Genomic DNA, 106033 nt, shown 5'->3' on the forward strand with positions numbered 1-106033 from the left:
GGCCATACGCGACGGGGCGTTCGCGTCGGTCGGTCGGCTCGCCGTTCTGACCGACGACCCGCAGGTGTTCCTCACCGACACCCGGAACGAGACGTTCAGCGTCGCCGCCACCCAGTCCTCGGGCCTGCTGCACGCCTATGGCGCGATGCAGCTCAACGCCAAGGCGGTGACCTTCGGCTTCGGTCCCTTCGGCCTGACGGCGCAGGGGCAGAAGGAAAAGGGCGTGGCCGCCTTCGCGGACGCCCGCCGGGTGGGCGCCTGCCTGGGGCGGCTGGACCGCGCGGGGGCGCTCGTCACCCGGCTGGTGCCCGTCGCCGACGTTCTGGTGCGCCGCGCGGCGGAACTGGGCGACCTGCCCTACGGCGGCATCTACGTCGGCGGCCATTGCACGCATGTGGTGCTCGCCAACCCGCGCTACGGCACCGTCACGGCCCGCGTGCTGCCCTTCGGCGTCATGAGCGTCGTCGAGGCGCTGGCCAACCACGGCAACATGTCCCCGGAGGACGCGGAACGGTCGCTGAGGGCGCGCGACATGCTGGCCGACATGCTGGCCGACGTGCCGGCGACATCCCCGCTGCCGGACGAGGGCACGGCGGCGCTCACGCGCACGATCCTGGACCGGGCGGTCGGCGACGAACTGCGCGGCTATCTGGAGAAGCTGGAGGCGACGCTGGACTTCTTCGAAGGCCAGCGGGCGTCCGGCCGCCCGGACCGGCTGGAGCTGTTCGGCGCGCACGACCGCGTCGCCGGATTCGCCGGTTTCCTGGCCCGGCGCCTGCCCGTCGCGCCCGCGGCGGTGGGGATTTTCGACCTGTTCTGCGCGTCGGCGGGGCAGCCCGGCGTCAACCTGCTGGAGGACACCGGCCCCGGCCTGGAGATCGGCCGGGTCAAATACAGACTGTACGAACAGCGGCTGGTGCCGACGGCCGACCTGCGCGCCGCGAAGGGGCCGGAGGCGCCCGCCGCGCGGCCGTCCATCGGCCAGTCCAAACGGCGCATGCGCGGGCGCGGGCGGGCGGATCGGGCGGGTTCGGCGGCGCGGAACGGCGGCATGACGCTGGAATCTCTGATGAACCGGCTGATGAACCGCCCCGCCGCCGATCCGGCGTCAGACGCCGCGGGGGAGGAAGCCGCCGACGCGGCGAACAGGGACCGCCCCTATTTCGCGCTGTTCGGCCTGCTCGCCGTCCTGGTGCTGATGCTGGCCGTGCAGAAGAACGACGAGATGGAGACGCAGCGCGCCATGGCCGCGACCCAGGCGGCCCGGGCGTTCGACGACTCGACCCGCCTGCGCCAGCATCTGGCCAGGCCGCTGCGCTCCGCCGACCAAGCCAGCGCCGACAAGGTGCTGTGGACGGAAAAGTTCCTGATCATCGGCCGCAACATCGACCAGCGCATGTGGCTGACCGACGTGTATCTGGCCACCGAGGCAGGGGTCGCCGGATCCAGCGACGTGGTCCGCAAGAAGCTGGTGATCGAAGGGGCGGTGCTGCCGTCCACCGAGGGGCACGTGCTGGAAGTCTCGCGCTTCATCGCGAACCTGGAGAACTCGGCCAATCACGACTTCATGAACGACTTCCGCGAAATCCGCTTCCAGGGCATCACGCTGGACCAGGCGGAAACCGACCCGGTCATCCGGTTCGGCATCGAGGCCGTCTACGACGAGAACAAGCGCGTGCAGGCGCGCCAGCAGGGCGCCGCCGCGTCGGCCGGCTCGCTGGGCGACATGCAGGACAGGGTTCGCGGCCGCAACGACGAGGTCGAGCGCTACGCGCCGCGCTGATCCGGACCGGACAATCGGGGAAAACGCCATGGACGCCTTCATCAGAACGCACCGGTCCTTCCTGCTGTCGCTGCTGTGCGCGGTCACGGGGATCCTGCTGCTCGGCTACGCCACCGTCTACCGGCCGAAGGAGGTGGCGATGGCCGACGCCGCCCGGCTGGCCGCGATCCTGGCGGAGGAGAACAGGACGCTCGCCGCCGAGCTTGAGCAGCGCCGGAAGAACGCCGCGCAGACCGAAGCCGGCATCCAGTCCCTTCCCCGCTTCCTGGACCACATCAACGGCATCGCCCAGAACACCAAGGTCATCGTCCGCGAACTGATGCCGAGCCGCGACGGCAACCTGAAATTCGTGCTGAAGATCACCGCCGACTATCTGACCTTCCTGCGCTTCGCCGCGAACCTGGAGGCGCTGAACGTCTCCATCAACGACCTTCAGGTGCGGCCCTTCGACTATTCGCAGAACCCGCCGACGCACGCCATCGAGTTCTCCATCACGCCGCGGGCCGACGCCGCCCCGCTGACCGACCAGCGCCTTCAGGCCCTGCGCGACCAGGTGGCCGAGCAGAACAAGCGCAATCCCTTCCAGCGCTTCGCCTTCAACCGCGCCACACGGCAGGTCACGCACGAAATCGACCTGACCTGGATGCACCGCCTGTCGGGCATCGGCCGCGTCGGCGACCAGGACGTCGCCACCATCAACACCCGCGACTACCGCGTGGGCGCGGAACTGGAGCCCGGCCTGAAGGTCACCAGGATCGATTCCGACTCCGTGTACCTGCAACGCCAGACAAACGACGGCGTGACCAGCTACGTCATCCGCTTCCGCCGCTCCAAGCTCGACAGCAAGGCGCCGTGACATGGCCCTTCGGACGATGGCAGCAGGACAGCTTTTTGCGCGTGGAAGGCGCCGTCATCCCGGTGCCCCGGCGGGATTGATGGCGGGAATGGCGGCGGGCGCGAAGGCGCCGCGCAGGGCCGGCGACGGGTCGGCCAGCGCCGGGTCGAAAGGGTGGCGCTCGGCGCCGTAGAGACGCCCGACGCGGCGCACATACTCGCGCGTCTCCGCGTAGGGCGGGATTCCGCCATGGCGGTCGACCGTCCCCTCGCCCGCGTTGTAGGCGGCCAGCGCAAGCCGCACGTCGCCCCGGAAGTAGGACAGCAGCCAGCGGAGATACCGCATGCCCCCGATCATGTTCTCCACGGGGTCGAACGGGTCGCGCACGGCGAAGCGGCGGGTGGTGTCGGGCATCAGCTGCATCAGCCCCTGCGCCCGCTTCGGCGACACCGCGCCCGGTTCGAAATTCGATTCCACCGCGATCACGGCCAGGACGAGGCCGCTGTCCAGCCCGAAGCGGGAGGCCAGAATCCCGGCCGCCTGCCCGATCGGGCTGCCGGCCGCCATGTCGCGGAAGGCGGCGGCGTCCATCCGGGGCCGGTCGGCCGGCGCGGGCCGCCGGACGGTCCCCGGACGGCAATCGGGGCGTCGGCGCACGTCCAGCGGCGGCAGCTTCCGCATGACGCGGCCCGCCTCGGCATGGCCCGCGTCCGCCGCCACGGCGAGCCAGGCGATCGCCCGCGCCGGATCGCGATCCGTGCCCATGCCCGCCCAATAAAAGCGCCCGAGCCGGTAGGACGCCTCGACATGCCCCGCCTGGGCGGCGCGGCAGAACAGCGCGAAGGCGCGTCCCAGATCCATGCCCACGCCGTCGCCGCGGTCGTAGCGGTTCGCGAGGTCGTACTGCGCCGCGGAGTCGCCGTCCCGCGCACGCTTCTGCAGCGCGGCGACGGCGGCGTCCTCCATCGCGGGCCGCGCCGCCGCATCCCGCGCTTCCGCGGGGCCGTCCGCCAGGACCAGAAGGACGGCCAGCCCAACACACTCGGCATACAGACGTGACTTCAATGTTTTCCGTGATCCCAGGCCTTGCCCAATGACCATCAAAATATCCGTCACGGATCGAACCCGAAACACCTGTGATAGCCGCAATCACGTCTGTGAATATTTATGTGTGCAGTTTGCGCCTTGAAAATATCTGCGGCCGGGACTGCGGTTGCGGTCCGCAGTGGATCACACCCCGCCCTTGTCGCCTTGCGCGCCGCGTTCGACGGTCTCAAGGAAGAAGCGCAGCATCTCCCGCGTGGCGTCCGGGCCGCGCGGATCGGTGTAGGAGCCGGCCGGGCTGCCGCCCGCCCAGGCGTGCCCGGCGCCATGGATCGTCCACTGTTCGCACAGCACCCGTCCGGAGGGGTCGGCGTGGAGCGTGCGGCTCCAGCCTTGCCCGCCGGGCGCCTGGCCGCGCTCCTCCCGGCGCGTCAGGCCGGCGGCCGCGGCCATGGACTGCCGCGCGACGGCCTCGCCGTTGGCCGGGTGAACCGTGCTGTCGCGGTCGCCGTGGAAGACGATGGTCGGGACCGGAGCGCCGCCCCGCGGCGTGCCCGCCGCCGCTCCCTGGCGCATGGCGGCCAGCGCCGAGGGCAGGTTGTGCGCCGCCCCGACCGGCAGGCCCGAATGCACCCCCACGGCGGCGTAGAGGTCGGGATAGGAGGCGCCCAGGATGGCCGCCGCCGCACCGCCGGCGGAGAGCCCGGCGATGAAGACGCGGCGTTCGTCCACGGGATGGTCCTTCATGATCCGCCGGGTCATCCCCGCGATCAGCGACGGTTCCCCCTGGTCGCGCCGCTGGTGGTCGTGGCTGAACCAGTTCCAGCATTTCTGGGCGTTGGCGGAGGAATCCTGCGCCGGGTAGGCGACGAGGAAGCCATGCTCCTCGGCAAGCGCGTTCATCCGGGTGCCGGCCGCGAAGTCGTCCGGCGACTGGGTGCAGCCGTGCAGCATCACCACCAGGGGAAGGGGCTGCCCGTCGCGCCGGTTCGCCGGAACGTAGAGCTTGTAGGAGCGCGTCCCGGCCGCGTTGCTGAAGGACGCCGTCGTGAAGCTGGCGCCGTCCGGCAAGGGCTCGGACGGTGGACGCGCGGCCTTTCCCAAACCGAGGTCGAGGCCGTGCGGCATCGCCCGGGCGGCAAGGCCGCGCAGCGTGTCGCCCAGCCCGGACCGGGGCTCCGTGCGGGCGCGTCCGGCGGAGTGCGGCGGCGCGTCCGCCGTCTTCACCGAGACGGGCTCGACATCGATGATGGTCGCGGAACCGGCGTCCGCCGGCTTGGCGGAGGACCCACCGTGATCGCCGCCCAGCAGGCGCTGGATCAGGGCGGTCGCCTCGGCCAGCTTGCCGGCTTGCGTGAGGCTCTTGGCCTTGGCCATGCCGGAGAAGAAGGGGTTGCTCATTGCAGAAGCTTTCTGTCAATCCGGATGCGAGCCCGCGGGGAGCCCGTCCGGCGTCATTCAATAAGGCGTGAGTGGGGTGCCGTCAGCGCATGCGGTGTCAACGCATCCGGTCTGCCAGCGCGGCCTTGACGGCGGCGCTGGCGTGCAGCGCACCTAGCACGGTGATGGAGACGATGGTCGCGCGGGCAAGGTCCGGCGTGACGTCCTGGGCGATGCTGGCCAGCCCGAGGACACGGATGTCGAGCCTTTCGCCGGCCGCCTGCACCGCTTCGAGATCCGCGCGGCTGTAGTGGCGCAAACCCAGGTCGACGCTCTTGCGCGTCACGGCTTGCCGCACCGCGTCGCCGTGGCGGTCGATCTGGTTGCGGATCGCGGTGCGGATGAAGTCGGTCCGGTTGGAGTAGAACCCTTCCTGCACCAGCAGGTCGATGTGGCCGAGGTCGACGTAGCCGAGATTGATCGTGATCTTCTCGCTGTCCGCAACCTTCACCCTTTGGTCCTGCATGTCCCCGGCCATCCCATTTCCATCCGTTTACCATCCATCTGGATGGTATATGGGCGGACAGGGCCGTCGATCAAGGGTCCTGCGGCGGGATTCAGGGCAATCGCATCTCATGCCCTCTCCCGCCCCGGGAGAGGGATCGAGGCGTGCGGGCGACGTTCGGATGGCCCGCTCAGGCTCCGGTCGTCAGCACCATCCGGAAGCGGGCCTTGCCGCTCATCATGCGGGCGTAGGCCTCGGCGGCGCGGTCGAGCGGCGCGGTCTCGATCATCGTGCGGACGCCGGTCAGCGCGCTGAAGGCCATGGTGTCCTGCGAGTCCATCGCCGTCCCGGACGGCCAGCCCTGGATGGAGCGCCGCGCGGAGATGAGCTGCAAGGGCGTGACCTCGATCGGGTCGGCGGTGACGCCGACGATCAGCAGCTTGCCGTCCACGCCCAGCCCGTCGACCACGGCGGTCATCGCCTTGGAGCTGGTGGCGGTCGCCAGGATCACGCGGGCGCCGCCCAGCTTGGTCAGCTCCTCCGCAACGTTCTGCGCCTGGCTGTCGATGTAGCGGTGGGCGCCGAGCTGCCGGGCGAGCGGCTCCTTGTCCGTGCCGCGCGCGATGGCGACCGTGTGGAACCCCATCTTCACGGCGAACTGCACGCCCAGATGCCCCAGCCCGCCGATGCCCAGGACGCCGACGAGGTCACCAGGGCGGGCGCCGCTGTGCCGCAGCGCGTTGAAGGTGGTGATGCCGGCGCAGAGCAGGGGTGCCGCCTCCTCCGACGACAGCTCGTCGGGCACCAGGGCCAGGGCCTCCGACGGCGCCACCATGTAGTCGGCGTAGCCGCCGTCGTAGTGGAGGCCGGGGGTCTGGGCGAAGCGGCAGTTGATGAAGTCGCCGCGCCGGCAGCGGTCGCACCGGCCGCAATGGCCGCCGTGCCAGCCGACGCCGACCCGCTGCCCCGCCGCCCAGGTCTGGACCCCCGCCCCCACCGCGTCAATGATCCCGACGATCTCGTGCCCGGGCACCCGCGGGTACTGGATGTTGGGGAAGGCCCCTTCCACGGTGAAGGCGTCGCTGTGGCAGATGCCGCAGGCCTGGACCTTGATGCGGACTTGGCCGGAAGCGGCTTCGGGAATGTCGCGCTCGATCAGTTCGAGCGGTCCGTTGGGTTGGGCAACCTGCACCGCGCGCATCTTCGCCATGTCCGATCCCCCTTGCGTGTCCGGATGTCGTCTCCCTTATGGTGGCCCCCCTTGGGGCGGCGTGGCGCGACGCCCGTAGAGGCCCCGAACCAACAACCGTTTTCCCCCGCCGATGTTGCGCGGTCGTTTATCCCAAGCCGCCGTCAGACCCAGCCGAAGGCCCACGCCGCGCCGCCCGCGGCGACCGCCACCGCGACGAGGAACAACCCGACCGCGGAACGGCGCTGCTTCGCCTCGCGCTGCTCGACGTCGCGCCGTTTGCGGAGGAGATACTGCTGCTCGGGGCTGAGGAATTTCCCGGCGTCGGCGTCGAGCTTTGCGGAATAGCGCGGTTTGCGCCGTTTCAGCACGGACGACGACGACTTGGCTGAGAACGGGGACGCGAACGGAGTCCCCGCCCGGCCGGGCGATGGCCCGGATGCGCCCACCATCTCCGGAACCGAACCGGGCCCCAGACCCTTCTTGGCTTTCCGCGGCGCCTTGCGCCTTCTGCTCGCCATGGCATGACCTCACTTTCGATGGCGCGCAGTGTCGCCCACCGCCGGGTGCGTCATCCAGGGACAAAATGACTCCCGCTGTGTCTCACCGCCCGCCCGTCACCGTCCCGCGCCGGCGTCGGCGGTGCTGCGGAAGCGCTTCCGGTAGTCGAGCGGCGTGATCCCCAGGTTGCGCAGGAAGGCGCGCCGCATGGTGCTGAGGTCGCCGAATCCGCAGCTGTGGGAAATGCGCTGGAGCGGTGCCGGCGTGTCCACCAGCATCCGGCGGGCGGCGTCCAGGCGGGCGGCGGCGACGAACTCCGCGGGCGTCCGGTTGGTGTCGCGGCGGAAGATGCGGGCGAAATTGCGCGGGCTCATCCCGGCCTGGAGCGCCAGCGATTCGACCGACAGGTCGGACGACAGGTTCTCCAGCACATACTGCTGCGACCGCTGGATGGTCGTGCGGCTGGCGGTCTGGGCGGCCAGATGGGCGCTGAACTGCGACTGGCCGCCGGGCCGCTTCAGGAACATCACCATGTAGCGCGCGACCAGGAGTGCCAGATCCCGCCCGTGGTCCTCCTCCAGCAGGGACAGGGCGAGGTCGATGCCGGAGGTGACGCCGGCCGCCGTGCACAGCGCCCCGTCGCGGATGAAGATCTGGTCGTCGTCGACGGTCAGGTTGGGGTATTCGGCGCGCAGCTTGTCCGCGCATTCCCAATGGGTCGTCACCCGCCGCCCGTCCAGCAGCCCGGTGGCGGCCAGCAGGAAGACGCCGGTGCAGATGGAGCCGTAGCGGCGCACGGTCGGCACGCGGCGGCGCAGCCAGGCGATCACCGCCGGGTCGATGGCGTCGAAGGACGGGTCGCCGCCGATCAGCAGCGTGTCGATCGGCTGGTCGGGGTCGTGGATGGTCCGGTCGGCCAGGAAGCGGAGGCTGCCGGTGCCGACGACGGGCCCCTCCGCCGTGCCCATCACCTGGACCTCGTAGGCGGCCGGGTCGCCGAGGCGGCGCGCCGCCTCCCAGAACACCTCCGCCGGCCCGACCACATCGAGCGACTGCACCCCCGGCGGAGCAAGGATCACGATCCGCATCGTTCCGGCCCAATCATGACAGAGGGTGGCCGAGCGAACGGCCACCCCGTTTCCATCGTGCGTTCTCCGGTCCGATTACACAGCAACCGGGCCAGCAAGGGTCGTGTAGCGCAGGATCGGGTTGTCTGTCTTCAGGCGGCCGAGCGCGCGCAGCAGGCCGCAGCTCAGCGCCGGCTCGCACAGCACCACCGGCAGGTAGGAGGCCGCGAAGACGGCCCAGTCGGCGAGCGGGGTAGCCTCTTCGCCGAGCATCAGCCAGAAGCCGACCATCGCGACCACGCCGCTGTAGTACACGGCGTCGAAGCGCAGCACCGACGACCAGCGCAGCTGGTCCAGCTTGCCGGCCTCCAGCAGGCCGCGCCCCACGGTCAGGTGTGCGCCGACCAGCGGGACGATCAGCGACAGCGCGTTCACGCTGAGATGCACGAGGTCCTGCGGTTCGAACAGCAGGCCCTGGAACAGCAGCCCGATGGCGAAGCCGAACATTGTCGGGCGGAAGCCGAAGATGAAGTAGACCGCCGACGCGCCGATGAAGTGCAGCTCCGACGGGCCGACCGGCTGATGCCAGACCTCCATCAGGACCGAGAAGAAGGCCGCGGCCAGCAGCGACTTCACCCATTCCGTCGGCCGCCGCAGGAAGGACGGCGCGTGGGACGACAGGACGCCGAACACGGCGGCGTTGGCGCCCATGATCTTCGCGGCGGACAGCATGCCCGGTTCGATGTGCATCAAAGTCTCCTAGGCTGGGAAAGGCGTGCGGATAGAAAAGCCGGTCAGGCAGCTGCGCCGGTGCGGGCGGCCAGCTCCTCCGGCGTGGTCAGCCCGTGCTGGAGCATCGTCGCCTCCAGCGCGGCCAGCCATTGCTCGTAGTAGTTCCAGTCCGGGGTGTGGGGGGTCTGAGCACGCTCCCAATCGCCGATGGCGGCGATCAGGTTGCGGCGGAAATCCTCCCACTCGAAATGGCCGTCGCGGGCAAGCGCCAGGGCGACCCCGAAGGCCGAGCGCTCCCACTCCGACGCGAAGCAGAGCGTGCCGTTGGCCCGCGGCGGCGTGTCCCCGGCCCCCATCATGCTGGTGACCGCATACTGTTCGAACTGGGTCAGCATCGCGTGTCCTCCCGTCAGGCGGCGTTGGCGACGGCCACGCCCATCATCGATTCCGGCGTGACCAGGGCGGCCAGCTCGGCCTCGCTCATGCCCTCGGTGCCGGCGGGGCGTTCGGGGATGACGAACCAGCGGATCTGCGCGCTGCTGTCCCAGACCTTCACCTCGGTGGCGGTCGGCACGTCCAGGCCGAACTCCTTCAGCACGGCACGCGGTTCGCGAGCGGCGCGGCTGCGGAAGGTCGGGTCCTTGTACCAGTAGGGCGGCAGGCCCAGCACCGGCCAGGGATAGCAGCTGCACAGCGTGCAGATGATCAGGTTGTGCACGCCCTCCCCGTTGGCGACGGCGCGCATGTGCTCCCCCTCCGCCCCGGCCATGCCCTCGGGGAGGTCCGTCAGCTCGGCGATGGCGGCCGGCGTGTCCGCGACCAGGCGCTGCTTGAAGGCTGGATCGACCCAGGCGCGGGCGACGATCTTCGCGCCGTTGAAGGGGCCCATCCTGGTTTCGAAGACCTTCAGCACCGTGTCCACGGTTGTGGCGTTGATGATGCCCTTCTCGATCAGCAGGGCTTCGAGCGCCTTGGCGCGGGCGGCGCTGCGGGCTTCGCGGTCGTTGGGGTATTGGAAGCGGTCGGACATCGTCGTCTCCGGGATCAGGCGGCGGTGGCCACGTAGGTGGCGTAGAGGTCGGCGTAGAGCGTGACGTTCGGTTCGGTGTTGCCGGGCCACAGCTCCTCCACCGCGAAGCGGACGCAGTAGACGGGCATGGGCGCGCCGATGCCGTCGGTGCCGGTGTCGGTCAGGTAGCCGTAGGCGCCGGGATAGACCGTCTCCACCACGCCGCTGCGGTTGCGCAGGAAGCCCGGCAGGCGGGTGTGCACGATCGAGGGCACGTTGCGGATGTGCACGGCGTCGCCCTCCTTGAAGGCCGGCGCGATGTCCAGGTCGCTCTTGGGCGAGTCGCCCTCCATCAGGTACCGCTCGACGCGCTGGTCGATGGTCGTGCCGGCGGCGGGAGCGGCGGAGTCCTGCGGCAGCGGCTTGTCCGGGTCGGCGTAATATTCGGCGGTGCGCGCCTCCAGCTCCTCCTCCGTGATGTAGCCGTTGGCGACGAAATAGCCGCAGATGCCGCCCAGCCACTTCTCGTAATAGCGGTACTTGAAGTAATCGAAGGGGTTCATGGCCTCCGCCCCCTTGCGCAGGTCGGCCCAGGTCCAGACGGTGCGGAAGGCGCTGGGCGTGGCGGGCAGCGGCAATTGGCTGCTGAGCGCCATCATGGCCGTGTGGATGCCGAAGATGCGCTTTTCCCACTCCTCCACGAACACGCGGGTCTCCGTCGACACGGGGCCGAGACTTTCCAGGCCGCCGAGGTAATGTTGCAGCTTCATCGACCGAACTCCTGATGATTTGACCGGTGATCTTTGGAAGAAGCGTCAGGCGGCGACGGCCGGTGCTGGGGCCGGGGCGGCGACGCAGCCCTCCAGGCCGGCGCGCAGCTCCTCGGCGTCGAGGTTGCGGCCGATGAAGACGATCTGGCTGCGCCGCTCGTCGCCGGGGGTCCAGGGGCGGCCCGGCCGGCCGTCCAGCGTCATGTGGACGCCGTGGAAGACGAAGCGCCGGTTCTCCCCGGCGAGGCTCAGCACGCCCTTCATGCGCAGGAGGTCGCGCCCCTTCGCCTGGACGAGGCGGTTCAGCCAGCCGTCGACCGCCGCCCCGTCCAGGGCGCCGGGCTGCGTGAAGGCGACGCAGGCGATGTCCGCCGCGTGCTCATGCTCGTGCTCGCCGAGGATGTCCGGGTCGAGGCGCAGGATGTTCTGCAGGTCGAAGGCGCCGATGTCGAGGATGCCGGACAGGGCGATCGCGCACTGTTCCGTCCGGTGGATCGTCGCCAGCGGATTCAAGGTGCGGATGTCGCGGGCGACCGCGTCGACCATGGCCGGGGATTCCAGGTCGGTCTTGTTCAGCAGGATCACGTCGGCGAAGGCGATCTGCTCCCGCGCCTCGTCGTGGGTGAGCTGAAGCGGCAGGTGCCGCGCGTCGGCCACGGTGACGATCGCGTCCAGCCGGTAGTGCAGGCGCAGCCGCTCGTCCAGGACGAAGGACTGGATGACGGGTGCCGGGTCGGCCAGACCGCTCGTTTCGATCACCACGCGGTCGAAGGGGCGGTCGCCGCCAAGATCGCCGTCGATCAGCCGGGTCAGCGCCGCGATCAGGTCGCCGCGCACGATGCAGCACACGCACCCGTTGTTCAGCTCGATGACCGTTTCGTCGGTCGCGGTCACCAGCTGCCCGTCGATGCCGAGTTCACCGAACTCGTTCACGATGACCGCGGTGCGCGCCCCGCCGCTTTCGGCCAGGATGCGGTTCAGCAGCGTCGTCTTGCCGGCGCCGAGGAATCCGGTCAGCACCGTGACGGGGATCAATCGCATGGCGATGCTCCGTACGTTTTGAATGTCTGTATTCAGCGATGATCAGCGTGGGCGGGGCGCCTGTCCCTTGACGCCAGGATCTTTACTGTCCATTTCGACTGTGATCCGACATAGGACTGCCGTTCTTTTTAAGCCCACCCGATCTGCGCTGCGGGTATATTGCAGCGCATCCACGCTGTTCGTTCAACACACGATTGGAGGCAGACTCGGACAAACCGGCTTACATTTCCTGCCAGCGATTTATGAGCGCCGATTGGCTCGACTCGGCTGCGGAGGGGTTAAGCATGCCCGCCTGTCACCATCGCCGGACGCATCGCCGTGGCAACCGCGCGGCTCATTAGAAACCTGCTGCGGCTGGTCTTCCGCCGCAGCGCGACGCTGGCGGGCGACGCCTGGACCGGCCGTTCCTGGCGGCGGGAAGGCTCCTATGGGTCGGCCGACGCCGCCGCCATGGCCGCCCGCTGCCGCCGGGAGTTGGCCGCGGCGCGGGCCGAGCGGCAGAGCCGCGTCGCGGATCTGCTCCGCTACGGCGAGGCGCGCGAGGTGCTGGTCGCGCGGGAGGCGGCGGCTCCGCCGGGCGCGGAAAAGGAGGCGCTGCGCCGGTCGCTGTCACGGCTCGACGACACGCTGACCGCCTGGTTCGAGGAGCTTGACCGGCTGGAGGCGCGCATCGCCGCGCTGGACTCCGACCTCGCCTTCTACGCCGCCCTGGCCGGGGAGGAGATGGGCGCCAGCCCTGGCGGGGCTTCCGGCAACGCTGGCGGAGCGTCGGGCGGCACCGGCCGCGAGCAGGCGCGTCCGGCTTCCGATCCGGATCTCGCCCGCCACCTCGCCGCGCTGGGCCTGTCCGCCATGCCCGCGAACCTGCCGGAGTTGAAGGCCGCCTACCGGGCGCGCCTGAAGGCGGTGCACCCCGACCTTGGTCCGCAGACCGACCCGCGCGCCGCGACGGAGGCCACCGCGGCGGCCACGGTCGCCTTCGCCGAACTGCGCAAGCACTTCGTCCGTGCATGAACGGCCGCGCCTGAACTTCTGGCGGTATTCGCCGTTACAGGAGTTCGGCACGGGAGGAACCGCTCATCATGCAGCAGCGCTGGCCGCAGAGGCTCTGGATCGTCCGTCATGGGGAAAGTGCGGGCAACGTCGCGCGCGACGCCGCGCACGCGGCCGGGCTCGGCCGCATCGACATCGCGCAGCGCGACGTGGACGTGCCGCTGAGCACGCGCGGGGAGGAGCAGTCGGCGGCGCTCGCCCGCTGGTTCGCGGAACTGCCGGAGGGGGAGCGGCCGGACGTCGTGCTCACCTCCCCCTACCAGCGCGCCCGGCACACGGCGGAGATCATCCACGCCGGCGGCGGCTTGCCGGTCGAGCCGACCGACTTCGTGGTCGACGAACGGCTGCGCGAGAAGGAGTTCGGCATCCTCGACCGCCTGACCACGCTCGGCATCCAGCAGCAGCACCCGGACCAGGCGGAGTTCCGCCGCATCCTCGGCAAGTTCTACTTCCGCCCGCCGGCGGGGGAGAGCTGGTGCGACGTGATCCTGCGCCTGCGCAGCGCGCTGGACACCATCAGCCTGCACCACGGCGGCCAGCGCGTGCTGATCGTCAGCCATCAGGTGGTCGTGCTGTGCCTGCGCTACCTGCTGGAAGGCCTGACGGAGGAGCAGATCCTGGCCATCGACCGGGAGGGCGACGTGGCGAACTGCGCGGTGACCGAATACGGCTTCGACCCCGACCGGGGCGACAGCGGGCGGATGCGGCTGCACCGCTACAACTTCGTGGCGCCGCTGACCCAGGCCGGCGCGCCGGTGACCTCCGAACCCGACGCCAACGTGGCCGCCCGATGAACGCCCCTTCGAACGACGCCCCTTCAAAAAACGGCCCGATCCGCATCACGCGCGACCGTCTGCGCGGCATGGCCCTGCCCCACCCCGGCGAGCAGGCCGACAAGGACGGGCGCGGCCGCGTCCTGGTGGTCGGCGGCAGCCTGGAGGTGCCGGGCGCGCTGCTGCTGGCCGGGACGGCGGCGCTGCGCGCCGGGGCCGGCAAGCTCCAGATGGCGACCTGCCGCAGCATCGCCCCTCACCTGGGTTTGGCCGTGCCGGAGGCGCTGGTGGCCGGCCTGCCGGAGACGCCGGGCGGCGGCATCGCGGCGGAGGCCGCTGATGATCTCTGCAGACGGGCCGAGCGCTGCAACGCCGTGCTGATCGGCCCCGGCATGATGGACGCGGAGGCCGTCGCCGCCCTGACGGCCAAGGTTGTCGCCGGGCTGGAAGGCGGGGAGCCCGGCCCCACGCTGGTGGTCGACGCGGAAGCCCTGATCGGCCTGGACAGCCTGCGCGAGGCCCTGTGCCGCCGCCAGGGGCGCACCATCATCACGCCGCACGCCGGGGAGATGGCCGGGTTGCTGAACGTCAGCCGCGAATCCATCGAGAGCGACCCGGCCGCCGCCGCGCGCCGCGTGGCGGACGAATACCAGCTCGTCGTGGCCCTGAAGGGCGCCTGCACCTGCATCGCCGAACCCGGCGGCCCGCTCTGGCGCTATGAGGACGGCAACGTCGGGCTGGCCACCTCCGGCTCTGGCGACACGCTGGCGGGGGTGATCGCGGGGCTGGCGGCGCGCGGGGCGGAGCCGGCGCAGGCCGCGGCCTGGGGCGTCTTCCTGCACGGGGAGGCCGGAAACCGCCTCGCCGCCGGCCGCGGCACCCTGGGCTTCCTCGCCCGCGAACTGCTGGCGGAAATCCCGCCGATCATGGAGGAGATGGCGGGATAGGGAAGGATCGGACAGGAGGGTTTACCACAGAGACACAGAGACACAGAGAAACCACGCCCTCTGTGTCTCTGTGCCTCTGTGGTGAATTCGAGCGTCAGTAGCCGACCGCCTCGCCGGGCTGGCGGCGGTTGTCGTTGGCGCCGAAGTAGCGGAACTTGCCCATGGTCTGGCCGAGCGCCGGGCCGCCGACCAGCACGGCGTCCACGTCGCCCCAGGGCTTCTGCTCCGTGATCTTGTAGCCCATGCCCTCCAGGATTTTCTTGGTGTCGGCGGAGAGCGCGAAGGGCTCCGCATAGACCACGTCCGGCTGCCACTGGTGGTGGATGCGCGGTGCGTCGGTCGCCTGCTGGATGTCCATGCCGTGCTCCAGCACGTTCAGGATCGTCTGCAGGGTGATGGTGATGATGCGCGACCCGCCGGGGCTGCCGACCACCATAATCAGCTTGCCGTCCTTGGACACGATGGTCGGGCTCATGGACGACAGCGGACGCTTGCCCGGCGCGATGGCGTTCGCCTTGCCCTGGACGAGGCCGTAGAGGTTGGGCACGCCCGGCTTGATGGTGAAGTCGTCCATCTCGTCGTTCAGCAGCACGCCGGTGCTGCCGGCGGTGACGCGCGCGCCGAACCAGTCGTTCAGCGTGTAGGTCACCGCGACGGCGTTGCCGTCCTTATCGGTGATGGAATAGTGGGTGGTGTTGGTGCCCTCGTGCGGGGCGGTGCCCGGCGCCACGTCCTTGGAGTTGCCGGCCTTGCCCGCCGGGATCACGGCGCGGATCGACTCCGCGTATTTCTTGTCGAGCAGCCGGTCGATCGGGTTCTTCACGAAGTCCGGGTCGCCCAGCGCGCTGTTGCGGTCCACATAGGCGTGGCGCATCGCCTCGACCATGGTGTGGACGCTCTGGGCGGAGTTGAAGCCCCACTCCTTGAGCGGGTAGCCCTCCAGGATGTTCAGGATCTGGCAGATGACCACGCCGCCGGAGCTGGGGGGCGGGGCGGACGTGATGGTGTAGCCCTTGTAGTTGCACTCGATGGGCTTCAGCTCACGCACGTTGTACTGCTCGAAGTCCGCCTTGCTGAAGATGCCCTTGCCGGCCTGGGAGGCGCGCACGATCTCGTCGGCGATCGGCCCCTTGTAGAAGGCGTCCGCGCCCGTCGAAGCGATCTGTTTCAGAGTGTTGGCGAGGTCCTTCTGAACCAGCTTGTCGCCAACCTGAAAGGGCTGGCCGTTCTTCAGGAAGATGGCGGCGGAGGCCGGGTCCTTCCGGAAGTCTTCCGTCGCGTCGCCCAGCAGGTTGACGTCGCCCTGCAACAGCGTGAAGCCGTTTTCCGCGTAGTTGATGGCCGGGGCCATGACCACGTCGCGCTTCATCGTGCCGTATTTGGCGAGCGCCGTTTCAAAACCGGCGACGGAGCCCGGAACGCCGGCCGCGAGATAGCCGCGCGTGCTGGCCTTGGGGATCGGGTTGCCGGAGGCGTCCAGGTACATGGTCTCCGTCGATGCCAGCGGCGCCTTCTCGCGGAAGTCCAGGAAGGTGGTGCGCCCGTCGGCGAAGCGGATGGTCATGAAGCCGCCGCCGCCCAGGTTGCCCGCCGCCGGATAGACCACCGCCAGCGCGTAGCCGACCGCGACCGCGGCGTCCACGGCGTTGCCGCCCTGGCGCAGGATGTCGGCGCCGACCTTGGAGGCCAGGTGCTGCGCGGTGGCGACCATGCCGTTCTCGCCCGGTACCGGCGGCGGAGAGGCGGCCCCGGCCTCCACGGCCGCCACCATCAGCGCGACGCCGGTCATCGCAACGGTTGCGGCAACGGACAGGTGTTTCAGTCCCATGTCCCGTAGTCCCTCTTTGTCGTTCGTTTCCGGGATTGGCGTCACAGCGAGACGGCTGTGGACACGGAAGGATTGTGCCAAAGCGATAGCACCCCGGCAATCCTCCGTCCGGTCTGGTCATGCGCCGTCACGATCCGGTTGGCGCCCCGCGGCCGTAGACCAGCAGCATAGCGATAATCACGCCGCCGTAGATGACCTGCCGCCCGGCCTCCGGCATCTGCATGATCGACAGGACCGAGTTCAGCAGCACGATCAGGATCACCCCGACCACGGTGCCCAGGTACCGCCCGCGCCCGCCCAGGATGTGGGTGCCGCCGATCACCACCGCGGCGATGGCCGGCAGGACGTAGGCGTCGCCCATCCCCTGGTAGGCCTTGGTCGAATATCCCGCCAGCATCACCCCGGCGAGGCTGGCGAGGACGGAGCAGAGCACGAAAGCCAGGACGGTCACCCGCCGCGTCCGGATGCCGGAGAGATAGGCCGCGGCCTCCGAATTGCCCATCCCGTAGAGCGCCTTGCCGAAGGCGGTGCGGGACAGCAGCCCGGCGGTCAGCAGCGACACCGCCGCCCAGACCAGCACCGCCACCGGCATTCCCGCGATCCGCTCGGCTCCTAAGAAGCGCATGGCGTCGGTGGCCGCGGTCTGCGGGGCGAAGCCGCCGGTCTGGGCGACCATCAGACCGCGCAAGACCGCGTTGACGCCCAGCGTGAAGATCATGGAGGGCACGCGCAGGTAGGCGACCCCGATCCCGTTCAGCAGCCCGACCGCCACCCCGACGGCCAGCCCCGCCGGCAATGCCAGCGGCCCGCCCACCGCCGTGGCGGTCATGGCGGCGGCGGCGAGCGTCCAGGCCACCGACAGGTCGATGTGCCCGATCAGGATGACCAGCATCATCCCCGCCGCCACCAGCCCCAGGAAGGCCCCGGTCTGCAACTGCTGGATCAGGTAGGCGGGGGACAGCAGCGTCGCCGCCCCCTGCGTCGCCAGCGTGTAGGCGGTGCCCACCGCCAGGATCACCAGCACGAAGCCGGCGGCGATCAGGATCGGCTTGGTGTCGGCCCGCAGGGCCAGGGGGGCGCCGGCGATCATCGGAACAGCTCCAGCCGGTTTCTGGTGCGCAGCGCCCGCAGCGCCCCCAGGCTGACCGCCGCCAGCAGCACCAGCCCCTCGACCAGCGGCTGCATCAGCGGCGGGATGTCGAAGATGCGGAAGTTGAAGGAGATGGCCCGCAGCACCAGCGCCCCCACGACCGAGGCGACGGCCCCGCCCGTGCCCCCCAGCAGCGACGTCCCGCCGATCACCACCGCGGCGATGGAGTTCAGCGTGTAGGCGCCGGCCTGCGGGATGTCGGCGTTGCCGGTGGAGGTCTGAATCGCCAGGAACAGCCCGCCGACCCCGGCGAAGAATCCCGCCAGCGTGAAGGCCGCCAGCTTCGCCCGCGCGATCGGCAGCCCGGACATGAAGGCCGCCCCCTCCGCCGAGCCCACGGCGTAGACCGTGCGCCCCGTCAGCGTCCGGCGGAACGGCATCCAGACGCAGACCGCGACCAGGACCAGCAGCACCAGCGGCACCGGGATTCCGGCGATGGGCTGGAACCAGGGCGCCTGCCCGCCGTCGAAGAGGCCATAGGTCTCGGCGAAGTCGCCCAGCGAGTTGGTCATCGCCCAGGACAGGTCGGCGTCCAGCTTGCCGCCCGGCTTCGGCCGCAGGAACAGGGCGAGGCCGATGGCGATGGCCCCGGTCGCCAGCGTCGCGATGATCGGCTGGATGCGCCCGAACACGACCACGCAGCCGTTGAGGAAGCCGAAGGCGGTCCCCGCCGCGAGGCAGGCCAGGATGCCCAGCGCGATCTCTCCCGCGCTTCCCGTCACGAGGTGGCTCGCCAGGCAATTCACCAGCGTCATGACCGCGCCGACTGACAGGTCGAGCCCGCCCAGGATCACCGGCACCGTCTGCGCCATGGCGACCAGCGCGATGGTGAAGACCTCGTTGGCGTTCTGGATCAGCACCTGCTGGCTGAAGCCGCGGGGGTGGTACAGGTTGTAGACGCCGTAGAAGAGGACGAAGAGCCCGATCGCCCCCAGCAGCCCCGCGTTCTGCCGCAGCCGCAGGGCGAGGCTGCCGCCGCGGGCCGCGCGCGGTGCGGTGGAGAGCGCGGCGTCAGCCATGATGCGTCATCTCAGTGTTCATGTTCAGGGCGCTCGCGACGATGGCCTGCTCGGTGATGGCGTCGCCCTCCAGCTCGCGCACGATGCGCCCGTCGTACATCACGCTGACCCGGTCGCAGCAGCCGATCAGCTCGTCATAGTCGGTGGAGTAGAAGAGGATCGCGGCACCGCCGTCGGCCAGATCGCGCAGCAGCCGGTAGATCTCCTGCTTCGTGCCCACGTCGATGCCGCGCGTCGGGTCGTTCAGCAGGATCAGCCCCGGTCCCGTCATCAACCACTTGGCGATGACGACCTTCTGCTGGTTGCCGCCGGACAGGGTGGAGACGGCGTCCTCCGCGCTGCCGATCTTGATCCGGAGCCGCCGCACCGCGTCGGCCACCGCCGCGCGCTCCTTCGCCCGGTCGATGACGAGGCCCTTGGACAGGGGCTTCAGCGAGGCCGCGACGAGATTGTCGGCGATGGACATGGGCAGCATCAGCCCTTCCGTCTTGCGGTCCTCCGGGATCAGGGCGAGCCCGCCGTCCTTGGCCTCCGCCGGCGATCCGGGCCGGTGCGGGCGCCCGTCCACGGTCACCGTGCCGCCCACCCCCTTCAGCACGCCGAAGAGCGCCAGCAGCACCTCCTTCTGCCCCTGCCCGTCCAGCCCGCCGAGCCCGACGATCTCGCCGGCACCGACCGAGAAGGACAGCCCCTTCAGCCGCTCGCCCCAGGACAGGTCGCGCACGTCCAGCCGCGGCGGGCCGACCGATTCCTTCGGAAGGGGCTTCGGCGGGTACTGGGCGGTGATCTCGCGCCCGATCATCAGCTCCACGATGCGGTCCGGGGAGCGGGCGCCCTTTGCGAAGGTCTCGATGTGCCGGCCGTTGCGGAAGACCGACAGCGTGTCGGCCAGCGCGTCGATCTCATGCATCCGGTGGGAGATGTAGAGGATCGCCACCCCGTCGGCCTTCAGCCGCCGCAGCATGGCGTAGACCCGCTCCACGTCCGCCGCGGTCAGGGCCGAGGTCGCCTCGTCCAGGATCAGCAGCCGCGGCTTTTTCGCCAGCGCCTTGGCGATCTCCACCATCTGCCGGCGCGACAGCGGCAGGTCGCGCACGCGCAGCCGCGGGTCCACGTCCGCGCAGCCGATGGAGGCCAGCAGTTCCTCCGCCCGGCGGCGCTGCGCCCGCCCGTCGATCAGGCCGAAGCGGCGGGGCGGGTCGGCGGCCAGGATGTTGTCGGCGACCGTCAGGTCGGGCATCAGCGACAGTTCCTGGAACACGCAAACCACGCCCGCGCGGTTGGCCGCCGCCGGGTTGGGAAAGGCGACCTCCCGCCCGTCGAGCCGCATCAAACCCTCGTCCGGCTGCACGACGCCGGAGACGATCTTGATCAGCGTGGACTTCCCGGCCCCGTTCTCCCCCAGCACCGCGTGGATCGACCCGCGCCCGCAGGCGAACGTCACCCCATCCAGCGCCCGCACGCCGCCATAGCGCTTGGAAATGCCGGTGAGCGTCAGGAAGGGGGCGAACTCGTTCTGCATTACGTCGAGCACCTCTCACGTTCCCTCTCCCCTCTGGGGAGAGGGTTAGGGTGAGGGGGTTGCGCGTGGCGGAACGTCCGGCAAAAGCGCAACCCCCTCACCGGCCCTTCGGGCCACCCTCTCCCCAGAGGGGAGAGGGTTAGGAAGCACCCGCTCACTGAACGTTCTTCGCGTCCTTCGCCATGATCTCCGGCGCGGAGATGTTCACGCCGCAGGCCGGGAAGGCGTTGGCGGCGAAGAAGTTGTCGGTCAGGTCGGGCCAGTAGTTCACGCCCGCCTTCAGGGTCGTGTAGTCCTCCACCGGAATCGGGACGGAGATCAGCTGGGGCATCGGGTTGCCTTCCAGCGCCGAGAGCGCCGCCTTCATGGAGATGGCGACGAGGCCCGCCGACTGGCCGTAGGACAGGCCCTTCAGCCCGTCCTTGGCGTGCTCCGCGATCAGCTTGCGGTAGCCGTTCTCCGCCTCTCCGGCCATGGGCACGAAGGGGTGCTTGGCGTCCATCATGGCGCGCACGGTGCCGGTGGAGCCGCCCTGGGTGAAGACCGCGTCGAACCGCCCGTGCACGGCCAGCGCGTCGGCCGTCGCCTTCTGCGAGGTGCCGTCGTCCCAGTTGCCGACGATCTCGATGATCTGGAACTTGGGCGCTTCCTTCTCCATCACCTCGCGGAAGCCGAGATGCCGGTCGCGGTCGACGGAGTTGCCGGGCAGGCCGCGCACCTCCAGGATCTTGCCCTCGCGCTTGGACCCCAGTTCCTTCAGGATGTGGCGGGCGGAGATGCGGCCGATCTCCAGCTGGTCCTCGTTGACCTGCATCACCTTGTCGGTGTCCAGCACGTTGTCGAAGGGCACAACGACCACGTTGTTGCGGTCGGCCAGCCGGATCACCCGGTCGAAGCCGTCGGGGGCGACCGCGATGGTGACGATGGCGTCGTAGCCCTGGTTGATGAAGTCCTCCATGGCGCCCAGCTGTGCGGCCACGTCGGTGCCGGTGGAGACGACCTTCAGCTCCTTGATGCGGTCCTTCATCCCGGGCTGCTCGGCGTAGGCCTTGGCGGTCTGGATCATCTGGATGCGCCAGGTGTTGCCGACGAAGCCGTTGACGATCGCGACCCGGTACGGGCCGTCCTTCTTCGGCCACTGCATGTACTTCGTGTCCGCCTTCCAGGGCTTGAAGCATTGTGGATCGGGCCCCGGCCCGGAGACCGTCTTGGGCGCCGCGACCGCGGCGGCGGTGGACAGCAACAGGCCGGCAACCACGGCCGCCGGCAGACGCAGGCTGCGCATCATGGTGATTCCTCCCTGATTTGATGGCCCTTTCCGGGCCTTTGCGTCCGCGCGGGCGACGGCCGGTCCAGTCCGGCGGTGCGCGGCGGATATCGGCGCAGTCTTCCAAATGTTAGACGGTCTATCAATCAGCCAATCGGATAGTTACGTTGTAGACCAACGCCGTTGTAAGCTCCGCGCACCGTCATCGCCGGAGGATGCCATGAGCCAGTTGACCGAGATTCTGGATCCGCGTTTCCGCCGGCTGGTCAACTCCAACGCGCGGCTCGACCTGCTCCACACCGGTTGCCGCTGGGCGGAGGGGCCGGCCTATTTCCCGGCCGGGCGCTATCTGGTCTGGAGCGACATCCCCAACGACCGCATGCTGCGCTTTGATGAGACGACGGAGACGGTGGGCGTCTTCCGCTCCCCCGCCGGCTATTCCAACGGCAACACGGTGGACCGCCAGGGCCGGCTGGTGACCTGCGAGCACGGCAACCGCCGCGTCACCCGGACGGAGCATGACGGGACCATCACCGTGCTGGCCGACCGGTACGAGGGCAAGCGGCTGAACAGCCCCAACGACGTCGTCGTCCGCTCCGACGGGACGATCTACTTCACCGACCCGGCCTACGGCATCGACAGCGACTATGAAGGGCACAAGGCGGACAGCGAGATCGGCGCCTGCCACGTCTACCGGATCGACCCGCGCAGCGGCGCGGTGACCATCGCCGCGAACGACTTCGTGCGGCCGAACGGGCTGGCCTTCTCCGCGGACGAACGGACGCTCTACATTGCCGACACCGGGGCGACCCACGTCGCGGACGGGCCGCGGCACATCCGAACCTTCGCGGTGTCGGAGGAGGGCGGCCTGTCCGGCGGGGAGGTCTTCGCCACCTGCACCGCCGGCCTGTTCGACGGCTTCCGCCTGGACGAGGACGGGCGCCTCTGGACCAGCGCCGGCGACGGCGTCCACTGCTACCACCCCGACGGCACGCTGATCGGCAAGGTGCGCGTGCCGGAGGTCGTGGCCAACGTCGTCTTCGGCGGCCCAAAGCGGAACCGCCTGTACATCTGCGCCACGACCTCCCTCTACGCCGTGCTGACCTGCGTCAACGGCGTGAAGACGTTCTGAGGGGGCGCTGAAACGCCCTCTCCCAGCCCCGCTGGGAGAGGGAGGGACCCGCCGCAGGCGGGAGGGTGAGGGCAAGGTCGTCCCGAGAAACCGAGCCCTCACCCTCCCATGCTTCGCATGGGTCCCTCCCTCTCCCGCCGGAGGCGGGCGAGGGGATTAAGCGTCCGGGAAATCCGCCCCGAGCGAGGTGTCCTTCCAGGCCTCCACCTCCTCCAGCGTGGTCCTCAGCTTGCCGGTCACGCCCTCAAAGGCCATGCGGCCGAGCACGAGGCGCAGCGGCGGGTTGTCCGACTGCACGGCCTTGATGATCGCGTCGGCCGCGCGCACCGGGTCGCCGGGCTGCTTGCCGCTGTAGCCGGAGATCTGCTTGCGCCGCGAGCCCGCCGTCGCCTCGTAATCGTCGATGAAGGTGGCGGACTGCTTCAGGGAGCGGCCGGCCCAGTCGGTGCGGAAGGGGCCCGGCTCGACGATCAGCACGCGCAGGCCGATCGGCCCGACCTCCTTCGACAGCGATTCCGACAGGCCCTCCACCGCGAACTTGGTCGCGGCGTAGTAGCCGGAGCCGGGGAAGCCGATCATCCCGCCCTGGGAGGAGATGTTGACGATACACCCCGACCGCCGCGCGCGCATGCCCGGCAGCACGGCGCGGGTGACGGCAGCCAATCCGAAGACGTTGGTGTCGAACATGGCGCGGATCTCCGCGTCCTCGCCCTCCTCCACCGCCGACAGGTAGCCGTAGCCGGCGTTGTTCACCAGCACGTCGATGCGGCCGAAGGCCTGCTCCGCCGCGCGCACCGCGCCGTCGACCTGGGCCTGGTCGGTGACGTCCAGCGCCACGGCGAGGCCGCGGCCGTCGTGCCCGGCCACGAGGTCCTTCAGGGTGTCCGGCTTGCGCGCGGTCGCCACGACCCGCCAGCCGCGCTCCAGCACGAGGCGGGCGAGTTCCCGGCCGAAGCCGGTGGAACAGCCGGTGATGAACCAGACGGGGGTGTCCGACTCGGTCGACGCCATGGGCCTTCTCCTGACTCCGGAGGTTGGGACGGGTGGATTGTCGGCTCAACGCCAATCCGGGCCAACCGTTGCAAAACCGAACCGAACGCATTCCACCGCTGCGGCCCTTGCAAGCCTCGTATGAACGGGCGGAGAATCGGAAGCGTTGCTTTATTCCGCGGCGCGCCCATGATGCGCGGCCGTTTCGATACCCCATCGAGTGACCCATGGCCGAAAGCCCCTCCCCCGCCACCCACGGCACGGCGAAGCTCCGCGCGCTCACCCTCGGCGCGCTGGGGGTCGTGTACGGGGACATCGGCACCAGCCCGCTCTACACCCTTCGGGAATGCTTCACCCAGGGCGGCTTCGCGACCGATCCCGAAACCACGCTGGGCATCCTGTCGCTGATCTTCTGGGCGCTGGTCGTCGTGGTGACGGTCAAGTACGTCGTCTTCATCATGCGCGCCGACAACCAGGGCGAGGGCGGCATCCTGGCCCTGACCGCGCTGGCCTTGCGCGGGATGCGCCCAGGGCACCGCAAGACGAAGGCGGTGATGGCCGCCGGCATCATCGGGGCGGCGCTGTTCTACGGCGACGCCGTCATCACCCCGGCCATCTCGGTGCTGAGCGCGGTGGAGGGGCTGAGCGTCGCGGCCCCGGTGTTCGACCGCTTCGTCCTGCCGATCACGCTGACCATCCTGGTGCTGCTGTTCGTCGTGCAGCGCTATGGCACCGCGCGGGTTGGGTCGCTGTTCGGGCCGGTGATGGTCGTCTGGTTCCTCGTTCTTGCGGCGCTCGGCCTCGCCCAGATCGTTCAGGAGCCGCAGGTGCTGGAGGCGCTGCTGCCCACCCACGCCGTCCGCATGCTGGCCGACCACGGCTGGCACGGCTTCCTCCTGCTGGGCGCGGTCGTGCTGGCGGTCACGGGGGGCGAGGCGCTCTACGCCGACATGGGCCATTTCGGTCGCTTCCCGATCCGGATCGCCTGGTTCGGGCTGGTTCTGCCGTCGCTGCTGCTCTGCTACTTCGGCCAGGGCGCCCTGATCCTGCGCGAGCCGATCGCCATCGAGAACCCCTTCTTCCACCTCGCCCCGGACTGGGCGCAGCTGCCGCTCGTCGCGCTGGCGACCGCGGCCACGGTGATCGCGAGCCAGGCGGTGATCTCCGGCGCCTTCTCCATGACGCGGCAGGCCATGCACCTGCGCTACCTGCCGCGCATGGAGGTGCGGCACACGTCCGCCCACGAGATCGGGCAGATCTACCTGCCGGCGATCAACTGGTTCCTTCTGGCCGGCGTGGTGCTGCTGGTGATCGTCTTCCAGTCCTCCACCAACCTCGCCGCCGCCTACGGCATCGCGGTGACCGGGACGATGGTCGCGACCACGGCGCTGGCCTACAAGGTGGCGCGGCGGCTCGGCCGCTGGCCGCTGGTCCCGGCGATCCTGGCGCTGGCGGGATTCCTCAGCGTCGACCTCGCCTTCTTCGGAGCGAACCTGCTGAAGGTGGCGGACGGCGGCTGGTTCCCGCTGCTCGTCGCGGCGGCGGTGTTCTGGCTGATGATGACGTGGCGGCGCGGACGCGTGGTGCTGCGCGAGCGCCTGGCCGAGAGCGGCATGCCCATGGACCTGTTCCTCGACCGGGTCAAGGGCGGCTCCGTCCCCCGCGTTCCCGGCACGGCGGTGTTCCTGACCAGCAGCGCGCGCGGCCTGCCGCCCTCGCTGCTGCACAACCTGAAGCACAACAAGGTGCTGCACGAGCGGGTGGTGCTGCTGACCGTGGAGACGGAGGACGTGCCCTACGTCCCCGCGGCCGACCGGTTCCAGGTCACGCCCTACACCGCGGGCTTCTTCCGGGTGATCGCCCATTACGGCTTCATGGACGAGCCGGACATCCCCAACGCCCTGCTGGAACGCCGCATCCCCGGCCTGCCCTTCGACCCCATGGACACGACCTACTTCGTCAGCCGCGAGACGCTGATCCCCTCCAGCCGGCCGGACCTGCCGCGCTGGCAGGAGCTGGTCTTCATCGCCCTGTCCAAGCTGTCGGGCAGCGCGTCGGAGTATTTCCGCATCCCGCCCGGCCGCGTGGTCGAGCTGGGCATGCAGATCGAGATCTGACGGGTATCGGGAGCGGTCGGCGGTTCTTCCTAGGCCGCCGCCCTCCCCCGCCGGCTATCACCTTTTGCGAGTTGGTGCGCCGCCCCGCGATCGGCTACATGGACAGGAATTGCCGCTTCGCGAATGGGGTTAGCCGACGATGTCCAAGCCTTTCCATGTGATCGTCGCCGAGGACGACCCGCTGATCGCGGTGACCATCGCGGAGACGCTGGAAGCCCGCGGCCACCGCGTCACCATCGGGCGCAACGGTTTCGACGCCTACAAGATCGACGAGAAGGACCCGGCCGACATCCTGGTCACCGACATCCGGATGCCGCATTTCGACGGGACCAGCCTGATCAACCGCATGCGGGAGCATCGGCCCGAGCTGCCGATCCTGGTGACCACCGGCGTCACCGAGAACCTCCCGGATGAAGAGCCGGGGCTGATCGCCGTCGTTCAGAAGCCCTTCACCGAGGACGCGCTGCTGCGCGCCTTCCAATCCCTGCTGGGCACCGCGTAATAGCGGAATTCCGCGCGAAGACGTGACGGCCGTCACAGCCAGGGCGGGTGCGGCGTGGTAGGTGGGGGAGGATACGTCCACCCCTGCCCCCGAACCCTCGCCATGACGACGCCCGCCACCACCGCGCTGACCGACACCGCGCTGACCGACATGGACCGCGTCCTCCTCCGCACCGCCCTGAAGGCCGCGCAGCGCCATGGCGTGCGCTGCGTCGGCCTGCGCATCGACACGCTGGAACGGCTGCTCGACCATCTCGGGGCGCTGGAGGAAAGCCGGCGGCCAAGCCCCGCGGCCGCGCCGCCTCGTTCCCGGTAGCGGCTGCGCCGGCCATCACCGACGGCCGGCGAACTCTCCCGTCCGTTCGACCAAGTCGTCGAGGTTGCGGCGGAACTGTTCCAGGGCGAATCCGGTGCCGAACAGGCGCCAGAGCGTTTCGGTCGGCAGATGGCGGGTCTGCTGCGCCCGCCGCATCGCGTCGATCGCCCCCCGGTACTCGCCGATCGCGCCGACCATGTCCGCCGACGGGCCGGGCGCGCTGCCCGTCGACAGCGACCCGGCCAAGTGCCGCAGCACGGCGGCGCCGGTCCGCGCCGCGGACATCCAGCTATCCGCCGCCCCGGCGGGCAGGGCCTGGTCGCCCGGTTCCCCCACCGCACGGCGCAGCATGACGACGTCGTGGCGCAGGCGCATCAGCGTGCGCAGCAGGGGTTCCGGATCGGGCATGTCGGTCAGGCGGGAGCGCCGCTCGCGCGCCGCCTCCCCCACCAGCACCTCCAGCCGGTTCAGGCTCTGGCGCGTCCGGACCACCAGCGCGGTCATGCCGGCCGGGTCGCCGGGTGTCGCCAGCGCGTCCAGCTGGTCGGCCAGCAGCCCCGCGACCTCCCCCGCCGTGTCGAGGACCGACCGCGACGCGCGGGCCGGCACGACCAGCACCGACACGAGGATGCCGACCGCGCAGCCCAGCCCGACCTCCAGGACACGGTCGGTCGCGAATCCCAGCGGCCCCAGGGTCGAACCGCTGGCGGACAGAAGCACGATGATGGCGGTGATCGGCGCGATCCGGAACCCGGCGGAGAAGGCGGCCATGAAGGACAGCGGCGCCACGGACAGGATCAGAGCCGCGGCCTGGGCCGGGGTGTCGTTGTGCGGGACCAGGAAGGCCACCGCGCTGCCGTAGACGGCGCCGAGCAGGGATCCCGCGAACCGGTCGATCGCCGCCTTCAGCGACCCGCCGACGTTGCTTTGCGTGACGATCAGCGCCGTGATCACGGCCCAGAACCCCTGCGGCAGGCCGAACGCCTCGGCCAGCGCGAAGGCAACCAGGCTCGACGCCGTCATCCGCAGGGCATGCACCAGCTTCGAACGGTTGCGGGACAGCCAGCGCGCCACCGGACCTCCGTCTTCCTGCAGTCCGCCCGCAGAGTGCCCGTGCGCTCCGTCCGGCGACAAGGACTCTTGCGGAGGACTACTCCGCGTCGGCCATTAGGCGCCGGCCGGACGCGACGAAGGTCCTTCCAGATGCGTCACAGCGCCGAATATTGTTCGTCGGTGACCTGTTCCAGCCAGTCCACGGCCTTGCCGTCGAGCCGTTCCTGGATGGCGATGTGCGTCATGGCGGTGGTCGGCGCCGCGCCGTGCCAGTGCTTCTCGCCCGGCGGGAACCAGACGACGTCGCCCGGCCGGATTTCCTCGATGGGGCCGCCCCAGCGCTGCGCCCAGCCGCAGCCGGCGGTGACGATCAGGGTCTGGCCCAGCGGATGGGTGTGCCAGGCGGTCCGGGCGCCCGGCTCGAAGGTCACGCTGGCGCCGGCCACGCGGGCCGGGTCGTCCGCCTGGAACAGCGGGTCGATGCGGACAGTGCCGGTGAAATACTCGGCCGGACCTTTTGCGGACGGCTGCGAGCCACTTCTCTTGATGTCCATGATTGAAATTCCTTCTACCGGTTTGCGCCGCCCAAGCCCCCTCAGCCGGGATGCCACCCGCCGGACTGCGGCCGCTTGAGTTCCCGCACCACCGAGCCGAAGCAGGAGCGCACCTGGTCGCGGTCGTACCTGAGTTCGATCGGGCGCAGGGTGAACAGGACGCTCGCCATGGCCTGGTAGAAGCGCATGTAGGACCAGTTCAGGCCGGCGCCCAGGACCGCCCCGGTGACCGGCACCGCCTGCACCGCGACCTTCGGCAGGATGGCGCCGGCGTAGCGCACGGCGACCCGCGCGACGATTTCCGCCAGTTCCGGCGCGCCGACCCGCGCCGCGAAGAAGGCGAGGTCGGCGTCGTCGTCGTGTTCCAGGGGGCCGCCGTAGGCGAAGGTCTCGATGCAGGTCGCCTGAACGCCGGGATCGCTGAGGTCGGCGCCCTTGGAGCGGGCGACGTCGGCGATCGACCGCAGGATGGTGACGGTCGTCACCGGCAGCTCCACGAGGATCGCGGGAAGGCCGAGAAAGCCGCTGATGCCGCCGGACGCCGCGGCGGCGAGGCTGTAGAGGCCTTGCGACGCGTTGCGCCCGGCGTCATTCTCCATGCCGCTGAGCGACACCCGCTGGGCGTAGTCGAGCGTGTCGCGGACCTTGCCCACGATGCCGTCCTTGACGCCCACCGGAAGGCGGTTCAGCCCCTTCTCGATCGTGCCACCCAGCGTGGTCATCACCCCCATCAGCGCGCCCTGGGCCGCCAGATACTCGGCCGCCGCCCGCTCAAGCGTTTCGTAGTCCGCCGGATCCAGCATGGCGCAGGCGTTGGTCTGGCGCGAAACGACGGCGCGTCCCTGCATGTGGTGTCTCCCCGATTCGTGACGCTGAACATGTCCTGTGCTTAACAGCGCCGCCCGCCGGGCGGATCGCACGCGATCCTATGTGGGCGCATCGTTGGCCCTGCGCACTGTTCGTGCGGCCGTAATTTTCCCGCCTTCCTGCCCTGCGATGATTGCGTATCTTGTATATGGTATACCAGACTATATTGAGGCCATCAGATCAACGGAGACACACCATGACGACCACCACCTTCTCCCACGGCACCGCCCCGGCCTCCTCGAACGCCGGTCACTCCATCCGCGAGTTCCTGACCGACTGGTTCAAGGCCACCCCGGTCTACATCGTCTACAGCCTCTTCGCCCGCTAAGCCGCCGCTGTTCCGGCGCCGCGCAGGCGGCACAGGTTGATACCGAAAAACGGGCTGCGCCTCCGGCGCGGCCTGTTTTCGTTTTTGGTCAGCGACAATTCGCCGATCATCCCGCCCTTGCCGCCGGCTCCGCGCGCCGTTAACATTTCGACTGTTCTGGAAACGTCGGCGCGAGCACCCCGTCATGGAACAGAAGGCCGTCCTGTCGGCGCCATCCGTCACTCCCCCGACCGCGGAGGACATGCCGCTGCTGGCCGAGCTGCTCGCCGCTGATGGTCTTCCCACCGGGGACCTCACCGCGCCGGGGCGGCACTTCTGGCGGGTGGAGGACGGGGACGGGCTGCTCGGCTACGGCGGCCTGGAGGCCTATGGCGCGGATGGCCTGCTGCGCTCCGTCGTCGTTCCGGTCGAGCGGCGCGGCGGCGGGGCCGGCCGGGCCGTCGTCGCCGCGGTGAGCGAGGAGGCCCGGCGCCTGGGCGTGGAGCGGCTCTGGCTGCTGACCATCGGTGTCGCGGGCTTTTTCGAACGGCTGGGTTTCCAGCGCGCCGACCGCAAGTCCGCCCCCGCGGACATCGCCGCGAGCGCGCAGTTCGCCGGCCTGTGTCCGGGCAGCGCCGTCTGCCTGCGCCGCGACCTGATTCCACCCGCTACGGCGACGTCCGGCCATCCAGCCGGTCGAGAATGACCTGAGCCTCCTTCAGGAGGGCGTCGCGCACCAGGGTGAGTTTCCGCACCGCCGATTGCGCGTTCCGGCCCCGGTCCTCCTCCAGCGCGATCCGCTCGTCGATCCGCGTGATGTCCTGTTCGATGAACCTCAGGGATTCCCGGGCCTTTTCCTCGTCCTGGGTGTTCATGACGTCCCCTCCGGCGATCCTCCACGTTCTTATGCGGACAGTGTCCGCCACTTTGGACGCCCGGGCCAGTTCCTGTGAGGGCTATCGCCTGTCCCCAATGGGCGAATCGCGCCACCGACGCGCGGCTGACGCCCGGCGACTCCCGGCCTGTCCGTCACGCACGGCCGTATGTTGACAGGCCGCCGGAATCGGTTTCTGATCGTTGAAAACACGCCACGCGTCCAGCGCATGGCGATAAGTCACCATCGAATCCACGGGCGCCCACACAACGTGCGAACAAGACCCGGGAACGATGGCGGGGGTTTTCGTCACATGCCACACAGTCACCGCATGGGGGACATGGGACATTATGGTCTTTCGGCTCCTTGGACTTGCGACGGCCGCGGCGATTCTCGCCGGCGCCGGGTCGGCACCGGCCGCCACACTCACCATCGGAACCTCGGCTGAGCCCAGCTCGCTCGACCCGCATTACCACAACCTCGGCCCCAACACGCGCGCCCGCAAGCATGTGTTCAAGTCGCTGGTCGGCTTCGACGCCAAGATGCGGCTCCAGCCCGAACTGGCCGAGAGCTGGCGGGCGGTGGACGACACCACCTGGGAATTCAAGCTGCGCCGGGACGTGAAGTTCCACGACGGCAGCCCCTTCACCGCGCAGGACGTCGTCTACACGGTCTGCCGCATCCCGAACGTCGCCAACAGCCCGTCGTCCTTCACCGTCTACACCAAGGGCATCGCCGCCATCGAGATGCCGGACCCGCACACGCTGGTCATCAAGACCGCCAAGCCCTACCCGCTGCTGCCGGCGGAGCTGGCGACCTTCGGCATCATCTCCGCCAAGGCGGCGGGCGGCGAGCAGGTCACCTTCGACAAGGCCGGGTGCAAGGCCGACAGCTGGCCGACCTCCCAGGCCTTCAACGACGGCACGCTGATGGTCGGCACCGGGCCGTTCAAGCACAAGGAATACGTCAAGGGCGGCCGGCAGGTGCTGGAGCGCAACCCCGACTATTGGGGCCCGAAGCCCGCCTGGGACACGGTCGTCTTCCGCCCGATCACCAGCGACGGGCCGCGCGTCGCGGCGCTGCTGGCCGGCGACGTGGACATGATCGAGACGCCGCCGGTGCAGGACATGGAGCGGCTGAAGGGCACCCCCTCCGTCACGCTCGCCCAGGCGCAGTCGGCCCGCGTCATCTATCTGGCGCTGGGCGTGCAGGACACGCCGCCGACCATCACCGGCACCGACGGCAAGAACCCGCTGAAGGACCCCCGCGTGCGCGAGGCGCTGTCGCTGGCGGTGGACCGCGACGCCATCGTGAAGCGCGTCATGCAGGGCGTGGCGGAGCCGGCCAACCAGTTCCTGCCCGCCGGCTTCTTCGGCAACAACCCCGACGTCAAGGTCCACACCGACGCCGCGAAGGCCAAGAAGCTGCTGGAGGAGGCCGGCTACCCGAAGGGCTTCCAGCTGACGCTCGGCACGCCGAACGACCGCTACATCAACGACGACAAGGTCGCCCAGGCGGTCGCGCAGATGTTCACCCGCATCGGCGTGCAGACGAAGGTCGACGCGACCACCGCGAACGTCTTCTTCTCCAAGCGCAACAAGCAGGAATACAGCGTCTTCCTGGCCGGCTGGCAGGCGGATTCGGGCGAGATGTCCTCCCCGCTGAAGGCGCTGGTCGCCACGCCGATCAAGGACAAGGGCTACGGCACCACCAACTACACCAGCTGGTCCGATCCGGAGTTCGACGGGATGCTGGAAACGGCACTCGCCACGGTGGACGACGCCCAGCGCGAGAAGCTGCTGCAGGCGGCGGTGAAGCGCGCGATGGACGCCACCATCATCGTCCCGCTGCATTACGAGGTGACCGTCTGGGCCATGAAGAAGGGCCTGAGCTACGAGCCCCGCGCCGACCAGTACACGCTGGCCGCCAAGGTCGTCCCGGCGCAGCCGTAAGGCTGCCCAGGTCGTCCGCAGGGGATCGTCGTCCATGATCGTGTTCATCCTCCGGCGGCTGACGCAGAGCGCGGTCGTCATCGCGGCCATGGCGGTGCTCGTCTTCACGGGCATCTTCGCCATCGGCAACCCCATCGACGTGCTGATCAGCCCCGAGGCGGACGAGGTGGAGCGCGCCGCCGCCATCGCGCGCCTCGGCCTCGACCAGCCCATGCACGTCCAGTTCGCCCGCTTCGTGGAGAGTGCGGTGGGCGGCGACCTGGGCACGTCCTTCGTGCACGGCGTGCCGGCGCTCGGCCTCGTCCTGCAACGCTTCCCGGCGACGCTGGAGCTGGCGCTGGCCGCCATGCTGCTGGCGGTGCTGCTGGGCATCCCGCTCGGCCTGTGGGCCGGGCTGAAGCCGGACAGCGTGGCGGGCCGGGTCATCATGACCGGATCGATCCTCGGTTTCTCGCTGCCCACCTTCTGGGTCGGCATGATGCTGATCATGGCCTTCGCGGTGCAGCTGGGCTGGCTGCCGGCGGGCGGGCGCGGCCAGACCGCCAGCCTGTTCGGCGTGCAGTGGAGCTTCCTGACCCGCGACGGGCTAGCCCACCTGATCCTGCCGGCGATCAACCTCGCCACCTTCAAGCTGTCGCTGGTCATCCGGCTGGCCCGCGCCGGCACGCGGGAGGTCGCCTTGCAGGATTACGTGAAGTTCGCCCGCGCCAAGGGGCTGTCGCCCGCGCGCGTGGTCGGCGTGCACATCCTGAAGAACATCATGATTCCGGTCGTCACCGTGCTCGGCCTCGAACTCGGCAGCGTCATCGCCTTCTCGGTGGTGACCGAGTCGGTCTTCGCCTGGCCCGGCATGGGCAAGCTGCTGATCGAGAGCATCCTCCAGCTCGACCGGCCGGTGGTGGTCGCCTACCTGCTGCTGACGGTGCTGCTGTTCGTGGTGATCAACCTCGTGGTCGACCTGATCTATTCGATGCTCGACCCGCGCATCCGGCTGGGCGGGGGGCGGGCATGAGCGCCGCGCGGGAGGAAACACCCCTCCGGCGGCTGGCGCGCGACTTCGCGCGCTCGCGCGTCGCGGTTATCGGGCTCGCCGTGCTTGTGCTGGTGATGCTCGCCGCCGTCTTCGCCCAGGTGGTGGCGCCGCAGGATCCCTACGACCTCGCCCAGCTCGACATCATGGACAGCCTGCAGCCGCCGGGCACGGCGGGCGGGGCTGGCTGGACCTATTGGCTGGGCACCGACGACCAGGGGCGCGACCTGTGGTCGGCCATCTTCTTCGGCCTGCGCACCAGCCTGGAGGTCGGCATCCTGGCGACACTGATCGCGCTGGCGGTCGGGGTGGCGGTCGGGATGCTCGCGGCCTACGCCGGGGGTGCGGTGGACGGCGCCATCATGCGGCTGGTGGACATCCAGCTGTCCTTCCCGGCGATCCTGATCGCGCTGATCCTGCTGGCCCTGCTGGGCAAAGGGGTGGACAAGGTCATCGTCGCACTGGCCGCCGTGCAGTGGGCCTATTACGCGCGCACGGTGCGCGGCTCCGCCCTGGTGGAGCGGCGCAAGGAGTATGTGGAGGCGGCGCGCTGCCTGGCATTGCCCCACCACCGCATCATGCTGCGCCACCTGCTGCCCAACTGCCTGCCGCCGCTGATCGTGGTGGCGACCGTGCAGGTGGCCCACGCCATCGCGCTGGAGGCGACGCTGAGCTTCCTCGGCGTCGGCGTGCCGGTGACGGAGCCGTCGCTGGGCATGCTGATCGCGTCGGGCTACGGCTTCATGCTGTCGGGCAACTACTGGGTCGCCCTGTTCCCCGGCGTCGCCCTGCTGGTGGTCATCGTCGCGATCAACCTGGTCGGGGACCGGCTGCGCGACGTCCTCAACCCGCGCCTGAGCCATTGAGGGGAGGGATGGACCCCATGACCCAGCCCTTGCTGCGCGTCGAGAACCTGCAAACCCACTTCGCCACCCGCGCCGGCACCGTGAAGGCGGTGGACGGCGTCAGCTTTGATCTCAGGCGCGGCGAGATCCTCGGCCTCGTCGGCGAGTCCGGGTCCGGCAAGTCGGTCACCGGCCAGTCGATCCTCGGCCTCGTCGATCCGCCCGGCCGCATCGCCGGGGGGCGCGTGCTGTTCGATGGGGAGGACTTGGTCACCGCCGGGGAGAAGCGGCTGCGCGCCATCCGCGGCCGGCGCATCGCCATGATCTTCCAGGACCCGATGATGACGCTGAACCCCGTGCTCAGCGTCGAGACCCAGATGGTGGAGGCGGTGCTGGCCCACGACAAGGTCGGCCGGGCCGAAGCGCGGCGGCGGTCGCGCGACGCGCTGGGCCGCGTCGGCATCGCCTCCCCCGAGGAGCGGCTGGCCGCCTACCCGCACCAGTTCTCCGGCGGCATGCGCCAGCGCGTGGCCATCGCCATCGCCCTGCTGCACTCGCCGGACCTGATCCTGGCCGACGAGCCGACCACCGCGCTGGACGTCACCATCCAGGCGCAGATCCTGTTCGAGGTGCAGACCCTGTGCCGGGACACCGGCACGGCGCTGCTCTGGGTCACCCACGACCTCGCCGTGGTGTCGGCGCTGGCCGACCGGGTGGCGGTGATGTACGCCGGCCGCATCGTGGAGACCGGGCCGATCGCCGACGTGATCCAGGCGCCGCGCCACCCCTACACCCGCGGCCTGCTGGATTCGGTGCCCAGCCGCAACCGGCGCGGCGTGCCGCTGCGCTCCATCCCCGGCATGACGCCGTCGGTGCTGGACCTGCCCAAGGGCTGCGCCTTCCAGCCGCGCTGCGGGCGCGCCGACGCCGCCTGCGCCGTGATGCCGGAGCTTCCGGAGAACGGCCACGCCTGGCGCTGCTGGCACCCCCACGACGCGGACGCGCGGGGAGCGGCGGCATGACCCGGCCCATCCTCGCGGTCTCCGGCCTGTCCAAGCGGTTCGAGCGGAAGCTGGACGTGGTCGAACGGTTCGCGCGCCGTCTCGGCGCCTCGGTGGACGACAGCGTTCTGCACGCGGTCAGCGGGGTCGACCTCGCCGTCGCGGAGGGCGAGGTGGTCGGGCTGGTCGGCGAGTCCGGCTGCGGCAAGAGCACGCTCGGCCGCATGGTCGCCGGGCTGCTGACGCCGAGCGACGGGTCCATCCAATGGCGGGGCACCGACCTGCGCGACTTGCCCCCCGCCGGGCGGCACGAGGCGAACCTGAAGATCCAGATGGTCTTCCAGGACCCCATGGCCTCCCTCAACCCGCGCCTGCGCGTCGCCGACATCATCGGGGAGGCGCCGGTGGTGCACGGGCTGGTGCCGCGCCGGGAGGCTGCGGAGGCGGTCGCCGAGATGATGCGCACGGTCGGGCTCGACCCCGGCTACATGCGCCGCTACCCGCACCAGTTCTCCGGCGGCCAGCGCCAGCGCATCGGCATCGCCCGCGCGCTGGCGGTGAAGCCGGACTTCCTGGTGTGCGACGAGTCCGTCGCGGCGCTCGACGTATCGATCCAGGCGCAGATCATCAACCTGTTCATGCGCCTGCGCGAGGAGCTGCGGCTCACCTACCTGTTCATCAGCCACGATTTGGGCGTCGTCCAGCACATCTCCGACCGCACGGCAATCATGTATCTCGGCCGCATCGTCGAACTGGCCCCGACGCCGGAGCTGTTCGCCGCACCCAACCACCCCTACGCGCGGGCGCTGCTGGACGAGGCGCCGCGCGTGACGCTGGAGAAGCGCCGCTTCGCCCCGATCCGCGGCGAAATCCCGTCGCCCCTGAATCCGCCCGCCGGTTGTCCCTTCCACCCGCGCTGCCCCCATGCCATGCCCCGCTGCTCCCAGGAGCGGCCGGACTTGCGCGAGGTGGCGCCCGCGCGCTGGTCAGCCTGCCACCTGAACGACACACTTTGACAAGAAGCCTCAGACCATCATGAGCGACTGTTCCCCACGCACGCTGGCTCTGCTCCGCGACCTCATCGCGTTCGACACGACCAGCCGCAACTCCAACCTCGACCTCATCCACTACATCCGCGACCACCTCGCGGCCCTGGGGGTGGAGAGCACGCTGGTCTTCGACGACACGCGGACCAAGGCCAACCTCTACGCCACCATCGGCCCGACCGACCGCGGCGGCATCTGCCTGTCCGGCCACACCGACGTGGTGCCGGTGGACGACCAGGACTGGTCGAGCGATCCCTTCACCCTGACGGAGCGCGACGGCAAGCTGTACGGGCGCGGCACCGCGGACATGAAGGGCTTCGTCGCCACCGCACTCGCCATGGCCCCGGACTTTCTGGCGGCCGACCTCAAGACCCCGATCCACTACGCCTTCTCCTACGACGAGGAGCTGGGCTGCATCGGCGTGCGCGGGCTGCTGGAACGGCTGGCCGGCATGGCGGTCAAGCCGCGCTTCTGCATCGTGGGCGAGCCGACCAGCATGCAGGTGGTGGTCGGGCACAAGGGCAAGCTGTCGATGCGCTGCCACGTCCACGGGCACGCCTGCCATTCCTCCCTGGCGCCGCGCGGCGTGAACGCGGTGGAGTATGCGGCGGAGGTCGTCGCCTACCTGCGCCGCATGGGCCGCCGCTTCGCGCTGGAGGGGCCGTTCGATCCCGACTACGACGTGCCGCACACCACGGTGCACACCGGCGTGATCCAGGGCGGCACGGCGCGCAACATCGTCCCCACCGACTGCGCCTTCGAGTTCGAATTCCGCCACATCGCCACCCACCCGGTCGCGCCCATGCTGGCCGAGGTGCAGGACTTCGCCCATAAGACGCTGGAGCCGGAGATGCGCGCGGTCCAACCCGGCACCGGCTTCTCCTGGACACCGCTGTCGGAAGCCCCGGCGCTCGACACGCCGCCGGATTTGGACGACGTCGCGCTGGTGAAGCACCTCGTGGAGCGGAACGACCATGGCAAGGTCGCCTTCGGGACCGAGGGCGCGCTCTACACCAGCATGGCCGGCATCCCGGCGGTGGTCTGCGGCCCCGGCGACATCGACCAGGCCCACAAGCCCGACGAGTTCGTGTCGCTCGACCAGCTGGCAAGGGCGGAGCGGTTCCTGACGCGGCTGAAGGCGGCGGTGGTTTGAGTTCTTGTGGTTGGGGGAGGTCCTGGCGCTGGGCCCCCACCCTAACCCTCCCCCATCTTCGACGGGGGAGGGAACTCCGCCGCTTCGAGAGTGACTCCTTCCCCCGCCGAAGGTGGGGGGAGGTTGGGAGGGGGGCCCAACGCCAGGACCTACCCCCTCCCCCTCACCCCAAATGCGCCAACGCGCAGCGCCCCGCAGCCAAATCCCACGCCGCACAGCCCACGCTCTTGAACAAACGCGGGGCGTCGGCGTCCACGCGCCCCTCCAGCGCATCGACCAGGGACCGCCCCTTGGCCCAGTCGAAGCCGGCCTGGATCAGGTCGCCGGCCTCGTGCCGGCCGCCGGCCGGGTCGTCCAGGAACACCGCGCTGCCGTGGACGGCGGTCGGGCCGTACTCCGCCATCTCCGGCTTGAAGGCGCCGACGCCGACCAGCAGGCGGTCCGGGCGCGGGGTCTCGTCATAGACCGGCGTCAGGCTGTTGGTCAGCGTGATGACGACCTCCGCCGCCGCATCGACCGGTCCGAAGGCCGGGCGCAGGTCCAACGCCAGTCCGGCATGATCGCGCACGAAGGCTTCCGCCCGGTCGAAGGCGCGGGTGTGCACGTCCACGCGGATGCCGGGATAAAGCGCCGCCAACGCCTTGGCGTGGTCGGAGGCCTGCTTGCCGGCGCCGATCAGCGCGACGTGGCGCGGCGCGCTGCGGGCGAGCGTGCGGATCGCCAGCATCGACACCGCCGCGGTGCGCCGCCCCGTGACCGTCGGGCCGTCGAGGATCGCGCGCGGCGCGCCCGTCGCCGCGTCGTAGACGGCGACCACGCCGTGGATGGTCGGCAGCCCCAGCGCCCCGTTGCCCGGGCAGACGTTGACCAGCTTGTGGATGCCGATGTCCGACGCGGTGGCCGGCATGGACAGCAGGACGCCGTTGTTCGGCAGCGGCAGCACCTGCCGCTCCGGGCTGGTGATCCGCCCGGCGGCGTAGTCGCGGGCGGCCTGGGCCACGGCCTCGCACAGCGGGCCGAAGGGAAGGCAGTCGGCGGTTTGCTCGGCGCTCAGCATGGACAGGGCGGCCGTGGCCATCGCGGTGAGTCTCCTGGAACGGACGATGCGGGAGGGGCGATTTAACGGGAAGGAAGACGGGATGTCCAATCCCCTCTCCCGCCCCGGGAGAGGGAGGGACCCGCCGAAGGCGGGAGGGTGAGGGTCGCGCAAGAATAACGGCGCTGATTCTTGTTTGACCCTCACCCGGCCGCTTCGCGGCCACCCTCTCCCGGGGCGGGAGAGGGAAATCCCCCCTCAGCTCATCGCGACGAGGCTGGCGTTGCCGCCGGCGGCGGCGGTGTTGACACTGACCGAGCGCTCGTTCAGCAGCCAGTCGAGGACGTAGTCCTCCGCGCCGCTGCGCAGGCCTTCGACAGAGGCCGACTGGGCCAGCACGATCGGGCCGGGCAGCTCCGCCAGCCGGCGGTTGGCCGCGATGACGCGGTCCCCGTCGCCTTCCACCAGCGCGGCGGCGAGCGGTCCGGCGGCGGTCCAGTCGCCGGACACGGTCACGCGGCGGGCCAGGGCGGCGGGAAGGCCGCGCAGCACGCCGGCCACGTCGGCGGAGGCGTCCACCACCGCGTCGTTGCCAGTGGCAAAGACGGCGCCCAACTGGAGCAGCAGGCCCGTCTCCGTCTGCGGCAGCAGCAGGATACGGCCGCGGCGGTGAAGCTCATAGACGTTCCGCTCGCCGACCGGGCCGACCAATTCCACGCTGGCGCCGAGCGCGCTGCGGGCACTCTGGTCGGCGCAGCGCTTGGCCTCCGCCGTCCGGCCCTGGTTGCGCAGCCAATCGCCGTAGGCCCGGGCGGGGGCAAGGTCGGCGTCGGACCCGCGCGCCTCCAGCACCGCTTTCGGCCGCTGGCTGAGCAGGCGGGTCAGGTAGAGCGGGCCGCCGGCCTTGGGGCCGGTTCCCGACAGGCCGTGGCCGCCGAAGGGCTGCACGCCGACCACCGCGCCGATGGTGTTGCGGTTGACGTAGACGTTGCCGACCGCGATGCGCTCCGTCACCCGCTCGATGGTGGCGTCGATGCGGGTGTGCAGGCCGAAGGTTAGGCCATAGCCGGTGGCGTTGATGGCGTCCACCAGCCGGTCCAGGTCGTCGCGGCGGAAGCGGACCACGTGCAGCACGGGGCCGAAGACCTCGCGCTCCAACTCCGCGATGCCGCCGATCTCGATCAGGGTCGGCGGGACGAAGGTGCCGTGCGCGGCCTCGGCCGGCAGGGGCAGCGCCTCCACCCGGCGACCCTTGGCGCGCATGGCCGCGATGTGGCGCTCGATGTTCGCCTTCGCCTCCTCGGTGATCACCGGGCCGACGTCGGTCGCCAGGCGGTCGGGATTGCCGACGCGCAGCTCCGCCATGGCGCCCTTCAGCATGGCGAGCATGCGGTCGGCGACATCCTCCTGGAGGCAAAGCACGCGCAGGGCGGAGCAGCGCTGGCCGGCGCTGTCGAAGGCCGACGCGAGCACATCGCCGACCACCTGCTCGGCCAGCGCGGAGCTGTCCACGATCATGGCGTTCTGCCCGCCCGTCTCGGCGATCAGCGGGATCGGCGCACCGTTCGGCGACAGGCGGCCGGCCAACTGCTTCCGGATCAGCCGCGCCACCTCGGTGGAGCCGGTGAACATCACCGCCCGCGTCCCGGCGTTCCCGACCAGGGCGGCGCCCACCTCGCCCGCGCCGGGCAGCAGCTGCACGACGCCGTCCGGGATGCCGGCCTCGCGCAGGATGCGCACCGCCTCCGCCGCGATCAGCGGGGTTTCCTCGGCCGGCTTGGCGAGCACCGGGTTGCCGGCGGCCAGCGCCGCGGCGACTTGGCCCGCGAAGATGGCCAGCGGGAAATTCCACGGGCTGATGCAGACCACCGGCCCGACCGGGCGGTGGCTGTCGTTGTCGAAGCGGTCGCGCACCTGCGCGCCGTAGTAGCGCAGGAAGTCGACGGCCTCCCGCACCTCCGCGATGGCGTTGGGCAGGGACTTTCCGGCCTCCCGCACGATCAGGCCGAGCAGCGTCGGCATGCGCGCCTGGAGCGCGTCGGCGGCGCGGAACAGGCAGGCGGCGCGCTCCGCCGGGGGCGTGGCGGCCCAGGCCGGGGCGGCGGCTTCGGCGTGGCGGAAGGCGGCCTCCACCACCTCCGGCGTCGCCTCGATGACGGAGCCGACCACGTCGCGGCGGTCGGCCGGGTTCAGCACCGGGCGGGCCTCCCCGCTGCGCTCGCCATCGGCGAGAAGCGGGGCGGCGGTCCAGGCCACATCGGCGCTGGCGGTCAGGGCCGCGCCCAGCCGGGTCAGCTCCTGCTCGTTGGACAGGTCGAGGCCGGCGGAGTTCGCGCGTTCCGGCGCGTAGAGGTCGCGCGGGTTGGCGATCAGCGCGTGCGGCGCGCCGAGCGGCTGGATGGCGCGCGCCACCTCCACCGGGTCGGCGACCAGCTCCTCCACCGGCACCGCCTTGTCGGCGATGCGGTTGACGAAGGAGCTGTTGGCCCCGTTCTCCAGCAGGCGGCGGACCAGATAGGCCAGCAGCGTCTCGTGCGTGCCGACCGGCGCGTAGATGCGGCAGGGCCGCTTCAGCGGGCCGACCACCTCCGAGTAGAGCGGCTCGCCCATGCCGTGCAGGCACTGGAACTCGTATTTCCCGACCTGGAAGTCCGGGCCGGCCAGTTCATAGATGGTGGCGAGCGTCTGGGCGTTGTGGGTGGCGAACTGCGGGAACACCGCGTCGGGGGCGCCCAGCAGCTTGCGCGCGCAGGCGACGTAGGACACGTCGGTGTAGACCTTGCGGGTGTAGACCGGGAAGTCGTCCAGCCCGTCCAGCTGGGCGCGCTTGATCTCGGCGTCCCAATAGGCGCCCTTGACCAGCCGGACCATCAGCCGGTGGCCGCTGCGCCGGGCCAGATCGATGAGGAAATCGATGACGTACGGGCAGCGCTTGCCGTAGGCCTGCACGACGAAGCCGATGCCGTTCCACCCCGCCAGATCGGGGTCGAAGCACAGCGATTCCATCAGGTCGAGCGAGAGTTCGAGCCGGTCGGCCTCCTCCGCGTCGATGTTCAGGCCGATGTCGTAGCCCTTCGCCAGCAGGGCGAGTTCCTTCACCCGCGGCAGCAGCTCCCCCATCACGCGGTCGGCTTGCGCGCGCGAATAGCGGGGGTGGATCGCCGACAGCTTGATGGAGATGCCCGGCCCCTGGTAGACGCCACGGCCCGCCGAGGCTTTGCCGATGGCGTGGATGGCGCGCTCGTAGTCGGCGTAGTAGCGGTCGGCGTCCGCGGCGGTCATCGCCGCCTCGCCCAGCATGTCGTAGGAGTAGCGGAAGCCCTCCGCCTCCATCTTGCGGCTGTTGGCCAGCGCCTCCTGGATGGTCTGGCCGGTGACGAACTGTTCGCCCATCATGCGCATGGCGAAATCGACGCCGCGGCGGATCAGCGGCTCCCCACCCTTGGCGAGCATGCGGGTCAGCGCGGAGGACAGCGCCGGCTCGTCAACCGACGCGGTCAGCCGGCCGGTGATCAGCAGGCCCCAGGTGGCGGCGTTGACGAACAGCGACGGGCTGTTGCCCAGATGCGCCTGCCAGTCGCCGCCCGACAGCTTGTCGCGGATCAGGGCGTCGCGCGTGCCGGCGTCGGGGATGCGCAGCAGCGCCTCCGCCAGGCACATCAGCGCCAGCCCTTCCTGGCTCGACAGGCTGTATTCGTGGATCAGCCCCTCCACCCCGCGGCCGGGCGGCTTGGCGCGCAGCGCGGTGATCAGCGTGCGCGCGGTCTCCCGCGCCGCCTTGGCGACCGCGGGGGGAAGCGTCGCCTGCTCAAGCAGGAACGGCAGGCATTCGCCCTCTGGCCGGCGGTAGGCCGCGGTGATCGCGGCGCGCAGCTCGCTGGCCGGGCGGATCGGCGGCGCGAACAGCGAGAAGGGCGGCGAACCGGCGATGGGGGTGCCGGCCTCCGCGCCCGAAGTCGAGGTCGTGGTCTGGGAGGGGGTCGTCATGCTGGTCATGGAGGTCGTTCGCCCTGTTCGGCAAGCCCGCATCAAGCCGGGGGCACGGCCGCCGGACGAGGCGCCGGTGACCCCCAACGTCACAACAGAAGGCTAACGGCAAAGTTTCCGTGCTTCCATAACGACTTTCGCCAATTTTCCGTTATCATCGCGGCCGACGATGTATTGGAGCGTGGAAATGACGGAGCTTGATAAATTCGACCGGCGGATCCTCGCGATCTTGCAGGTCGACGGCCGCGTATCGACGGTCGAGCTGGCGGAACGCGTCGGCCTGTCGCCGACCACGACGGGCGAACGCCTGCGGCGTCTGCAAAAAGACGGCTACATCACGGGCTTCGGGGCGCGGCTGGACCCGCACCGCCTGGGCTTTGGGCTGCTGGTCTTCGTCGAGGTGCTGCTCGACAAGACGACGCCCGACGTCTTCGACAAGTTCGCCCAGGCGGTGCGCGACATGCCGGAGGTGCTGGAATGCCACATGGTCGCCGGCGGCTTCGACTATCTGGTCAAGACCCGCGTGGCCGACATGGCCTCCTACCGGCGCTTCCTGGGCGACATCCTGCTGTCCCTGCCCGGCGTGCGGGAGACGCGCACCTACGCCGTGATGGAGGAGGTCAAGAACGACAGTCCGCTGCCGCTGTGACGCCCAAGGTCCGGCGCCCAGGGCATACCAAAGTGCTCTGGCCAAAGCACTCCGACGAGTCCCTTGCTGTGTGCAACGAAGGGCTGGCACAGTGTCGGCCCCCATCGCGCAGAGGGTTTGGTGATGCATCTGTCAGACGCCCTGAACCGGCTTCCCCGGGTTTCCCTGCTGGACGGGCCGACGCCGATCCAGCGCCTGCACCGGCTTGAGAAGGCGCTGGGCCCGGCCCTCGGGGGCGTCCGGCTGTCCGTCAAGCGCGACGACCTGACGGCGCTCGGCGGCGGCGGCAACAAGCTTCGGAAGCTGGAGTTCCTGGTCGGCGACGCCCGCGCCCAGGGGGCGGACACGATCATCGCCGTGGGCGGCGTGCAGTCCAACTTCGCGCGCCTCGCGGCGGCGACGGCGGCCACGCAGGGCATGGACTGCGAACTCGTCCTCGCGCCGCTGGTCCCGCGGGCCGGCGACGAGTACGAGCGGAACGGCAACGTCCTGCTCGACAGCCTGTTCGGGGCGCGCCTGCACGTCCTCGCGCCGGGGATCGACGCCACCGGTTTCGCGCAGGACCGGGCGGAGGCGCTGCGCCGGGCCGGCCGGGTGCCCTATGTGGCGACCCTGGGGGGTTCCACGCCGGTCGGCTGCCTCGGCTACGCGGCCTGCGCGCTGGAGGTGCAGGAGCAGTCCCGCGCGCTCGGCGAGACGTTCGCCGGCATCGTCCTTCCCAACGGCAGTTCGGGAACCCACGCCGGGCTGGCGGCCGGCCTGAAGGCGCTCGGCGACAATCCCGCCCTGGTCCGTGGGCACAGCGTGCTCGCGCCGGCGGAGGCCGCGCGGCAGGCCACGATCGACAAGGGCAACGCCACGCTGGACCTCCTGGGCGTCGGCGCGCGCCTGGACGCGTCGGACATCGACGTGTCCGGCGACCAGCGCGGGGAGGGCTATGGGATCGTGACGGACGCGATGGTGGAGGCCGTCCGCCTCGTGGCGAGGCAGGAAGGATTGCTGCTCGACCCCGTGTACAGCGGCAAGGCGTTCGCCGGATTGCTGGCCGACGTCCGGTCGGGCCGCTACCGGCCGGGCGACCACGTGCTGTTCCTGGCGACGGGCGGCGTGCCCGGTCTCTACGCCTACGCGAGCGCGTTCCTGAATGGCTGAGCCCGCGGGGGACGGATTCCAAGGGGAATGGACCTGCCGGTGCCTGGTCGGGGGCCACGCCCTGGGCCCGGTGATCCATTCCGACACCCCGCTCAGCTTCTGGGGCGGGGTCGATTCCTTCACCGGCACGGTGATCGACCGCCATCATCCGCTGAGCGGCCGATCCCTCGCCGGCGCGGTGCTGGCCATTCCCAGCGGGCGGGGGTCCTGCTCCGGTAGCGGCGTGATGCTGGAGTTGATCCTGAACGGGCACGGCCCGGCCGCCCTGGTGCTGGAACGGCCGGACGACATCCTGACGCTCGGCGTGTTCGTTGCGGAGGAGATGTTCGGGCGCTCCATTCCCGTCGTCGTGGCCGGACCCGACCGCTTCCCGCTGCTGGCCCAGACGGCCTGGGTGGAGGTGGCGGGCGACACCCTTCGCCCGCTGTCCGGTCCGGACGACGCCGTCGGGGCGCCGGCGGGTACGGCCGTTCCGCCGGGCGCTCCGCCCGACATCGCGCTGACGGAGGCCGACCGCGCGCTGCTGGACGGGGCGGGTGGCCGGGCGGCGCAGGTCGCCATGCGGATCATCCTGCGCATGGCCACCTTCCACCGCGCCCCGGCGTTGATCGACGTGCGCCAGGCCCACATCGACGGCTGCCTGTACACCGGGCCGGGCGGGCTGCGCTTCGCCCAACAGCTGCGCGATTGGGGCGGCCAAGTGCGCATCCCCACCAGCCTGAACGCCATCTCGGTCGATCGCCGCAACTGGCGCGACCAGGGCGTCGACGCCACGGTCGGCGAGCCGGCGAGCGCGCTGGCCGACGCCTACGTCGCCATGGGCGCGCAACCGACCTTCACCTGCGCGCCCTATCAGCTGGAGAGCGCCCCCGGTCGCGGCGACCAGATCGTCTGGGCGGAGTCGAACGCGGTGGTCTACGCCAACAGCGTGTTGGGCGCCCGCACCATGAAATACCCGGACTATCTCGACCTCTGCGTCGCCCTGACCGGCCGGGCGCCGCTGTCCGGATGCCATGTGGAGGGCAACCGCCGGGCGACGGTGCGGATCGACGTGCCGTTCCGCGCGGACTTTGATGAGTCCGTCTACCCGTTGCTGGGCTATCACGCCGGAATGGTCGCGGGCGACCGTATCCCGGTGATCGTCGGGCTGGAAAAGGCCGGGCCGACCACCGATGACCTGAAGGCCTTCGGGGCGGCCTTCGCCACCACGTCGAGCGCGCCGATGTTCCACATCCTCGGCGTGACGCCCGAAGCGACGGCGCTGGACGCGGTGCTGGAGGATGCGGCCCCGACCCACACCGTCAGCCTCGCCGATCTGGGGGAGCGCTGGGCGGACCTGGGAATCGATTTGGTATCCCTCGGCAACCCGCATTTCTCCGAAACGGAATTCGAGCGGCTCGCCGCGCTCTGCCGTGGTCGGACCAAGCATCCCGACGTGCAGCTCGTCATCACCTGCGGCCGCGCCACGCAGGAGAAGGTCGCCGCCCGCGGCATCATTGCGGAACTGGAGCGTTTCGGCGCCCGCACCGTCACGGACGTCTGCTGGTGCACCATCAGCGAGCCGCTGTTCCCCGCCGCCACGCGCGTGGTGATGACGAACTCGGCGAAATACGCCCATTACGGACCGGGCCTGTGCGGGCGCCCGGTCCGTTTCGGCAGCCTGAAAGAGTGCGTGGAGGCGGCCTGCACGGGCCAAGCCGGCGGACGGCCGCCGGCTTGGGTTCCAGGGTAGACGAGACCCGCTCAGCCTTCCGGCGTTTCGGCGGGCGTCGTCGGCTGCCAGGGGAAGGAGCCCATCGGGCCGATGCCGAGACGGTCGCGGGGGACGGCGACGTCGCTCTGCATGTAGAGCGCGATCAGCTCGGCCAGCGAGCGCAGGGCGTCCTTGTGGATCCGCTCGTACCCATGGGAGCTGTCGATGCCGAAGCAGACGAGCGCTGTGCGGATGTCGTTGCCCGCCTCGATGGCCGCGGCGCTGTCGCACCGGTAATAGCGGAAGATGTCGCGCTGGTGGTCGATGCCGTGGTCGCGGCACAGCGTCAGCAGCTTGTGCGTCAGGTGGTAGTCGAACGGGCCGGAGCTGTCGGCCATGGCGACGGTCACGCCGAACTCGCGGCTGTTCTGCCCCGGCGCCGTGGTGCCGTTGTCGATGGTCACCATCTCCGCCACGTCCTGGTGCAGCACGGACGACGCGCCCGACCCGACCTCCTCGGAGATGGTCAGCAGCAGGTGGCAGTCCACCGGCAGCAGCGCCTGGCTGTCCAGAATGGCCTTGGCGGCGCCGAACATCACCGCCACCCCGGCCTTGTCGTCCAGATGGCGGGAGTTGATGAAGCCGTTCGGGTTGAATTCCGGCTGCGGGTCGATGGCGACGAAGTCGCCGACGTTGAAGCCGTGGACGAGAAGGTCCTCCTCCGTCGCGCAGCAGGCGTCGACGCGGATTTCCAGATTGGTCCAATCGACCGGCTGGGTGTCGATTTCCGTGTTGAAGGTATGGCCCGACGCCTTCAGCGGCAGGATGGTGCCGCGGTAGCTGCCCCGGTCGGTGAAGATGGTGCAGCGCGCCCCTTCGGCGAAGCGCGCCGACCAGGTGCCGATGGGCACCAGCTCCAGCCGGCCGTTGGCCTTCAGCATCTTGACCATGGCGCCCAGCGTGTCGACGTGGGCGACGATGGCGCGGTCCGGGCTTCGGCGGGCTCCGATCAGATCGGCGCGGATGGCCCCCCGGCGGGTCAGTTCGAAGGGGATGCCCAGGCGGCGGAACTCGTCGCCGCAGAAATGCACGATCTGGTCGGTGTAGCCGGTCGGGCTGGGGATCTCGAGCAGGCGCCGCAGGATGTCGGTGACGTAGTCCATGTCGATGACCGGGCGCGCGCCCGGATCGGTTCCAGCCAAGGCCGTGGTCCGCGTCAAGCTTGCCTGCTCCATGCCTGCTCCTTGAGAGTTATCCCGCCGAATAGGGCGCCGAATAGGGGAAGAGAAGGTCGAGGAAGCGTTCGGCGGTGGGCTGGGGTTCGTGGTTGGCCAGGCCCGGCCGTTCGTTCGCCTCGATGATCACATAGTCCGGACCCATCAGGTCCGGTACCAGCAGATCCAGCCCGACCACCGGGATGTCCAGTGCTCGGGCGGCTTCGATCGAGGCTTCTACCACGCGGTGGTGCAGGCGGTCGGTGATATCGTGGAGCGTACCTCCTGTGTGCAGGTTTGCCGTCTTGCGCACGGCCAAAACCTGTCCTTCCGGTAGAATGTCGTCCATGGAAAAGCCGGCGTCGCGCACGCAGCGCTCCGTCTCCTTGTCCATGGGGATGCGGCTTTCCCCGCCCGTGGCGGCGGCGCGGCGGCGGCTCTGCGCCTCGATCAGCTGGGCGATGGTGCGGTCCCCGGTGCCCACCACCTCCGCCGGGCGGCGGACCGCGGCGGCGACCACACGGTAGTCGATGACGAGGACGCGCACGTCGTGCCCGCGCACGAACTGCTCCATCAGCACCGTGTCACAGATCGCCTTGGCCTTGTCGATGGCCCAGGACAGCGTGGTCGCGTCGCGCACGTCCACGGTGATGCCCTGCCCCTGCTCGCCCCGGGCCGGCTTGACGACGACGCTGCCGTGGCGTTCCAGGAAGGCCACGTTGTCGTCCATGCCGTTGGCGACCATCTGGTCCGGCACCGACAGGCCGGCCTTGACCATGGCGCGGCGGGTCACCGACTTGTCGTCGCAGCGGTAGAGCGCCACCGCCGAGGTCAGCTCGCTCAGGCTCTCCCGGCAGAGGACGCTGCGCCCGCCGAAGCTGAGGCGGAACAGGTTCGCCTCGGCGTCCACCACCTCCACCCCGATGCCGCGGCGGCGCGCCTCGTTGATGATGATCATGGCGTAGGGGTTGAAGCCGGCGTCCACCGCCGGGCCGGCGTACAGCTTCTCGTTGATCGGGTTCTTGGTCTTCAGCGCGAACACCGGAACCCGCTTGAAGCCCAGCTTTTCATACAGCGCGATGGCGTTCTGGTTGTCGTGCAGGACGGACAGGTCCATGAAGCTGCGTCCGCGCGCCCGGAAATGCTCGGCCAGCGCGCGCACCAGCGCCTCGCCGATGCCGGGATAGGCCGCCTGGGGATCGACCGCGAGGCACCAGAGGGAGGAGCCGTTCTGCGGATCCTTGAAGGCCCGCACATGGTCCACGCCGGTGACCGATCCGATGACCGCGCCGCTGACCGGGTCGGTGGCGATCAGGTGGGTCAGGACGCGGCTGTCGCGCTCCGCCCAATAATGCTCCGGGTCCAGGGTGACCATGCCGCGCGCCGCGTAGATGCGGTTGACGGCGTCGGCGTCCTGGCGCCCGCGCGGCGCCTCGATGGTGAAACCGCGGAGATCCGGGCTCGGCCGGAAGCCCGCCAGGCGCAGGCGGTAGGTGTGGGAGGGGTCGAGGAACAGCTCGTTCGGCGCCTGGGACAGCGCGACGTGCGGGTCCTCCAGGTAGAGCGCGATGTCGCGCCGCCCCGGCCGCTCCTGCCGCATGGCCTCGATCAGCGCCTGCACGTCGCCGAAAGTATGCGCGAACAGAAGCCGGCCCCAGCCGCACTCCACCGTCGCGCAAGGCGTCGGCCCGGTGACCCGGTGGCCGCGCGCCCCGGTCATGTCCGTGCCCTGCAACGCGGCCACCAGGACGCGTTCGATGCGGTAATTCTGGCGAGTGTGATTTTGCATCATCGTATGGCTTCAGATCCCATGGGTTTGCAGCCAGAACTCCAGCAGGGCGACCTGCCAGAGCTTCGACCCGCGAAGCGGCGTGATGTGGGCTTCCGGATCGGCCAGAAGGCGGTCCAGGTAAGCCGGATTGAACAGCGCCCGTTCGCGCGCGGCCGGCTGGTTCAGCACGTCGCGCACCAGCTCCAGATACGGGCCGCGCAGGTATTTCAGCGCGGGGACGGGGAAATAGCCCTTGGGCCGGTCGATCACCTCCGACGGGACGACCTTCCGCGCGGCTTCCTTCAGCACGTATTTGCCGCCGTCGCGCACCTTCAGCTCCGCCGGCACGCGCGCGGCCAGCTCCACCAGGTCATGGTCCAGGAAGGGCACGCGCCCTTCCAGCCCCCAGGCCATGGTCATGTTGTCCACCCGCTTCACCGGGTCGTCGACCAGCATGACCGTGGTGTCCAGCCGCAGCGCCTTGTCCACCGCGCGGTCCGCGCCCGGCCGGTTGAAATGGGCGGCGACGAAGGCGCGGCTGGCGTCCTCCCCGGCGAGGAAGCGCGGGTTCAGCGCGTCGGCCATCTCCGCGTGGTCGCGGTCGAAGAAGACCTTGGCATAGGTGGAGACCGGGTCGGCGGCGTCCATCATCGGCGGGTACCAGTGGTAGCCGGCGAAGATCTCGTCGGCGCCCTGCCCGCTCTGCACCACCTTCACATGCTTCGACACCTCCTGCGACAGCAGGTAGAAGCCGATGGCATCGTGGCTGACCATCGGTTCGGCCATGGCGCGGACGCAGTCGGCCAGCGCGGGCAGCGCGCGGCTGCTGTCGATGAACAGCTTGTGGTGGTCGGTGCGGAAGCGTTCGGCGATCAGGTCGGAGTACTGGAACTCATCGCCCTTCTCCTGCCCCACGGTCTCGAAGCCGATGGAGAAGGTCTGCAGGCCGCTCTGCCCCGCTTCCGCCAGCAGGGCCACGATGACGGAGCTGTCCAGGCCGCCCGACAGCAGCACGCCGACGGGCACGTCGGCCACCAGCCGCCGCTCCACCGCCTTGCGCAGGGTGGCGAGCACGGCGTCCTGCCAGTCCTGTTCCGACAGGCGCTCGTCGCCGGGCTGCGGGGCGAAGACCGGCGCCCAGTAGGTCTCCTCCGTCCGGCGGCCGTCCGGCTCCAGCGTCAGCAGCGTGGCCGGCGGCAGCTTGCGCACGCCCTTCAGGATCGTCAGCGGCGCCGGCACGACGGCGTGGAAGCTCATGTAATGGTGCAGCGCCACCGGGTCGATGTCGGTGTCCACGTCGCCAGCCGCGAGCAGAGCCGGCAGGGAGGAGGCGAAGCGCAGCCGTCCGGGCGTCTCGCTGAGGTACAGCGGCTTGATGCCCAGCCGGTCGCGGCCCAGCACGACCTTCCCGCTGTCGCGTTCCCAGATCGCGAAGGCGAACATGCCGTACAGCCGCTCCACGAAGCGCGGCCCCCAGGCGTGGTATGCCTTCAGCAACACCTCCGTGTCGCCGTGCGAGAAGAACCGGTAGCCCCGGCCTTCCAGCTCCGCCCGCAGTTCGGGGTAGTTGTAGATGCAGCCGTTGAACACGATGCCGAGGCCGAGCGCGGGGTCGAGCATCGGCTGCTGCGATGCCTCCGACAGGTCGATGATGCTGAGGCGCCGGTGGCCGAAGGCGACGCGCCCGTGCGCGAAGACGCCTTGTCCATCGGGACCGCGCAGGGCCAGGGCTTCGGTCATGGAGCCGACCGCGGACGCCGAGGCCGGCCGTGAATCAAAGCGGACTTCCCCGCTGATGCCGCACATGGTGGAACCTGTCTCCGTCTTGGGGGCTGGCGCAGGAGTGAAAAGGGCTGACGCGTAAGGGCGAACGGGCGGTGCCCTTCCAACAAGCGTCAGCGACAATGGTTGCGGTCGCAGCAAGACGCGGGCATGCCCGGAAAACAAAGAAGGGCCGCCGTTTCCGGCAGCCCTTCCATTGTCGATCCGCAATCCATCGGACTACGGCGCGTCCTTTCAGACGAGAGAACCCTTCGCGAGGAAGGAGAACCCGGTCACGGCGCCCGACGGCAGCAGAGAAAGACAATGAGACACGAGATCACCTCCTTTCAGTTGTTGACGACTGAACAGGCATATAGCCATCGCTACGGAGGGCTACAAGCGTTGTTCGGAAAAAATACTGCCGTGATATTTATGAGACCCGCATCAGTTTGAAACCAGATCAGGCGAAGGCCCGTTCTTCCCGCAGGTGGCGCAGGCGGGCGAGCACCGCTGGCTCGATCGCCACCTGGAGGTGGGTGTGCCCCTCGTCGTCGCGGCGGTCCAGCACCTCGCCATGGGCGTAGAGCCAGGCGAGCGTCGCGCCGTCGGCGTGCGCCACGTCCATCTCCACCACCGCCCGGCCGGCGGTCATGCGGCGGTCGAGGATGCCGAACAGGTCGTCGAGCCGGTCCCCGGTGGCCGCGGACACCGCGCAGGCGCTGTCGGACCGGTCGGTCCGGGCGAGGACGGAGGCACGCTCCTCCCCATCCAGGCGGTCGATCTTGTTGGCGACCTCGATCACCCGCGGGTCACGCTCCGGATCGATGCCGAGGTCGCGGAGGATGGCCTCCACGTCGGCCTTCTGCGCCTCGCTGTCGGGATGCGCGATGTCGCGGACGTGCAGGATGATGTCCGCCGCCTGCACCTCCTCCAGCGTGGCGCGGAAGGCGGCGACCAGGTGGGTCGGCAGATCGGAGACGAAGCCCACCGTGTCCGACAGGATCACCTTGCGCCCCGACGGCAGAACCACCTGCCGCATGGTCGGGTCGAGCGTGGCGAACAGCAGATCCTTGGCGAACACGTCCGCACCGGCCATCCGGTTGAACAGCGTGGACTTGCCGGCGTTGGTGTAGCCGACCAGCGCCACCACCGGATACGGCACCTTGGCGCGCGCCTTGCGGTGCAGGCCGCGGGTGCGGCGGACGTCCTCCAGCTCCTTCTTGATCTTGACGATCCGGTCGCCGATCAGCCGGCGGTCGATTTCCAGCTGGGATTCGCCGGGACCGCCCAGGAAGCCGAAGCCGCCGCGCTGCCGTTCCAAGTGGGTCCAGGACCGCACCAGCCGCGACTTCTGGTAGCTCAGCGCCGCCAGTTCGACCTGAAGCTGGCCTTCGTGGGTGCGGGCGCGGTCGCCGAAGATCTCCAGGATCAGGCCGGTGCGGTCGATGACCTTCGCCTCGAAGGCCTTTTCCAGGTTGCGCTGCTGGACCGGGGTCAGCGCGTGGTCGACGATGACCAGGTCGATGGCCTCGCCGTCGGCGCGCGCCCGCTCCAGCGCCTGCGCGTACTGCTCGATCGCGCCGCCGCCCAGGAGGGTGGCCGGGCGCGGCTGGTTGACCTTGACGACCGCGGCCTGCGCCACGTCCAGGTCGATGGCCGACGCCAGGCCCACCGCTTCCTCCAGCGAGGATTCGGGGCTGCGGTCGGACTCGGTCCCGCGAAGGACCGGGTGAAGAACAAGGGCGCGGCCCGCAGAGGATTGGCGGGTGGACCGCTGGTTTTCGGTATTCAGTTGCGTACCCATAAGGTTCCTTCGTCGTGCCCGCGCGTCAGGCGCGGGCCAGTTCGCGGCCCTTATCGGCCGCAGCAATCTTTTGCTCCTTGGCGCTCGCCACGACGGCCCTCTGGACCTTTTCGAAGGCGCGCACCTCCAGCTGGCGGACGCGCTCGCGCGAGACGTGGAAGCGCTGGCTCAGCTCCTCCAGGGTCAGCGGTTCCTCGCGCAGGCGGCGGGCGACCAGGATTTGCCGCTCGCGGTCGTCGAGCACGCCCAGGCCCAGCTTCAGGAACTGCTGGCGGCGCTGCCGCTCTTCCGCTTCGGCCAGGCTGGCTTCCTGGTCCGGGCGGTCGTCGGCGAGCAGGTCCTGCCACTCGCTGTCGCCCTCCTCCGCCAGGGTGGCGTTCAGCGAGCGGTCCATGCCCAGGCGGCGGTTCATCTCCACCACCTCGGCCTGCGGGACGTTCAGCTCCGTGGCGATGCTCTCCACCGCCTCCGGCGTCAAATCCCCGTTCTCAAGATCCTGCATGCGGGCCTTCAGGCGGCGCAGGCTGAAGAACAGCTTCTTCTGCGCACCGGTGGTGCCGATCTTCACCAGCGACCAGTTGTGCAGCACGTATTCCTGGATGGACGCACGGATCCACCAGCTGGCGTAGGTGGCGAAGCGGAAACCCTTGTCGGGGTCGAACTTCTGCGCCGCCTGCATGACGCCGACGTTGCCCTCGGCGATCAGGTCCGACAGGGGCAGACCATAGCCCGAGTAGCCCCGCGCCATCTTGAAGACCAGGCGCAGGTGGCTGCCGACCAGCCTGTCGAGCGCCGCCCGGTCCTGCCGATCCCGCCAGCGGATGGCGAGGTCGCGTTCCTGGTCGGGCGTCAGATAGTCGTACTTCCGGGCTTCCTGCAGGTACTGCTGCATCGGCTCGGCGGAAGCGATGTGGGATGCCATCGTTCTGTCTCTCCAAGCCGACCGGAAGGACGCCGTCGGGCATTCCCTGCGGCGTCCTTCCGTATCGGTCTTCGTTGTGGTTGAAACTACGGGGTTGGTGCTACGGAGTTTGTGCTCAGGGCCGGCATTCGACGCTGCCGGCGGGCGTGCATCGCGCGTGGATGCGAAGAACTGGGGTGCGTTGAGAAGGACCTCCCCGGCCCCGCGGGCAGCGCCATGATCCGGGGAGATCACGGCAGCCGGCACGCCGCAGGACTGGGGAGGAGGGGTGGGGCGCGCTGTCTTCAGCGCCGCCGAACCAAAAATCGATGTACCTGGGTTGAAGCGTCGAAGCGAAGCGCCGTTATCAGCTCGCCGCAACAGTTCCTATATAGATCGTGCGCCGCATCTTTCAAGATCAATGGAAGCTCAAGGCCTCGACGTTGCTTGTGTTTTTGGCATCGCGCACTTGACCTATGTAGGCGTTTGAACGCCCTTCTTCAAGGTCACGACGCCCGATTTCAAGCCTTTTCGCCCTTGATGGCTCGACTTCAGTCTGTGGGCTTTTCGGTGGGAACGCGGAGATGGTGACAGGGCCGGGCGATCGCAAGAGGGCGCCCATCAAAAATCGCCGGGTCAAAAATCGCCGGGCTATGGATCTCGCCGGTCATCCGTCAGGGGAAGTGGGCGGCCTGCCCCAATGTCGGAGCTTGGTTCGCTCGGGCCGGCCGCAAGCCCGCTTCAATGAGCCCCGACGATGCCATCACCCGCCGGTTTCCCGCAATCGCACATGCGGCTGGCGCCCCAACGGGTGGTGCCGGCGCCAAGTGGACTCCACGCTTCGGGCGATGGCCGCCCCGACAGGCGATCCCCCTCCACCGAAAGTGGGGGATCAAACCACCAGCGTCGCGGCGATCGTGCACATGACGATGCCGATGCCGACGTCCAGCACCCGCCACGCACCGGGCCGCGCGAAGACGGGCCGCAGCAGCCGCGCGCCGTACCCCAGCGAAAAGAAGAACAGGAAGGACGCCGTCATCGCGCCCAGCGCGAAGGCGTGCTTGCCCGCCGCGAACTGCGTGGACACGGAGCCGACCAGCACCACCGTGTCGAGGTAGACGTGCGGGTTCAGCCAGGTCAGCGCCAGGCAGGTCAGCAGCGTCGCGCCGAGCTCGGCCGGAACGGCGGCGGCCGGCGTCAGCGCGCTTCCTGAGCGCATGGCCGCCCGGAAGCTGCGCAGGCCGTAGACGAGGAGGAAGGCCGCGCCGGCGTAGCGGGTCGCCGCTTCCAGCCACGGCACCCAGGCGCTGGCTTGGGCGAAGCCGCCGACGCCGGCCAGGATCAGCACGGCATCGGACACCGCGCAGGTCAGGCAAACCGCCAGGACATGCTCGCCGCGCAATCCCTGGCGGAGCACGAAGGCGTTCTGCGCCCCGATGGCGACGATCAGGCTGAGGCCCAGCAGCAGGCCGGGAACGAAGGCGGACAGCATGGCGGCCCTTTCCGGTTGCGGAGGCCATTCCGCTACCACGGCCCGCTGGATTAGAGTGATTAAAGTCTTTTCAGTGACTTAAGGAACGCTAATCCATGCTGGACTATGCCCTGCTCGCCGCCCTGGCGGCGGTTATCCGCACCGGCAGCTTCGAACGGGCGGCGCAGCAGCTCCACGTCACCCCCTCGGCCGTGTCGCAGCGCGTGAAGCTTCTGGAAGAGCGGTTGGGGACGGTCCTGGTGGTGCGGGGGTCCCCCTGCACCGGCACGCCGGCCGGCCAACGCCTGTGCCAGCATGTCGAGCAGGTGTCGCTGCTGGAAAGCGAACTGCGGCACGAGCTTCCCGGCATCCAGCACAGCGGTCCGCCGGTGACGGTGCGCCTCGCGGTGAACGCGGACAGCCTCGCGACCTGGTTCGTCGACGCCATGGCCGAAGCGCCGGACTGCCTGTTCGACCTCGTCCTCGACGACCAGGAGCACAGCGCCGACTGGCTGCGCCGGGGCGAGGTCCTGGCGGCGGTGACCGCCAGCGCCAAGCCGGTGCAGGGCTGCGACAGCACGCCGTTGGGCGCCCTGCGCTACGTCGCGACCGCCAGCCCGGCCTTCGTCCGGCGTTACTTCCCCGAGGGAGTGGACACCACCTCCCTCGCCCGCGCGCCGCGCCTGACCTTCAACAGCAAGGACCGGCTGCAGGCGCTGTGGACGGAACGGGCGTTCGGAGCGGAGATCGCATCGCCGACCCACTGGCTGCCCTCGTCCCAGGCCTTCATCGACGCGGCGCTGGCCGGGCTCGGCTGGGGCATGAATCCGGAGATGCTCGTCGCCGGACATCTGCGCGACGGGCGGCTGGTCGCCCTGGTCCCGGACCAGCCGCTGGACGTGCCGTTGTTCTGGCAACGGAGCCGCATCGCCAGCCGGACGCTGGCGGGCATCACCCGAGCGGTCCTCCGCAAGGCCGGCGCCACGCTGCACCAGATGCCATGAGATCAAGACGGGAGCGGCTTGGCCGATCCGGCGCGATTTCAGGAAACACTTCCAATCTGAGAATCATGCCCGAATTTAGTGATATTACCCCATAAGACGCCCAAATGTCGTTCAGCAACCCCAGCCGAACTAGCCTGTGATGGCAAGTGATGCCAGTGGACGTTCGCACTATATGGAACGCTCAGCAATCATCCGCTTGAACATTCGCTTTGTGCGGATGAAAGCAGGCCACTCATATACACGTCAAGGGAAGGGACATGGCCACCACAATCACCGGAAATACTGAAAAATACCAAAATGGCTCGTGGGTGGCCACCAACAACGTCTGGGACCCGGGAAACCTGGTCAACGGAAAGGACTTCAACCAAAGCATCACATTCAACAACCCTGAGACGCCAAACGGCACGGTGATGTCCTGGAGTTGGCCGTACGACCCGAGCAAGCCGCTCACCTACAACAACTATCCCGTAAAATCCTACCCAACCCTGATCGTCGGCCAGAGCCCCTGGGAAGACACGCCGTCGACATCGCAGAACTTCCCGGTTCAGGTCGGCGGCATCAACGACTTCAAGGTCTCCTACAGCTTCGGCCTTTCCGGAGACCAGAACCTCTACAATGTCGCGTTCAGCTTCTGGGTCGGACCGGACCCCTCGTCCGGGACACAGGGTGTGGCCGACGAGATCATGGTCTGGGTGCACACCGGATTCTTCACGCCGGACGGATCCCAGATCGGAAGCTTCAAGGATTCCAACGGCAGCGGCCAGATATCCAATGTTCCCGTCGGAAAAAGGGATTGGGAATACACCGCCTACGAATACGGCAAGGACACGCTGAGCGGCACGATCGACGTCGGGGCCATCCTGAAGGACCTGACGGCCCGCGGCATCCTGGACAAGAACCAATACCTTCTGGACATGGAGGTCGGCTCGGAAGTCGCGGCCGGCCGTGGCGGGCTGACGGTGAATTCGCTCAGCTACACCCTGAACGGCCATTCGGACACGTCCGGCTCTGGTACCGGAAGCGGCGGGACCGGAAGCGGGGGAACCACGCCGAACACCGGGACGGGCGGGACGACGCCGAACACCGGGACCGGCGGGACGACGCCCAACACCGGAACCGGCGGCACAACGCCGGACACCGGAACCGGCGGGACCAAGCCGGACACCGGGACCGGTGGCACGACCACGCCGACCACCGGGACGGGCGGCACCCCGCCGGACACGGGAACCGGCGGCACGCCCCCCAACACCGGGACGGGCGGAACCGTGCCGAGTACCACGCCGGACACCGGCGTCGGGACTGGAACGCCAACCGACACGGTGCCCGGGGACAGCCAGCCGAGCACTGCGGTTGGCGATACGGGCGGAACCCCGACATCCCCCGTGTTCTCGGTCAGCGACCAGACGACCGGAACGCACAGGACGGCCCAGGCCGAAGCCTACAAGGGCCCCGTCGCGTCCCTCAAGAACCAGTTCATTGGCTCCGACGACAACGAAGCCGTGGTCGGCACCGCCGACAACGACTTCATCAACGCCAGGAGCGGCATGGACGCCATCGACGGCAAGGAAGGCGACGACGTGCTCGACGGGGGCACCGGGTCGAACTTCCTGACCGGCGGTTCCGGCACGGACACCTTCTTCGTCGATGGCCGCGGCGGCGACGTCACCTGGTCCACCATCACGGACCTGCAGCAGGGCGAGTGGGTCATCGCCTGGGGCTGGAAACCGGACGTGTCGAAACTGTCCTGGGCGGAGATGGAGGGGACGGGCACGTCCAAGGGCGCCACGGCCCACATCGACCTCGACGGCAACGGCCGCATCGACATGAGCATCACCTTCACCGGCATGACCCCGGGCGCCCTGATCAACCTCCCCGGCCAGACGGGCGATTCCAGCTATCTCGCCTTCAAGCCGTCCTGATCCGGCTGGCCTGATGGCGGCGGCCTGAATGTTCCGGTGGTCCGGCGCCGGCGTTCCGACGCCGGACCACCCCTGCGCCCGCGAGTCGCGCCGAAATTCCCGGCAGAACGACGCGTGCATTATTGACGGCGGTCAAGGACGGCCAAATTCCCCGCATCCAGCATTCCCCGCACAGTCTTGAGGCGAAATGGCCCAAGGCGAATTGGCGCGAGGAAATCCCATGCAGGCAGACTCCATCCCGGCCGCCGGCATCGGCCACAATTCCCAGACAGCCCCGATCGGCGTCGAGGTGCGGTTGTTCAACAGTTTGGTGAAGGCTTGCCCGACCGTCCCCGCCCGTTCGGCCGTTACGCTGCCACCCGGCACGACCATCGGCGACGTGGTCCGCCAGCTCGGCCTTCCGGAGCGCGAGATCTTCCTGGTCCTGGTGAACGGACGCGACGTGACGCCGAGGCTGGGCGTGCCCGTCGAGACCGGCCGGGTGTTGGAGGACGGGGACGTCGTCGCCTTCTCGGGCCCGGTTCCCTACAGCTGGGGCTACGGCGCCTGCGTGGTGTGAACCGCCAGTATCGTCCCTCGAGGCCGCTCGCGGGCATTCCGGTCGTCCACGTCCGCGCAACGGCTTCGGCTTCGTTCTGTTGCCCTCATGCCGGGCGCACCGAACAGCCGAGGGGACAATGGGCGACGAGATGACTCCCGAGGATTTTCTGCCCGCGGATGCCAGGGCACGCTTCGATCGCATCCGCGCGGCGGCCCGAGAGGTTTTCGGCGACGACTACAAGGCTCGTGATTTCCTGGTGCGACCGCACCCGCGGCTCGGGAGCCGCCGGCCGATGGAACTCCTGCTCACCGAGGGCGACGACGGCGTCAGGCGTGTCCAGGACATCCTGCGGGTTCATCGCACGGCCACCAAGCAGTAAGGTGCCCGGCCGCCCACCGGCACCATCAAGGACGGGGCCGAGCCGCGGAGCCGCGGCCCGTACCGCTCCTGTGGCCTTGGGCCGTCAGGTCGGGTTTTGGGATCGGCCCAGACGAACAGCCGGGACATGACGGTTTCCATGGGCACGCCCGCCACGTCCGCGATCTCGCGGTAGGACGGATCGTTCACAAATCCTTGGAGCGGGAACCACCAAACACTCCCGCAGATCAGCGGGGACTCGTATGCAACCCCGCCAAGCATCTTGTGGCGACAGACCATACGCCTTGGGCAGGAACCGACACAGCTTCACACGGATTTACCGCGCCTGCCTTTCCGGTCCGGAAGGTATTTGTGAGGCGCAGGCAGGAGATAGCACCTGTTTGGCTCACCCTTTTGTTGCCTGCGCGCTGTACCCTTCATCGGATTAGCGGGTCACAGAGACAAGAGCCCTCCAATCAAGCTTGGCCTGAGCAATAAGCCGGCTTTCTCGTCAATACGACGACTTTCTATCCAATGCCCAAGCATTTCCAACCGACCGCGAGAGCCACTTTATGTCACGGCTATTTACATCGCTAACTTTATGTTAACCAAACTTCTTATGACCTGATTAAGCATGTCGGCCCAACCTCCGGATGAACAGAGCCGAAGGTGGTATGAGGTCTGACATGGCAACCGACACAACTGACCTGATGGATGTGACCTTCGCGGTGAACGCCTGGGGCGCTCCGGCGGGTGGCAAGTGGCCGCATTTCGTGCTGCGCCTCGATGGTGTGCAGATCGGGGAAGCAACGGTCGCATCGGCCAGCCAAACCCGATACACCTTCACCGCGCGCGTCCCGGCCGATCAGGCCCACAAGCTGCAATTGCAGTACGACAACGACGGCTGGGTGAACGCAGAGGACCGCAACCTCTTCATCAAGTCGTTCGAGGTGAACGGCACCCCGATCCTCAGCATCGACCCAATCGTCACCTACGACACCGGCGACATCGACGGAAAGAACGTCATCGCCGGGCAGACGGAGATGTTCTGGCGCGGCGCGCTGAACGTGGACATGCCCAAGACGCTGTTCGCCTCCGCCCCGCCCACCACGACGACGCCCCCGGCCACCATGACCAGCACGATCGTGGTCAACGCGTCGGGCGTGTCGGCGAACGGCACCCCGCCGCACTTCAAGCTGCTGGTGGACGACAAGGTGGTCGGCGACGCCTGGGTGAACGCCACGTCGTCCACCCCCTACAGCTTCAAGGTCGACGTGGACCCGAACGAGGCCCACAAGATCCAGGTCTGGTACGACAACGACTCCACGGTCAACGGCCAGGACCGCAACCTGTTCGTCCAGGGCATCAAGATCGACGGGCAGGAGATCAAGTCGACCGACTCCATGGCCTCCTACGACAAGGGGCCGGTGGACGGCAAGTTCGTGGTCGGCGGGCAGGAAGGCCTGTTCTGGGGCGGCGCCCTGACCTTCGGCGTGCCGGAGGATTACTTCGGCGGCACCTACGTGCCCCCGCCCCCGCCGCCCCCGCCGCCCGTCCTCTCCCCGGTGGACATCACCGTCACCGCCTGGGGCCAGTCGGCCGGCGGCGTGCCGCCGCACTTCAAGGTGGTGGTCGACGGCAAGGTCATCGGCGACGGCCGCGCCACCTCCGGCACCCCGACCGCCTTCACCTTCAAGACCGACCTGGACGCCACGCAGGCGCACAAGGTCCAGGTCGTGTACGACAACGACAGCACGGTGAACGGCCAGGACCGCAACCTGTACGTCAAGTCGGTGTCGATCAACGGCCACACCGTCAACGCGACCGACAGCATCGTCACCTACGACAAGGGTGCCGTCGACGGCAAGGACGTGGTCAAGGGGCAGGAGGCGCTGTACTGGGGCGGCGCGCTGAACGTCAACGCGCCGGCCGACCTGTTCCAGCCGGCCCCGCCCCCGCCGCCCGAGCCGCCGACCGCCCCGGCCTTCTACGTGGCGGCCAACGGCAAGGACAGCTGGTCGGGCAAGCTGGCGGAGCCGAACGCCGACGGCACCGACGGCCCCTTCGCCACGCTCGAAGCCGCCCGCAACGCCATGCGGTCGAGCAACATCGACACGACCTACGTGCGCGAGGGCACCTACCACCTGACCAAGACGCTGGAGCTGACGTCGCTCGACAACGGGCACAGCTTCCGCAACTACCCGGGTGAAAAGCCGATCCTCAGCGGCGGGGAGGTCGTGAAGACCTTCACCAACGAGGGCAACGGCATCTATTCCGCCAAGCTGTCCACGGCGACCGACCTGGACCTGACCATCGGCGGCGTGCGCCAGCATCTGGCGGAAAAGGGCGCGTTCGACAGCGCCGACCCGACCTCCGGCTGGTATTTCGCCGACGTCGGCAGCGGCGGCCCCAGCGGCTGGGCCATCCGCTACCACAGCGGCGACATCTCGTCCGCCGACCTGGCGCCCGGCACCAAGATCCAGGTGATGGACGCGGAGCGGCTGTCCGACACGCTGACCGACGTGGTCAGCATCAACAACGCCAGCCGCCAGATCATCCTGAAGAACGGCGCCTCCCTGCCCTTCACCGAGGGCACGACCTACAAGCTGCTGAACAACGCGGCCTTCGTGGACCAGGCGGGCGAGTTCGCCTGGCGGGCGTCGGACGGCAAGCTGGTCTTCAAGCCGGCCGACCCCGCGCATTTCGCGCAGGACGGCGTGGAGGTCGCGCGGCTCGGCACGCTGATCCGCCTGAAGGGGGCGAGCGGCGTGACGGTGGAGGGGCTGGAGTTCACCAACACCACGACCGGCGGCAACGCGCTGGAGCTGTCCGGCGCCTCCAACAACCACATCGGCAACAACAGCTTCCTCAACGTCGGCACGGCGATCAAGCTGACGGCCGGGTCGTCGCACAACCTGATCGGCGGCAACGTCCTGGACCATCTGGCGGTCAACGGCATCGACCTGGACGGGCGCAGCAACGCCAACACCATCTACGCCAACGACATCTCCCACGTGGGCGAAGTGCGCAAGGCGGTGGCCGGCATCATCGGCACCGGCGTGGACAACAACCTGATCTCCAACAACGACGTGGACTCCAGCGCGCGCTACGGCATCTCGCTGAAGAACTGGGACTCCACGAACATCAACCACAACAACATCATCCAGTACAACCACGTCACCAACACCGGGCTGGAGACGGCGGACGGCGGCGGCATCGAGGTGCTGGGCCGGTTGGGCGTGGACTCCGGCACCATCATCCGGGGGAACTGGGTGGAGAACACCGGCGGCCTCGCCACCAGCAACACCGACCAGTGGCTGTACGGCCAGAAGGGCTTCGGCATCTATCTGGACGACATGGCCGGCGGCATCACCGTCACCGACAACTTCCTGAAGAACACCGGCTGGGCGGCGGTCCAAATCCACGGCGGCGACAACAACACGGTGTCGAACAATTTCTCCATCATCGACGCGAACAACCACGACTTCATCCGCGTGGAATGGGCGCCGGTGCACGGCGACGCCGGCCTGCCGCGCAACAACACCATCACCGACAACATCGTCAGCGGCACGCTGCCGCTCGACGACTACATGGAGCTGCTGACCGCCGGCACCCCGGTGATCGACAACAACCTGGTCTACAACGTGCCGAAATACGGCGACCACGACGTGATCGGCAAGCCGCTGTTCAACAACCCCTACTACGGCGACTATTCGCTGCAGGCGGGCTCCCCGGCGTTCGGCATGGGCATCCATGACCTGGCCTGGAGCAAGATGGGGCTGGACGGCTACGCCACGACCGACGCCATGCCGCACTTCTGGGACGCGTAAGCCCGAAGAGATACGGATCAAAGCACGGGCGGACTCTGTTCTTATGGGGTATTCCCCAGGGAAGGAGGTTCCGCCCGTGTTCCGTCACCGCTCCCTGATCCGTCTTTCCTTGACCCTGCCGGCCCTGTTGGCCCTGACCACCGCCTGTGCCGATCCCGGCGCCGATGCGGCACTGGCCGCGCAGAGCGCGCTGGTCGGCATGCCCAAGGGGACGCTGATGTCCTGCGCCGGCGTGCCGCAGCGCGAGACCGCCAGCGGCGGGCTGGAGTTCCTGACCTACCAGGCGGGATCCGTCAGCTACTACGCCCCGCCGCCGCCCATCGGCTACCCATGGGGCGCGCCCGGCTGGCGGCGCCGCGCGCTGGACTACGACCCGTGGGACTATTACCCGCCGGTTCCCGGCGACGTGGTGGACCGCCGCTGCGAGGCGACCTTCACGCTGGACGGCGGCGTGGTGCAGCGGCTGGTCTACCGCGCATCGTCACAAGGCGCCTGCGCCGCCATCGTGCAGAATTGCTTGGCCCTCGTGCCGCAGCGCACCATATCGAGGGGCGCCCCGCAAGGGTAAGGCACCGGAGCGAGCCCGCACAGAACCCGACCGCATGAACCCGACCGCATGAACCGTCTAAGACCCCTGATGCGAAGCGCGCTGGTCGCGCTGTGCGCCGCCCTTGCCGTTCCGGCCGTCCTGCCCCCGCCAGCCGCGCGGGCGCAGGAGGCGAGCATTTCGGACAACAAGCCGAAATTCGGGCCGGACGCCGTGCCGATCACCCAGGACCGCGACTACCTGCGCCGGGCGGAGGCGCCGGACTTCTGGGCGCTGATGCCCTACTACGTGCCGCAGCAGTCGGGAAGCGCCTGCTCCGTCGCCAGCGTGGCGATGATGATCAACGCGCTGCGCGGGCTGCCGAACCCATCCACCGAACGGCTGGTCACGCAGAACCGCGTGCTGAACGAGGTGGACGACGACGTCTGGAAGGCCGCCACGGCGGAGAACGGCGACGGCGTGTCCTTCGCTGATTTCGAAACCTACGTCCGCCGCTCCGTCGCCGCCTTCGGCCTGGACGCGGAGGTGGAGGTCTTCCGGCCCAAGGACAGCTCCCCGGAAACGCTGGCGGAGCTGCGCCGGATCCTGACCGACAACGAGCGCAGCGGCCGCGACATCATCCTGCTGGCCTACGACCAGGGAACCCTGACCGGCGACGCCACCGTCGGGCACATCGCCCCGCTCGGCGCCTACGACCCGCAGCGCCGCCGCGTGCTGGTCATGGACGTGGACCGGCTGTGGTACGTGCCCTACTGGTCCAGCGACGAGAAGCTGCTGGAGGCCATGGTCAAGCCGGACCGGTCGGACCCCACGGGCAGCGGCATGGTCCGCGTGCGCCTGCGCGGCGGGATCGCCGAGCGCAGCCCGCTTTGAACGGGGCGCGACCAGTTGTCGCAATGAATTCAAGCGCTTGCCCCTGTGCAAACCGAAATCCGGCTAATCCTTAACCGGATTTCGGTTAAAGATCGACGTTGCGCGCACGGATCATCCGCGTAACGCACGGAACGGCTTATATAATTTTGCTTTTTGCTGATATGCGTCGGGGTTATTGCTGCATTGCGCAATACCAAGGCACTGCAAGAAGCGAAACGACCATGCCCGATGAACTCTACGAACGGGTGCTCACCCACCCCAAGTTCGCCGAGATGACGAAAAGCCGCGCGCGCTTCAGCTGGAGGCTCGCCCTGATCGTCCTGGCCGTCTATTACACCTTCGTCCTGGCGTCCGCCCTGGCCCCCGACCTGCTGGGGCGCCCGATCGCGGAAGGGATGACCTTTTCGGTCGGCCTGACCGCGGGCATCGTCATCACGATCTTCTGCTCCCTGATGACCGGCGTGTACGTGGTGCGCGCCAACGGGCGCTACGACGCCATGAACCGCGACCTGATCGAGGAGGTCAGCCGATGATCTCCCGCTCCATCGCGCGCAGCCTCCCCGCCCTGCTGGCGGGCGGCGCCGCGGCCTTCGCCGCCCCGGCGGCCTTCGCGGCCGGCGCCATCGACGGCGCCGTGCAGCGCCAGCCGGTGAACGTGACCGCCATCATCATGTTCCTGCTGTTCGTCGCCGGCACGCTGGGCATCACCTACTGGGCGTCCAAGCGGACCCGGTCGGCGTCGGACTTCTACACCGCCGGCGGCGGCATCAGCGGCTTCCAGAACGGGCTGGCCATCGCCGGCGACTACATGTCGGCGGCGGCCTTCCTCGGCCTGTCGGGCATGGTCTTCGCCAAGGGCTTCGACGGCGTGATCTACACGGTCGGCTTCCTGGTCGGCTGGCCGCTGATGCTGTTCCTGATCGCGGAGCGGCTGCGCAACCTCGGCCGCTTCACCTTCGCCGACGTCGCCTCCTACCGGCTGGGCCAGACGCCCATCCGCTCGCTGGCCGCCGTCGGGTCGCTGACCGTCGTCTGCTTCTACCTGATCGCGCAGATGGTCGGCGCCGGCAAGCTGATCCAGCTGCTGTTCGGGCTGGACTACGCCTACGCGGTGGTTCTGGTCGGCGTGCTGATGATCATGTACGTCACCTTCGGCGGCATGCTGGCGACGACCTGGGTGCAGATCATCAAGGCGGTGATGCTGCTGGGCGGCTGCACGGTGCTGGTCGGGCTGGCGCTGGCCCAGTTCGGCTTCAACCCGGAACTGCTGCTGCAGAAGGCCGTCGCCGCGCACAAGTCCGGCGTGGCCATCCTGCGCCCCAGCGCCGCCATGGCCGACCCCGTCGCCGCGGTGTCGCTCAGCCTCGCGCTGATGTGCGGGCCGGCCGGGCTGCCGCACATCCTCATGCGCTTCTTCACCGTTCCCGACGCCAAGGAGGCGCGCAAGTCGGTCGTCTACGCCACCGGCTTCATCGGCTATTTCTTCATCCTGACGGTGACCATCGGCCTGCTCGCCATCGTGATCGTCGGCACGAACCCGGAATACCTGGACAAGGCCGGCAAGATCCTGGGCGGCGGCAACATGGCGGCCATCCACCTGTCCAAGGCGATCGGCGGCAACGTCTTCCTGGGCTTCATCTCGGCGGTCGCCTTCGCCACCATCCTGGCGGTGGTCGCGGGCCTGACGCTGGCCGGCGCGTCGGCGGTCAGTCACGACCTCTACGCCCGCGTCCTGAAGAAGGGCAACGCGACCGAGGCGTCGGAGATGCGGGTGTCGCGCTTCGCCACGCTGGCGCTGGGCGTGATCGCCATCACGCTGGGCCTGGCGTTCGAGAACCAGAACATCGCCTTCATGGTCGGCCTGGCCTTCGGCCTGGCGTCGTCGGTGAACTTCCCGGTGCTGATCCTGTCCATCTTCTGGAAGGGCCTGACGACGCGCGGCGCCTTCATCGGCGGCTTCGCCGGGCTGGTCAGCTGCGTGTCCTTCGTGGTGCTGGGCCCGACCGTGTGGGTCAGCGTCTTCGGCTTCCCCCAGCCGATCTTCCCGTACGAGCACCCGGCCCTGTTCTCGATGGTGATCGCCTTCACGATGACTTGGCTGTTCTCCGTCACCGACCGCAGCCCGCGCGCCGCGGCGGAGGCGAAGGCCTACGATTACCAGCACATCCGCTCCGAAACCGGCCTGGGTGCTGCCCAGGCGGCCTCGCACTGAGCCGAATCCGTCGAAACCCGCTGCGGCTCCCCGGGGTCGCGGCGGGTTTTCCTTTGGTCGCTTCCCTTTCGACTATTTCTCTTTCGGCCAGTTCTCTTTTGACCGTTTCTCTTTTGTTTGGCATCGATGAACCCTACCGGACACCGCGCTGTTCATGAGGGCACGGCTGTTCGGGAACCCCATTGATGCATCGACTTCGCCACGGCGGCGCCGCCGCTTGCCTTCTTGCTGTCCTCCTTCCGGCCGCTCTTCTTCCGGACAGTGCCGGAGCCCAACAGCCACCCAACGCGCCGCCGCCGACGGTGATGACCGAGGTGGTGCGCGAGCGGGAGGTCACCCCGACCAGCGAGTTCATCGGGCGCGTCCAGGCCATCCAGGACTTCGACGCCCGCGCCCGCGTGGAGGGCTTCATCGAGCAGGTGGCTTTCCAGGAAGGGCAGAACGTCACCAAGGACACGCTGCTCTACGTCATCGAGCAGGCGCCCTACCAAGCGGCGGTGGACAGCGCCAGGGCCGACCTCGCCCGCGCCCAGGCCTCCCAGCGCGAGGCGCAGCGCGCCTTCCAGCGCGCGGAGGAGCTGCGGACCCGCGGCAACATCTCCCAGGCGGACGTCGACCAGGCCAGGGCCGCGCAGGAAACGGCGGAGGCCGACATCATGCAGGCCCAGGCGAAGCTGCGGCAGGCGGAGCTGAACCTCGGCTACACCCGCATCGCCTCGCCCATCGACGGGCGCATCGGCGCCACCGCGGTGACCGCGGGCGACCTCGTCAACCCGTCCAGCGCGCCGCTCGCCACCGTCGTGCAGCTCGACCCCATCCGGGTGGTCTTCTCGGTCAGCGACCGCGACCTGCTGAAGACGCAGCGCGCCTTCCCCGACCAGTCGCCCGAGCAGGCGGTGGACCGCTTCGTGCCGGCGCTACGGCTGGCTGACGGGTCGGAGTATGAGCAGAAGGGCAAGGTCAGCTTCGCCAGCAACCGCATCGACCCGCAGACCGGCACCATCCCGGTCTACGCCGACTTCGCGAACCCGAAGTCGCTTCTGCTGCCGGGCCAGTATGTGACCGTCCTGATCCGCCCGTCCGAGACGGAGCGGCAGCCCGTGGTGCCCGTCGCCGCCATCCAGCAGGACCAGCAGGGCAGCTACGTCCTGGTGCTCGACCAGCAGAACCGGGTGCAGCGCCGACCCATCGAGCCCGGGCCGCAGCTCGACCAGCAGATCGCCGTGCCCAAGGGCATCCAGGCCGGGGAGACCATCGTGGTGGGCGGCGTGCAGAAGGTCCGCCCGGGCATGACCGTGCAGCCGGAGCCCGCGACGCAGACCGCCGAACAGCCGAAGGGATAAGCGTCCATGTTCTCCGGCCTGTTCATCCGGCGCCCGAACCTTGCCATCGTCATCGCGCTGGTGGTGACGATCGCGGGCGCGCTGGCGATCCTGTTCATCCCCGTGGCGCAGTTCCCGCCGATCACGCCGCCGTCGGTCCAGGTCTCCGCCACCTACCCCGGCGCCAACGCGCAGGTCGTCGCCGACAGCGTCGCCGCCCCGATCGAGGCGCAGGTGAACGGCGTGGAAGGCATGCTCTACATGTCCTCCACCAGCACCGACACCGGCGCCTACACCCTGTCGGTCACCTTCGCGCCGGGCACCGACCCGGATCTGGCCCAGATCAACGTGCAGAACCGCATGTCGCTGGCCACGCCGACCCTGCCGGCGGAGGTGTCGCGCCAGGGCGTCACGGTGCGCAAGCAGTCGTCGAACATGCTGATGGCGGTGAACGTCTACTCGCCCGGCGGCCAGTTCGACCCGATCTTCATCTCCAACTACGCCAGCATCAACCTGCGCGATGCCATCGCCCGCGTGCCCGGCGTCGGCGATGCCCAGGTGATGGGGGCGCTGACCTACGCCATGCGCGTGTGGATGGACCCGAACCGCATGGCGGCGCTGGGCATCGCGGCCACCGACGTGATCGCGGCGATTCAGACCCAGAACCTCCAGGCGTCGGCCGGGCAGATCGGCGCGCCGCCGGTGCCGAACGGGCAACAGCAGCAGCTGACCATCCTGGCCCGCGGCCGGCTGGACGACCCCAAGCAGTTCGCGGATATCATCGTCCGCACCAACCCGAACGGCGGCATCGTGCGGCTGGGCGACATCGGGCGGGTGGAGCTTGGGGCGCAGAGCTACAGCTCCACCGCCAAGCTGGACGGCAACCCGGCGGCGACGCTGGTCGTCTACCAGTCGCCGGACGCCAACGCGCTGGACGTCGCCAAGGCCGTGCGGGCGGAGCTGGAGCGGCTGTCCGGCCGCTTCCCGCAGGGGCTGGACTACGCGGTCGTCTTCGACACCACCAGCTTCGTCAGCGCGACGATCGAGGAGATCGTGCTGACCCTGGGCATCACCTTCCTTCTGGTGGTGGTGGTCATCTACGTCTTCCTGCAGGACTGGCGGGCGACGATGATCCCGACGCTGGCGATTCCCGTGTCGATCATCGGCGTCTTCGCCGTGCTGCTGGCGCTCGGCTACAGCGCCAACACCATCACGCTGTTCGCGCTGGTGCTCGCCATCGGCCTGGTGGTGGACGACGCCATCGTGGTGGTGGAGAACGTCCGCCGCGTGATGGAGGAGCATCCGGACCAGCCCGCCCCCAGCGCCAGCCGCATCGCCATGGAGCAGGTGACCGGCGCCATCGTCGCCTCCACCCTGGTGCTGGCGGCGGTGTTCGTGCCGGTGGCCTTCCTGCCGGGCATCACCGGGCAGCTGTACCGGCAGTTCGCGGTCACCATCACCGCGTCCTTCCTGATCTCCGGCATGGTGTCGCTGACGCTGACGCCGGCGCTGTGCGGCCTGCTGCTGCGCCCGCCGGGGCGGCCCTGGCGCCCGCTGGCCGCCTTCAACACGGGGCTGGACCGGGTGCGCGACCGCTACGGCGACCTGGTCGGCTGGCTGTCGCGCAAGCTGGTGGTCGGGCTCGCCGTCTTCGCCCTGCTGACCGCCGGCGCCGTCCTGCTGCTGCGCAACCTGCCCTCCGCCTTCCTGCCGTCGGAGGACCAGGGCTACTTCTTCGTCAACGTCCAGCTGCCGAGCGCCGCCTCGCTCAGCCGGACGGAGGCGGTGATGGGCGACGTCTCCGACCGGCTGCGCGCGACGCCGGGGGTCGCCCACGTCATCACCATCGCCGGCTACAGCATCATCAGCGGGGCGGGATCCAACGTCGGCTTGCAGATCGTCGTGCTGAAGCCCTGGGGCGAGCGGCCCGCCGAACAGTCGGTGGACGCGATCCTCGGCCGGTTGCGGCCGCAGCTGGCGGCGGTGCCGCAGGCGACCATCGCCGCCTTCAACCCGCCCTCCATCCCCGGCCTCGGCAGCACCGGCGGCTTCGACCTGCGGGTGCAGGCGCTGGGTGGGCAGACGCCGCAGCAGCTGGGCGCGGTGCTGCGCGGCCTGCTGGTCGCCGCCAACCAGGACGCGCGGCTGTCGGCGGTCTTCAGCACCTTCAGCCCCGACGTGCCGCACCTGTTCGTGGACCTGGACCGCACCAAGGCGGCGCTGCTCGGCGTCTCGCCGGGCGACGTCTTCACCACGCTGCAGTCCCACCTGGGGTCCCGCTACGTCAACGACTTCAACCTGTACGGCCGGGTGTTCCAGGTGCAGGTGCAGGACGCCGCGGAGTACCGGGACGAGGTGGCGGCCATCGACCAGCTCTACGTCCGCAGCGCGTCGGGGGAGATGGTGCCGCTGCGCAGCATCGTCAGCGTCCGCACGACGCTCGCTCCGGACAGCCTGATCCGCTACAACCAGTTCCTCTCCGCCTCGGTCAACGGGAACGCGGCGCCCGGTGGCAGCTCCGGCCAGGCGCTGGCGGCGATGCAGGAGGTGGCGGAGCGCACCCTGCCCGCCGGCTACGCCACGGAATGGACCGGCCTGTCCTACCAGGAAAGCCGCATCGGCAATCAGACCATCATCATCTTCGGGCTGGCGGTGATGTTCGGCTACCTGTTCCTGGTGGCGCAGTACGAGAACTGGCTGATCCCGCTGTCCGTGCTGCTGTCGGTCGCCATCGCGATCCTGGGCGCCGGCATCGGCCTGACCGTCGCCCGCATCGCCAACGACATCTACGCGCAGATCGGACTCGTCCTTCTGGTCGGCCTCGCCGCCAAGAACGCCATCCTGATCGTGGAGTTCGCGCGGGAGCAGCGCGCCGCCGGCCACCCGGTCATCGAGTCCGCGGTGATGGGCGCCCGCCAGCGCTTCCGCGCCGTGCTGATGACGGCGCTGGCCTTCATCCTGGGCGCGGTGCCGCTGCTCGTTGCCTCCGGCGCCGGCGGGGCGAGCCGCCGGTCCATCGGCACCACGGTGTTCAGCGGCATGACCGCGGCGACCGTGGTCGGCATCATCTTCGTGCCGGTCCTGTTCGTCGCCTTCCAACGCCTGACCGAACGCATTCGGCCGCGCCGGCACCGGGCGGAAGGCCGCGTGGAGCCGACGCCTGCGGAGTGAGGCTCCATTCCCTCTACCCTCCGGGGAGAGGGTCAGGGTGAGGGGGCGGCCGTAGGCCGACAGCGCAGCCTCATTGCAGCGCGTATCCGCCCTTCGGGCGCCCCCTCATCCTAACCTTCTCCCCAGAGGGGAGAAGGGACTTGGGAGCGGTCGGCCCCTACTTCACTTCCTGGCTGCTTAGGTCCGACGGGTTCTGCGAGCGGGACGGCTCGTTCGGCTGGTCGGGTTCGCTGGCGAGCCAGTTCGGGCGGGGCATCTTGTTGCCCTGGAGGTCGGGCGGGGCGGCGCGCACGGCGGCCAGCGCCTGCTGAAGTTCCGAAGACTGAGTCTCGCCGCTGGTGGTGGCCTTCGGCGTGCGGACACCCTGGGCGTTGGGCTGCGGCTCCTGGCTCTGCTGGACGGCGGGATCGTTGGCAAGCGACTCCTTGGTCCCGTCCTGCGCAAAAGCATTGGACGGGGTGGCGGACAAGGTGGCGGCGACCATCAGGACGGTCGCAATGGAAGGAATGGCACGCACCGGGGATCTCCTTAAGGCGACGGCGACGCTCTCCCTTCCCACAACACCGCAGGGCACCAAGTCTCTCAGCGAAGCGTTTCCATTGTCATGCACATGTTCGACACACCGACCCTGCCGCCCGTCTTCCACCCGCAGCCCGTCGCCGATCGCGATCCGTTCGACGCGGCCGTCGCGGAGGCCGCTGCCGGCGGCGAACCGGGCACGCTGTTCTGGACACCGCGCCGCGACCGGCTGGAGGCGGCGGTGGTGCTGGCCCCGGACCGGCCGCTGGCCGACACGCGTCACGCCGTCGCCGTGACCCAGGTCGCGCTGGCCGACGCGCTGGAGGCGCTGGGGCCGCCCAACCTTGCCATCGCCTTCGACCTGAACAGCCGGATCCTGCTGAACGGCGCCGCCGTGGGGGAGGTGGCCTTCGCCGCTCCCCCCGGCGCCGCGGAGGACGCCGTGCCCGACTGGGCGGTGGTCGGCGTCCGGGTCGACGTGCTGGGCGATCCCGACGACCCCGACCCCGGCCTGCACCCCGACCGCACCGCGTTGCGCGAGGAGGGCTTCGGAGACATGGAGGCGCCCCGGCTGCTGGAGAGCTTCGCCCGCCACGTCCTGTTCTGGATGAACGTGTGGGAGAACGACGGCTTCGAGCCCGTGCGGCGCGCTTGGCAGGCCCGCGCCCTGGACCGGAGGGCGTCGTAATGGCCGACCGTTCCGAGAAGCGCGCCGTCGGCGTCGTCGTGGAACGCCAGCGCATCGACAACCCCTGGGTGGACGCGCGCTGGCGCGTGGTCGGCCTGCTTCCCGTCCTGCCCGACCGCGCGCCGTGGAGCGTGCTGCTGCAAGGGCCGGAGCGGACCGAGTTCTACGCCGGCGCGGCGGAGATCGCCCTGCACCCGACGGAGGCCGAAAACTATCGCGACAACCTCGCCGGGTCGCGTCCGTCGCTCTACGTCATTCTGCGGCGCTGTTCGGAGGAACCGGGGCTGCGGCTGCTGGCCGCCACGGTCGATCCCGGCGAGGTGGACGCCCATTCCGACGCGGGCGACGACCTGATCGAGGCGGTGCCCCTGCCCCCGGACCTCGCGGCCTGGATGCAGGACTTCGTTGCCCGGCATCTCGTCGAGCGCCCCTTCTACAAGCGGCAGCGGGACCGCCCCGACCCCGAGGCGATGGCCCGCCGCGTCCCCCATTCCCGCCAAAAGGACGGCCATGACCATGGATGAGTCCGAAGGCTTCCTGTCCCGCTGGTCGCGCCTGAAGCGCGTAGCGCGCGAGGAGTCCCCGCCGCCCCTTCCCGCCGAGGAGCCGGAAGACAACCCGGTGCCGGCCGTAAGCGAAGCGCCCGCGGACACCGCCGAACCCGTCTTCGACCCCGCCAGCCTTCCGCCGGTGGAAAGCCTGGGCGCCGACAGCGACTACACCGCCTTCCTCGCCCCGGAGGTGCCGCAGGCGCTCCGGCTCCAGGCCCTGCGCAAGGCCTGGGTCAGCGACCCGGTCATCGCGAATTTCCGCGGCTTCGCCGAGTACGACTGGGACTGCAACGCCCCCGGCTACGGCGCGCTGCTGCCCACCGACCGCATCCTCGACATGGTCGACAACGTCCTCGGCAAGGACGAGCCCAAGGAGGAGGCGCCGCCGGACGGCGTTCCCTCTCCCCCCTGGGGAGAGGGTAAGGGTGAGGGGGTTGCGCTTGTGCCGGACGTACCGGAGTCGCGGGACCCCCTCACCCCGGCCCTCTCCCCAGAGGGGAGAGGGGGAGAACCCCTTTCCGACGTACCACCAACGCCCAGCGCAAGCCGGGCTGCGCAACTTTCATCCCAGCCTTCTGTTGACAAGACATGAGCCGGGGACAACCGGCCGCTAAAGGCGGTGCGATGCGGGGGGACGGCATGGCGGAACACGCCGAACACGGTTTCATGGACGACGTGGACGACGCGGATCGGCTGCGCGCGCAGGCCTATGCCCTGCTGGCGCAGCTTTTGGCGCGCCCGCCGTCGCAGGCGCTTCTCGACGCCGTCGCCGGCCTGTCCGGGGACGGCACCCCCTTCGGCCGCGCCATCGGCGACCTCGCCGCGCGCGCCGCGTCCATCGACGAACAGCGGGCCGGCCGCGAGTATTTCGACCTGCTCGTCGGCGTGACCCGGGGGGAACTGGTCCCCTTCGCCTCCTACTACCGCACCGGCTTCCTGAACGACCGGCCGCTGGCCCGCCTGCGCGAGGACATGCAGGCGCTGGGCATCGAGCGCGCCGCCGACGTGGTGGAGCCGGAGGACCACATCGCGTCCATCGCGGAGATGATGGCGGCGCTGATCACCGGGTCCCTCGGGCCCCCGGACCTGCAACCGGACCTGCACCAGCAGAAACGCTTCTTCGACCGCCACTTCGCACCCTGGGCCGGCCGCTTCTTCGCCGACCTGGAGACCGCGGCGGCGGCAAACCTCTACCGGCCGGTCGGGACGATCGGCCGTCTGTTCCTGGACATCGAAGCCGACGCCTTCGCGATGCTTGCGCACGCGGCCGGCGCACTTGACGAGCGGGAGGGCACCAGCCATGCGTCGTGACGACACCCAAAATCCCAACACGGGGAAACCCGAAAAAACCGGAATCGAGCGCCGCAACCTGCTGAAGGGGCTCGGCATCGGCGCGGCGGGAGTGGCCGCGGCCACCATCGCGAACACCACCGCCCCCGCGGAGGCGGCGACGGAGTCCCGGCAGGACCAGCTGAAGGCCCGCTACCAGGACAACGCCCATGTCGAGCGCTTCTACGCCCTGAATCGCCTGTAGCCAATCGCCTGTAGTCCCCGCCTGTAGTCAAAGAGGCCCGTGCCATGCTCGTAAAGCGCTCCACCGGAAAGCCCGCCCGCGGCTCGCTCGCCCGCAGCCTCGCGTCCGGTCTGGCGGCCGGCCTCGGCGCCACCGTGGACCGCCGCGGCTTCCTGAAGACCTCCGGTCTTGCGGCGGGCGGCATGGCGGCGCTGAGCGCGCTGCCCGCCACCATGATCCGCAAGGCGGAAGCCGGGCCGATGGTCCCCAACGTGGAGGTCGTCACCCGCAAGAACGTCTGCACCCACTGCTCCGTCGGCTGCACGGTGATCGCGGAGGTGCAGAACGGCGTCTGGACCGGGCAGGAGCCGGGCTGGGAAAGCCCGATCAGCCAGGGCGCCCACTGCGCCAAGGGGGCGTCGGTGCGCGAGCTGACCAAGGGCGAGCGCCGGCTGAAATACCCGCTGAAGCTGGTGGACGGGCAGTGGCAACGCATTTCCTGGGACCAGGCGGTCGAGGAGATCGGCAACCAGCTGCTGGAGATCCGCCAGCAGTCGGGGCCGGACGCCGTCTTCTGGCTGGGCTCCGCCAAGTTCACCAACGAGGCCTCCTACCTGTTCCGCAAGCTGGCGGCCTTCTGGGGAACCAACAACGTCGATCACCAGGCGCGCATCTGCCACAGCACCACGGTCGCCGGCGTGGCGAACACCTGGGGCTACGGCGCCATGACCAACAGCTACAACGACATCCAGAACGCCAAGGCGCTGCTGTTCATCGGCGGCAACCCGGCGGAGGCGCACCCCGTCTCCATGCCGCACGCGCTGCGCGGGAAGGAGCGCAACCGCGCCCCCTACATCGTCATCGACCCGCGCTTCACCCGCACCGCCGCCCACGCGACCGAATACGTCCGCATCCGCCCGGGCACCGACATCCCCATGACCTGGGGCATCCTGTGGCACATCTTCGAGAACGGGTGGGAGGACAAGGAATACATCCGCCAGCGCGTCTACGGCATGGACGAGGTCCGCGCCGAGGTGAAGAAGTGGGACCCCGCGACGGTTGAGCGCGTCACCGGCGTGCCCGGGGAGCAGGTCAAGCGCGTGGCCGAGCTGATCTCCAAGAACCGGCCGTCCACGGTGATCTGGTGCATGGGCATCACGCAGAAGACGACGGGCACCGCAAACGTCCGGGCGCTGTCGATCCTGCAGCTGGCGCTCGGCAACATCGGCGTGGCCGGCGGCGGGGCCAACATCTACCGCGGCCACTGCAACGTGCAGGGCGCCACGGACATGGGGCTGGACGTCTCCACCCTGCCCTCCTACTACGGATTGGCGGAGGGGGCGTGGAAGCATTTCAGCCGCGTCTGGGACGTGGACTACGACTGGATGAAGGCCCGTTTCGCCTCCAAGGACCTGATGGAGGCCAAGGGCATCCCGACCACGCGCTGGTTCGACGCCGTCATCTACAAGCCGGAGGACATCGAGCAGCCGTCCCCGCTGAAGGCGATGTTCGTCATGGGCCACGGCGGCAACACCGTCACCCGCATGCCGGAGATGCTGAAGGGGCTGGAGAAGCTGTCGCTTCTGGTCGTCGCCGACCCGCACCCGACGACCTTCGCGTCCTTCCAGCAGCGGCGCAACGGCACCTACCTGCTGCCGGCCTGCACGTCGTTCGAGACGGACGGGTCGCGCACCTGCTCCAACCGCTCCCTCCAGTGGGGCGAGAAGGTGGTCGAGCCGATCTTCGAATCGAAGGACGACTACACCATCATGTACCTGATGGCGCGGAAGTTCGGCTTCGCCGACGAGATGTTCAAGCACATCACGGTGGAGAACACCCGCCCCGTGCCGGAGGACATCCTGCGGGAGATCAACCGCAGCTGCCTGTCCACCGGCTACACCGGCCAGTCGCCGGAGCGGCTGAAGATGCACATGAAGCACCAGGCCGACTTCGACAAGATCACCATGCGGGCGTCGGACGGCCCCTGCAAGGGCGACTATTACGGCCTGCCCTGGCCCAGCTGGGGCCATCCGGAGCTGCGGCATCCGGGCTGCGGCGTGCTGTACGACACGTCCAAGCACGTGATGGACGGCGGCGGCGTGTTCCGCGCCCGCTTCGGGGTGGAGCGCAACGGCGTCAGCCTGCTGGCCGACGATTCCTACTCCCAGGGGTCGGAGATCCAGGACGGCTATCCGGAATTCACCATGGCCATGCTGAAGAAGCTGGGCTGGGACAAGGACCTGACGCCGGAGGAGCTGAACGTCATCCAGGCCATCGGCGGCGACAAGCCGGACGAGGTCAGCTGGCAGACGGATCTCTCCATGGGCATCATCCGCGTGGCGCTGAAGCACGGCTGCGTGCCGCACGGCAACGCCAAGGCGCGCGCGGTGGCCTGGAACCTGCCGGACCCGGTGCCGGTGCACCGCGAGCCGATCTATTCCCCGCGGCCCGATCTGGTGAAGGAGTACCCGGCCATTCCGGACCGGCGCGACTTCCGCCTGCCGCAGCTCGCCCGCTCGCTCCAATCCAAGATCGCCGAAAGCGACCTGCGCCAGCGCTTCCCCTTCATCCTCACCTCCGGCCGCCTGGTGGAGTATGAGGGCGGCGGCGAGGAAACGCGGTCCAACCCGTGGCTGGCCGAGTTGCAGCAGTCCATGTTCGCGGAAATCAACCCGAAGGACGCCGAACGGCTCGGCATCCGCAACGGCGCAATGATCTGGGTCTACGGGCCGGAGAACGACGCGAAGGCGAAGGTCATGGCCCAGGTCACCGAACGCATCGGCGTCGGCACCGTCTTCATGCCCTTCCACTTCTCCGGCTACTGGCAGGGCGAAAGCCTGCGCGGGAACTACCCGCCGGGCACGGACCCCATCGTCCTGGGCGAGGCCGCCAACAGCGTGACGACCTACGGCTACGACCCTGTGACCTTCATGCAGGAAACCAAAGTGACGCTCTGCCGCGTCGAACCGGCGTAAGCGCACACAGGAGGAAAGACAGACCATGGCCCGCATGAAGTTCCTGTGCGACGCGGAACGCTGCATCGAGTGCAACGCCTGCGTCACCGCCTGCAAGAACGAGCACGAGATCCCCTGGGGCATGAACCGGCGCCGCCTGATCACGCTGAACGACGGCGTGCCCGGCGAGCGGTCCATCTCCATGGCCTGCATGCACTGCAACGACCCGCCCTGCGCCGGCGTCTGCCCGGTCGACTGCTTCTACCAGACGGCGGACGGCGTGGTGCTGCACAACAAGGACCTGTGCATCGGCTGCGGCTACTGCTTCTACGCCTGCCCGTTCGGCGCGCCGCAGTACCCGCAGACCACCAACTTCGGCAGCCGCGGCAAGATGGACAAATGCACCTTCTGCGCCGGCGGGCCGGAGGTCGACAACACGCCGGAGGAATACCAGAAATACGGGTCCAACCGGCTGGCCGAGGGCAAGCTGCCGCTGTGCGCCGAGATGTGCTCCACCCGCGCGCTTATGGGCGGCGACGGCGACGTCCTGGCCGACATCTACCAGGAACGCTCGCTGCGCCGCGGCTACGGCTCCGGCGCCTACGGCTGGACGACGGCCTACGGCAACGCCGACAAGGGCCGCGCCTTCGGCCCCGGCGCATCGGGCAGCAAGGGCAGCTGACCCCAATCGCCTTCATTGGAAAGGGGAACCTTCTCCGTCATCCCCGCGAAGGCGGGAATGACGAAGGAAACAAACAACGGCCCTTCAACACGGGAAGGACGCGACATGACGAGGCACCACCGCCACTTTCTGATCCACCTGCTCGTCCTGGCGGTGCTGGTGCTGGCCGCGCCCGCGGTTCGGGCGCAGCTGTACCAGAACCCGGTCAACCCGCCGACCACCAAGGAGCAGGTCCCGCTCTACCAGCCGCAGGAGAAGCTGGTCGGCACGGTCAGCATCCCCGACGAGAAGCTGTCCGTGCTCGTCCAGCCGGAGGGGCGGGAGTGGCGCGAGTTCCGGTCCTACTGGCTGCGCGTCGTCGCCGGCACGCTGGCGCTGGGCATGCTGGCGCTGCTGACGCTGTTCTACCTGTTCCGCGGCACCATCCCCATCTCCAAGGGACGGTCCGGCCGCTGGGTGCCGCGCTTCGGCGGCTTCGACCGGTTCGCCCACTGGACGACGGCGGTCAGCTTCCTGATCCTGGCGATCACCGGGCTGATCATCACCTTCGGGCGGCCGCTGCTGATCCCGCTGATCGGGCATGAGGCCTTCACCAGCACGGCCTACGCCAGCACCTTCCTGCACAACTTCTTCGCCATCCCCTTCACGCTGGGGCTGATCCTGATCTTCGTCGCCTGGGTTCGCGACAACCTGCCGGAAAAAGCCGACCTGGTCTGGCTGCGGACCCTGGGCGGCGTCCTGAACAAGGCCGGCGAGCATCCGGAGGCCGGGCGCTTCAACGCCGGGCAGAAGCTGATCTTCTGGGCGGTCGTGTTCGGCGGCTTCGCGCTGGCGGTCAGCGGGGTCCTGCTGATGCTGCCCTTCTCGGTCACCGGCATCGGCGGGATGCAGATCCTGCACGTGCTGCACGGCCTGATCGCGTCGCTGATGATCGCGGTGATCATCGCCCACATCTACATCGGCACCATCGGAATGGAGGGCGCCTTCGACGCCATGGGCCGCGGCGTGGTCGACGAGAACTGGGCCAAGGAGCACCACAGCCGCTGGTACGAGGAGCAGGTGCTGGCCATGCGCGCCAACGACGGCCGCCCCATGCACCACCGCGCGGCGGAGTAGGGGCGGTCGCACAAAGATTTCCCTCTCCCGGCTCGGGAGAGGGAAGGGGCCCACGAAGTGGGAAGGGTGAGGGTCGTACGAGAATCAGCCACTGATCCTTGGTTTTACCCTCACCCGGCCGCTGCCGCGGCCACCCTCTCCCGGGGCGGGAGAGGGGCTGTTCCTATCAACCCTTCTTGTTCTTCTCCGCCAGCCGCTCCGTTTCCGGCGGCCCCATGAAGTCGCGGTACTCGACGGTGTTTTCCTTGCTGAGCCGCACGCTGGGGGTGGCGAAGGCGTTCTCCGCCATGCGGCTGAAGCCTCCTTGCAGCACGAAGCTGGCGCCCACGGCCAGCACGACGGCGAAAATGACGGCGATTCCGAACGCTTTCATCGCTTCTCCTCCTGCCCCCGCGGTTTAACCCTCTCCCCTCTGGGGAGAGGGCAGGGTGAGGGGGTCCCGCCACCTTGGGACGTCCGGCAAAAGCGCAACCCCCTCACCCTAACCCTCTCCCCAGAGGGGAGAGGGAACGGCTTTTCTCGTCAACACCCAGGACCGGGAACAGGTTTCAAAGCGACGGTCACGCCTCCGGAGCGGCCGCCGTCCGCGACGGCGCGGTGGCCCCGGCCCCGGAGATGCCGCGGGCCGCTTCGGCGGTGGCACCCTCGCCCTTAGCAATGCGGGTGTAGAGCGCCAGCGCCTGCCCCACGACCTGGTCCATGTTGTAGTAACGATAGGTCGCCAGCCGCCCGACGAATTGAACGTTCGGCGTGGCGTCGGCGAGCGCCTGGTATTTCCGGTAGAGTTCCGCGTTCTCCGGCTTCGGCACCGGATAATACGGATCGCCTTCGGCGGAGGGGAACTCGTAGGTCAGGCTGGTCTTGGCGTGGGTCTGGCCGGTCAGGTGCTTGTATTCGGTGATGCGGGTGTAGGGCACGTCCTCGCCGGGGTAGTTCACCACGCCCACGGGCTGGAACCACTCCTGCGCCACGGTCTCGTGCTGGAACTTCAGGGAGCGGTAAGGCAGCTTGCCGAAGCGGTAGTCGAAATACTCGTCCACCGGGCCGCTGAAGATCAGGTTGCGGTACTGCACCTCGCGCGCGACGTCGCGGTAGTCGGCGTTCAGCATGATGGTGATGTTGGGGTGGTCCAGCATGTTCTCGAACATGCGCGTGTAGCCGTGCAGCGGCATGTTCTGGAAGCTGTCGCCGAAATAGCGGTCGTCGTCGTTGGTGCGCGTCGGCACGCGCGAGGTCACCGACTTGTCGAGGTCGGACGGGTCGAGGCCCCATTGCTTGCGCGTGTAGCCGCGGAAGAACTTCTCGTACAGCTCCCGCCCGACGGCGCCGACGACCACGTCTTCCGAGGTGCGGATCTCCGGCACCGGCTCGGCGCGATCCTTCAGGAAGGCCGCCACGCCGGCCTCGTCCAGATCCAGGCCGTAGAGGCGGTTGACGGTGGTGCGGTTGATCGGGATGGGAACCAGCTGTTCGTCCACCCGCGCCAGAACCCGATGCTCGTAGGGGCGCCACTTGGTGAAGCGCGACAGGTAGTCGGCCACCTGCTGCGAGTTCGTATGGAAGATGTGCGGGCCGTAGCGGTGGATCAGCAGGCCGTCGTCGTTGTGGTGGTCGTAGGCGTTGCCGCCGATGTGCGGGCGCCGGTCGATCAGCAGCACCCGCTTGCCCAACCCCGCCGCCAGCCGTTCGGCCAGCACGCTGCCGGCGAAGCCCGCCCCGACGATCAGGTAATCGAACCCCGCCGGCCCTTCCGGACGGCGCACATAAGCCGGGGCAGGCGTCCCGGCCCCGGTGTCGAAATCGCGCATTCGGTCTGCCCTCTTCTGCGAGCCAAGCTCGGCATCGGGGCAAACCGTGCGGCGCCCCGTTCATTCGCATACGCAGCGAACGACGGAACGCTGCGGAGTGTTCCTGTCGGAAGGCGCATCGTCGGGGGTACTCCCCCACAGACACACCTCTTAAGGGGCGTCCTTACGGGCTTGTCTGGACCGGGGCGTCGGCCGGGCGCGTGCTGTCGCGGACCACCAGCTCGCAGTCCAGCCGGTGGTGCGGCTGCGCAGGCTCGCCGCCGTCGAGGCGGCGGAGGATCTGCGCGGCGGCCAGCTGCCCGATCTCCCGCTGCGGCGGGCGGACGGTGGACAGCGGCGGGATGCAGGCGGCGCTGAAGGTCAGGTCGCCGAAGCCGATCACCGCCAGGTCGTCCGGCACGCTGAGCCCGCGGCGGTTCGCCTCGAACAACACGCCGAGCGCCATGGCGTCGTTGGAGCAGACGACCCCGTCGATGTCCGGGTGAAGGGCGAACACCTCGTCGATCAGCCAGATGCCCACGGGGGTGGAGGCCGTGTCGGGGGCGGTGAAGGAGATGGGCTCGTGCAGGCCACGGCGGCGCACCTCGTCCTCATAGCCGTCGGTGCGGCTGCGCACGCGCATGTCCTGGTGCACGGCGGCGCCGATGTAGGCGACCTTGCGGCTGCCCTGGTCGTAGAGGTGGCCGGCCTGCCGCCGCCCGACCTCGAAGTGGGAAAAGCCGACGGTCATGTCCACCGCCGGGAACTGGGCCGAGGGGATGTCCCACATCTCCACCACCGGAATGCCGCTGGAGCGCAGCATGGCCCGCGTGCGGTCGGTGTGGTGCAGGCCGGTGGCGACCACCGCGGCCGGCGACCAGGCGAGGAAGGCGCGGATCAGCTCCTCCTCCCGCTCCGGGTCGAACTCGCTGACGCCCAGCAGGGTCTGGTAGTGCGCCGTCTGCAAGGCGCTCTGCAGCGTGTTGTAGGTCTCCGCGAAGAAGGAGTTGGTGATGGAGGGCAGGATGACGCCGACCGTCCGGCTCTTGGCGGCGGCGAGGCTGCCGGCGACGAGGTTCGGCACGTAGCCCAGCTCGTCGATCACCGCGCGGACGCGGGTCGCCAGCTCCTCCGACACGGCCTCCGGCTTGCGCAGGTAGAGCGACACGGTGCTGGGCGACACGCCGGCGGCGTTCGCCACGTCGGTCATGGTCAGGCGCTGGGTCGCGCGGCGGGTCTTCTTGCGCTGGGGCCGCATCGGCGGATGCGGCGGAGTCTTGGGCGGAGGTGGAGCCATTCTCGTCATTCCCTGCGGCGGGCCCCTGCGGCGGGGCCCTGCGGCGATTGATGCCGCTTGGCGAAACAGTATGATAGCACAGCCTTGGCGCCAAAGGGGAATTCGCCCCGGTTGAAGTCCCGCCCCTCACAAAACCGATTCCGGACTCCGCCGGATCAGATCGTTGCGCACGTTGTCCGCAAAGAAGTCGATGAAGGCGCGGATCTTCGCCGGCAGCAGGTTGCGGTGCGGGTAGAGCACGGCGAGCGCCACCGGTTCCGGCGGCAGGTGGGGCAGCACGACGCGCAACTCGCCGCTGCGCAGATGGTCCGCCACCTCCCACACCGGCTTCAGCGCGATCCCCTCCCCCGCCAGCGCCCAGGCGGTCAGCACGTCGCCGTCGTCGGCGTCGAACTGGCCGGACACCGGCAGGGTCATCGGCCCGTGCGGGGTCTGCAAGGTCCACTGGAACTGCTGGGATCCGGGGAAGCGCAGCAGCAGGCAATGGTGGGACAGCAGATCCTCCGGCCGCTCCGGCACGCCGCGCCGCTCCAGGTAGGACGGGGCGGCGCAGAGCACGCGGGGCAGGTCGCAGACCTTGCGCGCCATGAAGCTGCTGTCCTTCAGCACCGCCATGCGGATGGCGACGTCTGTCGCCTCGCGCAGCAGGTCCAGCAGATGGTCGGACAGGCGCAGCCGCACCTCCACCTGCGGGTGGAGCGTGCGGAACCGCGGCACCATCGGCGCCAGGATGTGCCGCCCGAAGCCCAGCGGCGCCGTCACCCGCAGGCTGCCCACCGGCGCCCCGCCGATGGCGGCGACGCTGCTCTCCGCCCGCTCCGCGGCGTCCAGCACCTCCAGGCAATGCTCGAAGAAGACCTTCCCGGCCTCGGTGAACTGCACTTGGCGTGTGGTGCGGTTCAGCAGCCGGGCGTTCAGATGCTCCTCCAGGCTTTGCAGCCGGTGGCTGACCACCGCCGGCGACAGGCGCAGGCTGCGCCCGGCCGCCGACAGGCTGCCCAGCTCCACCACCCGCACGAACACCCGCATGTTCTCCAGCAGAGCCAAGCGCGACCACTCCACGACCCTTTTTCCCCCTCTCCCAGCCCCGCTGGGAGAGGGAGGGACCCGCCGAAGGCGGGAGGGTGAGGGCAAGGTCGTCCCGAGAATCCGGTGTGCGCCTAACCTGGATGCTCGGAATCACCTTGCCCTCACCCTCCCACGCCAAGGGCGTGGGCCCCTCCCTCTCCCGCCGGAGGCGGGCGAGGGGGGTTCATGGGACCATCCCACCTTTTCGTTTTTTTTGAAAGTGCTGGTGCGCGCATCCGCTTCCCTGCCGCACCTGCACAACCGTACAGTTTGCGATGGACACCAACGCACATGAGGGGGCCGGGACGCGATGGAGCTGATCGTCTGGGAATGGGTCAACTTTCTGGTGCGCTGGCTACACGTGGTCACGGCCATCGCGTGGATCGGCTCAAGCTTCTACTTCATCCACCTGGACGCGTCCTTACGCAAGCGCGAGGGCCTGCCGCCCGGCGTGGCGGGGGAGGCGTGGCAGGTCCACGGCGGCGGCTTCTACCACATGGCCAAATACATGGTCGCCCCGGCCGAACTGCCGGAGAAGCTGACCTGGTTCAAGTGGGAAAGCTACGCCACCTGGCTCAGCGGCTTTTGCCTGCTGGCGGTGCTGTACTACCACGGGGCCAACCTGTTCCTGGTCGACCCGGCGGTGCTGGACATCCCCTGGTGGGGGGCGATCCTGATCAGCCTGGGCGCGCTCGGGCTTGGCTGGCACGTCTATGACCGGATGTGCAAGTCGCCGCTGGGCAAGGACGATGTGAAGCTGGCGGCGGCGGGCTTCGTCTTCCTGGTGCTGGTCGCCTGGGGCCTCAGCCACGTCTTCAGCGGGCGGGCGGCGATGCTGCATGTCGGCGCGCTGATCGGCACCATCATGTCGGCCAACGTCTTCCGCCTCATCATCCCGAACCAGCGCAAGGCCGTGGCCGCCATGCTGAGGGGGGAGACGCCCGACCCGGCACTCGGCAAACAGGCCAAGCAGCGGTCGCTGCACAACAATTACCTGACGCTGCCGGTGGTCTTCCTGATGATCAGCAACCACTACCCGCTGGCCTTCGGCACGCGCTACAGCTGGCTGATCGTCGCCATCGTGCTGGTGGTGGGAGCGGTCATCCGCCACTTCTTCAATTCCCGCCACGCCGGCAAGCCGACGCCCTGGTGGACCTGGGGCGTGGCCGCCGTCGGCATGGTTGCCATGGTGGCGCTGAGCACGCTGGGCCCCAAGGACGGCAGCGACACCGCCGCCACCCCGCCCAACCCCAATTTTGCTCGGGCCGACTTCGCGCAGGTGGAGGAGGTCGTCACCAGCCGCTGCAGCATGTGCCACGCCGCGACCCCGGTGTGGGAGGGCATCGGCGAGGCGCCGCGCGGCGTCCGGCTGGACAGCCCGGAGGACATCCGCCGCCACGCCGGCCAGATCCGCGCCTGGGCCGTGCTGTCCAACGCCATGCCGCCCGGCAACGTCACCCAGATCACGCCGGAGGAGCGCCGGCTCCTCGCCGCCTGGACTGATCAGCTGCCGCGATAAGTCGAGTAGCTGTAGGGGGAGATCAGCAGCGGCACGTGGTAGTGCTGGTCCGTCTTCGACACACCGAAGCGGATCGGCACCACGTCGAGGAAGGCGGGCTCGCCCAGATCGACGCCCAGCCCGCGGAAATAGGCGCCGGCCTCGAACTCCAATTCGTAGACGCCCGCGGTCAGGTCGGCCCCAGCGAGCAACGGTGCGTCGCAGCGGCCGTCGGCGTTGGTGCGGACCTGAAGCAGGCGGTCGCGCCGGTCGCCCTCCAGCCGGTACAGCGTCACGGTCATCCCGGCCCCCGGCCGCCCGTGCGTGGTGTCGAGAACATGCGTCGTCAGACGCCCGCCATCCGCCATGATGCCCCTCCTGGTTTACTTCACCACAGAGACACGGAGACACAGACGGATGATTCTCTGTGTCTCCGTGTCTCTGTGGTGAATCCTTTCCACCAGATCCCCTTATACCCCCCGCCCCGCCCGTCCCGAACCGCTCCCGCCCAAAAAGACTTTCAAACGGATCGAAAAAGCGGAACGCCGCGATTGCGGGTATGCTGCGCAGGATGGGCGTAACAGGGAACCGATGATGCGACCAAGCGAGATGGACCGGGCAGCCTTCGTCGCCCGCTTCGGCGGCGTGTTCGAGCACGCGCCCTGGATCGCCGAACAGGCGTGGGGCGAGCGGGCGGACACCGCCGAGGGCATGCACGCCGCCATGCTGCGGGTGCTGCGCGCCGCCGACCACGCCACGCAGCTGGCCCTACTGAACGGCCACCCCGACCTCGCCGGGAAGCTGGCGGTGAGCGGCGGCATGACCGCCGACAGCACGGCGGAGCAGGCCAGCGCCGGGCTCGACCGCTGCACGCCCGACGAGTTCCAGCGCTTCACCGCCCTGAACGACGCCTACAAGGCGCGCTTCGGCTTCCCCTTCATCATGGCGGTCAAGGGCCGCAGCCGCGCCGAGATCCTGGAGGCCTTCGAACGCCGCATCCACAACAGCCCGGAGGAGGAGTTCGAAACCGCGCTGGCCCAGGTCGAGCGCATCACCCTCCTCCGCCTCAAGGACCTGCTGCCATGACCGATCTTGGAACGCCCCTGATGGCGCGGCTGGAGGAACTTGCCGCCTTCAGCCAGGATGAGGGCGCGCTGACCCGCCTGTTTCTGACGCCACAGCACAAGGCTGCCGCGGATCAGGTCACGGCCTGGATGAAGGACGCCGGCATGGCCGTCCACCTCGATCCCATCGGCACGGTGGTCGGCCGCTACGAGGGCGCCGCGCCCGGTGCGCCGGCGCTGCTGCTGGGATCGCACATCGACACGGTGCGCAACGCGGGCAAGTATGACGGGAACCTGGGCGTGCTCGCCGCCATCGCCGCAGTGGCGGAGCTGAACCGGCTGGGCGAGCGCCTGCCCTTCGCCATCGAGGTGCTGGCCTTCGGCGACGAGGAGGGCGTGCGCTTCCCCCACACCCTGACCGGCAGCCGCGCCATCGTCGGCCGCTTCGACCCGGACGCGCTGGACGGCCGCGACCGCGACGGCGTGCGCATGGCCGACGCGCTGCGCGCCTTCGGCGGCGACCCGGACGCCATCGCCTCCGTCGCGCGCAAGCCGGGCGAGGCGTTGGCCTTCGTCGAGCTGCACATCGAGCAGGGTCCGGTGCTGGAGGCGGAAGGCCTGCCCGTCGGCATCGTCACGGCGATCAACGGCGCGTCGCGCTTTTCCGTCCGGCTGCGCGGCATGGCCGGCCACGCCGGCACGGTGCCCATGGGTCACCGCCGCGACGCGCTGGTCGCCGCGGCGGAGATGGTGCTGGCGGTGGAGCGCATCGCGTCGTCCATCGCCAACCTCGTCGCCACGGTCGGCCGCATCGAGGCGAAGCCGGGTGCGGTCAACGTCATCCCCGGCGAGGTCGTCTTCACCATGGACGTCCGCGCGCCGGAGGACTTCGTCCGCGACGCCGCCTGCACCGCCATCCGCACCGAGCTGGAGGGCATCGCCGCCCGCCGCGGCGTGGCCATGACCATCGAGGGCACCCACAACGACGCGGCCGCCGTCTGCTCCCCCGCCATCATGGAGCGGATCGAGGCGGCCGTCCGCCGCGCCGGCATCCGCCCGCACCATCTGCCGAGCGGCGCCGGGCACGACGCCATGTCCTTTGCTGGGTCCTTCGCGGGCGCGCTGCCGATGGGCATGCTGTTCGTCCGCTGCAAGGGCGGCATCAGCCACAACCCCGCCGAATCCATCACCGTGGAGGACGCCGACCTGTCGGTGCGCATCCTCCTCGACCTCCTCCGCCACTTCGATCACGAGACCCTTTCAGCATGACCGAGTCCGCCCATCAGGCCGTCCGCGACTTCCTGGCCCACACCCGCGAGGACCAGGTCCGCTTCCTGGCCGAGCTGGTCAAGGTGCCCTCCGACAACCCGGCCGGCGACTGCGCCCCCCACGCGGAGCGCGCCGCGGAACTTCTGGAGGCCATGGGCCTGACCGTGGAGCGGCACCCGGTCCCGGCCGACCTCGTGCGCGCCAACGGCATGGTCAGCGCGACCAACCTGATCGTCCGCCGCCGCTTCGGCGACGGCCCCACCGTGGCGCTGAACGCGCACGGCGACGTGGTGCCGCCGGGCGAGGGCTGGACCCGCGATCCCTATGGGGCGGAGGTGGTGGACGGCTGGATGTACGGGCGCGGCGTCGCCGTGTCGAAATCCGACTTCGTCACCTACACCTACGCCCTGCTGGCGCTGGAGAAGGCCGGGCTCGACCGCGGCACGGTGGAGCTGCACCTGACCTACGACGAGGAGGCGGGCGGCGAGATCGGGCCGAAGTGGCTGCTGGACGAGGGGCTGACCAAGCCCGACTACGCCATCGCCGCCGGCTTCAGCTACGCCGTCGTCACCGCGCACAACGGCTGCCTCCATCTGGAGATCGAGGTCACCGGCAAGTCCGCCCACGCCGCCCTGCCGATGACCGGCATCGACGCGCTGGAGGCGACCACCGCGATCCTCAACGCCCTCTATGAGCACCGCAAGGCCTTCCCCGCCACGGTGTCGGCGGTGGCGGGCATCGGCTCCCCCCAGCTGACCGTCGGGCTGATCAAGGGCGGCATCAACACCAACGTGGTCCCCGACCGCGTCACCCTGCGGCTCGACCGCCGCATGATCCCGGAGGAGAACCCGGAGACGGTGGAGGCGTCCTTGCGCGCCGTCATCGCCGAGGCGGCCAAGGCCTTCCCCAAGGCCCGGGTGGAGGTGCGCCGCATCCTGTTGGCCCGGCCGCTGACCCCGCTGCCCGGCACGGATCGGATCGCCGCCGTCCTCTGTGCCCACGCCAGCCGGATCATGGGGGAGCCGGTGGAAACCAAGGGGGTGCCGCTCTACACCGACGCGCGCCACTATTCCGACGCGGGCGTGCCCATCGCCCTGTTCGGCGCCGGCCCGCACACGATCGAGGAAGCCAACGCCCACCGCGCCGACGAGCGCCTGCCGCTGTCCGACCTGCACAAGGCGACGGAGGTGGTGGCCCTGTCGCTGCTGGACCTGTTGACGCAGGACTGACGTTCCCACGTTATAAGAATGTTGCGCCTCCTCGCGGGGGCGCCAAACCAGGATGACCGAACGGTGATCATCGAAAGCGATCTGAAGCTCGACTTCAAGGACGTGCTGATCCGCCCGAAGCGCAGCACGCTGCAAAGCCGCAGCGAGGTGGACGTCGACCGTACCTTCAAGTTCCTGCACACCGGCGGGGAATGGACGGGCTTCCCGCTGATCGCGGCCAACATGGACGTGGTCGGCACCATGGCGATGGCCAAGGCGCTGTCGCGCTTCGGCGCCATGACGGCCCTGCACAAGCACTACCCGGCCGAGGATCTCGTCGCTTTCTTCCGCGACACGGACACGACGAACGTCTTCTACTCGCTGGGCACGACCGAGGCCGACTACGACAAGTTCCAGCACGTGAAGGCCAAGGCCCCGGTGGGCAAGGTCTGCCTGGACGTCGCCAACGGCTACACGGAGCGCTTCGTGCGCTTCATCGGCCGCATGCGGACGGAGAACCCGGATCTCGTCATCATGGCCGGCAACGTCGTGACCGGCGACATGACGGAGGCGCTGCTGCTGGCCGGCGCCGACATCGTGAAGGTCGGCATCGGGCCGGGGTCGGTCTGCACCACCCGCAAGATGACCGGCGTCGGCTATCCGCAGCTGTCCGCCATCATCGAATGCGCCGACGCCGCCCACGGGCTGAAGGGCCAGGTCTGCGGCGACGGCGGCTGCACGGTGCCGGGCGACGTGTCCAAGGCCTACGGCGCCGGTGCGGACTTCGTCATGCTCGGCGGCATGCTGGCCGGCCACGACGAGTGCGAGGGCGACCTCCGCTACGAGGAACGCGACGGCCAGCGCATCCCGGTCGCAATGACCTTCTACGGCATGTCGTCCGACACGGCGATGAAGAAGTACGCGGGTGGTGTGGCCGCCTACCGCGCGTCGGAGGGCAAGACCGTCGAGGTCCCCTACCAGGGCCCGGTCGAGGGCACGATGCAGGAAATCATGGGCGGCGTGCGCAGCATGATGACCTACATCGGCGCCACCAAGCTGAAGGAAGTCGCCAAGCGCACCACCTTCGTCCGCGTCGGCGCCCAGTTGAACACGGTCTTCGGCGGGTAGGGTCTTCAACCCTCTCCCAGCCCCGCTGGGAGAGGGAGGGACCCGCGGCCATGCCGCGGGAGGGTGAGGGCAAGGTCTTCCCGAGAATCTTAGCCCTCAACCTTCCCACTTCGTGGGCCCCTTCCCTCTCCCTGCGGAGCAGGGAGAGGGAGCTTCGGGGAAATTCGTTCCAATACCCCAACATTGTCTCTGGTCCACGTTTCGTTCCCCTGCTTCCTTGCGGCCCTTCTTGGTTGATGCACCAGGAGAGGGCTCATGGACGGAACGGCGGTCATTCGCGCCACCCTGCCGACGCTGCCGGCGACCCCCGGCGTCTACCGGATGATCGGGGCGGACGGGCGCATCCTCTACGTCGGCAAGGCGAAGAACTTGAAACGCCGGGTGGCCAGCTACACCCGGACCGAGGGGCTGCCGCACCGCACCCGGCGCATGGTCGGGCTGACCCGCTCCATGGAGTTCGTCACCACCCACACAGAGGCGGAGGCGCTGCTGCTGGAGGCGAACCTCATCCGCACGCTGCTGCCGCCCTTCAACGTGCTGGTGAAGGACGACCGGTCCTTTTCCTACATCGTTCTGGGCCAGGGGCATGAGTATCCGCGGCTGATGCACCACCGCGGCAGCGCGAACCGCAATGGCAGCCGCCGCAAGGGCGACCTGTTCGGCCCCTACGCCTCCCCCGCCCTGGTCGGCATGACCATCGCGGCGCTTCAGCGCGCCTTCCTGCTGCGCACCTGCGACGACGCCACCTTCACGTCGCGCACCCGCCCCTGCCTTCAGCACCAGATCAAGCGCTGCTCCGCCCCCTGCGTCGGGCGCGTCACGCCGGAAGAGTACGCCGCCCAGATGCAGGGTGTGCGCGACGTGCTGAGCGGTCGCAGCGCCGCCGTGCAGGAGGAGTTCGCCCGCCACATGATGGACTGCGCCGACCGACTGGCCTACGAGGACGCCGCGCGCTGGCGCGACCGCATCCGCGCGCTGACCGCGCTGCAAAGCCGACAGGACATCAACCTGGAGAACGTGCTGGAGGACGCCGACGTGCTGGCCGTCCACGCGGAGGGCGGAACCGCCTGCGTTCAGGCCTTCTTCTTCCGCGGCGGGCGCAACCAGGGCACCCGGGCCTTCTTCCCGAAACATGACCACGATGAAGACGAAACGGCGATCCTCACCGCCTTCGCCGCGCAGCTCTACGAGGACACGCCCCCGCCGCAGCGCGTCCTGCTCAGCCACGACATCCCAGACCGCGCGCTGCTGGCCGAGGCGCTGACCATGAACGCCGGCCACCGCGTGGAGGTGGACGTCCCGCAGCGCGGCCCCAAGCGCCGCGTCGTCGAGCACGCCCTGACCAACGCGCGCGAGGCGCACGGCCGCCGCATGGCGGAGCGTTCCGCGCAGGGGAAGCTGCTGGCCGGCGTGGCACGCGCCTTCGGCCTGCCCGGCCTGCCCACCCGTATCGAGATCTACGACAACTCCCACATCCAGGGCGCCTTCCCGGTCGGCGCGATGGTCGTGGCAGGGCCGGAGGGCTTCCAGCGCAACGCCTACCGCCGCTTCCACATCAAGGACCCGGCCGCCGCGGGCGACGATTTCGCCATGCTGCGCGAGGTGCTGACCCGCCGCTTCGGCCGCGCGCTGAAGGAGGATCCGGAGCGCAAGGACGGCCAGTGGCCCGACCTCGTCCTGATCGACGGCGGTCTGGGGCAGCTGAACGCCGCGCGCGCGGTCCTGGCGGAGCTGGGCATCGAGGGCGTGGCGCTCGCCGCCATCGCCAAGGGTCCGGACCGCGACGCCGGCCGCGAGCGCTTCTTCCTGCCGGACCGCGAGCCCTTCCGGCTGGAGCCCAACGACCCGGTGCTCTACTTCCTGCAACGGCTGCGCGACGAGGCGCACAAGACCGCCATCGACGCCCACCGCACCCGCCGCCTGAAGGCCATGGAGCACACCCGCATCGACGGCATCCCCGGCATCGGCCCGGCGCGCAAGAAGGCGCTGCTGCACCATTTCGGCAGCTCCACCGCGGTCGCCGCCGCGGGGCTGAAAGATCTGGAGCTGGCCCCCGGCATCAGCGCCGCCGTGGCACGGCGGGTGTACGAGTTCTTTCACGGGTAGGGTGCGGTTGCCCCCTCCCTAACCCTCCCCCGCTCTCGCGGTGGAGGGGACTTGGGCTGTTCTCCCTCTCCCGCGAGAGCGGGGGAGGGTCGGGGAGGGGGCAAACCAACGCGACCCTTCCCCACAAATCATCCCACCCTGTGACCCAGTCCACAGCGCCCGGCCCGGTGTCCGCTTATTGTCCCCTCATCGAACACATGGAGCCCTCCGCCGACCAGCCAGCATCCACCCTTTCCGATCCGTCTTCTTTGCCTCCCGTCCCCGCAACTTCCGGTCGGCAGTTTCCTGCCGGCCGGCTTCTTTTTTGCTCAGCGGGAATATTCCGGAGACACCAATGCGGGTGACGCGCAGCAGGGCTGCACCGGCGGCAAACATGCTTAGCGTTTCCTTAACCGGCCGCGCCCATCTTGCGCCGCACCGCAACAGACCGACACCGAGCAAGGCGCCTGACCATGGGCCAGAAGACCATCAAGCTTTCCGACAAGACCGGCTACCGCGAGATCGAACTCGACAGCCTGCCGCGCAACGTCCGCGCCGCCGTCGCCGACATGGCCGACAAGAACCCGGTCGCGAACATCATCGTGGACCAGATGGGCATGCTCTACCGCATCCACCTGTCCGAGCCGGCGAACGTCTATCTGGACGTGCTCGCGGTCGCCTGACCGACGCTTCCTCCGGTGACGAAAAAGCGGCGGCGCACGGGTTGCGCCGCCGTTTTCGTTCCGGTAGGATGGCCGTTATGAGAACAAAAGCAGAACTTCTGAAACCACCGGAACCCGAGGCGCCACCGCCCGGCATCCGGATTACCAGCGGACGCACCAAGGACGAGATCGGGCGCGTCCATCACGCCGATGGCGCCTGGACCGCTTTCGCGCGCGACGCGGATGGACGCTATCGCACGGTCGGCGCCCATCCGGATTTCGCCGCGGCGCTGTCCGCCATTCCCGACGCTCCCGCTCCGGAGGAGCGGGAAGCACCGAAGGCGACTGCTCCCAAGCCTCGGCGCCAGACCGCCGCGACGATGGCCAAGCCCGACGCCGGACGGACGACCGCGCCCGCCCAAGCGGCCAAAGCTCAATCGGCCAAGGCTCAGTCCGGCAAGCCGAGGGCGGTGCGGTCCAAGGCGGCCTGAGGCACCGTGTCCCCGAAGCCGGACAGGATCGCGCGGGCGTGCCCCGGGGCCACGCCGGTCATGCGGGCGATGTCGCCGGCGTCGAGGCCGTGCTGGTCGGCGGCGCGGCGGATGCGGCTGATGGCGTCGCGCTTGTGGCGGCGGAGCTGTTCAGCGGACTGGCCGCGGGATTTGCTGTGCATGATGTCCTCCGTTCCAAGGTCGGGGAAGGCGGAACTCAGTGCGGGCGCCCTTCCAGGCGGCGCAGCGCCCGGTCGAGCGTGGTCAGCGGCAGCAGGAAGACGGCGCCGCCCAGGATCGCCCGGACGTCTTCGACGTCGAGGCTGGTGATCTCGGCGACGCCGCGTTCGTCCAGGCCGCGGTCCTCGGCGATCAGCGTAATCCAGCCCGCAAGCGTCCGGGCCTGTGCCATTTGCGCGCGGTCCATCAGCGTCGAAAAGCCCCCGGAAATGGGAGTGGCTTTGTCGCAAGGGGTCAGCATGGGCTCCTCCCAAAGAGCGATGTCTGCTTTTTTGGGATATGGTGCCCTGCCTCCACCGGCCGCACAACCGGGCCAACGGCCTACAGCCCATCGGTAGAAAGACCGAGCGGCCTCCTACCCCGATCGGTTGCGTCACGCCCCCACCCAGCGCCGGGTCGGGCCCGTGTCCACATGGACGAAGTTGCGCTGCGGATAGCAGCCCGCCCCGCCATCGCCGAAGGACAAGGCACAGCGGTACAGGTCCGCCGTCCGCCGCCCGGACAGCCGCAGGTCCACCGCCTTGCCCTGCACATGAAGGCTGGCCGCCGCGGCCCCCTTGGTGTGGCGGTTGGTGTCCAGGGACCGGAAGGCCGACAGGACCTCGAAGGGCTTTGTGCTCTCCAGCTTCTCCTGCATCTCCCAAAGCCGGTGGAGCAGGGCGAGGTCGATGCGGCGGCAGACGTCGCTGTGGTGGTCGCGCAGAACCCAGTCGATGCGCGCCAGCGCCTCGGCCACCGGACGGCCCTCGGCCCAATAGACACCGCTGAAGCTTTCGCCGGTCTGGCAGTTGTAGAGCCGCACCGCCCGTTCCGGCTCGGGCTCCCAGGCGGCGGCCGGACGGCTGCCGGTCACGCCAAGCGCGACCACGGCGCCGAGCCCCAGAATGCCGCGGCGCGAGAGGCCCGGCTGGGGTCCGCCAGTGGACAGAACAGAGGGAATGCGGAGGAAATTTTCAGGGGGCATGGACTCACCGGCCAGTTGGTTCACCGATGCCGCAACAGGGAAACGCGCAAATCGTCGGCATCCGTCCCAAATCCATCACCGCCACCGCCACGCGTGGTTGACCGTCTGGCCTTGCGGGCGTCCCGGCCCTGCGGCCGGCGCCGGCCCAACGGTCATGGGGATTGAATGGAGAGCGGGCGAACCGCCACGACGTTTCCAACCTGCGGCGTCGGGCAACGCTCTTCACCCGCGGGAGCCGCGTCCGACAAGGTGGATACGGTAACGTACCGTCTGGCAAGCCCCGGCCAATCAGGGGGGATTTTACCACGCACAGATGAGTATTAGATATTTAGGATGAGTTGAAAACTCATACAAATGGATAGATCAACTTTTTTCGCAGTAACGGTCAGCATAGACACAGACGAATGGTAGACAGCCAGGATTCGTGATGGAAGAATGCCGCCCGTCCGAAGCACACCACATCGGCCGAAGGGTTTCCTGAGTCTTGCCCTGAATCATGAAATGTCTTCGGGAGACGACTGGATGATCGAGGGCGCCCCCCCTGCGCAGGATTGGACTCCGGACGAAACCGCCATCCGGGCGCAGCTCGCGCGCATCCTCGCCAGCGACCGTTTCGACGCCTCGGAGCGCAACCGGCGGTTTCTGCGCTATGTGGTCGAGGAGTGCCTGGCCGGACGCACCCAGCAGATCAAGGCCTACAGCATCGCGGTCAGCGTCTTCAACCGCGAGCCGAGCTTCGACCCGCAATCCGATCCCATCGTGCGGCTGGAGGCCGGGCGCCTGCGGCGCAGCCTGGAACACTACTACCTCACGGCCGGACGCAACGACGCGATCCGCATCATCGTGCCGAAGGGCGGCTACGTTCCCCGCTTCGAACCCACCGGCCTGACGCCGGAGGAGGAGCCGGTCCCCCAGCCCGCCCCGCCCCCCGCCTGCCCTGCCCCATCGGCAACGGCGCCGATGGCCCGGCGCTGGCCGGCGAAGCACCCGGTGTTTGCCACCGGCCTCGCGATCCTGGCGGTGCTCGGTGCCGGTGGCGCTCTCTACGGCGTCGCCATGCCGTCCGGCGCAGGGTCCGAGAATCCCGTGGCGCTGGCCGTGCCCAAGCACCCAACGCCGGACCGCGCCCTCGCCGCGGTGGGAACACCGCACGGTACCGGCGTCACCATCGCGCCGTTCCGCACCATTGGCTCCCACACCGAGGCGGCCGCGCTGGCGTCGGTGCTGACGGACGAGATCGTGCGCACCCTGACCGCGCAAACCGAGCTTCCCATCCGCCTGGAACCGACGCGGGCCGACGGCACCGCCGCGGCCGGCGGCCAGGATCTGCGCCTCGCCGGCAGTTTGCAGGAGGGGGATGGGCACACCCGCGTCATCGTCCACCTGACGGATGAGGCGACCGGCGACGTCCTGTGGTCGGAACGGTTCGAGCAGCCGCAGGCCCACGGGGCCTCGGCCCTGGTCCAGACGCTCGCCGCGGGCATCACCGCCCCTCTGACCAACCCGCAGGGGCCGCTGATCCAGGCGGTGTCCGCCCGGCTGAGGGCGAAGCCCGCGACGGCCCTGCTGCCCCGCGAATGCGCCTTCCTGGCGACCGAGCGGCGGAACCACGGCCCGGAGGAGCGCCGGGCCCTGGACGGATGCCTTGAGAAGGGCGCGTCCGACCGGGGCCTGAGCACCAACGAAGCCGCGCGGCTGTGGTCCGCCGTCTCCTACCTCCACGCCGACGAACATCGCTTCGAAGCGGAGGCGGGCGGCAACGGGAAGGGGAGCCCCGCCGGGAACCGGACGCTGGAGCGCGCCCTGGCCGCCGCGACGCGGGCGACGGAACTGGCGCCGAACGGCCTGCGCCCGCTGACCGCGCTCTACACGGCCTATTGCCTGCGGCGCCAGTACGACCTGTGCTTCGCCGCCGGCGACAAGGCGCTGAAGCTGGCGCCGGACGATCCCAAGGTGCTGGGCGACCTCGGCCTGTGGCATGTGGAGGCCGGCGACCCGCTGCGCGGCATGGCGCTGATGGACCACGCCATGGAACGCGATCCGTCGCAGGCCGGCCGCCTCCTGCCCGCCTACGGCGTCGCGCGCCAGCGCGTCGGCGGCCCGCAGGACGGCAGCACCGACAGCGCGAGCACCGTGCGCGGCGACGTGACGAGCGCGGCACCGGCCCAGGTGGCGCTGGCGGTGGCCTTCGTGCAGTCGGGCCGGATGGACGAGGCGCGGGAGGCCGCCACCAAGGCGCTGGCCGCCGACCCCGATTTCGCCGAGCGCTCCGCCCGCGAACAGCGCAACCGCCCCCTCCCCCCGGACCTGGACGCCACCATCCGCAGCAGCTTCGCGGTGCTGGGCTTGGCCCGCTGACGGCACCCGGTTCCGATGCTCCATGGAAAAAGCCCGGCGACACCGCGTCGCCGGGCTTTTTCGTGGAACGGGTTTTCTCATACGACGTCGTATGATGACGCCGCTCAGCCGGTGCCGGGCTGGGCGGAGCTGTCGTCATCCTCCGCGCGCTTGCGCAGTTCCTCGGCCGACAGGCCAGCCGGGGTGGCGTCCTGAAGCGTCCCGTCACCGGGAGTCCGGGTCTTGTCCTCGCGCGGGGACTCAGCCTGGGGCTTGTCGCTCATTCAATCCCTCCACAAGTGTTTGGCCGCAGTCGTTGTGATCTGGGGTCAACGCTCACGCGGCGCGCAGGGTCCGCATCACCGTTTCCAGGGCGAGCCGACCCGCGCCCTCCACCGCGTCGGCGGTCGTGCCATGGAAGCGGGAGAAGGCGTTGGCCATCATCCCGACCATCGTGTCGGACCCGCAGCCCATGACGTCCAGCGCGTCGCGCGCCCAGGCGTAGTGCCGTTCCTCGTCCTCGGCGTGACGGCGGAGCACCGCGGCCACCTCCGGGTCGTGCGGACGGGCGGCGTGGCGGGCGTATTTCTCCCGCGACTGCCATTCGTTCGACACGAAGGCCAGCAGAACGGCCCGGTCGCCGCCGGGCGCACCCGCCGCCTGCACCGCCAGCTTGAAGAAGCCCGTGGGCACGTGCGGCAACAGCAACGGAATGCCGTTGCGGTCGCGGATCAGCGCCGACAGCGCTTCCACATGCCGCTCATGGTCGGCGCGGTGGGCGCGCAGGTCGTCCCGCAGCACCGGATCGCGCAGCGACGCGATGGCGATGGAGTAGGCGGGCAGGGCGTCGTGTTCCAGCTGCAGCAGGTCGGTCAGCTCCGCCTGCAACGCCGCCGGGTCCGGAACGTTCAGGTCGTTCACCGCGGAGCCGGGCATCAGCCGCATCATCGCCGATCATCTTTCTGCTTGCCGGCGTTGGTCGTCGGCGCGTGGACGCTGCCGGTCGTCGCGGAATCCACGCCGGGACCGACGTCGAGGTCTTCCGGCTCCTCGTTCCCGGCGTCGAGCGCGCGGGCCTCCGGACTGCCTTCACCGACGGACAGGCTCCGCTCGCCGGGACGGGCGCCCGGCCCCTCGACGTTCTGGAAACCGGCCTTCTCCTCGTCGACGGATAGGCCTTCGCGCGTGGATCGGATGTCGAGCGGTTCGTCGCGCTGGTCGCCGTGCCGCTTGTCGGGGCTCATGCCGGGCCTCCTCGCTTGTGGTCGGAACAGTGTGTCTTTCCGTCCCAACAGCACGCCCCGACGGCCCGTTCCGCGGAAAGGGTTTGGTGGACCTTGTCTGTGCCGACCCGCCTGCACACATAGTCGCGTTCATCAGGGTCGCGTTCATCGGATCGCGTTCATAAGGCCATGCAGAATGTTGACCCCGCCGCTCAGGCAATCCTTGACCGCACCCGGGCGGTTCCGTAGGGACTGAGGGCCAAAGGCGGGACATCGCGGGTGAGACCCGTTATGACCGGCACCCTTTCACGCAGCACGGCCGCCCCGGCGGCCCGAACGGACAGCGTCATGCTCAACGCCACCCTCGCAACCAACGCCCCGGCCAACGCTCCGGCGGACACCGTCATGCCGGCGGCGGCGGACATCTTCTCCCACCCGAAGTTCCGGGCCCCGGAATTTCGGAAGGGCGCGCACAAGCCGGCGCCCTTCCTGCCGATGACGCGGGCGGAGATGGACCGGCTGGGCTGGGACAGCTGCGACATCGTCGTGGTGACGGGCGATGCCTATGTGGACCACCCCAGCTTCGGCATGGCCATCATCGGCCGCCTGCTGGAGGCGCAGGGCTATCGCGTCGGCATCATCGCCCAGCCGGACTGGAGCAGTGCGGAGCCGTTCAAGGCGCTGGGCAAGCCCAACCTGTTCTTCGGCGTGACCGGCGGCAACATGGACAGCATGGTGAACCGCTACACCTCGGACCGCCGGCTGCGCCACAACGACAGCTACACCCCGAACGACGAGGGCGGGAAGCGCCCGGACCGCGCGGTGATCGTCTACAGCCAGCGCTGCCGCGAGGCCTACAAGGACGTGCCCATCGTGCTGGGCGGCATCGAGGCGTCGCTGCGCCGCATCGCCCAGTACGACCATTGGAGCGAGAAGGTCCGCCGCTCCGTCCTGGTGGACGCCAAGGCCGACATCCTCTGCTACGGCAACGCGGAGCGCGCCATCGTCGACGTCGCCCGCCGCATCGCCGCGGGGGAGAAGGCGCGGGAAATCGACGACATCCGCGGCACGGCCATCATCCGCAACGCGGTGCCGGAGGGCTGGACCGTCATCGACAGCAGCAGCATCGACGAGCTGACCCCGGCCACCCCGCGCGCCGCCGGTGCCGACCGCACCGTCGTGCGCCTGCCCGGCTACGAGCAGGTCAGCGCCGACAAGCTGCTCTACGCCCACGCCTCGCGCACGCTGCACCAGGAGAGCAACCCCGGCAACGCCCGCGCGCTGGTCCAGCGCCACGGCGACAAGGAGCTGTGGCTGACCCCGCCGCCGATCCCGCTGACCACGCCGGAGATGGACGGCGTCTATGGCCTGCCCTACGCCCGCGCGCCGCACCCGTCCTACGGCGACGCGCGCATCCCCGCGTGGGAGATGATCCGCTTCTCGGTCAACATCATGCGCGGCTGCTTCGGCGGCTGCTCCTTCTGCTCCATCACCGAGCATGAGGGGCGCATCATCCAGAGCCGGTCGGAGGGGTCGATCCTGAAGGAAATCGAGGAGATGCGCGACAAGGTGAAGGGATTCACCGGCGTCGTCTCCGACATGGGCGGGCCGACCGCGAACATGTACCGCATGGCCTGCAAGGACAAGGAGATCGAGAAGGTCTGCCGCCGCCCGTCCTGCGTCTATCCGGACATCTGCAAGAACCTGGACACCGACCACAGCGCGCTGATCCAGCTCTACCGCAAGGCGCGCGCCATCCCCGGCGTGCGCAAGATCAACATCGCCTCTGGCCTGCGCTACGACCTCGCCGTCCGCAGCCCGGAATACGTGAAGGAGCTGGTGACCCACCATGTCGGCGGTTACCTGAAGATCGCGCCGGAGCACACCGAGACCGGCCCGCTGTCCAAGATGATGAAGCCGGGCATCGGCACCTACGACCGCTTCAAGGAGATGTTCGAGAAGGCGGCGAAGGCGGCCGGCAAGAAGCTGTACCTGATCCCCTACTTCATCGCCGCCCACCCCGGCACCACGGACGAGGACATGATGAACCTCGCCTTGTGGCTGAAGCGGAACGGCTTCAAGGCCGACCAGGTGCAGACCTTCCTGCCCTCGCCCATGGCGCTTGCCACCGCCATGTACCACAGCGACCACAACCCGCTGCGCCCGATCCGCCGCGAGGGCTCGGAGGAGGTCTTCTCGGCCAAGGGGCTGAAGCAACGCCGCCTGCACAAGGCCTTCCTGCGCTACCACGACCCGGAGAACTGGCCGGTGCTGCGCGACGCCCTGAAACGCATGGGCCGCACCGACCTGATCGGCCCGGCCGAGCACCAGCTGGTCCCGGCGTGGCAGCCCACGGGCGGTGGCGCGAAAGCGGAGAAGCCGGCACCGGGGAAGAGCTTCTTCACGCAGCAGGCTGGCAAGGGCCGGCGGACGGTGCAGGGGGGCGGGAAGCCGGGAGGGGGCAGGCCGGGACCGGGCAAACCGGGGGCGCGGCGGGGGTGATCGCCATAAGGCGGTGATTCTGCTACGGTTGCCCCCACCCTCCCCACGCTTTGCGTGGGTCCCCTCCCTCCCCCGCTGCGCAGGGGAGGGCTCAGAAGGCAAGCGGCGGCAGTCCCCTCCCCTGCGCAGCGGGGGAGGGTTAGGGTGGGGGCACGCGTGACCGATTCAGAAACTCCTCAACACCCCGGCGCCCTCATGCGCGCCGAATCCCTCTCCGCCCCCGACCGCATCGCGGCGCAGCTCCGCGCGAACGGCCAAGCCTACGCTGATCTTGCAACGCTCCTCCGCGCCCGGCCGCCGGCCTTCGCGGTCACCGTCGCGCGCGGAAGCTCCGGCCACGCCGCCGCCTATGCGCGCGCCCTGTTCGAGACGTCGCTCGGCGTCGTCACCGCACCGGCGGCACCATCCGCGGTCACGCTGTACGGCGCGCGGCTGCGCCTGAAGGACTCGCTGGTCCTCGCCATCTCGCAATCGGGCGAGAGCCCCGACCTCGTCACCGTGGTGGAACGGGCGCGTGACGACGGTGCCCTCACGCTGGCGCTGGTCAACGAGCTGGACTCTCCCCTCGCCAGGGCCGCGGAACGGTGCCTGCCCCTGCACGCCGGGCCGGAATGCTCCGTCGCAGCGACCAAGAGCTTCCTGTGCAGCCTATCCGCCGCCGCGTCCCTGGTGGCCGCTTGGCGGCCCGACGCAGAGCTTGCAACGGCGCTGACCGCCCTGCCCGACCGCTTGCGTGCGGCCGCGGCCTGCGACTGGTCGGCGGCGTTACCAATTCTGCGTGACGCGCGATCGCTGCTGGTGGTTGGGCGCGGCTATGGCTTTCCCGTGGCCCAGGAGATGGCGACCAAGCTGAAGGAGACCTGCACGCTCCACGCGGAGGCGCTCAGCGCGGCGGACCTGCTGCACGGCCCGGTGGCCTTGGTGCACGATGGCTTTCCGGTGCTGCTGGTCGCTCTGCCGGACGCGACCTTGCCCGGCGTGCTGGAACTGGCGAGGCGCCTACGCGGGCAGGGCGCCCACCTGATGGTGGCCTCCCCGGTGGCCGAGGCGCTGGACCTCGCCCACACGGCCCTGCCCTTGCCGGCGCCGCTGCACCCGATGCTGGATCCGATGATGGCGGCGCAGGCCTTCTACCCGCTGGCCGCGGACACAGCACTCGCCCGCGGGCTCGACCCCGATCGTCCGCCGAGCCTGAGCAAGGTCACGCGGACGGTCTAGGAGGCATCAGCAGCCGTTCAGCGCACGGATGCGCTCGATCAGCGGGCGCCCGCCGTCGCGGCGGGAGAGGGACACCTCAGCGGCGCCGTCGCAGACCCGGCCGTTGGCGTAGACGTAGTGGTAGCGCACGCGGGCGGCGTCCGTGCCCATCGGTTCGGCGGAGATCAGGCGCAGCGGCTCGCGCATGTTCGCGTAGTAGCGGCTCATGGAGCCGACCTCGTAGGCGCCGCTGTTGCGCTTTTCCGGCACCATGAAGCCGTTGGCCCGCGCCCCGTCGGCCTGGGCCAGCGCCTCGTAGAAGCCGCGCACCGCGTCCATCCCGTCGCCGGGCGCGGGGCGGGGAGGGGCCGTCACCGCCGCGGGAACAGGAGCTGGCGTCGGGGCAGGGCGGACGGCCTTGGGCGCTTCCACGGGCAGGCGCTGCGGCTGGGGATTTTGGGCCGGGTCAGCCTTGGCGGCCGGCTGCGGGATGGGCGCAGGCGCGGGCGCGGCGGGCGGCTGACCCGGCCGCACCACCACCGGAGGAGCCGCCTGGATCCGGACCGGAGCCGGAACCGGGGGCTGCGCCTGCGGCGGGGGTGATGGCGGGGGAGGGGTCGGAGCGGCCACCACCGGAGCGGCGGGAGCGGGGGCGGGAGATGCCTTGGCCGGGGCGGAGCCGGCGTTCGGCGTCAGGCGGATCGGGCCGCTCGCAGCACCAACGTCCGCCGCCTTCCGTCCACGGTAACACTCGTCGCGCTCGGCGGCCGACTTCAGCGGCTCGCAACGGGCGACGCGCTCGATGCAGGCTTGGCGCAGGTCGTCGACGGTGATGTTCTCGCAGTGGGGCGGTGCGGCCTGGGCCAGTCCGGCCCCGGCCAGAATCCAAGCACCCGCGGTTCCCGCAAGCACCATTCGCAACGAACGGTTCGCCATAGCCTCCTCCTGTCGTGCAGGAGCAAGTCCATAGCAAAGCTGAGGCTTCCGGAGGATTGCGGTGATTGGCCCCCAGGCTTGCTTTCAGGCCATGCCGGAACTAGCGTAGCCCCCATGATCCGCCAGATTAAGACCCCCCACGCCGTTCTCCTGGAAGAGCCACGGGACGGCGTCCCCCAGACCAGCGAACTCCTGTTCGGCGAGACCTTCACCATCCTCGACCGCGAGGGCGACTGGCTGAAGGTCGAGTGCCGGATCGACGGCTACACCGGCTGGCTTGCGCCCGGCACCGCGCACGCCGAGCCGACCGCCCCGACCCACCGCGTCCGCGGCCGGACGGCCAACCTGCACCCCGGTCCCACCCACAAGGCGGTGCCGGTCACGGCCCTCAGCTTCGGCAGCCTCGTGACAGTGGCGGAGGAGAACGAGGCCGGCTGGTGTCGGCTGGACGACGGGCTGTGGGTCTTCGGCAAGCAGCTGGAGCCGGTCGCCCGGCCGCTGGACACGGCCCCCGTGGAGACCGCCCTGCGCTTCCTGGAGACGCCCTATGTCTGGGGCGGGCGGAGCGGATTCGGCATCGACTGCTCGGGCCTCGTGAAGGTGGCGTTGCAGGCCGCCGGGATCGTCACCCGGCATTCCAGCGGCTTCCAGCGCAACGACGACCGGCTGGGGCCGATGCTGTCGGAGGACGGGCAGGGAGTCGATTACCGGCGCGGCGACATCGTCTTCTTCCCCGGCCATGTCGGGATCATGCTGGACGGCGCCACACTGCTGCACGCCACCGTCTTCACCATGTCCGTAGTGACCGAGCCGCTGTCCGACGTCGCCGCCCGCGCGGAGCGCATCACCGGCGTGCGGCGGCCGGCTTTGTAACGCAGCGCTGGGAGATCACCACAGAGACACGGAGACACAGAGTTTTTCGAAGCGCCCCACCGTTCCGGCTAACGAGAAACAACCATTCTCTGTGTCTCTGTGCCTCTGTGGTGAATCGCTGCGCTGGATCGCGCGTCCTCCGGCATCCGCACGCCCAGCGCGTCGCCGACCATCAGCAGGGTCGGGCCGTCGCCCGCCGGGACGCCGTGCTCCGCCATGGCGCCCAGGGTGGTCCAGTGGTGGCGCTCGTCGGGGCGGCAGCCGTTCTCCACGGCCAGCACCGGCGTGTCGGCGGGCAGGCCGCCCGCGGTCAGGCCGCGCCCGACGCGCCGGGCCTGGTCGCGCCCCATGTAGATCGCCAGCGTCCCCTTCGGGTCGGCCAACCGCGCCCAGTCGGGTTCGGTCGCGTCGCCCTCCCGCGCATGGGCGGTGACGAAGGTCACGGCGCGCGAGACGCCGCGCTTGGTCAGGGAGATGCCGGCGCTGGAGGCGCAACCGAGCGCCGCGGTGATGCCGGGGATCACGGAGACGGAGATGCCCGCCGCCTCCAGATGCTCGATCTCCTCGCCGGCGCGGCCGAAGATCATCGGGTCGCCGCCCTTCAGCCGCACGACACGCCGCCCGGTGCGGGCGTGGGCCTCGATCAGCGCGTTGATCGCCTCCTGCCCGTGCGAATGCTTGCCGGAGCGCTTGCCGACGCAAACCAGCTCCGTCCCCGGCCGCGCCAGATCGAGGATCCCGGCGCCGACGAGATGGTCGTAGAGGATCACCTCGGCTTGGGCGATGGCCTTGGCCGCGGCGATGGTCAGCAGGTCGGGATCACCCGGCCCGGCCCCGACCAGCGTGACGTGCGGCCGGCGTCCGGAGACGTCCGGGATCGCGCGGGCGACGCGCCGGGCCGTACGGGGGCGAAGGACGGACTCGATCCGTTCGCGCAAGGCCACGATGAAGTTGAAACGCTTGCGCTCCGGCGAGCGGAGACCGGCATCAAGCCACGTTGCTGCGCTGGGCATCGGCGATGATCTCCTTGATCTCGGGAATGCAGGATCCGCAGTTGGTCCCGGCCTTCAGGGCTTGGCCGACCTCCTGCACCGTGGTCAGCCGCTGGCTTTGGATCGCCGCGACGAGGCGGGTGATGCCCACGCCGAAGCAGGAGCAAACCGTCCGCCCCTCGTCCACCACCGGCACCGGGGAGCGGCCGGAGAGCAGGGCGCGGCGGGCGGGCGCGTCCATCGCCTCGGCCGACAGCAGGTCGACCAGCCAGCCGCGGCCGGGCAGCCCGCCCGACGCGGACAGGAACAAGCAGGCCTCCAGCCGGTCGTGGGTCAGCCAGGCACGGCGGAGCACGCCGCGCGCGCCGTCGCTGTAATCGACCGTCGCCCCGTTGAGGTCAAAGGTGAAGTCGTCGGAGGAGGGCAGGGCGCCATCGCCGGCCAGCTCGATCAGGTGACCGCCGGGAACGGCACGGCGGGCCCAGTAGCCACCATGGGTGGGCTCCACCGGCTGTCGGGCGATCAGGAAGCCGGTCCAGGCGGCGGAGTAGGGCTCGACCGTCACGGGCATGCGCTTCAGGTCGGGCTGGCCGGACAGCGGATCCACGGCGGTGTCGTCGATCAGCCGGCCGATGACGCAGGAGCCGGTGAAGCGGTCGGTCCAGTGCATGGGCAGGAAGGCTTCGCCCGGACGCTGCGCCTCCGTCACGCGGACGCGGGCCAGCGCGTTGCCCACTGGCGTCGCGATGCGGGCGAGCCCGCCGTCGGTCAGGCCGCGCGCCTCCGCGTCCCGGGGGTGGACGTCCAGGACGGGCTCCGGCGCGTTGGAGGACAGGCGCGGCGACAGGCCGGTGCGCGTCATGGTGTGCCACTGGTCGCGCAGGCGGCCGGTGTTCAAGATCAGCGAACCGGGCATCACGGCGCGGGGCAGGGGACGCGACGTCACCGGCACGAAGCGCGCCCGACCGTCCGCGGTGAAGAAGCGCCCGTCGGTGTAGAGGCGCCGCGTCGGCTCCCCGCCAACCCGCCGCGGCCAGGGTGCCGGGGACAGCGTTTCAAATTCAGCGTCGGAGATCGACGCGAGACCGCCGATGTCGAAGGCGCGGGCCCCGTCATTCTCGAAGCCGGACAGGGCGGCGTGCTCGCGGAACACGTCGGCCGGCGTCTCGTAGGGGAAGGCGGCGCCGAAGCCCATGGCGCGCGCGACCTGGGTCATGATCCACCAGTCGGGCCGCGCCTCGCCGCTGAGCGGGCGGAAGGGCCGCTGGCGGGAGATGGTGCGGTCGGAGTTGGTGACCGTGCCGTCCTTCTCGCTCCAGCCCGCCGCGGGCAGGCGGATGTGGGCAAGGCGCCCGGTGTCGGTGTCGGCGATGCAGTCGGAGACGATGACGGTGTCGCACTTGGCCAGCGCGCGGCGCACGCGGGCGGCGTCGGGCATGCTGACGGCGGGGTTCGTCGCCATCACCCAGACGGCGCGCACCGTGCCGTCCTCCACGGCGCGGAACAGGTCCACCGCCTTCAGGCCGGGCTTGGCGGCCAGGGTCGGCGCGTTCCAGAAGCGGCGGACGCGGTCCACGGACTCCGGCTCGAACCCCATGTGCGCGGCAAGCTGATTGGCGAGCCCGCCGACCTCCCGCCCGCCCATGGCGTTGGGCTGGCCGGTGACGGAAAAGGGCCCCATGCCCGGCGCGCCGATGCGGCCGGTCAGGAAATGCACGTTCAGGATCGCGTTGACCGTGTCGGTTCCCTGGGACGACTGGTTCACGCCCTGGGAATAGACGGTGACAACGCGGCTGGTCGTTGCGAATTCAGCGTAGAAGGCGGCGACCTCCTCCACCGGCAGGCCGCAGACGGCGGCGACATGGTCCGGCGACGGCGCGTCGGCGCGGGCGGCGTCCAGCGCGTCTTTCAGGCCGGCGGTGTGCTCCGCGACGAAGCGGGCGTCCAGCGTGCCGGCGTCGGCCAGATAAACCAGCAGGCCGTTGAACAGCGTCGCGTCGGTGCCGGGCTTCAGCGCCAGATGCCGGTCGGCCCCGTCCACCGCGGCGGTGCGGCGCGGATCCACGACGACGATGCGCGTTCCGCGCGCTTCTTTTCCTGCGAGCACACGTTGATGGAGAATCGGATGGCACCACGCGAGATTGGATCCGACCAGCACGATCAGGTCGGCAAGCTCGACATCCTCGTAGGTTACCGGGACCGCGTCCGCCCCGAAGCCGCGCTTGTGCCCCGCCACGCTCGACGCCATACATAGGCGTGAATTCGTATCGATGTTCGCGGTTCCTAGGAATCCCTTCACCAATTTGTTGGCGACGTAATAATCCTCGGTCAAGAGCTGACCGGAGACGTAGAAGGCGACCGAGTCCGGCCCGTGCTGCCGGATGGTGTCGGACAGCCGCCCGGCCACCGCCGCGATCGCCTCCTCCCAGCCGACCCGCCGGCCGTCGATCGTGGGGTGGAGCAGGCGCTCCCCCAGCCCCAGCGTGTCCGGCAGGTTCGACCCCTTGGAGCAGAGGCGCCCCCGGTTGGCGGGGTGCTCCGGGTCGCCGCGCACGGCGACGGAGCCATCCTCCTCCACCGTCGCCAGCACCCCGCAGCCCACCCCGCAATAGGGGCAGGTGGTGCGGACGGTTTGTCCCCTCTCCCCTCTGGGGAGAGGGTTAGGGTGAGGGGGTCCAGCCGTTGCCGAACGCACCGGTCCCCCGACAAGGGGCGGCCCCCCCCCCCCCCCCCCCCCCCCGGGGGGGGGGGTGGTTGGGGGGGGGGGGGGGGGGTAAACCGTGGGGGGGGGGTGTGGGGGGGGTCGGGGGGGGGGGGCGGG

General features: G+C 69.5%; 95 protein-coding genes (1 of these 95 running past the window's edge). 51 read left to right on the forward strand and 44 right to left on the reverse strand.

The window, feature by feature from the left end:
* Window positions 1–1783, forward strand: the 3' portion of a protein-coding gene (locus J2851_RS26155; RefSeq protein WP_209769986.1) for a hypothetical protein. It extends 227 nt beyond the left edge of the window; 1783 of the gene's 2010 nt are visible here — the last part of the coding sequence; its start codon lies off the left edge, out of view; its stop codon occupies window positions 1781–1783.
* 28 nt (window positions 1784–1811) lie between these two features.
* Complete coding sequence (locus J2851_RS26160; RefSeq protein WP_209769987.1) at window positions 1812–2639, forward strand: hypothetical protein; 828 nt, start codon at window positions 1812–1814, stop codon at window positions 2637–2639.
* 54 nt (window positions 2640–2693) lie between these two features.
* On the opposite strand, the gene J2851_RS26165 is transcribed toward J2851_RS26160, so the two are convergent.
* The 11 genes from J2851_RS26165 to J2851_RS26215 all read right to left on the reverse strand — a co-directional run bounded on the left by J2851_RS26165 (window position 2694) and on the right by J2851_RS26215 (window position 11856).
* Window positions 2694–3683: a transglycosylase SLT domain-containing protein gene (locus J2851_RS26165; protein ID WP_209769989.1), complete on the reverse strand. Its 990-nt coding sequence runs from the start codon at window positions 3681–3683 to the stop codon at window positions 2694–2696.
* A gap of 165 nt (window positions 3684–3848) precedes the next feature.
* Entirely contained in the window at window positions 3849–5063 is a 1215-nt protein-coding gene (locus tag J2851_RS26170; protein ID WP_209769991.1) for an extracellular catalytic domain type 1 short-chain-length polyhydroxyalkanoate depolymerase, read from the reverse strand.
* Window positions 5064–5160: 97 nt separating this feature from the next.
* A complete protein-coding gene (locus tag J2851_RS26175) occupies window positions 5161–5568 on the reverse strand; it encodes a CopG family transcriptional regulator (RefSeq protein ID WP_370881316.1) in 408 nt (135 codons plus the stop codon).
* Window positions 5569–5737: 169 nt separating this feature from the next.
* Complete coding sequence (locus tag J2851_RS26180; RefSeq protein ID WP_209769995.1) at window positions 5738–6757, reverse strand: alcohol dehydrogenase; 1020 nt, start codon at window positions 6755–6757, stop codon at window positions 5738–5740.
* A gap of 143 nt (window positions 6758–6900) precedes the next feature.
* Window positions 6901–7257 (reverse strand): hypothetical protein, encoded by a 357-nt coding sequence (locus J2851_RS26185; protein ID WP_209769997.1) that lies wholly within the window; start codon window positions 7255–7257, stop codon window positions 6901–6903.
* A 96-nt stretch (window positions 7258–7353) separates the two neighbouring features.
* Entirely contained in the window at window positions 7354–8325 is a 972-nt protein-coding gene (locus J2851_RS26190) for a GlxA family transcriptional regulator (protein ID WP_209769999.1), read from the reverse strand.
* Between the two features lie 75 nt (window positions 8326–8400).
* On the reverse strand, window positions 8401–9054 hold the full coding sequence (locus J2851_RS26195; protein WP_209770000.1) for an energy-coupling factor ABC transporter permease: 654 nt from the start codon (window positions 9052–9054) through the stop codon (window positions 8401–8403).
* A 44-nt stretch (window positions 9055–9098) separates the two neighbouring features.
* Window positions 9099–9431, reverse strand: coding sequence for a nitrile hydratase accessory protein (locus J2851_RS26200; protein WP_209770001.1), 333 nt, complete (start codon window positions 9429–9431; stop codon window positions 9099–9101).
* A 14-nt stretch (window positions 9432–9445) separates the two neighbouring features.
* Window positions 9446–10066, reverse strand: coding sequence for a nitrile hydratase subunit alpha (nthA, locus tag J2851_RS26205; RefSeq protein ID WP_209770002.1), 621 nt, complete (start codon window positions 10064–10066; stop codon window positions 9446–9448).
* A 14-nt stretch (window positions 10067–10080) separates the two neighbouring features.
* Complete coding sequence (gene nthB, locus J2851_RS26210) at window positions 10081–10815, reverse strand: nitrile hydratase subunit beta (protein WP_209770003.1); 735 nt, start codon at window positions 10813–10815, stop codon at window positions 10081–10083.
* Between the two features lie 45 nt (window positions 10816–10860).
* A complete protein-coding gene (locus J2851_RS26215; RefSeq protein WP_209770004.1) occupies window positions 10861–11856 on the reverse strand; it encodes a CobW family GTP-binding protein in 996 nt (331 codons plus the stop codon).
* A 318-nt stretch (window positions 11857–12174) separates the two neighbouring features.
* Between J2851_RS26215 and J2851_RS26220 the strand changes: the two genes are divergently transcribed.
* The 3 genes from J2851_RS26220 to J2851_RS26230 all read left to right on the forward strand — a co-directional run bounded on the left by J2851_RS26220 (window position 12175) and on the right by J2851_RS26230 (window position 14629).
* Complete coding sequence (locus J2851_RS26220; RefSeq protein ID WP_209770005.1) at window positions 12175–12870, forward strand: J domain-containing protein; 696 nt, start codon at window positions 12175–12177, stop codon at window positions 12868–12870.
* 68 nt (window positions 12871–12938) lie between these two features.
* Window positions 12939–13703, forward strand: a complete 765-nt coding sequence (locus J2851_RS26225) for a histidine phosphatase family protein (RefSeq protein WP_209770006.1) — start codon at window positions 12939–12941, stop codon at window positions 13701–13703.
* Window positions 13700–14629, forward strand: coding sequence for an NAD(P)H-hydrate dehydratase (locus J2851_RS26230; protein WP_209770008.1), 930 nt, complete (start codon window positions 13700–13702; stop codon window positions 14627–14629). Before J2851_RS26225 ends, J2851_RS26230 begins: the two co-directional genes overlap by 4 nt.
* A 94-nt stretch (window positions 14630–14723) precedes the next feature.
* Here the strand turns inward: J2851_RS26230 and ggt are convergent, their stop codons facing one another.
* From ggt to J2851_RS26255, 5 genes are all read right to left on the reverse strand, one after another.
* Window positions 14724–16457 carry a gamma-glutamyltransferase gene (gene ggt, locus J2851_RS26235; RefSeq protein ID WP_209770010.1) on the reverse strand — a complete coding sequence of 578 codons (1734 nt, stop codon included), beginning with the start codon at window positions 16455–16457 and terminating at the stop codon, window positions 14724–14726.
* A gap of 127 nt (window positions 16458–16584) precedes the next feature.
* Window positions 16585–17547, reverse strand: a complete 963-nt coding sequence (locus J2851_RS26240) for an ABC transporter permease (protein ID WP_209770011.1) — start codon at window positions 17545–17547, stop codon at window positions 16585–16587.
* Complete coding sequence (locus J2851_RS26245; RefSeq protein ID WP_209770012.1) at window positions 17544–18626, reverse strand: ABC transporter permease; 1083 nt, start codon at window positions 18624–18626, stop codon at window positions 17544–17546. Before J2851_RS26245 ends, J2851_RS26240 begins: the two co-directional genes overlap by 4 nt.
* A complete protein-coding gene (locus tag J2851_RS26250) occupies window positions 18619–20160 on the reverse strand; it encodes a sugar ABC transporter ATP-binding protein (protein WP_209770013.1) in 1542 nt (513 codons plus the stop codon). The genes J2851_RS26245 and J2851_RS26250 overlap by 8 nt, the downstream gene beginning before the upstream one ends.
* Before the next feature lie 142 nt (window positions 20161–20302).
* Window positions 20303–21436: a sugar ABC transporter substrate-binding protein gene (locus J2851_RS26255; protein WP_209770014.1), complete on the reverse strand. Its 1134-nt coding sequence runs from the start codon at window positions 21434–21436 to the stop codon at window positions 20303–20305.
* Between the two features lie 199 nt (window positions 21437–21635).
* On the opposite strand from J2851_RS26255, the gene J2851_RS26260 reads away from it, so the two are divergent.
* Window positions 21636–22547, forward strand: coding sequence for an SMP-30/gluconolactonase/LRE family protein (locus J2851_RS26260; protein WP_209770015.1), 912 nt, complete (start codon window positions 21636–21638; stop codon window positions 22545–22547).
* Window positions 22548–22703: 156 nt separating this feature from the next.
* Here the strand turns inward: J2851_RS26260 and J2851_RS26265 are convergent, their stop codons facing one another.
* Window positions 22704–23558: an oxidoreductase gene (locus J2851_RS26265; protein ID WP_209770016.1), complete on the reverse strand. Its 855-nt coding sequence runs from the start codon at window positions 23556–23558 to the stop codon at window positions 22704–22706.
* 206 nt (window positions 23559–23764) lie between these two features.
* Between J2851_RS26265 and J2851_RS26270 the strand changes: the two genes are divergently transcribed.
* From J2851_RS26270 to J2851_RS26280, 3 genes are all read left to right on the forward strand, one after another.
* Window positions 23765–25654 carry a potassium transporter Kup gene (locus J2851_RS26270; protein ID WP_209770017.1) on the forward strand — a complete coding sequence of 630 codons (1890 nt, stop codon included), beginning with the start codon at window positions 23765–23767 and terminating at the stop codon, window positions 25652–25654.
* A gap of 139 nt (window positions 25655–25793) precedes the next feature.
* Window positions 25794–26156, forward strand: coding sequence for a response regulator (locus J2851_RS26275; RefSeq protein ID WP_209770018.1), 363 nt, complete (start codon window positions 25794–25796; stop codon window positions 26154–26156).
* A gap of 102 nt (window positions 26157–26258) precedes the next feature.
* Window positions 26259–26471 (forward strand): hypothetical protein, encoded by a 213-nt coding sequence (locus J2851_RS26280; protein ID WP_209770019.1) that lies wholly within the window; start codon window positions 26259–26261, stop codon window positions 26469–26471.
* 15 nt (window positions 26472–26486) lie between these two features.
* Here the strand turns inward: J2851_RS26280 and J2851_RS36405 are convergent, their stop codons facing one another.
* The 3 genes from J2851_RS36405 to J2851_RS26295 all read right to left on the reverse strand — a co-directional run bounded on the left by J2851_RS36405 (window position 26487) and on the right by J2851_RS26295 (window position 28926).
* Window positions 26487–27545, reverse strand: a complete 1059-nt coding sequence (locus J2851_RS36405; protein WP_307420215.1) for an FUSC family protein — start codon at window positions 27543–27545, stop codon at window positions 26487–26489.
* A gap of 134 nt (window positions 27546–27679) precedes the next feature.
* The gene (locus J2851_RS26290) at window positions 27680–28078 is read right to left on the reverse strand and encodes a (R)-mandelonitrile lyase (RefSeq protein ID WP_209770020.1); all 399 of its coding nucleotides are present in this window, start codon (window positions 28076–28078) and stop codon (window positions 27680–27682) included.
* A gap of 41 nt (window positions 28079–28119) precedes the next feature.
* On the reverse strand, window positions 28120–28926 hold the full coding sequence (locus J2851_RS26295; protein ID WP_209770021.1) for an EcsC family protein: 807 nt from the start codon (window positions 28924–28926) through the stop codon (window positions 28120–28122).
* A 215-nt stretch (window positions 28927–29141) separates the two neighbouring features.
* Between J2851_RS26295 and J2851_RS36410 the strand changes: the two genes are divergently transcribed.
* Both J2851_RS36410 and arsN2 read left to right on the forward strand, forming a co-directional pair.
* Window positions 29142–29273, forward strand: a complete 132-nt coding sequence (locus J2851_RS36410; RefSeq protein WP_281416089.1) for a hypothetical protein — start codon at window positions 29142–29144, stop codon at window positions 29271–29273.
* 184 nt (window positions 29274–29457) lie between these two features.
* On the forward strand, window positions 29458–29958 hold the full coding sequence (arsN2, locus tag J2851_RS26300; protein ID WP_209770022.1) for an arsenic resistance N-acetyltransferase ArsN2: 501 nt from the start codon (window positions 29458–29460) through the stop codon (window positions 29956–29958).
* Here the strand turns inward: arsN2 and J2851_RS26305 are convergent.
* Window positions 29921–30127, reverse strand: coding sequence for a hypothetical protein (locus J2851_RS26305; RefSeq protein WP_209770023.1), 207 nt, complete (start codon window positions 30125–30127; stop codon window positions 29921–29923). The genes arsN2 and J2851_RS26305 overlap by 38 nt on opposite strands.
* Window positions 30128–30476: 349 nt before the next feature.
* On the opposite strand from J2851_RS26305, the gene J2851_RS26310 reads away from it, so the two are divergent.
* The 6 genes from J2851_RS26310 to argE are packed head-to-tail and all read left to right on the forward strand — an operon-like array spanning window position 30477 to window position 37153.
* Window positions 30477–32078 carry an ABC transporter substrate-binding protein gene (locus J2851_RS26310; protein ID WP_209770024.1) on the forward strand — a complete coding sequence of 534 codons (1602 nt, stop codon included), beginning with the start codon at window positions 30477–30479 and terminating at the stop codon, window positions 32076–32078.
* A gap of 34 nt (window positions 32079–32112) precedes the next feature.
* Entirely contained in the window at window positions 32113–33090 is a 978-nt protein-coding gene (locus J2851_RS26315) for an ABC transporter permease (RefSeq protein WP_209770025.1), read from the forward strand.
* On the forward strand, window positions 33087–33974 hold the full coding sequence (locus J2851_RS26320) for an ABC transporter permease (RefSeq protein ID WP_209770026.1): 888 nt from the start codon (window positions 33087–33089) through the stop codon (window positions 33972–33974). Before J2851_RS26315 ends, J2851_RS26320 begins: the two co-directional genes overlap by 4 nt.
* Before the next feature lie 17 nt (window positions 33975–33991).
* The gene (locus tag J2851_RS26325) at window positions 33992–34975 is read left to right on the forward strand and encodes an ABC transporter ATP-binding protein (protein ID WP_209770027.1); all 984 of its coding nucleotides are present in this window, start codon (window positions 33992–33994) and stop codon (window positions 34973–34975) included.
* Window positions 34972–35970: an ABC transporter ATP-binding protein gene (locus J2851_RS26330; protein WP_209770028.1), complete on the forward strand. Its 999-nt coding sequence runs from the start codon at window positions 34972–34974 to the stop codon at window positions 35968–35970. Before J2851_RS26325 ends, J2851_RS26330 begins: the two co-directional genes overlap by 4 nt.
* Before the next feature lie 19 nt (window positions 35971–35989).
* Window positions 35990–37153, forward strand: coding sequence for an acetylornithine deacetylase (gene argE / locus J2851_RS26335; RefSeq protein ID WP_209770029.1), 1164 nt, complete (start codon window positions 35990–35992; stop codon window positions 37151–37153).
* A gap of 163 nt (window positions 37154–37316) precedes the next feature.
* Here the strand turns inward: argE and lhpI (J2851_RS26340) are convergent, their stop codons facing one another.
* Both lhpI (J2851_RS26340) and putA read right to left on the reverse strand, forming a co-directional pair.
* On the reverse strand, window positions 37317–38231 hold the full coding sequence (lhpI, locus tag J2851_RS26340) for a bifunctional Delta(1)-pyrroline-2-carboxylate/Delta(1)-piperideine-2-carboxylate reductase (RefSeq protein WP_209770030.1): 915 nt from the start codon (window positions 38229–38231) through the stop codon (window positions 37317–37319).
* 216 nt (window positions 38232–38447) lie between these two features.
* Window positions 38448–42185, reverse strand: coding sequence for a trifunctional transcriptional regulator/proline dehydrogenase/L-glutamate gamma-semialdehyde dehydrogenase (putA, locus tag J2851_RS26345; protein WP_209770031.1), 3738 nt, complete (start codon window positions 42183–42185; stop codon window positions 38448–38450).
* Window positions 42186–42363: 178 nt separating this feature from the next.
* Between putA and J2851_RS26350 the strand changes: the two genes are divergently transcribed.
* From J2851_RS26350 to lhpI (J2851_RS26360), 3 genes are all read left to right on the forward strand, one after another.
* Entirely contained in the window at window positions 42364–42825 is a 462-nt protein-coding gene (locus tag J2851_RS26350) for an Lrp/AsnC ligand binding domain-containing protein (RefSeq protein ID WP_209770032.1), read from the forward strand.
* Between the two features lie 123 nt (window positions 42826–42948).
* Complete coding sequence (locus J2851_RS26355; protein WP_209770033.1) at window positions 42949–43977, forward strand: D-cysteine desulfhydrase family protein; 1029 nt, start codon at window positions 42949–42951, stop codon at window positions 43975–43977.
* A complete protein-coding gene (gene lhpI / locus J2851_RS26360; RefSeq protein ID WP_209770034.1) occupies window positions 43970–45709 on the forward strand; it encodes a cis-3-hydroxy-L-proline dehydratase in 1740 nt (579 codons plus the stop codon). The genes J2851_RS26355 and lhpI (J2851_RS26360) overlap by 8 nt, the downstream gene beginning before the upstream one ends.
* An 11-nt stretch (window positions 45710–45720) precedes the next feature.
* Here the strand turns inward: lhpI (J2851_RS26360) and J2851_RS26365 are convergent, their stop codons facing one another.
* The 6 genes from J2851_RS26365 to J2851_RS26390 all read right to left on the reverse strand — a co-directional run bounded on the left by J2851_RS26365 (window position 45721) and on the right by J2851_RS26390 (window position 54613).
* A complete protein-coding gene (locus tag J2851_RS26365; RefSeq protein WP_209770035.1) occupies window positions 45721–46905 on the reverse strand; it encodes an osmoprotectant NAGGN system M42 family peptidase in 1185 nt (394 codons plus the stop codon).
* A 16-nt stretch (window positions 46906–46921) separates the two neighbouring features.
* Window positions 46922–48676, reverse strand: coding sequence for an N-acetylglutaminylglutamine synthetase (ngg, locus tag J2851_RS26370; protein WP_209770036.1), 1755 nt, complete (start codon window positions 48674–48676; stop codon window positions 46922–46924).
* Between the two features lie 9 nt (window positions 48677–48685).
* Window positions 48686–50461, reverse strand: coding sequence for an N-acetylglutaminylglutamine amidotransferase (locus J2851_RS26375; protein ID WP_209770037.1), 1776 nt, complete (start codon window positions 50459–50461; stop codon window positions 48686–48688).
* 415 nt (window positions 50462–50876) lie between these two features.
* Window positions 50877–52220 (reverse strand): GTPase HflX, encoded by a 1344-nt coding sequence (gene hflX / locus J2851_RS26380; protein ID WP_209770038.1) that lies wholly within the window; start codon window positions 52218–52220, stop codon window positions 50877–50879.
* Between the two features lie 25 nt (window positions 52221–52245).
* Entirely contained in the window at window positions 52246–53142 is an 897-nt protein-coding gene (gene rpoH / locus J2851_RS26385; protein ID WP_209770039.1) for an RNA polymerase sigma factor RpoH, read from the reverse strand.
* Window positions 53143–54013: 871 nt separating this feature from the next.
* Window positions 54014–54613 (reverse strand): LysE/ArgO family amino acid transporter, encoded by a 600-nt coding sequence (locus J2851_RS26390; protein WP_209770040.1) that lies wholly within the window; start codon window positions 54611–54613, stop codon window positions 54014–54016.
* 95 nt (window positions 54614–54708) lie between these two features.
* Here J2851_RS26390 and J2851_RS26395 point away from each other — a divergent pair, with 95 nt between their 5' ends.
* From J2851_RS26395 to J2851_RS26445, 11 genes are all read left to right on the forward strand, one after another.
* Window positions 54709–55596, forward strand: coding sequence for a LysR family transcriptional regulator ArgP (locus J2851_RS26395; RefSeq protein ID WP_209770042.1), 888 nt, complete (start codon window positions 54709–54711; stop codon window positions 55594–55596).
* Window positions 55597–55904: 308 nt separating this feature from the next.
* Complete coding sequence (locus tag J2851_RS36060; protein WP_343206623.1) at window positions 55905–57515, forward strand: GH12 family glycosyl hydrolase domain-containing protein; 1611 nt, start codon at window positions 55905–55907, stop codon at window positions 57513–57515.
* Window positions 57516–57735: 220 nt separating this feature from the next.
* Window positions 57736–58074: a MoaD/ThiS family protein gene (locus J2851_RS26405; protein ID WP_209770044.1), complete on the forward strand. Its 339-nt coding sequence runs from the start codon at window positions 57736–57738 to the stop codon at window positions 58072–58074.
* A 118-nt stretch (window positions 58075–58192) separates the two neighbouring features.
* The gene (locus tag J2851_RS26410) at window positions 58193–58435 is read left to right on the forward strand and encodes an antitoxin Xre/MbcA/ParS toxin-binding domain-containing protein (protein ID WP_209770046.1); all 243 of its coding nucleotides are present in this window, start codon (window positions 58193–58195) and stop codon (window positions 58433–58435) included.
* 664 nt (window positions 58436–59099) lie between these two features.
* Window positions 59100–62243 carry a carbohydrate-binding domain-containing protein gene (locus J2851_RS26415; protein ID WP_209770048.1) on the forward strand — a complete coding sequence of 1048 codons (3144 nt, stop codon included), beginning with the start codon at window positions 59100–59102 and terminating at the stop codon, window positions 62241–62243.
* A gap of 76 nt (window positions 62244–62319) precedes the next feature.
* Window positions 62320–62811: a hypothetical protein gene (locus J2851_RS26420; RefSeq protein WP_209770050.1), complete on the forward strand. Its 492-nt coding sequence runs from the start codon at window positions 62320–62322 to the stop codon at window positions 62809–62811.
* Window positions 62812–62880: 69 nt separating this feature from the next.
* Window positions 62881–63663 (forward strand): phytochelatin synthase family protein, encoded by a 783-nt coding sequence (locus J2851_RS26425; RefSeq protein WP_246500934.1) that lies wholly within the window; start codon window positions 62881–62883, stop codon window positions 63661–63663.
* A gap of 221 nt (window positions 63664–63884) precedes the next feature.
* A complete protein-coding gene (locus J2851_RS26430) occupies window positions 63885–64196 on the forward strand; it encodes a DUF485 domain-containing protein (RefSeq protein ID WP_209770052.1) in 312 nt (103 codons plus the stop codon).
* Window positions 64193–65875, forward strand: a complete 1683-nt coding sequence (locus J2851_RS26435; RefSeq protein WP_246500935.1) for a cation acetate symporter — start codon at window positions 64193–64195, stop codon at window positions 65873–65875. Before J2851_RS26430 ends, J2851_RS26435 begins: the two co-directional genes overlap by 4 nt.
* Window positions 65876–66060: 185 nt before the next feature.
* On the forward strand, window positions 66061–67218 hold the full coding sequence (locus J2851_RS26440) for an efflux RND transporter periplasmic adaptor subunit (protein ID WP_209770053.1): 1158 nt from the start codon (window positions 66061–66063) through the stop codon (window positions 67216–67218).
* Window positions 67219–67224: 6 nt separating this feature from the next.
* Entirely contained in the window at window positions 67225–70368 is a 3144-nt protein-coding gene (locus J2851_RS26445; RefSeq protein WP_209770054.1) for an efflux RND transporter permease subunit, read from the forward strand.
* Window positions 70369–70525: 157 nt separating this feature from the next.
* Here the strand turns inward: J2851_RS26445 and J2851_RS26450 are convergent, their stop codons facing one another.
* Window positions 70526–70885, reverse strand: a complete 360-nt coding sequence (locus J2851_RS26450; RefSeq protein WP_209770055.1) for a hypothetical protein — start codon at window positions 70883–70885, stop codon at window positions 70526–70528.
* A gap of 87 nt (window positions 70886–70972) precedes the next feature.
* Here J2851_RS26450 and J2851_RS26455 point away from each other — a divergent pair, with 87 nt between their 5' ends.
* The 8 genes from J2851_RS26455 to J2851_RS26490 all read left to right on the forward strand — a co-directional run bounded on the left by J2851_RS26455 (window position 70973) and on the right by J2851_RS26490 (window position 78391).
* The gene (locus tag J2851_RS26455; protein ID WP_209770056.1) at window positions 70973–71575 is read left to right on the forward strand and encodes a biotin/lipoate--protein ligase family protein; all 603 of its coding nucleotides are present in this window, start codon (window positions 70973–70975) and stop codon (window positions 71573–71575) included.
* Window positions 71575–72099, forward strand: a complete 525-nt coding sequence (locus J2851_RS26460) for a DUF3305 domain-containing protein (protein ID WP_209770057.1) — start codon at window positions 71575–71577, stop codon at window positions 72097–72099. Before J2851_RS26455 ends, J2851_RS26460 begins: the two co-directional genes overlap by 1 nt.
* A complete protein-coding gene (locus tag J2851_RS26465; RefSeq protein ID WP_246500936.1) occupies window positions 72092–72718 on the forward strand; it encodes a DUF3306 domain-containing protein in 627 nt (208 codons plus the stop codon). The genes J2851_RS26460 and J2851_RS26465 overlap by 8 nt, the downstream gene beginning before the upstream one ends.
* 47 nt (window positions 72719–72765) lie before the next feature.
* Window positions 72766–73437: a TorD/DmsD family molecular chaperone gene (locus tag J2851_RS26470; RefSeq protein WP_246500937.1), complete on the forward strand. Its 672-nt coding sequence runs from the start codon at window positions 72766–72768 to the stop codon at window positions 73435–73437.
* Window positions 73427–73660: a twin-arginine translocation signal domain-containing protein gene (locus tag J2851_RS26475; RefSeq protein ID WP_209770061.1), complete on the forward strand. Its 234-nt coding sequence runs from the start codon at window positions 73427–73429 to the stop codon at window positions 73658–73660. The genes J2851_RS26470 and J2851_RS26475 overlap by 11 nt, the downstream gene beginning before the upstream one ends.
* Window positions 73661–73704: 44 nt before the next feature.
* On the forward strand, window positions 73705–76614 hold the full coding sequence (locus J2851_RS26480; RefSeq protein WP_209770063.1) for a formate dehydrogenase subunit alpha: 2910 nt from the start codon (window positions 73705–73707) through the stop codon (window positions 76612–76614).
* Window positions 76615–76639: 25 nt separating this feature from the next.
* The gene (fdh3B, locus tag J2851_RS26485) at window positions 76640–77275 is read left to right on the forward strand and encodes a formate dehydrogenase FDH3 subunit beta (protein ID WP_209770065.1); all 636 of its coding nucleotides are present in this window, start codon (window positions 76640–76642) and stop codon (window positions 77273–77275) included.
* Window positions 77276–77380: 105 nt separating this feature from the next.
* Window positions 77381–78391: a formate dehydrogenase subunit gamma gene (locus J2851_RS26490; protein ID WP_209770067.1), complete on the forward strand. Its 1011-nt coding sequence runs from the start codon at window positions 77381–77383 to the stop codon at window positions 78389–78391.
* 166 nt (window positions 78392–78557) lie between these two features.
* Here J2851_RS26490 and J2851_RS26495 read toward each other — a convergent pair whose 3' ends face one another.
* From J2851_RS26495 to J2851_RS26510, 4 genes are all read right to left on the reverse strand, one after another.
* Entirely contained in the window at window positions 78558–78764 is a 207-nt protein-coding gene (locus tag J2851_RS26495; RefSeq protein WP_209770069.1) for a hypothetical protein, read from the reverse strand.
* A 187-nt stretch (window positions 78765–78951) separates the two neighbouring features.
* Window positions 78952–80199, reverse strand: a complete 1248-nt coding sequence (gene glf, locus J2851_RS26500; protein WP_209770071.1) for a UDP-galactopyranose mutase — start codon at window positions 80197–80199, stop codon at window positions 78952–78954.
* A gap of 163 nt (window positions 80200–80362) precedes the next feature.
* On the reverse strand, window positions 80363–81475 hold the full coding sequence (locus tag J2851_RS26505; RefSeq protein WP_246500938.1) for a LacI family DNA-binding transcriptional regulator: 1113 nt from the start codon (window positions 81473–81475) through the stop codon (window positions 80363–80365).
* A gap of 126 nt (window positions 81476–81601) precedes the next feature.
* Window positions 81602–82537: a LysR family transcriptional regulator gene (locus J2851_RS26510; RefSeq protein ID WP_307420229.1), complete on the reverse strand. Its 936-nt coding sequence runs from the start codon at window positions 82535–82537 to the stop codon at window positions 81602–81604.
* A 316-nt stretch (window positions 82538–82853) separates the two neighbouring features.
* On the opposite strand from J2851_RS26510, the gene J2851_RS26515 reads away from it, so the two are divergent.
* Entirely contained in the window at window positions 82854–84062 is a 1209-nt protein-coding gene (locus J2851_RS26515; protein ID WP_209770072.1) for a urate hydroxylase PuuD, read from the forward strand.
* Here the strand turns inward: J2851_RS26515 and uraH are convergent.
* The gene (gene uraH / locus J2851_RS26520; RefSeq protein WP_209770073.1) at window positions 84047–84409 is read right to left on the reverse strand and encodes a hydroxyisourate hydrolase; all 363 of its coding nucleotides are present in this window, start codon (window positions 84407–84409) and stop codon (window positions 84047–84049) included. The two genes, J2851_RS26515 and uraH, sit on opposite strands and share 16 nt — an antisense overlap.
* Before the next feature lie 223 nt (window positions 84410–84632).
* Between uraH and uraD the strand changes: the two genes are divergently transcribed.
* The 7 genes from uraD to J2851_RS26555 all read left to right on the forward strand — a co-directional run bounded on the left by uraD (window position 84633) and on the right by J2851_RS26555 (window position 91948).
* A complete protein-coding gene (gene uraD, locus J2851_RS26525) occupies window positions 84633–85127 on the forward strand; it encodes a 2-oxo-4-hydroxy-4-carboxy-5-ureidoimidazoline decarboxylase (protein ID WP_246500939.1) in 495 nt (164 codons plus the stop codon).
* Window positions 85124–86374, forward strand: coding sequence for an allantoate amidohydrolase (locus J2851_RS26530; RefSeq protein ID WP_209770074.1), 1251 nt, complete (start codon window positions 85124–85126; stop codon window positions 86372–86374). Before uraD ends, J2851_RS26530 begins: the two co-directional genes overlap by 4 nt.
* Window positions 86371–87603: a M20/M25/M40 family metallo-hydrolase gene (locus tag J2851_RS26535; protein WP_209770075.1), complete on the forward strand. Its 1233-nt coding sequence runs from the start codon at window positions 86371–86373 to the stop codon at window positions 87601–87603. Before J2851_RS26530 ends, J2851_RS26535 begins: the two co-directional genes overlap by 4 nt.
* 63 nt (window positions 87604–87666) lie before the next feature.
* A complete protein-coding gene (locus J2851_RS26540; RefSeq protein ID WP_209770076.1) occupies window positions 87667–88710 on the forward strand; it encodes a GMP reductase in 1044 nt (347 codons plus the stop codon).
* 255 nt (window positions 88711–88965) lie between these two features.
* Window positions 88966–90816: an excinuclease ABC subunit UvrC gene (gene uvrC, locus J2851_RS26545; protein WP_209770077.1), complete on the forward strand. Its 1851-nt coding sequence runs from the start codon at window positions 88966–88968 to the stop codon at window positions 90814–90816.
* A 452-nt stretch (window positions 90817–91268) separates the two neighbouring features.
* Window positions 91269–91478 carry a hypothetical protein gene (locus J2851_RS26550; RefSeq protein WP_209770078.1) on the forward strand — a complete coding sequence of 70 codons (210 nt, stop codon included), beginning with the start codon at window positions 91269–91271 and terminating at the stop codon, window positions 91476–91478.
* Window positions 91479–91555: 77 nt separating this feature from the next.
* Window positions 91556–91948, forward strand: a complete 393-nt coding sequence (locus J2851_RS26555) for a hypothetical protein (RefSeq protein WP_209770079.1) — start codon at window positions 91556–91558, stop codon at window positions 91946–91948.
* On the opposite strand, the gene J2851_RS26560 is transcribed toward J2851_RS26555, so the two are convergent.
* From J2851_RS26560 to J2851_RS26570, 3 genes are all read right to left on the reverse strand, one after another.
* Window positions 91906–92130, reverse strand: coding sequence for a hypothetical protein (locus tag J2851_RS26560; RefSeq protein WP_209770081.1), 225 nt, complete (start codon window positions 92128–92130; stop codon window positions 91906–91908). The genes J2851_RS26555 and J2851_RS26560 overlap by 43 nt on opposite strands.
* A 35-nt stretch (window positions 92131–92165) precedes the next feature.
* On the reverse strand, window positions 92166–92360 hold the full coding sequence (locus J2851_RS26565; protein WP_209770083.1) for a hypothetical protein: 195 nt from the start codon (window positions 92358–92360) through the stop codon (window positions 92166–92168).
* 201 nt (window positions 92361–92561) lie between these two features.
* A complete protein-coding gene (locus tag J2851_RS26570; RefSeq protein ID WP_209770085.1) occupies window positions 92562–93152 on the reverse strand; it encodes a YcbK family protein in 591 nt (196 codons plus the stop codon).
* Window positions 93153–93674: 522 nt separating this feature from the next.
* Between J2851_RS26570 and J2851_RS26575 the strand changes: the two genes are divergently transcribed.
* Window positions 93675–95510: a tetratricopeptide repeat protein gene (locus J2851_RS26575; protein WP_246500940.1), complete on the forward strand. Its 1836-nt coding sequence runs from the start codon at window positions 93675–93677 to the stop codon at window positions 95508–95510.
* A 104-nt stretch (window positions 95511–95614) separates the two neighbouring features.
* Here the strand turns inward: J2851_RS26575 and J2851_RS26580 are convergent, their stop codons facing one another.
* Genes J2851_RS26580 through J2851_RS26590 form a run of 3 tightly spaced genes read right to left on the reverse strand, consistent with a single transcriptional unit; the run spans window position 95615 to window position 96733 of the window.
* On the reverse strand, window positions 95615–95773 hold the full coding sequence (locus J2851_RS26580; RefSeq protein ID WP_209770087.1) for a hypothetical protein: 159 nt from the start codon (window positions 95771–95773) through the stop codon (window positions 95615–95617).
* A 52-nt stretch (window positions 95774–95825) separates the two neighbouring features.
* Window positions 95826–96437 carry a ferritin-like domain-containing protein gene (locus J2851_RS26585; protein ID WP_209770088.1) on the reverse strand — a complete coding sequence of 204 codons (612 nt, stop codon included), beginning with the start codon at window positions 96435–96437 and terminating at the stop codon, window positions 95826–95828.
* Window positions 96434–96733, reverse strand: coding sequence for a hypothetical protein (locus J2851_RS26590; protein ID WP_209770089.1), 300 nt, complete (start codon window positions 96731–96733; stop codon window positions 96434–96436). Before J2851_RS26590 ends, J2851_RS26585 begins: the two co-directional genes overlap by 4 nt.
* A gap of 384 nt (window positions 96734–97117) precedes the next feature.
* On the opposite strand from J2851_RS26590, the gene J2851_RS26595 reads away from it, so the two are divergent.
* Window positions 97118–99214, forward strand: coding sequence for a YgiQ family radical SAM protein (locus tag J2851_RS26595; protein WP_209770106.1), 2097 nt, complete (start codon window positions 97118–97120; stop codon window positions 99212–99214).
* Between the two features lie 195 nt (window positions 99215–99409).
* Window positions 99410–100432, forward strand: coding sequence for an SIS domain-containing protein (locus J2851_RS26600; RefSeq protein ID WP_209770090.1), 1023 nt, complete (start codon window positions 99410–99412; stop codon window positions 100430–100432).
* Window positions 100433–100438: 6 nt separating this feature from the next.
* Here J2851_RS26600 and J2851_RS26605 read toward each other — a convergent pair whose 3' ends face one another.
* Window positions 100439–101347: a hypothetical protein gene (locus J2851_RS26605; protein ID WP_209770091.1), complete on the reverse strand. Its 909-nt coding sequence runs from the start codon at window positions 101345–101347 to the stop codon at window positions 100439–100441.
* Window positions 101348–101461: 114 nt separating this feature from the next.
* Here J2851_RS26605 and J2851_RS26610 point away from each other — a divergent pair, with 114 nt between their 5' ends.
* A complete protein-coding gene (locus J2851_RS26610) occupies window positions 101462–102220 on the forward strand; it encodes a C40 family peptidase (protein ID WP_209770092.1) in 759 nt (252 codons plus the stop codon).
* A gap of 68 nt (window positions 102221–102288) precedes the next feature.
* On the opposite strand, the gene cobA is transcribed toward J2851_RS26610, so the two are convergent.
* Both cobA and J2851_RS26620 read right to left on the reverse strand, forming a co-directional pair.
* The gene (gene cobA / locus J2851_RS26615) at window positions 102289–103233 is read right to left on the reverse strand and encodes a uroporphyrinogen-III C-methyltransferase (RefSeq protein WP_209770093.1); all 945 of its coding nucleotides are present in this window, start codon (window positions 103231–103233) and stop codon (window positions 102289–102291) included.
* Window positions 103208–105802, reverse strand: a complete 2595-nt coding sequence (locus tag J2851_RS26620; RefSeq protein ID WP_307420234.1) for a nitrate reductase — start codon at window positions 105800–105802, stop codon at window positions 103208–103210. The genes cobA and J2851_RS26620 overlap by 26 nt, the downstream gene beginning before the upstream one ends.
* Window positions 105803–106033: the final 231 nt, after the last annotated feature.

Source organism: Azospirillum rugosum, from assembly GCF_017876155.1.
Lineage (GTDB): Bacteria > Pseudomonadota > Alphaproteobacteria > Azospirillales > Azospirillaceae > Azospirillum > Azospirillum rugosum.

Bases quoted from the DNA above. Each gene is read 5' to 3' on its own strand.
- J2851_RS26160 (WP_209769987.1), top strand. From the start codon at position 1,812: ATGGACGCCTTCATCAGAACGCACCGGTCCTTCCTGCTGTCGCTGCTG.
- J2851_RS26170 (WP_209769991.1), bottom strand. From the start codon at position 5,063: ATGAGCAACCCCTTCTTCTCCGGCATGGCCAAGGCCAAGAGCCTCACG.
- J2851_RS26175 (WP_370881316.1), bottom strand. From the start codon at position 5,568: ATGCAGGACCAAAGGGTGAAGGTTGCGGACAGCGAGAAGATCACGATC.
- J2851_RS26180 (WP_209769995.1), bottom strand. From the start codon at position 6,757: ATGGCGAAGATGCGCGCGGTGCAGGTTGCCCAACCCAACGGACCGCTC.
- J2851_RS26185 (WP_209769997.1), bottom strand. From the start codon at position 7,257: ATGGCGAGCAGAAGGCGCAAGGCGCCGCGGAAAGCCAAGAAGGGTCTG.
- J2851_RS26190 (WP_209769999.1), bottom strand. From the start codon at position 8,325: ATGCGGATCGTGATCCTTGCTCCGCCGGGGGTGCAGTCGCTCGATGTG.
- J2851_RS26195 (WP_209770000.1), bottom strand. From the start codon at position 9,054: ATGCACATCGAACCGGGCATGCTGTCCGCCGCGAAGATCATGGGCGCC.
- J2851_RS26200 (WP_209770001.1), bottom strand. From the start codon at position 9,431: ATGCTGACCCAGTTCGAACAGTATGCGGTCACCAGCATGATGGGGGCC.
- nthA (WP_209770002.1), bottom strand. From the start codon at position 10,066: ATGTCCGACCGCTTCCAATACCCCAACGACCGCGAAGCCCGCAGCGCC.
- nthB (WP_209770003.1), bottom strand. From the start codon at position 10,815: ATGAAGCTGCAACATTACCTCGGCGGCCTGGAAAGTCTCGGCCCCGTG.
- J2851_RS26215 (WP_209770004.1), bottom strand. From the start codon at position 11,856: ATGCGATTGATCCCCGTCACGGTGCTGACCGGATTCCTCGGCGCCGGC.
- J2851_RS26225 (WP_209770006.1), top strand. From the start codon at position 12,939: ATGCAGCAGCGCTGGCCGCAGAGGCTCTGGATCGTCCGTCATGGGGAA.
- J2851_RS26230 (WP_209770008.1), top strand. From the start codon at position 13,700: ATGAACGCCCCTTCGAACGACGCCCCTTCAAAAAACGGCCCGATCCGC.
- ggt (WP_209770010.1), bottom strand. From the start codon at position 16,457: ATGGGACTGAAACACCTGTCCGTTGCCGCAACCGTTGCGATGACCGGC.
- J2851_RS26240 (WP_209770011.1), bottom strand. From the start codon at position 17,547: ATGATCGCCGGCGCCCCCCTGGCCCTGCGGGCCGACACCAAGCCGATC.
- J2851_RS26245 (WP_209770012.1), bottom strand. From the start codon at position 18,626: ATGGCTGACGCCGCGCTCTCCACCGCACCGCGCGCGGCCCGCGGCGGC.
- J2851_RS26255 (WP_209770014.1), bottom strand. From the start codon at position 21,436: ATGATGCGCAGCCTGCGTCTGCCGGCGGCCGTGGTTGCCGGCCTGTTG.
- J2851_RS26260 (WP_209770015.1), top strand. From the start codon at position 21,636: ATGAGCCAGTTGACCGAGATTCTGGATCCGCGTTTCCGCCGGCTGGTC.
- J2851_RS26265 (WP_209770016.1), bottom strand. From the start codon at position 23,558: ATGGCGTCGACCGAGTCGGACACCCCCGTCTGGTTCATCACCGGCTGT.
- J2851_RS26270 (WP_209770017.1), top strand. From the start codon at position 23,765: ATGGCCGAAAGCCCCTCCCCCGCCACCCACGGCACGGCGAAGCTCCGC.
- J2851_RS26275 (WP_209770018.1), top strand. From the start codon at position 25,794: ATGTCCAAGCCTTTCCATGTGATCGTCGCCGAGGACGACCCGCTGATC.
- J2851_RS26280 (WP_209770019.1), top strand. From the start codon at position 26,259: ATGACGACGCCCGCCACCACCGCGCTGACCGACACCGCGCTGACCGAC.
- J2851_RS26290 (WP_209770020.1), bottom strand. From the start codon at position 28,078: ATGGACATCAAGAGAAGTGGCTCGCAGCCGTCCGCAAAAGGTCCGGCC.
- J2851_RS26295 (WP_209770021.1), bottom strand. From the start codon at position 28,926: ATGCAGGGACGCGCCGTCGTTTCGCGCCAGACCAACGCCTGCGCCATG.
- J2851_RS36410 (WP_281416089.1), top strand. From the start codon at position 29,142: ATGACGACCACCACCTTCTCCCACGGCACCGCCCCGGCCTCCTCGAAC.
- arsN2 (WP_209770022.1), top strand. From the start codon at position 29,458: ATGGAACAGAAGGCCGTCCTGTCGGCGCCATCCGTCACTCCCCCGACC.
- J2851_RS26305 (WP_209770023.1), bottom strand. From the start codon at position 30,127: ATGAACACCCAGGACGAGGAAAAGGCCCGGGAATCCCTGAGGTTCATC.
- J2851_RS26310 (WP_209770024.1), top strand. From the start codon at position 30,477: ATGGTCTTTCGGCTCCTTGGACTTGCGACGGCCGCGGCGATTCTCGCC.
- J2851_RS26315 (WP_209770025.1), top strand. From the start codon at position 32,113: ATGATCGTGTTCATCCTCCGGCGGCTGACGCAGAGCGCGGTCGTCATC.
- J2851_RS26320 (WP_209770026.1), top strand. From the start codon at position 33,087: ATGAGCGCCGCGCGGGAGGAAACACCCCTCCGGCGGCTGGCGCGCGAC.
- J2851_RS26325 (WP_209770027.1), top strand. From the start codon at position 33,992: ATGACCCAGCCCTTGCTGCGCGTCGAGAACCTGCAAACCCACTTCGCC.
- J2851_RS26330 (WP_209770028.1), top strand. From the start codon at position 34,972: ATGACCCGGCCCATCCTCGCGGTCTCCGGCCTGTCCAAGCGGTTCGAG.
- argE (WP_209770029.1), top strand. From the start codon at position 35,990: ATGAGCGACTGTTCCCCACGCACGCTGGCTCTGCTCCGCGACCTCATC.
- lhpI (WP_209770030.1), bottom strand. From the start codon at position 38,231: ATGGCCACGGCCGCCCTGTCCATGCTGAGCGCCGAGCAAACCGCCGAC.
- putA (WP_209770031.1), bottom strand. From the start codon at position 42,185: ATGACCAGCATGACGACCCCCTCCCAGACCACGACCTCGACTTCGGGC.
- J2851_RS26350 (WP_209770032.1), top strand. From the start codon at position 42,364: ATGACGGAGCTTGATAAATTCGACCGGCGGATCCTCGCGATCTTGCAG.
- J2851_RS26355 (WP_209770033.1), top strand. From the start codon at position 42,949: ATGCATCTGTCAGACGCCCTGAACCGGCTTCCCCGGGTTTCCCTGCTG.
- lhpI (WP_209770034.1), top strand. From the start codon at position 43,970: ATGGCTGAGCCCGCGGGGGACGGATTCCAAGGGGAATGGACCTGCCGG.
- J2851_RS26365 (WP_209770035.1), bottom strand. From the start codon at position 46,905: ATGGAGCAGGCAAGCTTGACGCGGACCACGGCCTTGGCTGGAACCGAT.
- ngg (WP_209770036.1), bottom strand. From the start codon at position 48,676: ATGATGCAAAATCACACTCGCCAGAATTACCGCATCGAACGCGTCCTG.
- J2851_RS26375 (WP_209770037.1), bottom strand. From the start codon at position 50,461: ATGTGCGGCATCAGCGGGGAAGTCCGCTTTGATTCACGGCCGGCCTCG.
- hflX (WP_209770038.1), bottom strand. From the start codon at position 52,220: ATGGGTACGCAACTGAATACCGAAAACCAGCGGTCCACCCGCCAATCC.
- rpoH (WP_209770039.1), bottom strand. From the start codon at position 53,142: ATGGCATCCCACATCGCTTCCGCCGAGCCGATGCAGCAGTACCTGCAG.
- J2851_RS26390 (WP_209770040.1), bottom strand. From the start codon at position 54,613: ATGCTGTCCGCCTTCGTTCCCGGCCTGCTGCTGGGCCTCAGCCTGATC.
- J2851_RS26395 (WP_209770042.1), top strand. From the start codon at position 54,709: ATGCTGGACTATGCCCTGCTCGCCGCCCTGGCGGCGGTTATCCGCACC.
- J2851_RS26405 (WP_209770044.1), top strand. From the start codon at position 57,736: ATGCAGGCAGACTCCATCCCGGCCGCCGGCATCGGCCACAATTCCCAG.
- J2851_RS26410 (WP_209770046.1), top strand. From the start codon at position 58,193: ATGGGCGACGAGATGACTCCCGAGGATTTTCTGCCCGCGGATGCCAGG.
- J2851_RS26415 (WP_209770048.1), top strand. From the start codon at position 59,100: ATGGCAACCGACACAACTGACCTGATGGATGTGACCTTCGCGGTGAAC.
- J2851_RS26425 (WP_246500934.1), top strand. From the start codon at position 62,881: ATGCGAAGCGCGCTGGTCGCGCTGTGCGCCGCCCTTGCCGTTCCGGCC.
- J2851_RS26430 (WP_209770052.1), top strand. From the start codon at position 63,885: ATGCCCGATGAACTCTACGAACGGGTGCTCACCCACCCCAAGTTCGCC.
- J2851_RS26435 (WP_246500935.1), top strand. From the start codon at position 64,193: ATGATCTCCCGCTCCATCGCGCGCAGCCTCCCCGCCCTGCTGGCGGGC.
- J2851_RS26440 (WP_209770053.1), top strand. From the start codon at position 66,061: ATGCATCGACTTCGCCACGGCGGCGCCGCCGCTTGCCTTCTTGCTGTC.
- J2851_RS26445 (WP_209770054.1), top strand. From the start codon at position 67,225: ATGTTCTCCGGCCTGTTCATCCGGCGCCCGAACCTTGCCATCGTCATC.
- J2851_RS26455 (WP_209770056.1), top strand. From the start codon at position 70,973: ATGCACATGTTCGACACACCGACCCTGCCGCCCGTCTTCCACCCGCAG.
- J2851_RS26460 (WP_209770057.1), top strand. From the start codon at position 71,575: ATGGCCGACCGTTCCGAGAAGCGCGCCGTCGGCGTCGTCGTGGAACGC.
- J2851_RS26465 (WP_246500936.1), top strand. From the start codon at position 72,092: ATGGATGAGTCCGAAGGCTTCCTGTCCCGCTGGTCGCGCCTGAAGCGC.
- J2851_RS26470 (WP_246500937.1), top strand. From the start codon at position 72,766: ATGGCGGAACACGCCGAACACGGTTTCATGGACGACGTGGACGACGCG.
- J2851_RS26475 (WP_209770061.1), top strand. From the start codon at position 73,427: ATGCGTCGTGACGACACCCAAAATCCCAACACGGGGAAACCCGAAAAA.
- J2851_RS26480 (WP_209770063.1), top strand. From the start codon at position 73,705: ATGCTCGTAAAGCGCTCCACCGGAAAGCCCGCCCGCGGCTCGCTCGCC.
- fdh3B (WP_209770065.1), top strand. From the start codon at position 76,640: ATGGCCCGCATGAAGTTCCTGTGCGACGCGGAACGCTGCATCGAGTGC.
- J2851_RS26490 (WP_209770067.1), top strand. From the start codon at position 77,381: ATGACGAGGCACCACCGCCACTTTCTGATCCACCTGCTCGTCCTGGCG.
- J2851_RS26495 (WP_209770069.1), bottom strand. From the start codon at position 78,764: ATGAAAGCGTTCGGAATCGCCGTCATTTTCGCCGTCGTGCTGGCCGTG.
- glf (WP_209770071.1), bottom strand. From the start codon at position 80,199: ATGCGCGATTTCGACACCGGGGCCGGGACGCCTGCCCCGGCTTATGTG.
- J2851_RS26505 (WP_246500938.1), bottom strand. From the start codon at position 81,475: ATGGCTCCACCTCCGCCCAAGACTCCGCCGCATCCGCCGATGCGGCCC.
- J2851_RS26515 (WP_209770072.1), top strand. From the start codon at position 82,854: ATGGAGCTGATCGTCTGGGAATGGGTCAACTTTCTGGTGCGCTGGCTA.
- uraH (WP_209770073.1), bottom strand. From the start codon at position 84,409: ATGGCGGATGGCGGGCGTCTGACGACGCATGTTCTCGACACCACGCAC.
- uraD (WP_246500939.1), top strand. From the start codon at position 84,633: ATGATGCGACCAAGCGAGATGGACCGGGCAGCCTTCGTCGCCCGCTTC.
- J2851_RS26530 (WP_209770074.1), top strand. From the start codon at position 85,124: ATGACCGATCTTGGAACGCCCCTGATGGCGCGGCTGGAGGAACTTGCC.
- J2851_RS26535 (WP_209770075.1), top strand. From the start codon at position 86,371: ATGACCGAGTCCGCCCATCAGGCCGTCCGCGACTTCCTGGCCCACACC.
- uvrC (WP_209770077.1), top strand. From the start codon at position 88,966: ATGGACGGAACGGCGGTCATTCGCGCCACCCTGCCGACGCTGCCGGCG.
- J2851_RS26550 (WP_209770078.1), top strand. From the start codon at position 91,269: ATGGGCCAGAAGACCATCAAGCTTTCCGACAAGACCGGCTACCGCGAG.
- J2851_RS26555 (WP_209770079.1), top strand. From the start codon at position 91,556: ATGAGAACAAAAGCAGAACTTCTGAAACCACCGGAACCCGAGGCGCCA.
- J2851_RS26560 (WP_209770081.1), bottom strand. From the start codon at position 92,130: ATGCACAGCAAATCCCGCGGCCAGTCCGCTGAACAGCTCCGCCGCCAC.
- J2851_RS26565 (WP_209770083.1), bottom strand. From the start codon at position 92,360: ATGGCACAGGCCCGGACGCTTGCGGGCTGGATTACGCTGATCGCCGAG.
- J2851_RS26570 (WP_209770085.1), bottom strand. From the start codon at position 93,152: ATGCCCCCTGAAAATTTCCTCCGCATTCCCTCTGTTCTGTCCACTGGC.
- J2851_RS26575 (WP_246500940.1), top strand. From the start codon at position 93,675: ATGATCGAGGGCGCCCCCCCTGCGCAGGATTGGACTCCGGACGAAACC.
- J2851_RS26580 (WP_209770087.1), bottom strand. From the start codon at position 95,773: ATGAGCGACAAGCCCCAGGCTGAGTCCCCGCGCGAGGACAAGACCCGG.
- J2851_RS26585 (WP_209770088.1), bottom strand. From the start codon at position 96,437: ATGATGCGGCTGATGCCCGGCTCCGCGGTGAACGACCTGAACGTTCCG.
- J2851_RS26590 (WP_209770089.1), bottom strand. From the start codon at position 96,733: ATGAGCCCCGACAAGCGGCACGGCGACCAGCGCGACGAACCGCTCGAC.
- J2851_RS26595 (WP_209770106.1), top strand. From the start codon at position 97,118: ATGCCGGCGGCGGCGGACATCTTCTCCCACCCGAAGTTCCGGGCCCCG.
- J2851_RS26600 (WP_209770090.1), top strand. From the start codon at position 99,410: ATGCGCGCCGAATCCCTCTCCGCCCCCGACCGCATCGCGGCGCAGCTC.
- J2851_RS26605 (WP_209770091.1), bottom strand. From the start codon at position 101,347: ATGGCGAACCGTTCGTTGCGAATGGTGCTTGCGGGAACCGCGGGTGCT.
- J2851_RS26610 (WP_209770092.1), top strand. From the start codon at position 101,462: ATGATCCGCCAGATTAAGACCCCCCACGCCGTTCTCCTGGAAGAGCCA.
- cobA (WP_209770093.1), bottom strand. From the start codon at position 103,233: ATGCCCAGCGCAGCAACGTGGCTTGATGCCGGTCTCCGCTCGCCGGAG.